At 54.9% G+C, this 115,343-nt stretch carries 105 protein-coding genes (1 of these 105 running past the window's edge); 65 read left to right on the top strand and 40 right to left on the bottom strand.

From position 1 onward, the window contains the following. Positions 1-544 carry the 5' portion of a carboxylating nicotinate-nucleotide diphosphorylase gene (nadC, locus tag J2X14_RS08140; protein ID WP_352410722.1) on the bottom strand. Its footprint begins 347 nt before the window's first position, so the window shows 544 of its 891 coding nt (coding positions 1-544); it begins with the start codon at positions 542-544; the stop codon falls past the left edge of the window. Between the two features lie 178 nt (positions 545-722). On the opposite strand from nadC, the gene J2X14_RS08135 reads away from it, so the two are divergent. The 3 genes from J2X14_RS08135 to ampE all read left to right on the top strand — a co-directional run bounded on the left by J2X14_RS08135 (position 723) and on the right by ampE (position 3,421). Next, positions 723-1,919: an amino acid deaminase gene (locus J2X14_RS08135; RefSeq protein WP_352410721.1), complete on the top strand. Its 1,197-nt coding sequence runs from the start codon at positions 723-725 to the stop codon at positions 1,917-1,919. 75 nt (positions 1,920-1,994) lie between these two features. Then, positions 1,995-2,570 (top strand): 1,6-anhydro-N-acetylmuramyl-L-alanine amidase AmpD, encoded by a 576-nt coding sequence (gene ampD / locus J2X14_RS08130; protein ID WP_352410720.1) that lies wholly within the window; start codon positions 1,995-1,997, stop codon positions 2,568-2,570. Then, on the top strand, positions 2,567-3,421 hold the full coding sequence (gene ampE, locus J2X14_RS08125) for a beta-lactamase regulator AmpE (protein WP_352410719.1): 855 nt from the start codon (positions 2,567-2,569) through the stop codon (positions 3,419-3,421). The genes ampD and ampE overlap by 4 nt, the downstream gene beginning before the upstream one ends. Here ampE and J2X14_RS08120 read toward each other — a convergent pair. The 3 genes from J2X14_RS08120 to aroP form a co-directional block, all read right to left on the bottom strand. Beyond that, positions 3,392-4,366, bottom strand: coding sequence for a glycoside hydrolase family 43 protein (locus J2X14_RS08120; RefSeq protein ID WP_352410718.1), 975 nt, complete (start codon positions 4,364-4,366; stop codon positions 3,392-3,394). The genes ampE and J2X14_RS08120 overlap by 30 nt on opposite strands. Then, positions 4,363-5,778: a glycoside-pentoside-hexuronide (GPH):cation symporter gene (locus J2X14_RS08115; RefSeq protein WP_352411073.1), complete on the bottom strand. Its 1,416-nt coding sequence runs from the start codon at positions 5,776-5,778 to the stop codon at positions 4,363-4,365. Before J2X14_RS08115 ends, J2X14_RS08120 begins: the two co-directional genes overlap by 4 nt. A gap of 163 nt (positions 5,779-5,941) precedes the next feature. Beyond that, entirely contained in the window at positions 5,942-7,297 is a 1,356-nt protein-coding gene (gene aroP / locus J2X14_RS08110) for an aromatic amino acid transporter AroP (protein ID WP_352410717.1), read from the bottom strand. A 537-nt stretch (positions 7,298-7,834) separates the two neighbouring features. On the opposite strand from aroP, the gene pdhR reads away from it, so the two are divergent. The 9 genes from pdhR to yacL all read left to right on the top strand — a co-directional run bounded on the left by pdhR (position 7,835) and on the right by yacL (position 22,701). After that, complete coding sequence (pdhR, locus tag J2X14_RS08105) at positions 7,835-8,599, top strand: pyruvate dehydrogenase complex transcriptional repressor PdhR (RefSeq protein WP_352410716.1); 765 nt, start codon at positions 7,835-7,837, stop codon at positions 8,597-8,599. 174 nt (positions 8,600-8,773) lie between these two features. After that, a complete protein-coding gene (gene aceE / locus J2X14_RS08100) occupies positions 8,774-11,437 on the top strand; it encodes a pyruvate dehydrogenase (acetyl-transferring), homodimeric type (protein WP_352410715.1) in 2,664 nt (887 codons plus the stop codon). Positions 11,438-11,450: 13 nt separating this feature from the next. Further along, entirely contained in the window at positions 11,451-13,349 is a 1,899-nt protein-coding gene (gene aceF / locus J2X14_RS08095) for a pyruvate dehydrogenase complex dihydrolipoyllysine-residue acetyltransferase (RefSeq protein ID WP_352410714.1), read from the top strand. Between the two features lie 219 nt (positions 13,350-13,568). Beyond that, positions 13,569-14,993 (top strand): dihydrolipoyl dehydrogenase, encoded by a 1,425-nt coding sequence (gene lpdA / locus J2X14_RS08090; RefSeq protein WP_352411072.1) that lies wholly within the window; start codon positions 13,569-13,571, stop codon positions 14,991-14,993. A 1,008-nt stretch (positions 14,994-16,001) separates the two neighbouring features. Continuing rightward, entirely contained in the window at positions 16,002-16,628 is a 627-nt protein-coding gene (locus tag J2X14_RS08085) for a hypothetical protein (RefSeq protein WP_352410713.1), read from the top strand. Between the two features lie 500 nt (positions 16,629-17,128). Continuing rightward, the gene (gene tehA / locus J2X14_RS08080) at positions 17,129-18,124 is read left to right on the top strand and encodes a dicarboxylate transporter/tellurite-resistance protein TehA (protein ID WP_352410712.1); all 996 of its coding nucleotides are present in this window, start codon (positions 17,129-17,131) and stop codon (positions 18,122-18,124) included. Positions 18,125-18,504: 380 nt separating this feature from the next. Beyond that, entirely contained in the window at positions 18,505-19,008 is a 504-nt protein-coding gene (locus tag J2X14_RS08075) for a phenolic acid decarboxylase (protein WP_352410711.1), read from the top strand. A gap of 530 nt (positions 19,009-19,538) precedes the next feature. Further along, positions 19,539-22,136, top strand: coding sequence for a bifunctional aconitate hydratase 2/2-methylisocitrate dehydratase (gene acnB / locus J2X14_RS08070; RefSeq protein WP_352410710.1), 2,598 nt, complete (start codon positions 19,539-19,541; stop codon positions 22,134-22,136). A 202-nt stretch (positions 22,137-22,338) separates the two neighbouring features. Further along, entirely contained in the window at positions 22,339-22,701 is a 363-nt protein-coding gene (yacL, locus tag J2X14_RS08065; RefSeq protein ID WP_352410709.1) for a protein YacL, read from the top strand. A gap of 80 nt (positions 22,702-22,781) precedes the next feature. On the opposite strand, the gene J2X14_RS08060 is transcribed toward yacL, so the two are convergent. From J2X14_RS08060 to J2X14_RS08035, 6 genes are all read right to left on the bottom strand, one after another. Further along, a complete protein-coding gene (locus J2X14_RS08060) occupies positions 22,782-23,462 on the bottom strand; it encodes an SDR family NAD(P)-dependent oxidoreductase (protein WP_352410708.1) in 681 nt (226 codons plus the stop codon). Beyond that, entirely contained in the window at positions 23,459-23,935 is a 477-nt protein-coding gene (locus J2X14_RS08055) for a NanQ anomerase/TabA/YiaL family protein (RefSeq protein ID WP_352410707.1), read from the bottom strand. Before J2X14_RS08055 ends, J2X14_RS08060 begins: the two co-directional genes overlap by 4 nt. Further along, on the bottom strand, positions 23,932-25,131 hold the full coding sequence (locus J2X14_RS08050) for a sialidase family protein (protein WP_352410706.1): 1,200 nt from the start codon (positions 25,129-25,131) through the stop codon (positions 23,932-23,934). Before J2X14_RS08050 ends, J2X14_RS08055 begins: the two co-directional genes overlap by 4 nt. A 1-nt stretch (position 25,132) precedes the next feature. Beyond that, entirely contained in the window at positions 25,133-26,542 is a 1,410-nt protein-coding gene (locus J2X14_RS08045) for a sodium:solute symporter family protein (RefSeq protein WP_352410705.1), read from the bottom strand. Positions 26,543-26,620: 78 nt separating this feature from the next. Further along, positions 26,621-27,505, bottom strand: coding sequence for a dihydrodipicolinate synthase family protein (locus J2X14_RS08040; protein WP_352410704.1), 885 nt, complete (start codon positions 27,503-27,505; stop codon positions 26,621-26,623). A 14-nt stretch (positions 27,506-27,519) separates the two neighbouring features. After that, a complete protein-coding gene (locus tag J2X14_RS08035; RefSeq protein ID WP_352410703.1) occupies positions 27,520-28,668 on the bottom strand; it encodes an iron-containing alcohol dehydrogenase in 1,149 nt (382 codons plus the stop codon). Positions 28,669-28,849: 181 nt separating this feature from the next. Here J2X14_RS08035 and J2X14_RS08030 point away from each other — a divergent pair, with 181 nt between their 5' ends. The 4 genes from J2X14_RS08030 to J2X14_RS08015 are packed head-to-tail and all read left to right on the top strand — an operon-like array spanning position 28,850 to position 32,815. Next, complete coding sequence (locus tag J2X14_RS08030) at positions 28,850-29,806, top strand: 2-keto-3-deoxygluconate permease 1 (RefSeq protein ID WP_352410702.1); 957 nt, start codon at positions 28,850-28,852, stop codon at positions 29,804-29,806. Further along, positions 29,803-31,074 (top strand): D-threonate kinase, encoded by a 1,272-nt coding sequence (gene dtnK, locus J2X14_RS08025; protein ID WP_352410701.1) that lies wholly within the window; start codon positions 29,803-29,805, stop codon positions 31,072-31,074. The genes J2X14_RS08030 and dtnK overlap by 4 nt, the downstream gene beginning before the upstream one ends. Further along, complete coding sequence (locus J2X14_RS08020) at positions 31,034-32,047, top strand: D-threonate 4-phosphate dehydrogenase (RefSeq protein ID WP_352411071.1); 1,014 nt, start codon at positions 31,034-31,036, stop codon at positions 32,045-32,047. The genes dtnK and J2X14_RS08020 overlap by 41 nt, the downstream gene beginning before the upstream one ends. Positions 32,048-32,053: 6 nt before the next feature. After that, positions 32,054-32,815 carry a DeoR/GlpR family DNA-binding transcription regulator gene (locus J2X14_RS08015; RefSeq protein WP_352410700.1) on the top strand — a complete coding sequence of 254 codons (762 nt, stop codon included), beginning with the start codon at positions 32,054-32,056 and terminating at the stop codon, positions 32,813-32,815. 41 nt (positions 32,816-32,856) lie between these two features. Here the strand turns inward: J2X14_RS08015 and speD are convergent, their stop codons facing one another. The 3 genes from speD to J2X14_RS08000 form a co-directional block, all read right to left on the bottom strand. Continuing rightward, positions 32,857-33,666 carry an adenosylmethionine decarboxylase gene (speD, locus tag J2X14_RS08010; protein WP_352410699.1) on the bottom strand — a complete coding sequence of 270 codons (810 nt, stop codon included), beginning with the start codon at positions 33,664-33,666 and terminating at the stop codon, positions 32,857-32,859. Between the two features lie 14 nt (positions 33,667-33,680). After that, positions 33,681-34,553, bottom strand: a complete 873-nt coding sequence (gene speE / locus J2X14_RS08005; RefSeq protein ID WP_352410698.1) for a polyamine aminopropyltransferase — start codon at positions 34,551-34,553, stop codon at positions 33,681-33,683. 104 nt (positions 34,554-34,657) lie between these two features. Continuing rightward, on the bottom strand, positions 34,658-35,005 hold the full coding sequence (locus J2X14_RS08000) for a YacC family pilotin-like protein (protein WP_352410697.1): 348 nt from the start codon (positions 35,003-35,005) through the stop codon (positions 34,658-34,660). Positions 35,006-35,467: 462 nt separating this feature from the next. Here J2X14_RS08000 and J2X14_RS07995 point away from each other — a divergent pair, with 462 nt between their 5' ends. The 5 genes from J2X14_RS07995 (at position 35,468) to J2X14_RS07975 (ending at position 39,146) form a co-directional block, all read left to right on the top strand. Further along, complete coding sequence (locus tag J2X14_RS07995; RefSeq protein WP_352410696.1) at positions 35,468-35,908, top strand: hypothetical protein; 441 nt, start codon at positions 35,468-35,470, stop codon at positions 35,906-35,908. 8 nt (positions 35,909-35,916) lie between these two features. Further along, complete coding sequence (locus tag J2X14_RS07990; protein WP_352410695.1) at positions 35,917-36,471, top strand: hypothetical protein; 555 nt, start codon at positions 35,917-35,919, stop codon at positions 36,469-36,471. Positions 36,472-36,601: 130 nt separating this feature from the next. Further along, the gene (gene cueO / locus J2X14_RS07985) at positions 36,602-38,221 is read left to right on the top strand and encodes a multicopper oxidase CueO (RefSeq protein ID WP_352410694.1); all 1,620 of its coding nucleotides are present in this window, start codon (positions 36,602-36,604) and stop codon (positions 38,219-38,221) included. 147 nt (positions 38,222-38,368) lie between these two features. Further along, positions 38,369-38,899, top strand: coding sequence for a DUF2778 domain-containing protein (locus tag J2X14_RS07980; protein WP_352410693.1), 531 nt, complete (start codon positions 38,369-38,371; stop codon positions 38,897-38,899). Continuing rightward, complete coding sequence (locus J2X14_RS07975; protein WP_352410692.1) at positions 38,877-39,146, top strand: hypothetical protein; 270 nt, start codon at positions 38,877-38,879, stop codon at positions 39,144-39,146. The genes J2X14_RS07980 and J2X14_RS07975 overlap by 23 nt, the downstream gene beginning before the upstream one ends. Before the next feature lie 271 nt (positions 39,147-39,417). Here the strand turns inward: J2X14_RS07975 and J2X14_RS07970 are convergent, their stop codons facing one another. Further along, positions 39,418-40,701, bottom strand: coding sequence for a cystathionine gamma-synthase family protein (locus J2X14_RS07970; protein ID WP_352410691.1), 1,284 nt, complete (start codon positions 40,699-40,701; stop codon positions 39,418-39,420). A gap of 248 nt (positions 40,702-40,949) precedes the next feature. Between J2X14_RS07970 and hpt the strand changes: the two genes are divergently transcribed. Further along, the gene (gene hpt / locus J2X14_RS07965; RefSeq protein ID WP_352410690.1) at positions 40,950-41,486 is read left to right on the top strand and encodes a hypoxanthine phosphoribosyltransferase; all 537 of its coding nucleotides are present in this window, start codon (positions 40,950-40,952) and stop codon (positions 41,484-41,486) included. A gap of 79 nt (positions 41,487-41,565) precedes the next feature. Here the strand turns inward: hpt and can are convergent, their stop codons facing one another. Next, positions 41,566-42,228, bottom strand: coding sequence for a carbonate dehydratase (gene can, locus J2X14_RS07960; RefSeq protein ID WP_352410689.1), 663 nt, complete (start codon positions 42,226-42,228; stop codon positions 41,566-41,568). 112 nt (positions 42,229-42,340) lie between these two features. Here can and J2X14_RS07955 point away from each other — a divergent pair, with 112 nt between their 5' ends. The 5 genes from J2X14_RS07955 (at position 42,341) to J2X14_RS07935 (ending at position 45,919) form a co-directional block, all read left to right on the top strand. Further along, positions 42,341-43,267 carry an ABC transporter ATP-binding protein gene (locus tag J2X14_RS07955; RefSeq protein ID WP_352410688.1) on the top strand — a complete coding sequence of 309 codons (927 nt, stop codon included), beginning with the start codon at positions 42,341-42,343 and terminating at the stop codon, positions 43,265-43,267. Next, positions 43,267-44,034 carry an ABC transporter permease gene (locus J2X14_RS07950; RefSeq protein WP_352411070.1) on the top strand — a complete coding sequence of 256 codons (768 nt, stop codon included), beginning with the start codon at positions 43,267-43,269 and terminating at the stop codon, positions 44,032-44,034. The genes J2X14_RS07955 and J2X14_RS07950 overlap by 1 nt, the downstream gene beginning before the upstream one ends. A gap of 151 nt (positions 44,035-44,185) precedes the next feature. Next, on the top strand, positions 44,186-44,728 hold the full coding sequence (locus J2X14_RS07945) for a TetR/AcrR family transcriptional regulator (RefSeq protein ID WP_352410687.1): 543 nt from the start codon (positions 44,186-44,188) through the stop codon (positions 44,726-44,728). A gap of 38 nt (positions 44,729-44,766) precedes the next feature. Beyond that, complete coding sequence (locus tag J2X14_RS07940) at positions 44,767-45,321, top strand: sugar O-acetyltransferase (RefSeq protein ID WP_352410686.1); 555 nt, start codon at positions 44,767-44,769, stop codon at positions 45,319-45,321. A 25-nt stretch (positions 45,322-45,346) separates the two neighbouring features. After that, positions 45,347-45,919: a DUF1349 domain-containing protein gene (locus tag J2X14_RS07935; protein WP_352410685.1), complete on the top strand. Its 573-nt coding sequence runs from the start codon at positions 45,347-45,349 to the stop codon at positions 45,917-45,919. Positions 45,920-45,956: 37 nt separating this feature from the next. Here the strand turns inward: J2X14_RS07935 and panD are convergent, their stop codons facing one another. The 9 genes from panD to thpR form a co-directional block, all read right to left on the bottom strand. Further along, positions 45,957-46,337, bottom strand: coding sequence for an aspartate 1-decarboxylase (panD, locus tag J2X14_RS07930; RefSeq protein ID WP_038628123.1), 381 nt, complete (start codon positions 46,335-46,337; stop codon positions 45,957-45,959). 69 nt (positions 46,338-46,406) lie between these two features. Next, complete coding sequence (gene panC, locus J2X14_RS07925; protein WP_352410684.1) at positions 46,407-47,261, bottom strand: pantoate--beta-alanine ligase; 855 nt, start codon at positions 47,259-47,261, stop codon at positions 46,407-46,409. A 14-nt stretch (positions 47,262-47,275) separates the two neighbouring features. Next, positions 47,276-48,070: a 3-methyl-2-oxobutanoate hydroxymethyltransferase gene (gene panB, locus J2X14_RS07920; protein WP_352410683.1), complete on the bottom strand. Its 795-nt coding sequence runs from the start codon at positions 48,068-48,070 to the stop codon at positions 47,276-47,278. Between the two features lie 106 nt (positions 48,071-48,176). After that, the gene (gene folK / locus J2X14_RS07915) at positions 48,177-48,656 is read right to left on the bottom strand and encodes a 2-amino-4-hydroxy-6-hydroxymethyldihydropteridine diphosphokinase (RefSeq protein ID WP_352410682.1); all 480 of its coding nucleotides are present in this window, start codon (positions 48,654-48,656) and stop codon (positions 48,177-48,179) included. Then, entirely contained in the window at positions 48,653-50,059 is a 1,407-nt protein-coding gene (pcnB, locus tag J2X14_RS07910) for a polynucleotide adenylyltransferase PcnB (protein ID WP_352411069.1), read from the bottom strand. Before pcnB ends, folK begins: the two co-directional genes overlap by 4 nt. A 37-nt stretch (positions 50,060-50,096) precedes the next feature. Beyond that, positions 50,097-51,023 carry a tRNA glutamyl-Q(34) synthetase GluQRS gene (gene gluQRS / locus J2X14_RS07905; protein WP_352410681.1) on the bottom strand — a complete coding sequence of 309 codons (927 nt, stop codon included), beginning with the start codon at positions 51,021-51,023 and terminating at the stop codon, positions 50,097-50,099. Positions 51,024-51,089: 66 nt separating this feature from the next. Next, positions 51,090-51,545: an RNA polymerase-binding protein DksA gene (dksA, locus tag J2X14_RS07900; protein WP_352410680.1), complete on the bottom strand. Its 456-nt coding sequence runs from the start codon at positions 51,543-51,545 to the stop codon at positions 51,090-51,092. Between the two features lie 176 nt (positions 51,546-51,721). Continuing rightward, the gene (gene sfsA, locus J2X14_RS07895) at positions 51,722-52,426 is read right to left on the bottom strand and encodes a DNA/RNA nuclease SfsA (RefSeq protein ID WP_352410679.1); all 705 of its coding nucleotides are present in this window, start codon (positions 52,424-52,426) and stop codon (positions 51,722-51,724) included. Next, entirely contained in the window at positions 52,423-52,956 is a 534-nt protein-coding gene (thpR, locus tag J2X14_RS07890) for an RNA 2',3'-cyclic phosphodiesterase (protein ID WP_352410678.1), read from the bottom strand. The genes sfsA and thpR overlap by 4 nt, the downstream gene beginning before the upstream one ends. Positions 52,957-53,032: 76 nt before the next feature. Here thpR and hrpB point away from each other — a divergent pair, with 76 nt between their 5' ends. The 7 genes from hrpB to fhuB all read left to right on the top strand — a co-directional run bounded on the left by hrpB (position 53,033) and on the right by fhuB (position 66,673). Then, positions 53,033-55,474, top strand: a complete 2,442-nt coding sequence (gene hrpB, locus J2X14_RS07885) for an ATP-dependent helicase HrpB (RefSeq protein WP_352410677.1) — start codon at positions 53,033-53,035, stop codon at positions 55,472-55,474. 90 nt (positions 55,475-55,564) lie between these two features. Continuing rightward, positions 55,565-58,084 carry a bifunctional glycosyl transferase/transpeptidase gene (gene mrcB, locus J2X14_RS07880; RefSeq protein ID WP_352410676.1) on the top strand — a complete coding sequence of 840 codons (2,520 nt, stop codon included), beginning with the start codon at positions 55,565-55,567 and terminating at the stop codon, positions 58,082-58,084. A 401-nt stretch (positions 58,085-58,485) separates the two neighbouring features. After that, on the top strand, positions 58,486-60,426 hold the full coding sequence (locus J2X14_RS07875; protein ID WP_352410675.1) for a methyl-accepting chemotaxis protein: 1,941 nt from the start codon (positions 58,486-58,488) through the stop codon (positions 60,424-60,426). Positions 60,427-60,734: 308 nt separating this feature from the next. Next, positions 60,735-62,948 carry a ferrichrome porin FhuA gene (gene fhuA, locus J2X14_RS07870; protein WP_352410674.1) on the top strand — a complete coding sequence of 738 codons (2,214 nt, stop codon included), beginning with the start codon at positions 60,735-60,737 and terminating at the stop codon, positions 62,946-62,948. Between the two features lie 57 nt (positions 62,949-63,005). Next, entirely contained in the window at positions 63,006-63,800 is a 795-nt protein-coding gene (fhuC, locus tag J2X14_RS07865) for a Fe3+-hydroxamate ABC transporter ATP-binding protein FhuC (protein WP_352410673.1), read from the top strand. Between the two features lie 15 nt (positions 63,801-63,815). Then, positions 63,816-64,691 carry a Fe(3+)-hydroxamate ABC transporter substrate-binding protein FhuD gene (gene fhuD, locus J2X14_RS07860; RefSeq protein ID WP_352410672.1) on the top strand — a complete coding sequence of 292 codons (876 nt, stop codon included), beginning with the start codon at positions 63,816-63,818 and terminating at the stop codon, positions 64,689-64,691. Next, entirely contained in the window at positions 64,691-66,673 is a 1,983-nt protein-coding gene (gene fhuB, locus J2X14_RS07855) for a Fe(3+)-hydroxamate ABC transporter permease FhuB (protein ID WP_352411068.1), read from the top strand. Before fhuD ends, fhuB begins: the two co-directional genes overlap by 1 nt. A 53-nt stretch (positions 66,674-66,726) precedes the next feature. On the opposite strand, the gene hemL is transcribed toward fhuB, so the two are convergent. Next, complete coding sequence (gene hemL, locus J2X14_RS07850) at positions 66,727-68,007, bottom strand: glutamate-1-semialdehyde 2,1-aminomutase (protein ID WP_352410671.1); 1,281 nt, start codon at positions 68,005-68,007, stop codon at positions 66,727-66,729. 217 nt (positions 68,008-68,224) lie between these two features. Between hemL and clcA the strand changes: the two genes are divergently transcribed. Beyond that, positions 68,225-69,643, top strand: a complete 1,419-nt coding sequence (gene clcA, locus J2X14_RS07845) for a H(+)/Cl(-) exchange transporter ClcA (protein ID WP_352410670.1) — start codon at positions 68,225-68,227, stop codon at positions 69,641-69,643. A 79-nt stretch (positions 69,644-69,722) separates the two neighbouring features. Then, a complete protein-coding gene (erpA, locus tag J2X14_RS07840) occupies positions 69,723-70,070 on the top strand; it encodes an iron-sulfur cluster insertion protein ErpA (protein ID WP_352410669.1) in 348 nt (115 codons plus the stop codon). 43 nt (positions 70,071-70,113) lie between these two features. On the opposite strand, the gene J2X14_RS07835 is transcribed toward erpA, so the two are convergent. From J2X14_RS07835 to mtnN, 3 genes are all read right to left on the bottom strand, one after another. After that, positions 70,114-70,365 (bottom strand): hypothetical protein, encoded by a 252-nt coding sequence (locus J2X14_RS07835; RefSeq protein WP_352410668.1) that lies wholly within the window; start codon positions 70,363-70,365, stop codon positions 70,114-70,116. 105 nt (positions 70,366-70,470) lie between these two features. Beyond that, positions 70,471-71,274: a vitamin B12 ABC transporter substrate-binding protein BtuF gene (gene btuF / locus J2X14_RS07830; protein ID WP_352410667.1), complete on the bottom strand. Its 804-nt coding sequence runs from the start codon at positions 71,272-71,274 to the stop codon at positions 70,471-70,473. Next, positions 71,267-71,965 carry a 5'-methylthioadenosine/S-adenosylhomocysteine nucleosidase gene (gene mtnN, locus J2X14_RS07825; protein ID WP_352410666.1) on the bottom strand — a complete coding sequence of 233 codons (699 nt, stop codon included), beginning with the start codon at positions 71,963-71,965 and terminating at the stop codon, positions 71,267-71,269. The genes btuF and mtnN overlap by 8 nt, the downstream gene beginning before the upstream one ends. Positions 71,966-72,070: 105 nt before the next feature. Between mtnN and dgt the strand changes: the two genes are divergently transcribed. The 5 genes from dgt (at position 72,071) to J2X14_RS07800 (ending at position 77,251) form a co-directional block, all read left to right on the top strand. Then, positions 72,071-73,567 (top strand): dGTPase, encoded by a 1,497-nt coding sequence (dgt, locus tag J2X14_RS07820; protein WP_352410665.1) that lies wholly within the window; start codon positions 72,071-72,073, stop codon positions 73,565-73,567. 148 nt (positions 73,568-73,715) lie between these two features. Then, a complete protein-coding gene (gene degP, locus J2X14_RS07815) occupies positions 73,716-75,143 on the top strand; it encodes a serine endoprotease DegP (RefSeq protein WP_352410664.1) in 1,428 nt (475 codons plus the stop codon). 189 nt (positions 75,144-75,332) lie between these two features. Continuing rightward, positions 75,333-76,490 carry a CdaR family transcriptional regulator gene (locus tag J2X14_RS07810; RefSeq protein WP_352410663.1) on the top strand — a complete coding sequence of 386 codons (1,158 nt, stop codon included), beginning with the start codon at positions 75,333-75,335 and terminating at the stop codon, positions 76,488-76,490. Between the two features lie 103 nt (positions 76,491-76,593). Next, positions 76,594-76,959 carry a hypothetical protein gene (locus tag J2X14_RS07805; RefSeq protein WP_352410662.1) on the top strand — a complete coding sequence of 122 codons (366 nt, stop codon included), beginning with the start codon at positions 76,594-76,596 and terminating at the stop codon, positions 76,957-76,959. Beyond that, a complete protein-coding gene (locus J2X14_RS07800) occupies positions 76,952-77,251 on the top strand; it encodes a hemolysin XhlA (RefSeq protein ID WP_352410661.1) in 300 nt (99 codons plus the stop codon). The genes J2X14_RS07805 and J2X14_RS07800 overlap by 8 nt, the downstream gene beginning before the upstream one ends. Positions 77,252-77,396: 145 nt before the next feature. Here the strand turns inward: J2X14_RS07800 and J2X14_RS07795 are convergent, their stop codons facing one another. From J2X14_RS07795 to map, 4 genes are all read right to left on the bottom strand, one after another. Further along, on the bottom strand, positions 77,397-77,789 hold the full coding sequence (locus tag J2X14_RS07795; RefSeq protein ID WP_352410660.1) for a DUF3461 family protein: 393 nt from the start codon (positions 77,787-77,789) through the stop codon (positions 77,397-77,399). Between the two features lie 327 nt (positions 77,790-78,116). Next, positions 78,117-78,944 carry a 2,3,4,5-tetrahydropyridine-2,6-dicarboxylate N-succinyltransferase gene (gene dapD / locus J2X14_RS07790; RefSeq protein WP_352410659.1) on the bottom strand — a complete coding sequence of 276 codons (828 nt, stop codon included), beginning with the start codon at positions 78,942-78,944 and terminating at the stop codon, positions 78,117-78,119. 91 nt (positions 78,945-79,035) lie between these two features. Further along, entirely contained in the window at positions 79,036-81,684 is a 2,649-nt protein-coding gene (glnD, locus tag J2X14_RS07785) for a bifunctional uridylyltransferase/uridylyl-removing protein GlnD (RefSeq protein ID WP_352410658.1), read from the bottom strand. Positions 81,685-81,767: 83 nt separating this feature from the next. Then, the gene (gene map / locus J2X14_RS07780) at positions 81,768-82,562 is read right to left on the bottom strand and encodes a type I methionyl aminopeptidase (protein ID WP_352410657.1); all 795 of its coding nucleotides are present in this window, start codon (positions 82,560-82,562) and stop codon (positions 81,768-81,770) included. 367 nt (positions 82,563-82,929) lie between these two features. Here map and rpsB point away from each other — a divergent pair, with 367 nt between their 5' ends. The 22 genes from rpsB (at position 82,930) to J2X14_RS07670 (ending at position 107,372) form a co-directional block, all read left to right on the top strand. Continuing rightward, positions 82,930-83,655, top strand: a complete 726-nt coding sequence (gene rpsB / locus J2X14_RS07775; protein ID WP_165786513.1) for a 30S ribosomal protein S2 — start codon at positions 82,930-82,932, stop codon at positions 83,653-83,655. A gap of 243 nt (positions 83,656-83,898) precedes the next feature. Continuing rightward, positions 83,899-84,750, top strand: coding sequence for a translation elongation factor Ts (gene tsf / locus J2X14_RS07770; RefSeq protein WP_352410656.1), 852 nt, complete (start codon positions 83,899-83,901; stop codon positions 84,748-84,750). A 157-nt stretch (positions 84,751-84,907) separates the two neighbouring features. After that, entirely contained in the window at positions 84,908-85,633 is a 726-nt protein-coding gene (pyrH, locus tag J2X14_RS07765; protein ID WP_352410655.1) for a UMP kinase, read from the top strand. Between the two features lie 140 nt (positions 85,634-85,773). Further along, on the top strand, positions 85,774-86,331 hold the full coding sequence (gene frr / locus J2X14_RS07760) for a ribosome recycling factor (protein WP_352411067.1): 558 nt from the start codon (positions 85,774-85,776) through the stop codon (positions 86,329-86,331). 141 nt (positions 86,332-86,472) lie between these two features. Further along, positions 86,473-87,675 (top strand): 1-deoxy-D-xylulose-5-phosphate reductoisomerase, encoded by a 1,203-nt coding sequence (ispC, locus tag J2X14_RS07755; protein ID WP_352410654.1) that lies wholly within the window; start codon positions 86,473-86,475, stop codon positions 87,673-87,675. A gap of 196 nt (positions 87,676-87,871) precedes the next feature. Further along, entirely contained in the window at positions 87,872-88,624 is a 753-nt protein-coding gene (ispU, locus tag J2X14_RS07750; protein ID WP_352410653.1) for a (2E,6E)-farnesyl-diphosphate-specific ditrans,polycis-undecaprenyl-diphosphate synthase, read from the top strand. 18 nt (positions 88,625-88,642) lie between these two features. Beyond that, entirely contained in the window at positions 88,643-89,500 is an 858-nt protein-coding gene (gene cdsA, locus J2X14_RS07745; protein ID WP_352410652.1) for a phosphatidate cytidylyltransferase, read from the top strand. A gap of 12 nt (positions 89,501-89,512) precedes the next feature. Further along, entirely contained in the window at positions 89,513-90,856 is a 1,344-nt protein-coding gene (gene rseP / locus J2X14_RS07740; RefSeq protein WP_352410651.1) for a sigma E protease regulator RseP, read from the top strand. A 49-nt stretch (positions 90,857-90,905) separates the two neighbouring features. Further along, positions 90,906-93,311 carry an outer membrane protein assembly factor BamA gene (bamA, locus tag J2X14_RS07735; protein ID WP_352410650.1) on the top strand — a complete coding sequence of 802 codons (2,406 nt, stop codon included), beginning with the start codon at positions 90,906-90,908 and terminating at the stop codon, positions 93,309-93,311. A 125-nt stretch (positions 93,312-93,436) separates the two neighbouring features. Continuing rightward, a complete protein-coding gene (gene skp, locus J2X14_RS07730) occupies positions 93,437-93,934 on the top strand; it encodes a molecular chaperone Skp (RefSeq protein WP_352410649.1) in 498 nt (165 codons plus the stop codon). A gap of 3 nt (positions 93,935-93,937) precedes the next feature. Further along, positions 93,938-94,963: a UDP-3-O-(3-hydroxymyristoyl)glucosamine N-acyltransferase gene (gene lpxD / locus J2X14_RS07725; protein WP_352410648.1), complete on the top strand. Its 1,026-nt coding sequence runs from the start codon at positions 93,938-93,940 to the stop codon at positions 94,961-94,963. A gap of 156 nt (positions 94,964-95,119) precedes the next feature. Continuing rightward, on the top strand, positions 95,120-95,575 hold the full coding sequence (gene fabZ / locus J2X14_RS07720) for a 3-hydroxyacyl-ACP dehydratase FabZ (protein WP_352410647.1): 456 nt from the start codon (positions 95,120-95,122) through the stop codon (positions 95,573-95,575). Positions 95,576-95,578: 3 nt separating this feature from the next. Next, complete coding sequence (lpxA, locus tag J2X14_RS07715) at positions 95,579-96,367, top strand: acyl-ACP--UDP-N-acetylglucosamine O-acyltransferase (protein WP_352410646.1); 789 nt, start codon at positions 95,579-95,581, stop codon at positions 96,365-96,367. Between the two features lie 3 nt (positions 96,368-96,370). Next, entirely contained in the window at positions 96,371-97,519 is a 1,149-nt protein-coding gene (gene lpxB / locus J2X14_RS07710; RefSeq protein WP_352410645.1) for a lipid-A-disaccharide synthase, read from the top strand. Next, a complete protein-coding gene (gene rnhB / locus J2X14_RS07705; RefSeq protein ID WP_352410644.1) occupies positions 97,512-98,138 on the top strand; it encodes a ribonuclease HII in 627 nt (208 codons plus the stop codon). Before lpxB ends, rnhB begins: the two co-directional genes overlap by 8 nt. Before the next feature lie 32 nt (positions 98,139-98,170). After that, positions 98,171-101,653, top strand: a complete 3,483-nt coding sequence (gene dnaE, locus J2X14_RS07700; protein WP_352410643.1) for a DNA polymerase III subunit alpha — start codon at positions 98,171-98,173, stop codon at positions 101,651-101,653. A 12-nt stretch (positions 101,654-101,665) separates the two neighbouring features. After that, on the top strand, positions 101,666-102,625 hold the full coding sequence (accA, locus tag J2X14_RS07695) for an acetyl-CoA carboxylase carboxyl transferase subunit alpha (RefSeq protein WP_352410642.1): 960 nt from the start codon (positions 101,666-101,668) through the stop codon (positions 102,623-102,625). 156 nt (positions 102,626-102,781) lie between these two features. Beyond that, positions 102,782-102,967, top strand: a complete 186-nt coding sequence (locus J2X14_RS07690; RefSeq protein WP_352410641.1) for a YegP family protein — start codon at positions 102,782-102,784, stop codon at positions 102,965-102,967. A 109-nt stretch (positions 102,968-103,076) separates the two neighbouring features. Next, a complete protein-coding gene (locus tag J2X14_RS07685) occupies positions 103,077-105,236 on the top strand; it encodes a lysine decarboxylase LdcC (protein ID WP_352410640.1) in 2,160 nt (719 codons plus the stop codon). Positions 105,237-105,307: 71 nt separating this feature from the next. Continuing rightward, positions 105,308-105,697 (top strand): VOC family protein, encoded by a 390-nt coding sequence (locus J2X14_RS07680; protein WP_352410639.1) that lies wholly within the window; start codon positions 105,308-105,310, stop codon positions 105,695-105,697. A gap of 53 nt (positions 105,698-105,750) precedes the next feature. Continuing rightward, on the top strand, positions 105,751-107,049 hold the full coding sequence (gene tilS, locus J2X14_RS07675; protein WP_352410638.1) for a tRNA lysidine(34) synthetase TilS: 1,299 nt from the start codon (positions 105,751-105,753) through the stop codon (positions 107,047-107,049). A 14-nt stretch (positions 107,050-107,063) separates the two neighbouring features. After that, entirely contained in the window at positions 107,064-107,372 is a 309-nt protein-coding gene (locus J2X14_RS07670; RefSeq protein ID WP_352410637.1) for a c-type cytochrome, read from the top strand. A 31-nt stretch (positions 107,373-107,403) separates the two neighbouring features. Here the strand turns inward: J2X14_RS07670 and rof are convergent, their stop codons facing one another. Both rof and J2X14_RS07660 read right to left on the bottom strand, forming a co-directional pair. Next, positions 107,404-107,667: a Rho-binding antiterminator gene (rof, locus tag J2X14_RS07665; RefSeq protein WP_352410636.1), complete on the bottom strand. Its 264-nt coding sequence runs from the start codon at positions 107,665-107,667 to the stop codon at positions 107,404-107,406. Continuing rightward, a complete protein-coding gene (locus J2X14_RS07660) occupies positions 107,654-107,854 on the bottom strand; it encodes a YaeP family protein (protein WP_352410635.1) in 201 nt (66 codons plus the stop codon). The genes rof and J2X14_RS07660 overlap by 14 nt, the downstream gene beginning before the upstream one ends. A gap of 207 nt (positions 107,855-108,061) precedes the next feature. Between J2X14_RS07660 and arfB the strand changes: the two genes are divergently transcribed. Further along, positions 108,062-108,472 carry an alternative ribosome rescue aminoacyl-tRNA hydrolase ArfB gene (gene arfB, locus J2X14_RS07655; RefSeq protein ID WP_352410634.1) on the top strand — a complete coding sequence of 137 codons (411 nt, stop codon included), beginning with the start codon at positions 108,062-108,064 and terminating at the stop codon, positions 108,470-108,472. Positions 108,473-108,553: 81 nt separating this feature from the next. On the opposite strand, the gene proS is transcribed toward arfB, so the two are convergent. The 6 genes from proS to metN form a co-directional block, all read right to left on the bottom strand. Continuing rightward, positions 108,554-110,281: a proline--tRNA ligase gene (proS, locus tag J2X14_RS07650; RefSeq protein WP_352410633.1), complete on the bottom strand. Its 1,728-nt coding sequence runs from the start codon at positions 110,279-110,281 to the stop codon at positions 108,554-108,556. A gap of 103 nt (positions 110,282-110,384) precedes the next feature. Then, positions 110,385-111,092: a tRNA (N6-threonylcarbamoyladenosine(37)-N6)-methyltransferase TrmO gene (gene tsaA, locus J2X14_RS07645; protein ID WP_352410632.1), complete on the bottom strand. Its 708-nt coding sequence runs from the start codon at positions 111,090-111,092 to the stop codon at positions 110,385-110,387. Then, entirely contained in the window at positions 111,089-111,493 is a 405-nt protein-coding gene (rcsF, locus tag J2X14_RS07640; RefSeq protein WP_352410631.1) for an envelope stress sensor lipoprotein RcsF, read from the bottom strand. Before rcsF ends, tsaA begins: the two co-directional genes overlap by 4 nt. Positions 111,494-111,709: 216 nt before the next feature. Next, entirely contained in the window at positions 111,710-112,525 is an 816-nt protein-coding gene (locus tag J2X14_RS07635; protein ID WP_352410630.1) for a MetQ/NlpA family lipoprotein, read from the bottom strand. 32 nt (positions 112,526-112,557) lie between these two features. Further along, positions 112,558-113,211, bottom strand: a complete 654-nt coding sequence (locus J2X14_RS07630; RefSeq protein ID WP_352410629.1) for a methionine ABC transporter permease MetI — start codon at positions 113,209-113,211, stop codon at positions 112,558-112,560. After that, positions 113,204-114,235: a methionine ABC transporter ATP-binding protein MetN gene (gene metN, locus J2X14_RS07625; RefSeq protein ID WP_352410628.1), complete on the bottom strand. Its 1,032-nt coding sequence runs from the start codon at positions 114,233-114,235 to the stop codon at positions 113,204-113,206. The genes J2X14_RS07630 and metN overlap by 8 nt, the downstream gene beginning before the upstream one ends. Before the next feature lie 193 nt (positions 114,236-114,428). Between metN and gmhB the strand changes: the two genes are divergently transcribed. Further along, on the top strand, positions 114,429-114,989 hold the full coding sequence (gene gmhB / locus J2X14_RS07620) for a D-glycero-beta-D-manno-heptose 1,7-bisphosphate 7-phosphatase (RefSeq protein ID WP_352410627.1): 561 nt from the start codon (positions 114,429-114,431) through the stop codon (positions 114,987-114,989). Positions 114,990-115,343 lie beyond the last annotated feature (354 nt).

The raw sequence follows: 115,343 nt of genomic DNA, 5'->3' as shown, positions 1-115,343 counted from the left end.
AGGCATCGGATAAACCCAGGCGATGATTCTCGCCGCCGCCGCATAACACCGCATATTTCAGCGCGGTTCGCAGCCCGGGCAGGGTTTTACGCGTATCCAGCAGGCGGGTTTGCGTACCCTCCAGCAGCATGACATAACGTTTCACTTCGCTGGCGATACCGGAAAGGGTTTGCACAAAATTAAGTGCGGTACGCTCAGCGGTTAACAGCAGACGCGCCGGACCGGCAATATCAAAAAGCGGCTGATCGGGTTCGATAATGTCGCCATCAGCGACGTGCCAGGTAAGCGTGGCCTGATTTCCCAGCTGGATAAACACTTCCTCTACCCAGCGTTTACCACAGAAAACGCCTGCTTCCCGCGTGATAACGGTTGCCAGCGCCTGTTTGTCTGCCGGCAGCAGGCTGGCGGTGATATCGTTATTCGCATCGATTTCACCACCGAGATCCTCGCGTAAAGCCTGCTCGACGCTGGCTGGGATATCATCTTCGATGCGTGAAAGCAGCGCCTGTCTGCGGCTGTCTGGGTTATAGCGTCGCTGTGTCATAAGGTGTCCGTAATGATTTTTGACGTGCGCTTAATGTAGCCTGAACGGTGAACGGGCACCAGCAGAAGTCAGAAAAAGTTTAGTATGCTAAACAAACGTGCGGCAACGGTTTTAAAGGTGGCACTTTTATCGCCGCCAGGGTATTGCTGAATAAATTTAATGGCAAAGGAACCCTGCAATGTTTTCTCTGACTTATCCGCAAAAAGGGCTACCGGTTACCGGACCACAGCTGTTAACCGATATTTCGCTACCGGCGTTGGTGGTGCATCAAAACGCGCTGGAGCATAACCTGCGCTGGATGCAGGCCTTAGCCGATCGGTACGGCGCGGTGCTGGCGCCGCACGGAAAAACCACCATGGCGCCCGGCCTGTTCCGCCGCCAGATAGCCGCTGGCGCGTGGGGCATCACGCTGGCGACTGCGGTGCAAAGCGCGGTGGCGGCGAAAGAGGGCATTGAGCGCATCCTTATGGCTAACCAGCTGACAGGTCGCGCCAATATGCAGATCGTCGCGGATATGCTGCGTCACTATCAGATAGATTTTTACTGCCTGGTGGACAGCGTTGAGAATGTGCGGCAGCTGGGGCAATTTTTTGCCGCGCAGCAGGTAAAGCTACAGGTACTGCTGGAGCTGGGCGTCGCCAACGGGCGTTGCGGCTGTCGTAGCGATGAGCAAATTGATGCGCTCATCGCCGCCGTTCAGGCTGAACCGGCGCTGGAGTTATGCGGCGTGGAAGGCTACGAGGGTGTGATTAATGGCGAGCAGCCGCAGATAGATGCGTTTATTGAACGTCTGGTCACGGTTGCGCTACAGCTAAAAAACGCAGGCGCTTTTCGCCGGGCGCAGCCGTTGATCACCGCATCCGGCTCCGCCTGGTACGATCGCGTCGCGGAGGCGTTTTCGCAACGGCAGGCGCGTGATGCTTTTCTTACTGTGATGCGGCCGGGCTGTTATCTGGTTCACGATCATGGGATTTATCAGCAGGCGCAGCAGAGCGTGCTGGCGCGCCAGCCACAGTTGACGCAGGCCTTATTGCCCGCGATGGAAATTTTTGCCTGTGTACAATCGGTGCCGGAGCCAGGCAGGGTTATTGTGGCGCTGGGCAAACGCGATATCGCGCATGATGATATGCCGGTGCCTTTACGCGTCTGGCAGGCGCACACCGCACAACCGCAGGCGCTGGATAACCGCTGGCGCACCATTAAGCTGATGGATCAGCATCTGTTTCTGGAGGCACCGACGGAACACGGGCTACAGCCTGGCGATATTATTGCCTTTGGCGCTTCGCACCCTTGCCTGACCTTTGATAAATGGCGCAATTTTTGTCTGGTTAATGAACAGCTGGAGGTTATTGAGGTGCTGGAAACCTGTTTTTAACGCTGGCACAAGGAATGCAAAAGGAGGGGCAAATTCATGTTAGGCTGTGCAAAAAAACGAACAGGAGACCCAGGCATGGAGTTAAATGATGGCTGGCTATTGGGCGTTCGCCATGTGCCGTCACCGCATTTCAATGCACGCCCGCAGGAGGAGGCTCCCAGCCTGCTGGTGGTGCATAACATCAGTCTGCCGCCCGGCGAGTTTGGCGGCCCCTGGATTGATGCGCTATTTACCGGCACGCTCGATCCCACGGCGCACCCCTATTTTGCTGATATCGCGCATTTGCGCGTAGCGGCGCACTGCCTGATCCGCCGCGATGGGGAAATTGTGCAGTATGTTCCGTTCGATAAGCGTGCCTGGCATGCTGGCGTATCTTGCTGGCAGGGACGCGAAAACTGCAATGATTTTTCTATTGGCATTGAGCTGGAAGGAACTGATACGCAGCCTTATACCGAGGCGCAGTATCATGCTTTGCAAGCGCTAACGCATCTGCTGATGCAGCATTATCCGATTACACCGGCACAAATTACCGGGCACAGTGATATTGCCCCGGAGCGTAAAACCGATCCTGGCCCGGCGTTTGACTGGGCTCGCTTTCTGCGCGGCATACCGGACGCCGCCAGCTTACATTTACCGGAGCGGAATGCATGACGCTTTTTTCCTTGTTACTGGTTTTAGGTTGGGAACGCCTGTTTAAAATGGGCGAACACTGGCAGCTTGATCATCGGCTGGAGCCGTTTTTCCGCCGCCGCCGTCATTTTTCGCTATGGCGCACGCTGGCGATGACAGTGGTGGCGATGCTGGTGGTTCTGGTGATTATTTTATCGCTGCGCGGACTCTTTTTTGGCGTAGTACAGCTGCTGTTCTGGATTGTGGTTGGGCTGTTGTGTATCGGCGCAGGTTCGATGCGGCTGCATTATCACGCTTACCTGAAGGCGGCCAGTCACGGCGATGCTAATGCTTGTAGCACCATGGCAGAAGAGCTGACGCTGATTCACGGCATGCCGGTAGAGTGCAACCAGCAGGAAACGCTTAAAGAGCTGCAAAACGCGCTGCTGTGGATCAATTACCGGTTTTATCTCGCCCCGCTGTTTTGGTTTATCGTCGGCGGCGCTTATGGGCCGGTGCTGCTGGTGGGTTACGCTTTTTTACGTGCCTGGCAGAGCTGGCTGGCAAAGCACCATACGCCGTTTGAACGCGCCCGTTCCGGGATCGATCGTATTTTGCATTGGGTAGACTGGTTACCGGTTCGACTGGCTGGCGCGGCGTATGCGCTGCTGGGACACGGCGAGCGGGCGCTACCGGCCTGGTTTGCGGCATTAAGCGACCTGCGTCGTCCGCAATATCAGGTATTAACCCATCTGGCACAATATTCGCTGGAGCGCGATCAGCGCTGGGATAGCGTGGAAACGCCACGGATAGCCGTGGCGTTGGCAAAAAAAGTCTCGCTGGTGATTGTGGTGGTGGTCGCGCTATTGACCATTTACGGCACGCTGGTTTAACAGCGTATCGGCTGGCGGCACGCCGAAGTCTGGCATGCCGTTAGCATCCCAGCGGATATCCTTAATCCGCGTATGGCGGTTCGGATCCCACAGCGGATCGCCTTCGATTTCCGTATAGTTGCGCGCGTGATAGACCAGCAAATCATTGCCCGCCTCATCCACGGTAAAGCTATTGTGGCCCGGTCCATACTGGCGGTTTTCCCAGCTGGTGGTGAAAACCGGCCGGGCAGATTTATGCCACTTCGCCAGCTGCATGGGATCGTCATCCACATCGATCCATAACAGCCCCAGGCAATAATTCTCATCCGTGGCGCTGGCCGAATAGCTGACAAACAGCCGGTTACCGTGTCGGATCACCGCCGGCCCTTCGTTTACGCTAAAACCGGCGCACTCCCATTCATATTCAGGACGGCTGAGCATCACCGGCTTGCCTTTTAGCGTCCAGGGATTTTCCAGCTCAGCCAGATAGAGGTTGGAATTGCCGGGAATCGCCGGATCTTTTTGCGCCCACAGATACCACTGTTTGCCTTGATGGCTGAACGTCGTGGCATCCAGCGCGAAACTGTCGATGGGCGTACGGATACGGCCACGATCCTGCCAGTTACCGCTTAACGGATCGGCGTCATCGCAGGTCAGCGCGTACATACGGTGCTGAAACAGCCCCTCTTTGATATCGCGGGTCGGCGCTGCGGCGAAATAGATCACCCACTGCCCATCAATATGGTGAATTTCCGGTGCCCAAATCAGCGCGCTCATCGGCCCGACATCGGGTTTACGCCATACTACCACCGGCTGCGCATCGGCAAGCTCGATGATGGTATCGGCGCAACGCAGCTCAAGGCGATCGTATTCAGGAACGGAGGCGATAAAATAGTAACGCTCCTCGTAGCGTAAAATAAAAGGGTCCGCGCGCTGTTCAATTAACGGGTTGGGCCATTGAGTCATGATGCCGTTCCTTCTGGTTTAATAGCAAAAGCTTTGTCTTCACGCTGTGCGCTCAGCTCACGATAGTTTTCACGCCGTTTCGCCAAATCCTGCTGAATGGTTTGCATCAGATGACGATCGACTTTTAACAGGCGTACGACGCCCGCGGTAATTAAATAACCGACGCCGGGGATCACGGTAAACAGCAATACAATGCCGTTCAACGCGCTGCTGCCCTGCTGTTTAGCGCCCGCATCGTAGCCATAAAATGAGAGCAGGAAGCCTACCATCGCACCGGCAACCGCCAGCCCGACTTTCAGGAAGAACAGATTGCCGGAGAAGCTGATGCCGGTGATACGCTTGCCGGTTTTCCATTCGCCGTAATCATCCACGTCCGCCATCAGCGACCAGTGCAGCGGGGAAGGGATTTGATGCAGGATGTTTAACAGGAAATACATCACGGCAACCAGCACCGTGGCCTGCGGGTTAAGGAAGTAAAAGCCACAGGAAAAAATAGCCAGCGCGATGTTGGTCCAGAAAAAGACTTTCAGCTTACACCAGCGGTCGGTCAAGACTTTCGCCAGCGTACTGCCGATCATCATGCCTACCACGCCAAGGCTGATAAACAGCGTGGCGAAGTGGGTAGATTGTCCCATAACCCAGGTGACGTAATACATGGTGGCCGCCATGCGAATAAAACCGGGGCAGACGTTGCAGAACGTCAGCAGCAAAATACGCACCCACTGATCGTTTTTCCAGACGTCACGCAAATCGTTTTTCAGGTCGTCGTTGCTGGGAACGGCAGGGCGAATGCGCTCGCGCACGGTAGCGAAGCAATAAAGGAACATAAACAGGCCGATCAGCGCCATCACGCCCATCGCCATCTGATAGCCGCGCGCCCGATCGCCGCCGCCAAACCATTCCGTCATCGGCAGCAGCGTCAGCGACAGGATCAGCGTCGCGATACCCACCATGACAAAGCGGTAAGACTGACAGGAAACGCGCTCATGGGGATCGTTAGTAATCACGCCGCCCAGCGAGCAATAAGGGATATTGATTGCGGTATAGGAGAGCGACATCAGGAAGTAGGTGACAAATGCCCAGACGACCTTATATTCGTAACTCCAGTTTGGCGTGGTAAACATCAGCACGCTGAATACAACATACGGCACGGAGACCCACAGTAGCCAGGGACGAAAGCGGCCCCATCGGCTTTGGGTACGATCGGCGATGGCGCCCATGATGGGATCGGTTATCGCATCCAGTACGCGCACTGAAAGCAGCAAGATGCCGACCAGCGCAGGCGCCAGGCCAAAGACATCGGTATAGAAGTAGTTCAGGAACAGCATAATCGCGCCGCCGATCATATTACAGCCCGCGTCGCCCATGCCGTAACCCAGCTTTTCTTTAAAAGAAAGCGCAGAGCCTTTCATCATTGTATTCTCCTGATGTTCAGTAAAATGATTATTACGGCTTACCGATCTCAGGGACTAATACAGGTTGGTCATCGAGATGGACAAAATCACTGCGAAGAGAAAAGTGTGAAGGGCATAACTATTAGCGCAAAGAAAACCGGGCGCCTGAGCGCCCGGATCATCAGCTGCGCTGGGAACGGTTTTTAATGGCGTAACCTATCGCCAGCACCACCAGCCAGACTGGGATAAGCCAGACGGAGATCGCCATGCCCGGTGTCATTAACATAATCACCAGAATCGCGGCCATAAACACCAGACAAATCCAGTTACCAACCGGATAAAGAATGGCGCGGAAGCGCGTCTGCACCCCCTGGCTATCTTTCGCCTTACGGAATTTCAGATGCGCCAGGCTAATCATCGCCCAGTTAATCACCAGCGCCGAGACCACCAAAGCCATCAGCAGGCCAAAGGCTTCACCCGGCATCAAATAGTTAATCAGCACACAAATCGCCGTAGCGAGCGCCGATACGCCCAGCGCCACATAAGGCACGCCGCGACGATCGACTTTCAGCAACGCCTGCGGGCCGCTGCCCTGTTTCGCCAGGCCGTAAAGCATCCGGCTGTTGCTGTAAACGCAGCTGTTATAGACCGACAGCGCCGCCGTCAGAAACACCACGTTTAACACGTTTGCCACCAGCGTTTCGCCGAGATCGTGGAAAATCATGACGAACGGGCTGCTTTCGCCCACCACTTTGACCCACGGATAGAGCGAGAGCAGCACCGCCAGCGAACCGATATAGAAAATAAGGATGCGGTAGATAACCTGGTTAGTGGCGCGCGGAATGCTTTTCGTTGGATCGTCCGCTTCAGCGGCGGTGATCCCTACCAGTTCGAGGCCGCCGAACGAGAACATAATCACCGCCATCGCCATCACCAGCCCGCTGATGCCGTGCGGGAAGAAGCCGCCCTGCGCCCAGATATTGGTGACGGAAGCTTGCGGCCCGCCATTACCGCTAAACAGCAGCCAGCCGCCGAACAGAATCATTCCGACGACCGCCACGACTTTAATAATCGCGAACCAAAATTCCATCTCACCGTAGACTTTAACGTTGGTCAGGTTGATGGCGTTGATTAATACAAAGAACAGCGCGGCGGTGGCCCAGGAAGGGAAGTCGGGCCACCAGACCTGAATATATTTTCCCACGGCGGTGAGTTCAGCCATGGCGACCAGCACATACAGCACCCAATAGTTCCAGCCGGAAGCGAAACCGGCAAAGTTGCCCCAGTATTTATAGGCGAAGTGACTAAACGATCCTGCGACCGGCTCCTCGACCACCATTTCACCCAGCTGACGCATAATCAGAAAGGCGATAAAGCCGCCGATGGCATAGCCCAGAAGTACCGACGGCCCGGCCATTTGGATGGTTTGCCCAATTCCCAGAAACAGACCGGTGCCCACGGCGCCGCCCAATGCAATCAGCTGAATATGGCGGTTTTTCAACCCGCGTTTCAGCGTATCGCCCTGCTGTTGTTCCATAAAAACCCTCGTGTTAGTTCTTCGCCTTCCCTGAAGAGTTGGCGTTGTAATGCCTGCAAGCAGACGATACGCATGTATATCTGACGTTACGTTTTTTGTATTGTTTGCTTTACACAATGCGGAAGTGCAAGTGGCGCGTAACGCTACCACGCAGCCAAGAATAGTGGTAAGCGACTCCGAATGCACCTGCTTTTTCTCTGCGTAAATGGCCCCTAATCAAAAACGTTGCGGCCATCACGTCAGGTTTTCTTTTTTGTGCCATTTATCTGGAATAAAGACGAATAGCTTTCGCTTATGACATAGAATGAGATTCGGGTCTAAATCCGTGTAAGGTTTGGTAAAAATCAGCGGTCAGATTTCGTTTTGTGCCGTTAATGGCCCATTTTCATTACTGTTTACGCCTGTTGGCTGATGTGAGCTTCGCCGCGCTTCGGGCAGATGCCATATAGACAGCAGGTGAATACTTTGTTACTTTAGCGTCACTTTTTTGGAATTGGTATTACCAATTGACTTCGGTGCCTGGCAGAAGAAGGGACAATGGCCTACAGTAAGATTCGCCAACCAAAGCTCTCGGATGCGATTGAGCAGCAGCTTGAGTCCCTGATAATGGAAGGAACGCTGCGTCCGGGTGAAAAGCTGCTTCCCGAGCGGGAACTGGCCAAGCAGTTTGACGTTTCTCGCCCCTCTTTGCGTGAAGCCATACAGCGTCTCGAGGCAAAAGGGCTTCTGCTGCGTCGGCAGGGCGGCGGCACCTTCGTTCAGAAAAGCCTTTGGCAAAGCCTGAGCGATCCCCTTGTCGCGTTACTCACCGATCATCCCGAATCCCAGTTTGACCTGCTGGAAACCCGCCATGCACTTGAAGGTATCGCTGCTTATTACGCTGCGCTGCGGGGAACCGAAGAGGATCTGCAGCGCATACGCGACTGTCATCTGGCTATCCAACATACCCAACAGAGCGGTGATTTAGATGCTGAAGCCGATGCGGTTATGCAGTATCAGATTGCTGTAACAGAAGCGGCGCATAATGTGGTGCTGCTGCATTTGCTACGCTCAATGGGTCCGATGCTGGAACAAAACGTTCGTCAGAATTTTGAATTGCTCTACTCACGCCGGGAAATGCTGGCGCAGGTAAGCAGTCATCGCGCCAGTATTTTTGAGGCGATTGTGGCCCGCGAGCCGGAAAAGGCGCGCGAAGCTTCACACCGTCATCTGGCGTTTATCGAGGAGATATTGCTGGACAGAAGCCGGGAGCAGACACGTCGTGAACGCTCTCTGCGCCGTTTACAGCAACGTAAGGAATAGCGCGTAAACTGCTATAACCATAGATTTTGCAGGGCTAAAAAAGCGCCCGGCGAAATAAAAGGATACGCGATAACTAGCGACGGGCCTGTCTCCTTGCATTTTGGACTGAATCAGAATGCATGGAGACAGGCTCCAGACAATTCAACGTATTAGACACAGATAAGGAATACCCCCATGTCAGAACGTTTACATAATGACGTGGATCCGATCGAAACCCGCGACTGGCTACAGGCGATCGAATCGGTCATCCGTGAAGAAGGTGTTGAGCGTGCGCAGTTCCTGATCGATCAGGTGCTGGGCGAAGCGCGTAAAGGCGGCGTGAATGTCGCTGCAGGCTCTGCTGTCAGCAACTACGTTAACTCTATCGCCGTTGAAGAAGAGCCGGACTATCCGGGCAATACCTCTCTGGAGCGTCGTATCCGTTCCGCAATTCGCTGGAACGCCATGATGGCGGTACTGCGTGCGTCGAAAAAAGATCTGGAGCTGGGCGGTCACCTCTCATCTTTCCAGTCATCGGCAACCATTTATGAAGTCTGCTTTAACCATTTCTTCCGTGCGCGCAGCGACAAAGACGGCGGCGATCTGGTTTACTTCCAGGGCCATATTTCTCCGGGCGTTTACTCACGCGCTTTCCTTGAAGGCCGTCTGACTGAAGAGCAGATGAACAACTTCCGTCAGGAAGTGCACGGTAAAGGTCTCTCTTCTTACCCGCACCCGAAACTGATGCCGGAATTCTGGCAGTTCCCGACCGTTTCTATGGGCCTGGGCCCGCTGTCGGCGATCTATCAGGCGAAATTCCTGAAATATCTGGAACATCGCGGCCTGAAAGATACCTCCGCCCAGACCGTTTACGCTTTCCTTGGCGATGGCGAAATGGATGAGCCGGAATCTAAAGGCGCTATCACGATCGCCACCCGCGAGAAGCTGGATAACCTGGTGTTCGTGATCAACTGTAACCTGCAGCGTCTGGATGGTCCGGTAACCGGCAACGGCAAGATCATCAACGAGCTGGAAGGCATCTTTGGCGGCGCCGGTTGGGAAGTGATCAAGGTCATCTGGGGCGGTCGTTGGGACGAACTGCTGCGTAAAGATACCAGCGGCAAGCTGATTCAGCTGATGAACGAAACCGTTGATGGCGACTATCAGACCTTTAAATCCCGCAACGGGGCCTATGTGCGTGAGCACTTCTTCGGTAAATATCCGGAAACCGCTGCGCTGGTGAAAGATATGTCCGACGACGAAATTTGGGCGCTGAACCGTGGCGGCCACGATCCGAAGAAAATCTACGCGGCGCTGAAAAAAGCGCAGGACACCAAAGGCAAGCCGGTTGTGATCCTGGCGCATACCATTAAAGGTTATGGTATGGGCGACAGCGCGGAAGGCAAGAACATCGCGCACCAGGTGAAGAAAATGAACATGGAAGGCGTGCGCTACGTGCGCGACCGCTTCAATGTTGACGTCACCGACGAGAACCTGGAAACGCTGCCGTACGTTACTTTCCCGGAAGGTTCCGAAGAGCACAACTACCTGCACGGCCAGCGTCAAAAACTGGGTGGCTATCTGCCGAGCCGTCAGCCGAACTTCACCGACAAGCTTGAGCTGCCGACGCTGGAAGATTTCACACCGCTGCTGGAAGAGCAGAACAAAGAGATCTCCACCACCATCGCCTTTGTGCGTGCCCTGAACGTGATGCTGAAGAACAAGTCGATCAAAGATCGTCTGGTGCCGATCATCGCCGACGAAGCGCGTACCTTTGGTATGGAAGGCCTGTTCCGTCAGATCGGTATTTACAGCCCGAACGGCCAGCAGTACACGCCGCAGGACCGTGAGCAGGTTGCTTACTATAAAGAAGATGAGAAAGGCCAGATTCTGCAGGAAGGGATCAATGAGCTGGGCGCAGGCGCATCCTGGCTGGCTGCTGCGACCTCTTACAGCACCAACAACCTGCCGATGATTCCGTTCTACATCTATTACTCTATGTTCGGCTTCCAGCGTATCGGCGATCTCTGCTGGGCGGCGGGCGACCAACAGGCGCGCGGCTTCCTGGTCGGCGGCACCTCCGGTCGTACCACGCTGAACGGCGAAGGTTTGCAGCATGAAGATGGTCACAGCCACATTCAGGCGCTGACCATTCCGAACTGTATCTCCTACGATCCGGCTTACGCGTATGAAGTCGCGGTGATCATGCAGGACGGCCTGAGCCGTATGTACGGCGAAGCGCAGGAAAATATTTATTACTACATCACCACGCTGAACGAAAACTACCACATGCCGGCAATGCCGCAGGGCGCAGAAGAGGGTATCCGTAAGGGTATCTACAAGCTGGAAACCCTGGAAGGCAGCAAAGGTAAAGTGCAGCTGTTGGGCTCAGGTGCGATTCTGCGTCACGTACGCGAAGCCGCAGAGATCCTGGCGAAAGATTACGGCATCGGCTCTGACATCTACAGCGTAACCTCCTTCACTGAACTGGCGCGTGACGGCCAGGATTGTGAACGCTGGAACATGCTGCATCCGACAGAAGAAGCGCGCGTGCCATATATCGCTCAGGTGATGAATGATGCGCCAGCCGTTGCCTCTACCGACTACATGAAACTGTTTGCTGAACAGGTTCGCAGCTATATCCCGGCCAGCGATTATCGCGTACTGGGCACCGACGGCTTCGGCCGCTCTGACAGCCGTGAAAACCTGCGTCACCACTTCGAAGTGGATGCATCCTATGTGGTGGTAGCAGCGCTGGGTGAACTGGCTAAACGCGGCGAAATCGATAAGAAAGTGGTGGCGGACGCCATTACCAAATTCGACATCGATGCAGATAAAGTTAACCCGCGTCTGGCATAAGAGGTAAAGATTAATGGCTATCGAAATTAATGTCCCGGACATCGGCGCAGATGAAGTTGAAGTGACCGAGATCCTGGTAAAGGTTGGCGACAAGGTGGAAGCCGAGCAATCGCTGATCACCGTTGAGGGTGACAAAGCCTCAATGGAAGTGCCTTCGCCGCAGGCTGGCGTGGTCAAAGAAATTAAAATCAACACCGGTGACAAAGTCGAAACCGGCTCGCTGATTATGATTTTTGACGCGGAGGGCGCAGCAGAAGCTGCGCCAGCACCTGCCGCAGAGAAAAAAGCTGACGCACAGGCTGCACCTGCCGCCGCCGCAGAAAGCAAAGACGTGAATGTCCCGGACATCGGCAGCGACGAAGTTGAAGTCACCGAAGTGCTGGTGAAAGTGGGCGACAAAGTGGAAGCGGAACAGTCGCTGATCGTCGTTGAAGGCGACAAAGCCTCAATGGAAGTCCCGGCGCCGTTCGCGGGTACGGTTAAAGAGATCAAAATCAACACCGGCGATAAAGTCAGCACCGGCTCACTGATTATGGTGTTCGAAACCGCCGCTTCCGGCAGCGCAGCAGCAGCCAAACCGCAGGTGAAAGAGGAAGCGGCCACTGCGCCTGCGGCCTCTGGCGGTTCAGCCACGAAAGAAGTGAACGTACCGGATATCGGCGGCGATGAAGTTGAAGTTACCGAGATCCTGGTGAAGGCGGGCGATAAAATCACCGCCGAGCAGTCACTGATCGTGGTTGAAGGCGACAAAGCCTCAATGGAAGTCCCGGCACCGTTCGCAGGTACCGTGAAAGAGATCAAAATCAACACCGGCGACAAAGTCAGCACCGGTTCATTGATTATGCTGTTTGAAGTGGAAGGCGCAGCGCCGGCTCCGGCAGCGCAGAAAGAAGCGGCTCCGGCTCCGGCGGCGAAAGCTGAGCAAGCGGCTCCGGCCGCATCCGCGCCAGCGAAAGCGTCCGGCAAGGATGAATTTGCTGAGAACGACGCTTACGTACACGCTACGCCGGTTATCCGTCGTCTGGCGCGTGAGTTTGGCGTTAACCTGGCGAAAGTGAAAGGCACCGGCCGTAAGGGACGTATTCTGAAAGAAGACGTGCAGGCTTACGTGAAGGATGCGGTGAAACGCGCTGAGTCCGCGCCTGCTGCGGCAAGCGGCGGCGGTCTGCCTGGCATGCTGCCGTGGCCGAAAGTCGACTTCAGCAAGTTTGGTGAGGTGGAAGAAGTTGAGCTGGGCCGTATCCAGAAAATCTCTGGTGCTAACCTGAGCCGTAACTGGGTGATGATCCCGCACGTTACGCACTTCGATAAAACTGATATCACCGAGCTGGAAGCGTTCCGTAAGCAGCAGAATGCTGAAGCCGAGAAGCGCCGGATGGATGTGAAAATTACGCCGGTCGTCTTTATCATGAAAGCCGTTGCTGCCGCGCTGGAGCAGATGCCGCGCTTTAACAGTTCGCTCTCTGCGGATGGCCAGAAGCTGACGCTGAAGAAATATATCAATATCGGCGTGGCGGTTGATACACCGAACGGCCTGGTGGTTCCGGTGTTCAAAGATGTTAACAAAAAAGGCATCATTGAACTCTCCCGCGAGCTGATGACCATCTCCAAAAAAGCGCGTGATGGTAAGCTGACCGCTGGCGAAATGCAGGGTGGCTGTTTCACTATCTCCAGCATCGGCGGCCTGGGCACCACCCACTTCGCGCCGATTGTGAACGCGCCGGAAGTCGCTATTCTGGGCGTATCCAAGTCCTCAATGGAGCCGGTGTGGAATGGTAAAGAGTTCATGCCGCGTCTGATGCTGCCGATCTCTCTCTCCTTCGACCATCGCGTTATCGATGGGGCTGATGGTGCGCGTTTCATTACCATCATCAACAACACCTTAAGCGATATCCGCCGTCTGGTGATGTAGTAACGATAAAGGCCGGCTTATGCCGGCCTTTTGACAGGTCAGGTTTGCGGTACTGAACCTGCCTGAATGCAGGAAATGGGATCTTACTGAGCCGAAGCGGTTTGCAGTCTGTTAACAATTCTGTAAACTCTTGCGGTGAACGCGTCCCGGTGGATGAAGGGCGTACTGTGAATCAGGTAAGTGACGTCTGACCGCCGGATAGTCAATTAAGAGGTCATGATGAGTACAGAGATTAAAACCCAGGTCGTTGTGCTTGGGGCAGGTCCTGCGGGCTACTCTGCAGCCTTTCGCTGCGCGGATTTAGGTCTGGAGACCGTACTGGTAGAGCGTTACAGCACCCTTGGCGGTGTTTGCCTTAACGTAGGTTGTATCCCTTCTAAAGCGCTGCTGCACGTAGCGAAAGTTATCGAAGAAGCGAAAGCGCTGGCGGAGCACGGTATCGTGTTCGGCGAACCGCAAACCGACATTGACAAGATCCGTACTTGGAAAGAAAAAGTCATCAACCAGCTGACCGGCGGTCTGTCTGGCATGGCGAAAGGTCGTAAAGTCAAAGTGGTTAACGGCTTCGGTAAATTTACCGGCGCTAACACGCTGGTGGTTGAAGGCGAAAACGGCGCGACCACCATCAACTTTGATAATGCCATTATTGCGGCGGGTTCACGTCCGATTCAGCTTCCTTTCATTCCTCATGAAGATCCACGCGTTTGGGATTCCACCGCGGCGCTTGAGCTGAAAGAAGTGCCGAAGCGTATGCTGGTGATGGGCGGCGGTATTATCGGTCTGGAGATGGGCACCGTGTATCATGCGCTGGGTTCAGAGATTGACGTGGTTGAGATGTTCGACCAGGTGATCCCGGCTGCTGATAAAGACGTGGTTAAAGTCTTCACCAAACGCATCAGCAAGAAATTTAACCTGATGCTGGAAACCAAGGTGACCGCGGTTGAAGCCAAAGAAGACGGCATTTACGTCTCGATGGAAGGCAAAAAAGCGCCTGCTGAAGCGCAGCGTTACGACGCGGTGCTGGTGGCTATCGGTCGCGTGCCGAACGGTAAAAACCTGGATGCCGGTCAGGCGGGCGTGGAAGTGGACGATCGCGGCTTTATCCGTGTTGATAAGCAGATGCGTACCAACGTGCCGCACATCTACGCTATCGGCGATATCGTCGGTCAGCCGATGCTGGCGCATAAAGGCGTTCACGAAGGTCACGTAGCGGCAGAAGTTATCGCCGGTAAGAAACACTACTTCGATCCGAAAGTCATCCCGTCCATCGCCTATACCGAGCCAGAAGTCGCTTGGGTTGGCCTGACGGAGAAAGAAGCGAAAGAGAAAGGCATCAGCTACGAAACCGCCACCTTCCCGTGGGCTGCTTCCGGCCGTGCTATCGCTTCTGACTGTGCAGACGGCATGACCAAGCTGATTTTCGATAAAGAAACGCATCGCGTTATCGGTGGCGCCATTGTCGGCACCAACGGCGGCGAACTGCTGGGCGAAATCGGCCTGGCGATCGAAATGGGCTGTGATGCGGAAGATATCGCGCTGACTATCCATGCTCACCCGACGCTTCATGAGTCGGTTGGCCTGGCGGCAGAGATTTTCGAAGGTAGCATTACCGACCTGCCTAATCCGAAAGCCAAGAAAAAATAACGCTTCTGCGGATAAGATAAATAATGACGGCCCCGAAAGGGGCCGTTTTTTTATGAGCTAACGACCTGAAAATGCCAGAGTTCGTGGTTGTTTCTGCGCTAACCTTGCTTGTTCGGATAGATTCAGATCAATGAACTGATGTTTATCCTGTTTTATGAAGGGAGCTTCAGGTAAGAGGTATTGCTATGTTTTATAAAGCTTATTAATTTATCAAATGCCGAATTTAGCGGTTGCTTTGAAATGAAATGCGCATAATTGGTAGAGTGTGCATTTTTGTTTTTATAAATCATCAAACTTTTTAATTTCAATGAGTTGCCTGGCTTTAAAAATAAAAATTTGGCGGTAAGGTTTTAGTGAGTTTATTTTTTATTTAATATCAAAAAATCACATTTAGCGTGTTCCCCGCGCCAGTGGGATTAAACTAGCCAAAATCTAATTTATTATGGGAAAGCCCTCTGTTCCTCGCGCGGATAGGGTATAGTTCGCTCATATTAATTGCCAATATCCCCATTTTTCTACATTCTGGATAATAGGCATCAAGCAGTAACGCTCATAAACTCAATGATGCCATTGCGCTCAGTTTTAATGTGTTCATCATCATCTTTTTTTTCAAAGAGGGCTTCGTTTTACAGCTTAATCCTAAAAATAATAAAAGAGTTATACTACAGTAAAGGGTTAATAAACTTCATGGTTATCAATTTTTAAATATACAAATTAAATTATTTTTATGTCTTTTAAATTAGTTGGGTGATAATGATTTTTATGGATATTATTGTGTGCTGCATGTAATTTATTATGTGGTTGCGATAAGGTGTCAGGAGTAGGTTTTATCAATCCTCCGAGATTCATATTGCTGTAAAAATAATTTTTGATATTATTTCTGCGGGCAATTTTTGTTTTTTTATGGCCAGTGTAATTAGCATCGATAGATGCAATGTAACTGTCTCACATCTTCTCATTTTCCTGAACTGTCATACAGATACTGGGTTAAACAACAAGGATGTTTCTATGAAAAATAAAATTTCTACTGCACTGCTGCTGGCATATGCTGTGACTGCTGGGGCTGCGCAGGCCAGTGATATAACGTTGTGGCGTGAGCCAGCGCCGGTTGTTAAAAAAGGAAAGTTTTTCTCGGTTATTCAAGATCGAGGGACCTTGCAAAAGGCAATCAAAAACAGCAATAACGAGTTTATTTTTTCAGAAAAAGGTGCCGGTGTTAAGCCGCTGGTACTCATTGGCGCACCTGTGGAAGTTTTCGAATATCTGAAAGAAAATGAAACGCGCATTATCAAAAATCATCTACAAGAAATGCCTGAAATCTACATGGGGATCACAAAGTATCTACCGCGCAAGCGTTTTAATGGGCTTTTTCCAGTACAGGATTTTTTAGTTAAAACGCTTGATCAGGCGCTTAAATTTGTCCCCGCCGGGACAGTTCTTACGGATGCGGCTGGCGTTCCTGCGGATCTTAAAGAGCTTTATCACATTACCAATTCGCTTAACGTTAAAGAAAAATCCAGTGGCGATATACTCTATGTGAAGTTCAGTTATCTGCCAGAAGATGGAATGCAAAAAATTGGAACCTACACGGTTAGTTTTGGTGACATATTACAGGCAATGCAGAGTAAGAAATAGAATTTTTGCCTGCCAGTGCGTGTAAGTTTTTATAGCCAGGAAGTATGATTTTATAACTATCCTGGCTATTGATTTTTGATTGCGGTTGTACACGATAATAAATCGCTTGACAGGCGTGTCGCGCCACAATCCTCTTGGTTATTTTTTTGGTGAAATTTCTTGTAATATTACTGTCCAGGGTATAACTGGAACTCAAATTGGCTTTTTTTCGCTTTCTAACTCTCTTCGTACATGTGAAACTGCTGTTTTAGCGGCGCGCAAGACTGCCTTATCCTTTTTTAATAGCCTGATTGCATGGTGCGACGCCAGTTAGCAATAAATCATTATTTCTAAATTTCTTGTTGGCTGGTTATCATAACGCCCTCAGGGTAGAGCACCATTTAAATAATAATCGACCTTAAGCTAATTGTTAAATATTTATCTTAAAGTGGTTGTATGTAAATTAAATGAGCAGGAATGGACTGATTGGTGAATATTAATAAGTAAAAGGTAACGGCAATATGCGGCAAGAAAAATCACAAGCCTATATAAATCTCCCCGCAAGCTACTTTGGTATGGTTCTTGGCATTATCGGCACAGGATTTTCCTGGCGCTACGCCGCATCCATTTTGCCTGTCTCCGCTATTCCTGGAATCTTTCTTATCAGTACGGCTATTGCTGTTTGGGCAGTTCTGGCCTGCCTGTTTTTGACTCGCCTGATGTTTCATCCGCAATCCGTGCTGGATGAAATTCGCCATCCGATAAAAAGCAGCTTCGTAAGCCTGTTTCCCGCAACGACAATGCTGGTATCCATCGGCGTAACGCCCTGGTTTTACAAGGCGGGCTTCGTTCTGTTTGTTATCGGCGCGGTGATTCAGCTGGCGTATGCCTCCTGGCAGGGCGCAGGACTATGGCGCGGTAACCATCCGGCAACGGCAGCAACGCCGGGCCTGTATCTGCCTACCGTCGCGAATAATTTTATTAGCGCTATGGCGTGCGGCGCATTGGGTTTTCATGATTTAGGGCTGCTATTTCTTGGCGCAGGCGTGATTTCCTGGCTTACGCTGGAGCCAGCTATTTTGCATCGCTTACGCAGCGCGGGGGAGATGCCGCAGGAGGTGCGCCCCTCGTTAGGTATCCAGATGGCGCCTGCTTTTGTGGCGTGCAGCGCCTGGCTCAGCGTTAACGGTGGTGAAGCAGATGCGTTTGCCAAAATGCTTTTCGGCTATGGGCTGCTGCAGATGTTTTTCATGATTCGCCTGTTCCGCTGGTATGGAAACCAACCCTTTAACCCCGCATTCTGGAGTTTTTCATTCGGCGTTTCATCGCTGGCTAATACCGCTTTGCATCTGGGGCATAGCGCGCCAGGCGGTATATTACACGCGTTATCCATCCCGCTGTTTGTAGGGGCGAATCTGGTAATCGCCTTTCTGATATTACGTACGCTACTACTGTTATTACAGGGTAAGTTGATTGTGCGGAACGCAGCTCATTCTCTGTCGCAATCGAATAACTAACGGGACGGCTTACTTTCAACCTGTAAACGGGAAGCAGGGAGAATCGCACTTGTGCCGGGCTGACCTCAAAGCAGTCCGGCGATAGTATCGGTGTCTTTAAACCTTTTTACACCGTGGAATATCAGTTTAAATAGCTATTGCCAATAGTAAGATTTTACTGCGTCATAGATATTTTATCGCTGGCGTAAGAATTGTCTCTGTTCTGTTGTCATAAATAATTGATTAAACCTTCCCGCTGCCGCAATAATTATCAAACATTTCCTTTTTTGGTTTTCCAATATATTGATGTTTTGATATAAGGCAAAAACGCTTTTATTTGCTCTCAACGTTTTTTGCCGCTGAGCTATAATTTATCCGTTAACTCAAAAGGAGTAAATTTTATGAGCTTTGATAAACACGATATGCAAGGTTTAGTGGGTAAACATCTGGTGTATACCTATGATAATGGCTGGAACTATGAAATTTACGTCAAAAATAACCAAACGATAGATTATCGAATTCATAGCGGCCTGGTGGGTAACCGCTGGGTTAAAGATCAGCATGTGTATCTGGCGCGTCTTGCCAGCGATGTTTACAAAATCTCCTGGACAGAGCCTACCGGTACTGATGTCAGCCTGAGCGTGAACCTCGCCGATAAGGTGTTTCACGGCACCATCTTCTTCCCGCGCTGGGTAATGAATAACCCGGAAAAAACCGTCTGTTTCCAGAACGAACATCTGGATGAAATGGCCAGCTACCGTGAGGCAGGACCAGCTTATCCTACCGAAGTGATCGACGAATACGCCACGCTGACTTTTGTGCGCGACGTTGGTGAAAACGACGACAGCATCATTAACTGCCCGGCCAGCGAGCTGCCTGCCAATTTCCCTGAAAATCTGAAATAAACAGGGCTTCAAACGTAGCCGGCACCGGTATGTCATTTTACGTTAAAGATCACCCTTAACCCGGCGCCTAAGGTGAACTCCTCCGGCGGCTGTTCTTTATTAACCCGACGCTTGAGGTGAACCCCGCCGTCGGGTTTTTTTATGGCGTTTGCCGGGCCAGTTCTCTTTACCCGGCCTTCCTGATCAAGAGGTGCTCTTTAGCCCTTTCCCGGTGGGCACAATTGACCGAATGCGGCCGACAAGCAAAGGCCGGGTGAATCGATGTGGTAACATTTTCGCTTAACAAAACACCGCAGCCATAAATTATTTTTATCATTAAAATAGTGAAGAAAGCGTTATGGCAGGCGCCAGGGCTGGAAAACAGCATTGACAAATAATGTTGCTTTTTTGTAAACGCATTAACAAGTGACGCAAATCCTGCTATGCTGGCCGACGCGAAACCGGACACCTTACCCTACATAAGCATCCTACAGATCGCCGTGAAAAAAGGTGGCCGGAAAGCCCTATACAATGAGAGCGAGGAGAACGTCGTGCTAGATGAATACCGTAAGCACGTTGCCGAGCGTGCTGCCCAGGGAATTGTTGCTAAACCTTTAGATGCATCCCAAATGGCCGCGCTGGTTGAACTGCTGAAGAACCCTCCTGCGGGTGAAGAAGAATTCCTGTCCGATCTGTTAATTAATCGCGTGCCGCCAGGTGTTGATGAAGCGGCCTATGTCAAAGCCGGTTTCCTGGCTGCTATCGCCAAAGGCGAAACGACCTCTCCTCTGGTAACACCTGAAAAAGCGATCGAACTGCTGGGTACCATGCAGGGCGGCTATAACATTCATCCGCTGATCGATGCGCTGGATAGTGAGAAGCTGGCACCTATCGCGGCCAAAGCGCTGTGCAATACGCTGCTGATGTTCGATAACTTCTATGATGTGGAAGAAAAAGCCAAAGCAGGTAATCCGCACGCGCAGCAGGTCATGCAGTCATGGGCGAATGCCGAATGGTATCTGAATCGTCCGGCGCTGGCGGAAAAAATCACCGTTACCGTATTCAAAGTCACCGGCGAAACCAACACCGACGATCTCTCTCCGGCGCCGGATGCCTGGTCACGTCCTGATATCCCGCTGCATGCGCTGGCGATGTTGAAAAACGCCCGCGAAGGCATCGAGCCGGATGAGCCGGGCAACGTTGGTCCGATCAAGCAGATCGAAGCATTACAGGCGAAAGGTTTCCCGCTGGCCTACGTCGGCGACGTTGTCGGTACCGGTTCTTCACGTAAATCCGCTACCAACTCGGTGCTGTGGTTTATGGGCGACGATATCCCTTACGTGCCGAACAAAAAAGGCGGCGGCGTGGTGCTGGGCGGTAAAATCGCGCCAATCTTCTTTAACACCATGGAAGATGCGGGCGCACTGCCGATCGAAGTGGACGTTAACAACCTGAATACGGGCGATGTAATCGATATCTACCCTTATAAAGGTGAAGTGCGTAACCATGAGACCGGCGAGCTGCTGGCTGAGTTCGCGCTGAAAACCGAAGTGCTGCTGGATGAAGTGCGTGCCGGTGGCCGTATTCCGCTGATCATCGGTCGCGGCCTGACCACCAAAGCGCGTGAGTCGCTCGGCTTGCCGCACAGCGATGTGTTCCGTCAGGCGAAAGATGTGGCGGAAAGTACGCGCGGTTTCTCTCTGGCGCAGAAAATGGTAGGTCGCGCCTGTGGCGTGGACGGCATTCGCCCAGGACAATATTGCGAACCGAAGATGACCTCCGTGGGTTCTCAGGATACCACCGGTCCGATGACGCGCGATGAGCTGAAAGATCTCGCCTGCCTTGGCTTCTCCGCCGATCTGGTGATGCAATCATTCTGTCATACCGCCGCCTATCCGAAGCCGGTTGACGTGCAGACGCACCATACGCTGCCGGACTTTATTATGAACCGTGGCGGCGTGTCGCTGCGTCCGGGCGACGGCATTATCCACAGCTGGCTGAACCGTATGCTGCTGCCGGATACCGTGGGCACCGGCGGTGACTCGCACACCCGTTTCCCGATCGGCATCTCTTTCCCGGCGGGTTCTGGTCTGGTGGCGTTTGCTGCCGCGACCGGCGTGATGCCGCTGGATATGCCGGAATCAGTGCTGGTACGCTTTAAAGGCAAAATGCAGCCGGGCATCACCCTGCGCGATCTGGTGCATGCGATCCCGCTGTACGCGATCAAACAGGGCCTGCTGACCGTTGAGAAAAAAGGTAAGAAGAACATTTTCTCTGGTCGCATTCTGGAAATCGAAGGCTTGCCGGAGCTGAAAGTCGAGCAGGCGTTCGAGCTGTCTGATGCCTCTGCTGAACGTTCTGCCGCCGGTTGTACCATCAAACTGGATAAAGCGCCGATCATTGAGTATCTCAACTCCAACATCGTGCTGCTGAAATGGATGATTGCGGAAGGCTACGGCGATCGTCGTACGCTGGAGCGTCGTATTCAGGGCATGGAGAAATGGCTGGCGGATCCGCAGCTGCTGGAAGGCGATGCCGACGCGGAATACGCTGCGGTGATCGAAATTGATCTGGCGGAAATCAAGGAGCCGATCCTGTGCGCGCCGAACGACCCGGACGATGCCCGTTTGCTGTCGGACGTACAGAACGAGAAGATCGACGAGGTCTTTATCGGTTCCTGTATGACCAACATCGGTCACTTCCGTGCGGCGGGTAAACTGCTAGACAGCCATAAAGGCCAGCTGCCGACCCGCCTGTGGGTTGCGCCGCCGACCAAAATGGATGCCGCGCAGCTTACCGAAGAGGGCTATTACAGCGTATTCGGTAAAAGCGGCGCGCGCATTGAGATCCCGGGCTGCTCGCTGTGCATGGGTAACCAGGCGCGTGTAGCGGATGGCGCAACCGTGGTTTCTACCTCGACGCGTAACTTCCCGAACCGTCTGGGTACCGGTGCCAACGTTTACCTGGCTTCTGCCGAGCTGGCTGCGGTCTCTTCGCTGCTGGGCCGCCTGCCGACCCCGGACGAGTATCAGCAGTTCATGTCTCAGGTTGATAAAACCGCGGTGGATACCTATCGCTATCTGAACTTTGACCAGCTGAATCAGTATACGGAAAAAGCGAAAGATGTAATTTTCCAGACTGCGGTCTGAGATAAATAACAGCGATACAGAAGGGCGGAGCTATCCGCCCTTTTTTTACGTCTGCAAAAAGTCGGCTTCCCTTGCGATGATGGCTCCTGAGCGCTTTTCTTGCGAAAGCGTTGCGTCAGGCGCTGCTTTTCGTGCGTCAGGCTGCGATAATGCGTGCAATACCGTGAATTGAAGCGCAGCAGCGTGCGCGAAGGGCAGCAATATGGAATATGAATTTTTACGCGACGTCACCAATCAGGTAAAAGTGCGCATGAGTATGGGCCACGAGGCGGTCGGCCAGTGGTTTAACGAGGAAGTGAAGGGCAATATGGCGCTGCTGGATGAAGTGGAAGCGGCGGCGGCGCAGGTAAAAGGCAGCGAAAGGGAATGGCTGCATCAGGGACACGAATATCATCTCTCGCTGAATGGCGAAGAAGTGATGATTCGCGCCAACCAGCTGGCCTTTGATACCGATGAGCTGGAAGAGGGCATGAGCTACTACGACGAAGAAAGCCTCTCCTTTTGCGGCATCGAAGATTTCCTGGCGGTGATTGCCGCCTACCGTGCTTTTATGCAGGGACGCTAAGCCACAAGGGCAAGGCCGTAGCCCTTGTGTGCTTCAGACATTAGCGGCTTACGCTAAGCCAGCCAGACTGTGCGGCCAGGCTAGCTAAGCGACGCCCCGCCGCAGATCGCTATCTCCTGCCCGGTGATCGCCGCGGCGGCGGGCGAAAGCAGAAAACTTACCAGCGCGGCCACCTCATCCGGTTGAATATAGCGGCCTATCGGCGGCAGCTTTGGCGGTGAGCTGGCGCGTCCCGGCTGGTTCAGCATCGGCGTCGCCGTTGCACCCGGCGCCACCACGTTCGCGGTAATGCCGCGCGGAGCCAGTTCTGCCGCCCAGCTACGCACCATTCCGGTCATCGCTGCTTTGGTGCTGACATACTGGCTGCGGCCTGCCGCGCCGCGTGAGGTGCGGCTGCCGATCAGGATAATGCGTCCGTCAGCGGGCAGGCTTTCCGCCAGCGCATTGGCGATAGTCTCCGCCACCTGTACATGCAGATACCACAGCCGCTGGCTGATCTCCTCATCCAGTGCGCCCAGTGCGGCGGCCTGCATCATCCCGGCAGCATGAATAAACGCATCCACCGGCGGGAGCGCGGGCAGCACTTCCGCCAGCGCGCGGCGATCGCAGAGATCGACGGCAATCGAACGCAGGGCAGGATGATCGCAGCCTGCTGCCGAGCGGCTCAGCCCGCTGACCTGCCAGCCCTCCTGCAACAGCCGCTCAACGATAGTGCGTCCGATACCAGAGCTGGCGCCGGTTACCAGCGCGTGGCGGCTCATGTTTTCCCCCGCAGCATCTCAGGTGAGACCTTAAAGACCGCTTTGCGTACCCGTGCCGGTTTATCCACTGCGCACAGCGCCTGATGCGCTTCGCCCGGTGCAAAAATGGCAAAATCGCCCGGCTGTAGGTGAAGCTGCTGACGCAGCTGCGCCTGCTCCACAATAAACAGATCGGGCTTGCGCTCCTCGGCCGCGATCTGACGTGCGTCCGCCACGTCATAACCAATAATCTCTTCGCCTGCTAACAGCACCTGAATATCCAGCCACTGTCGGTGATACTCGGTATGTCGCTGGCTGGCGGGGGCGGTTTCGCTGTCGCTAATCGTGCAAAACCAGCGATCGCCCTCCGGCTGCCAGCGACCATTCGGCCTCGCCTGGAGCGCCGCCAGCGCGCATTCCGGGCGCGCCAGCAGCGCGTACAGCGTATCGGGCAGCGTCGCCAGCGCCAGCGCCTGCAAATTACCTGTAATCATGCTGTCCTCCCCGGCTGGCCGGTAACCCAGCTCTCATCCACGCAGATATATTTAATCGCCTGACGATGCCAGGTATAAGCGATATGCAGCAGGCCATCCGGCCCCTGCTTGATGCTGGGGTAAGAGAGTTCTCGATTCAGCTTCTGCTGCGAATTGTTGGTCATGCAATAACCGTCCCCTTCTTCCAGATTCCGCTGCCACGGCCAGCTTTTGCCGCCGTCTCGGGAAATAGCCAACGTCATCGGCGCACGCGGCGCGCCCCAGAAGGCGCTGCGACCGTCAGCGCCGATCGATGGCTCCTTGACGTCCGGCGCATCCTCTTCATCTTCAATTTCGTCATACAGCGAGGCGCGGCGTTCGCTGGCTTCTGCGGCGCTGATATTATTGAACACCAGCGCCAGGTCGCCGTTGCTCAACGTGGTGACCTGAATGGAGGAGTTGTTGTTAGGCAGGGCGGTGGGCTGCGGCGCGCTCCAGCTCTGGCCGCCATCGCTGGAACGGCTCTGCCAGATAAAGTCCGCCCAGCGGCTGCGGTAGAGCGCCAGCAGCGAGCCATCTTGCAGCAGCGTAATATTCATATGCACGCAGCCGGTACTGTCAGGAACCGGCACGTCCTGCCAGCTCTGGCCGCGATCGCGTGAAATTTTCACCGCGCTGATATCGTTATTGCCTACCCATTTTTCACCCGGCGCGGTCTGGCAATAGAACACCGGCAGCAGCCAGTCGCCATTGGGCATTACCACAATTGGCTGACGGATAAAGGTGCCGGGCTTATCCAGCAGCGTATTAATCTCGCCCCAACTGTTACCCAGGTCGTGCGACTGGCGATAGCGCACGATCGCCGTATCCTGATTGCCCGATTTCTGCGCGGTCCATAACAGCCACAGCACGTTATCCGGCGCCAGAAACAGCACCGGGTTTTGCTCGGAACGGCTGGCATCGTCCGAAAGGCGCTGCGCCGCCGACCATTGATCGCTGCCGTGCTTTAGCCGCGAGCAGTAAATTGAGATATCCGCAATGCCTTCCTGCGTGCCGCCAAACCAGACGCAAAGCAGGTCGCCGTTCGGCAGCGGCAGCAGATTGGCCGCATGGTTTTGCGGGCAGGGCGAGGGCAACATCGCCGTCAGGCACAGCGGTTCACCATTTGCGGTCTCAATTTTGCCTTCAAAAGGCGCGGTAAGGGTTGCTTGCATCATTTCAGGCTCCACTCTTTTGCATATTCGTTTTGCTCACCGGACGTTTTTGCGGAATCAGATGATCCAGCACCATAATCACCGCCGGGGTAATCAGGGCGATGTACATATTGTTAATGCCAAAAGGATCGCCCAGCAGATACCAGACAGAGGTCACCACGCAGGCGCCGATCAGTCCGGCATTTGCGCCACGGGCACTTTTAAAGAAAGGCAGATAAAAGGCCATCATTGCCACCACGGAAATCGACAGGCGAATCGCGCGGGTAAAGAACGAGAGCTTTAGCACTTCCGGCACGAACAGCACAAAGATCAACGGCAGAAAGCCAATCGCCAGCGACAGCCAGCGCGTCATTTTAAACTCGCGCTCCGGCGTGGGGTTGCGCAGCGGGACATAGAAATCTTTCACAATCAGCGAGGCGATGGCCAGCGCCACGGTGCTGACGCTGACGAAAATCGAGGCCACCAGCGAGGTGGTCACGATGCCCGCCAGCCACGGGTTCATATCCTGTAAGAAAACCGGCAGGGCATAGAGGCTATCGATATTAGGATGCAAAAACTTCGCGGCGACGCCGATAATCGCGATGGCGATCGCTATCGGCAGACAGAACAGAAAGGCAATCCAGGTGGCGCGCTTCGCCGAGGCGGCATCCTTAGTGGAGGAGATCGCCTGAATCACAAACTGGGTACAGAAAATCGAGCCGATAGTACCGATCAGCCAGGCAAAAATGGTGCTGGCGCCGATATGGCCATCCCAGGTCCAGTAAAAGTCCGGCATTTGCTGCACCATTGGTGAAATACCGCCGCTCATATGCAGCGCAACGCCAAGAATCACCAGGATGCCGAAATATTTTATCCCGCTGTGCAGCAGCGTTACCCAGGCCATGCCTTTCATACCGCCAAAGGCGAAGTAAAAGGTGCTGACAATGGCGGTGATAAAGGCGGCAACCGGCAGATTCACTTTCAGTACGGTTGAGATAGCCGCCGCGCCGCTGACGTAGTTCCCTACGTTCACCAGCAGCAGGGCATAAATCATAATAATGGAGATGATATTTTTCGTGGAATTGCCGTACTTCTCCGCAATCGCGCCGGAAATCGTGATTTTGCCGGTGTTATAGATACGTTTTACCAGCAGCAGGCCGAACAGCGGAAAGCCGATCGCCGCGCCAATCACCGACCAGGAAGCGGCAAAGCCGTGTTCAAACGCGGCCTGGGCGGTGCCGATAGTGGATTTTGCGCCGATATATTCTGACATCAGCATCACGCCGACGATAAACGCTGGCATCGCGCGCGAGCCTTCCATAAAGTCGCCGCTGCTTTTACTGCGCAGCCGCCAGGTCATCCAGGTGGTAAATAAGATATACGCGATCACTATTCCAATAATGATCAGCGTATCGGTAGTGGTAAATTCTTTCATTATGGCCTCTCTCAGACGTAATGAACCCGGGGGCTAACCCCCTCTTTTTCACGTAATCAGGCGGAGATATTGTTTTTGTTATTGCAGATACTGATTCACAATCTGTCGGATGCGCTGTTCGTCTGCGGCGCTGAACTGCACCGCATAGCGGCTTTCGCCGACATCCTGTCCCATTAGCGCCAGCGCTTTTTTCACCGCGGCGGGAGAGAAGGCAACGCTGTACAAATCGGTACGCAGACCGGTGACGTTTTCCTGGGCGAGTTGTGATGCGGCAAGATCGCCCGCCTGGTAAGTGCGCCAGATGGCATTGATCGCTTGCGGCGCGACGTTGGCCAGGCCCGAAATGCAGGCGGAGCAGCCTTCCACGAGGCCGCGATGAATCAGTGAATCTGGCCCGTTCAACACGGTGAAGTTTTCTGCGCCCTGCGCGGCCTGAAGAAAACCTTGCAGGCTCTCGTAGCTACCGGCGCTGTCTTTGATGCCGATGATATTGGGATGCGCGGCCAGCGTACGTACCGTTTCCGGCTGGAGCGTATTGCCGGTGCGCGCCGGAATGTTATACAAGAACAGCGGCACCTCGAGCGCGTCCGCCACGCGAAGGTAATGTCCGATCAGCTCCTCCTGTTTAAGCGGCACAAACCAGGGCGTGATCGCCGAAACGGCATCCACACCCAGCTGCGCCACCTGCTTGCCCAGGCGGATGGTTTCTCGTGTGGCGATCTCGCCAATATGCGCCACGACCGGCGCCCGACCCGCAGTCTCATCGACACAGGTTTGCGTCACCGCCAGCTTCTCTTGCTCATTCAGCACAAAGAATTCGCCGTTGGTGCCGCCACAAAAAATACCGTTGCCTGCCTGCAGCTGACGGCGTACCTGCTGGCGCTGTGCCGTGGGTTTAAAAGCGCCTGCGGCATCAAAGGTGGTGACAATCGCAGTCAGCACGCCTTCAATTTTCTGTTTCATGATTACCTCGTTATTCAGGCCTGTTGGGTGGGAAAGAGCGTCAGATAAATATCCCGCACCATCCTGGCGCTGACCTGAGTCGGGACATTTTTAATTAACCGTTGGACATCCAGCGCCGATTCCACCAGCTGCGGGAGCTGATCGGCATTGATCCCCAGCTCATCAAGGCTGGCGGGAAGCTTCAGGCGGCGCACCAGCGCGGCGAAATAGTCCACCAGCGCGTGAGATTTTTCTTCCTCGTTCAGGCGGCGATCGGCATCGGGCAATAAGTCATACGCCTGAGCGAATTTACCCACCGCCGCCGGACGTACCGCACGCATACAGGGCGCAAGCAGGATGGCGTTAGCGACGCCGTGCGGCAGGTGATATTTGCCGCCGAGCGGATAGGAGAGGGCGTGTACCAGGTGCGTTCCGGCATGGGCAATCGCCGCGCCGCCATAATAAGAGGCCCACAGCATATCGAGGCGCGCTTGCAGGTTGTGCGGCTCGGCGACACTGGCTTCCAGGCTGGCAAACAATTTTTTCAGGCCAATCAGCGCATAGTTATCGCTCACTGGATTGGCGACGGTCGCGGTAAAGCATTCAATCAAATGGCACAGCGCGTCGATGCCGGTAGAGGAGGCGATATGCGGCGGCATGCTGGTGGTCAGCTCCGGCACCAGCGCGACGTAATCGGGCAGCATCACCGGTGAAATGATCCCTACCTTGGTCTGCTGCTCCGGGATCGCCAGAATCGCGTTTGGCGTAGCCTCCGATCCGGTGCCCGCCGTGGTCGGGATCAGCAGCGAAGGCAGGCGCGCGGTGGGCTTCTCGCCCGCCAGCAGCTGATTCAGCGTCGGTGCATCTGGCAGACACAGCACCGAGAGCAGCTTGGCGACATCCAGTACGCTGCCCCCGCCAATTCCGATCACCATTTCTACCTGACGTCCGTTCAGGCTTTGCAGCTGTGCGGCGACGTCATGCTGGCTCGGCTCCGGCGGAACATTATCCAGAACGATCAGGCTCTCCGCCTGGCGCTGTAGCTGTTCCGTCAGCGCCGCCACCGCAGGAATGGCGCGGATATTTTTATCGGTCACCAGCAGCAGGCTGCGCTGGTTTTTTATCAGATAACCGATGTCGTTAAGCGCCTGAAAGCCGCTGATGAGAGTGCTGTTGATGTTCATAAGGTCTCGTATTTCCCCCCGCAGAAGCTGCGTAATGATTTTATTTATTCAAAAAAAGCACTGGTGCCCAATTTTATAGGGGAAATCGCATGTGATTAATTTGAGTTTGCTCACATTTAATCAATCATGATTGAATATAATCATTATGCAGCGCAGGAACCTTTTTACCATGGGGAAAGAGATGAAGATCAAACATACATTCGAAAAAATTCCGGGCGGGATGATGGTGGTGCCGCTGGTTATTGGCGCATGTCTGAATACCTTTTCCCCTGAGGCGCTGGAAATCGGCGGCTTCACTACCGCTTTATTTAAAAATGGCGCAGCAGCGTTGATCGGTGCCTTTTTGCTGTGCATGGGAGCGGGCATCAGTTTTCAGGCCGCGCCGCGTGCGCTGCTTCAGGGCGGCACGATCACCTTAACCAAGCTGGTTATCGCGATGGCGATGGGCCTTGGCGTGGAGTATCTGTTCGGCGCAGGCGGCATCTGGGGCCTGAGCGGGGTAGCGATTATTTCTGCTATGAGCAACTCCAACGGCGGGCTGTATGCCGCGCTGGTGGGGGAGTTTGGCAACGAGCGCGATGTCGGTGCGATTTCAGTGCTGTCGCTGAATGACGGCCCGTTTTTTACCATGATTGCGTTGGGCGCGGCCGGAATGGCGACTATCCCGCTGATGGCGCTGGTTGCCATTCTGGTGCCGCTGGTGGTGGGCATGTTGCTGGGCAACCTTGATGCCGAAATGCGCGATTTTCTGACCAAAGGCGGGCCGCTGTTGATTCCGTTTTTCGCTTTTGCCCTGGGCGCGGGCATTAACCTGGAAATGTTATTACAGGGCGGCGTGGCGGGCATCGTATTAGGCGCGTTAACCACGCTGGTTGGCGGCTTTTTTAATATCCGCGCCGATCGCCTGGTTGGTGGATCCGGCATCGCCGGTGCGGCAGCGTCCAGTACCGCGGGCAATGCGGTCGCTACGCCGCTGGCGATTGCGCAGGCCGATCCCGCGCTGTCTGAGGTGGCCGCCGCCGCCGCGCCGCTCATTGCCGCCTCAGTGATTACCACAGCGATCCTGACGCCCTTACTCACTTCATGGGTCGCGAAGCGTAACGGCAGGCTACAGCCAGCCCGCAAGGAGAATGTATGAAAATGATCGTCATCGCCGATGATTTTACCGGCGCTAATGATACCGGGGTTCAACTGGCGAAAAAGGGGGCGCGCACTGACGTTATGCTGACCACTGGACAAATGTCCTCCCGCCGCGCTGACGTGCTGGTGATCAATACCGAAAGTCGCGCCAGCGCTGCTCACGAGGCGGCGCGTGCGGTAACCGAGGCGCTATCGTCCTGGCGCCAGTTGGCTGATATGCCAATCCTGTATAAAAAAATCGATTCTACCTTTCGCGGTAACGTGGGCGCGGAAATCGAAGCCGCGCTACGCGCCAGCGGTAAAGGGCTGGCGTTGATAGCGGCAGCGATTCCCAGCGCTGGCCGCAGCACGCTTAACGGCGAGTGTTTGGTGCATCAGGTGCCGTTGGCACAAACCGAATTCGCCAGCGATCCGCGCACGCCGATCGTTTCTTCACGCATAAAAACCCTCCTTGAGCAGCAAAGCACACTGCCGATTATCGAGGTTCCTTTGGCGCAGATCCGCGCCGGAGCATTGCAGCGCTTACTCGCTGAATATGCCCGTCAGGCGCCGGTGATGGTGATAGCCGATGCTGTTACCGAGCATGATTTGTCATTAATTGCCGATGCGGCGCTGGCACAGCCGGACCTGCCATTACTGGTAGGCGCGGCGGGGTTGGCAAGCGCCTTGCCGACCTCCCTTTATCTGAAAGCGCGTCAGGCGCTGCCCGTTTTGGTGCTCGCCGGTTCGATGAGCGAGGTCACGCGCGCACAGGTTGCGCTGGCGCTCAGCAGCCAGCGGGCCGAAGCTGTCGATATCGATGTTGATCAACTGCTGGACGGTGAAAAGGAGGTTTATAACCACCAATTGATTGAGCAAGCCTGCGCCGTGCTCGATCGGGGGCAGCACTGCATTTTACGCACCAGCCGTAGCGAAGCGGATCGCTATCAAATCGAAAAGCTTTGTCAGCGTACGCAGCTCAGCCGCGCGCAGTTGGGCGAGCGTCTGAGCCAGCGGCTGGGTGAGCTGACGCTGGCGATTCTCGACAAAACGCGTATCGGTGGATTGTTTTTGACCGGCGGTGATATCGCCATTGCGGTTGCTCAGGCGCTGGGCGCGCAGGGCTATCGCATTCAACAAGAGGTCGCGCCCTGTATCCCATGCGGCTGTTTTATTAACAGCGAGCTGGATGATTTGCCGGTGATTACCAAAGCCGGCGGTTTCGGTTCTGAGAGTACGCTTTGTGATGCGCTCTCGTTTATTGAGGAGATGTACTGTGACCACTAAAACCATCGCGGTAACCATGGGCGATCCGGCCGGTATTGGCCCGGAAATTATTGTCAAAGCGCTTGCGGAAGGGGAGTTAAACGGCGCGCCAGCCGTGGTGATCGGCTGTCTGGAGACGTTAAAACGCGTGATGGCGCAGGGCAACCTCCCGCAAATGGAGCTGAAAGAGATTACCTCGGTGGCGCAGGCGCATTTCACGCCCGGCACCATTAACGTGCTGGATGAGCCGCTGGCCGATGCACAGGCGCTGGCGCCCGGTAAGGTTCAGGCGCAGGCGGGCGATTTAGCGTACCGCTGTGTGAAGCGCGCCGCGGAACTGGCGCTGGCGGGCGACGTCCATGCCATTGCCACCGCGCCGTTAAATAAAGAGGCGCTGCATTCGGCCGGTCATCTCTATCCTGGTCATACCGAATTGCTGGCGCAGCTGACCCAAAGCAAAGATTACGCGATGGTGCTTTATACCGATCGGCTGAAAGTGATTCACGTCACCACGCATATCGCGCTGCGTAAATTTCTCGATACGCTGAATCAACCGCGCGTGGAGACGGTGATCGGCATGGCGGACACCTTTTTACGCCGCGTTGGCTATGCGCAGCCGCGCATCGCGGTGGCGGGCGTCAATCCGCACGCCGGAGAAAATGGTCTGTTTGGCGATGAAGAAATTAACATTGTTGGCCCGGCGATTAAGGCGATGCAGGAAAAAGGGATTGATGCTCGCGGCCCTTGTCCGCCGGATACGGTTTACCTTCAGTGTTATGAAGGGCAGTACGATATGGTGGTGGCGATGTATCACGATCAGGGCCATATTCCGCTTAAGCTGCTGGGCTTTTACGACGGGGTAAATATCACTGCAGGCCTGCCGTTTATCCGCACGTCTGCCGACCACGGTACCGCATTTGATATTGCCTGGACAGGTAAAGCGAAGTCTGAGAGCATGGCCATCTCGATTCAACTTGCGATGCAACTTGCATAGGGAAAGATGAAAGGACAAAGTCGCCTCGACCAGATTATGGATTACCTGAAAGGGCATAATCTGGTTACCGTTGATCAACTGGTGTCGGCCATTTCCGCCTCGCCGGCCACCATCCGCCGCGATCTGATTAAGCTGGATCGGGAAGGGGTCATTAGCCGGACGCACGGCGGCGTAACGCTAAACCGTTTTATTCCTGAGCAGCCGACAACCACGGAAAAAAGCCAGCGCAACCTGGCTGAGAAACAGGCGATTGCGCGTGCGGCGGCGGCGCGGGTGAAAGCGGGCGATTCGGTGGTGCTGGATGCGGGCACCACCATGCTGGAGCTGGCGCGCCATCTGACGCACCTGCCGCTGCGGGTGATTACCGCCGATCTGCATATTGCGCTGTTTCTTTCCGGTTTCCGGCAAATTGAAGTAACGATTATTGGCGGACGCATTGATGATTCCAGCCAGTCATGTATCGGTGAACACGGTCGCCGCCTGTTGCGCTCGCTGCATCCGGATATCGCTTTTGTCAGCTGCAACTCCTGGAGCCTGGAAAAAGGCGTGACCACGCCCACCGAAGACAAAGCGGGACTCAAGCAGGATCTGCTGCTTAACGCGCGTCAACGCGTGCTGCTGGCGGACAGCAGTAAATATGGTTCCTGGTCACTGTTTTGCGTGACGCCGTTGCAGGCGTTAACGGAAGTCATCACCGATGGCCGGTTAGCAGAAGAGGATCAAGCGCTGCTTAAGGCACAAGACTTTGCCTTAACGCTGGCGGGATAAGCAAAACGGGGCGGCTGCGCCGCCCCGGTAACGCGCGGGCTTTACTGCGTTTTCAGGCCAAGAGAGGGAATATTGCGGCCATAATAGATTTCACGCATCTCTTTCCACAACAGATCGGTAATCCGCTTATGTTCCTGCGGGCTTAACTCTTCCGGTCGGGTGTTGAACAAGTAATGTTTGAGATCGAATTCTTTCAGCAACATCTTGGTGTGAAAGATATTTTCCTGATAGACGTTCACATCTACCATGTCATACATCGCTTTCATATCTTCCGACATAAAGTTCTGTATTGAGTTGATCTCATGATCGATAAAGTGCTTCAGGCCGTTAACGTCACGGGTAAAACCGCGCACGCGATAGTCAACGGTCACGATATCCGATTCCAGCTGGTGGATAAGGTAATTCAGCGCCTTCAGCGGTGAGATAACGCCGCAGGTCGAGACTTCGATATCGGCGCGGAAGGTGCATAATCCGCCTTCAGGATGGCTTTCCGGGTAGGTATGTACGCAAATATGACTTTTATCCAGGTGCGCCACCACCGAGCCCGGCAGCGGGCCAGGATGTTCCGAATTATCAATATCCTTCGGATCGATCGGCTCTTCGCTCACCAGAATGGTGACGCTGGCGCCCTGCGGTTCATAATCCTGACGCGCAATATTCAGCACGTTAGCGCCGATAATTGAACAGGTTTCGGTCAGGATTTCAGTCAGGCGATTAGCGTTGTATTGCTCATCAATATAAGCAATATAGCCATCGCGTTCAGCCTCACTGTTCGCATAGCAAATGTCGTAGATACAAAAACTCAGGCTTTTCGTCAGGTTGTTGAAGCCATGTAGTTTCAGCTTTTGCAATTTAGTTCACCCCCTTATAAATGCCCGATCGGTGCCGACAGCGCATTCAACAGATATTGCGGCAGAGCAAAGCTGCCGGTATGAATTGCCGGATTATAGTAACGGCAGTTCAGGCCTGCTGACGCAAAGCGCGCCTGCAGCGTAGCGGTATCAAGCTGACGCAGCGCCGGGTTATCGCTTGCCCAGGCGAAAGTCATAATGCCGCCGTAATAGGTGGGCACCGCCGCCTGATAAAATGTGACATCGCTGAAATAGTGACCCAGTTTGCGATAGCTGGTGACTGCTTCATCCTGTTGCAGAAAGCTGACGCCATTCTGCGCGACAAAGATGCCATTTTCATTAAGGCAGCGCTTACAGCCCTGGTAAAATTCGGAGGTAAACAGGCTTTCGCCTGGCCCCACCGGATCGGTGCAGTCTGAGATGATCACATCAAACTTTTCGTTGGTTTGCGTAACGAAATTGACTCCATCGTCAATCACCAGACGGAAGCGCGGATCGTCATAGGCACCAGCGCTGTGGTTGGGTAGATACTGGCGGCAAAACTCGACCACGCCTGCGTCGATTTCCACCATCGTGATCTGTTCCAGCCCGGCGTGGCGGCTGACTTCACGCAGCATGCCGCCATCGCCGCCGCCGATAATCAACACCTTTTTGGCGTTGCCGTGAGCCAGCAGCGGAACGTGCGTTAACATTTCGTGATAGATGAATTCATCGCGCTCGGTGGTCTGTACTACGCCATCCAGCGCCATGACGCGACCGAAAGCCGCATTTTCGAAGATAATGAGATCCTGGTGCTCGGTTTTTTCACGATAGAGCACCTTGTCTTGCGTGAAATATTGACCGAAGCCGGCATGAAGCGTTTCATACCAAATTTCATTTTGGGCCATGGTGGGACTCTCCTCAGAATAGCCATGAAAATTGGGCGGAACATCATAGCTAACTCTGATGGGGGTTGCACGGTCAAATTAGCAGCAGGCGCGCGAACAGGGGATTATTTAACGTAAGCCAGCAGGCTGAGTGAATCACGCGCCAGGGACTTACATTTCTTATCGTTAGAGACAGCAATCCCGCTCAAATCGCGATAGCTCTCTTCTCCCAACAGTTTCATGTTGTAGCTGCCGTAGTTGGTCAGATCCCAACGGTTCTGCTGGGCAAAGAAAACCAGCGCCTTGCGGATTTGCGCATCAGGCAGATCCTGATAGCCGCAGTCGTTTTTTAGATAAACAAATACCGCGGTCAGATCGGCCAGATCTTCCGCTTCTGATTCGCTAAGCGCAAAGCTGGTGGATGAGAAGCCAAGAAGCCCCGACAGCAACAGGACTTTGATGCCCTTCGTCATAATCATTCTCTAAAAATTGCAATAACCTGACGTTAGCACAGTTATCAGCGCGCTTCAGGCCATTTTTACGCTTTGTTGCCGTTTGTGTTAAAAATCGTCATTTTTGCCGTATGGCTGTTGCCGGTTGATGCCTGGAGCAAGCAGTAGATGCATTATCAAACTGGCCAGGGGCGAGACTTGTGACGTATCAAATGAAAAAAATAGTTTAATCATAAGTTGGCTATTAAAAGATAAAATGAGATGTTTCGGACAGGCAAAGTGCGTTAAACATAAAAGAGTAAATTGAGCCATGTCTGATAGCGATAAATGTATCTTCCAGAGAAGCTCACAGACCCAAGGCTTTTGAGTTGATAACTAGCCAATCTGTACCGTGACGCATAATCTGTAATATGCATAAAAATTTAACTCTGCTGTGCCGCCTTTTCGCTATAAAAAATATCTTTGATAAAGGAGGAGATTAGTATGGCTATTAAAAGCTTCTATTATTCTCAATTAGCAGATTTAAGGATAGAGGGGGTTGGGCTGCATGCGAGCTATTCTATTCATCTGGTTATAAAAGATGAAAATATGGAAAGCGGTAAACATGTCTATGTTGCAGCAACAGGTAGGAGCAATGCAGCTAAAGCCGCTGGCTCGGGAAAACTTTTATTCTGGTGTAAGGTAAGGACCTCGTTTGATAATAAAACCTATGTCTTAGAGAGGGCAAAAGGGGATGTTTGGGCGACAGGTATAGATGATATAGTCATAGGAGCCACTTCTTTTTTCTTACCCATTACAACCTGGTTTACACCATCTTTAGAAGTTGAAGCAGGGTACTTTTATGACTCAGGCCATACAGGAACGGTTCCTCCCATGCCGCCAAGTATGAAAAGATTGATAAGCCTGACACCATTTCAAAGGTAAAATCAGAGATGCGTACGCAACGAGCCATAATCCTGATGATCATTTTCTTGTTTGCAGCCATGCCCACGTATGGCGCGGCGGATTATGTTGATGCGCCAACCAAAGAAGCGTCCGATTTAATGCGTAAGTATGCGCTTGCCGATAATCAGGAACAAAAACAGGCGCTGGAGGAAATTGCCGCTTTGGCAAAGAAAAATAAATCAAATGAAAACGTTATTAGAATATATACCCAAATCCTTGCCTCAAGCGGTCATTATAAAAAAGCAATAGATGTACTGGAGCCGTTTACCAGAGAAAGACCTGAGTCTGCCTTGTTGCTCCAGGAGTGTATGCTAAAGGATAGAGTCCGCCAGCATGATGCACTATGTTATAAAAACGCGCTCTCTGCCGCTGAAAAGAAAGGTGTTAATAATCTGGATTACCTGATGATTTTATATTTTTCAGGCGATGAACGGTTTGAACAGGCAAAAGAAAAATATCTCATTCATAACGGCAGTGATGCAATAATATCGATTTTCGATAAAAGTAGAGATGAGGTTTTAAGACAGCTATACCCTAAATAATTAGGTTTCAAGTTTAGTCAAACTGCGTTAGCAGCCTGCGCTTCACATGGTTCTATCCTCATCCTTAACTTGACTTTGCCGTTGGGGCAAGGTTTAGGATAGCAACCTTATTGCGATAAAGGACGCCATCATGCAACGCCGCGACTTTCTTAAATTTACCGCCGCGCTGAGCGCCGCAGGGTTTTTCCCCTTCTGGCAAAGCCGCGCGCTGGCCGCTGACCGCCCGGCGCTGCCGATCCCCGATCTGTTAAAGCCCGATATTCATGGCGCGGTGCGTCTGAACGCCCAAACCGGCACCAGTCACTGGCATGGCAAGGCGGTTAATACCTGGGGCTATAACGGGGCGCTGCTGGGGCCCGCGATTGAGATGACGCGCGGTAAAACGCTCAAGGTGCAGCTGGAAAATCGCCTGCCGCAGGCGACAACGGTTCACTGGCACGGGCTGGAAGTACCGGGCGACGTAGACGGCGGGCCACAGGCGATCATCGCGCCCGGCGGCCAGCGTACTGTATCTATTACCCCTGACCAGCCTGCGGCAACCTGCTGGTTCCATCCGCATCAGCATGGCAAAACCGGTTATCAGGTGGCGCAGGGGCTGGCCGGGCTGGTAGTGTTACGCGATGACGAGTCGGAAAAGCTGCTGCTGCCAAAGCAGTGGGGCGTGGATGATATTCCGCTTATTCTTCAGGACAAACAGCTTACGGCAGCGGGCACCGGCATCGATTATCAACTGGATGTGATGCGCGCCGCCGTCGGCTGGTTTGGCAATCTGATGTTAACCAACGGCGTGCCTTATCCGCAGCAGGCGGTGCCGCGCGGTTGGCTACGTTTGCGGCTGCTAAACGGCTGCAACGCCCGTACGCTGCATCTGGCGACCAGCGATAAACGCGCGCTGTACGTTATCGCCAGCGATGGTGGCCTGTTGGCGGAGCCGGTACAGGTCGAGTCGCTGATGCTGCTGCCGGGCGAACGTTTTGAAGTGCTGGTGGATGCCAGCGACGGCAAAGCCTTCGATCTGGAAACGCTGCCGGTTAAGCAGATGGGGATGATGCTGGCGCCGTTTGATGCGCCGTTGCCGCTGCTGCATATTTTGCCGCTGCGGGTGATGGCCAGCGGCTCGCTGCCGGATACGCTCGCGACGCTGCCGCCACTGCCCGCCAGTGATAATCTGCCGGGGCGCTGGCTGCAGCTGATGATGGATCCTCAACTGGACATGCTGGGTATGCAGGCGCTGCAACAGCGCTACGGCAAGCAGGCGATGGCCGGGCATGAGATGAAAGGGCATGGTATGGCGCAGCAATCCGCTTCAGCGGGACACCATCAGGCGATGGCGCATCAGCAGATGCCCGCCGGTCACGATCATGATATGGCGGATATGCCACAGCAGCGCGCTTCCAGCTATGATTTTCACAACGGTAACAAAATTAACGGCCTTGCTTTTGATATGAATAAGCCAATGTTTGCTGTGAAGCGGGGCCAGCTGGAGAAATGGACCATTTCCGGCGAAGGCGATGCGATGCTGCATCCTTTCCATATCCATGGCACGCAGTTTCGTATTCTGTCAGAAAACGGCAAACCGCCTGCCGCGCATCGTCAGGGATGGAAAGATACGGTGCATGTGGAAGGCTGGCGCAGCGAAGTGCTGGTGCGCTTTAACCATCAGGCCAGCGCACAGCACGCTTATATGGCGCACTGTCATCTGTTGGAACATGAAGATACCGGCATGATGCTTGGCTTTACCGTCGAATAATGGCTGTTCTGGCTTACAAAGGGCGCAACGGCTGAGCGTTGCGCTTTTAACATGTCGCAGCTGGAAAACAGGTATTAAGCATACAGCCCGGCTTTTTTATGTGCAGGCGTAGTACATTGGCCTGCTTACAACATAAAGGAGTATGTTATGCAAATCATGAGGATGACGTATAACGATCTGACAAAGGGCGGCGGCGAGGCAAAGTTGCATGTTTATGGAGTAGGGACGTTTCCGGTCTTTTCGGGTCAAAAACCCTATACCAACGATCCGAACTGTGCGTTCCTGCCTAATAGTGCTATTCCGGTCGGCCGTTATTGGATTGTGCCACGTCCCGAAGGAAGCATAGCGAATCGGGTTAGAGGAGTGATTATTGATTTAAGAAATGGGTCAAATCATTCGGAATGGTTCGCGCTATTCAATGCGCAGACAATGACTGATTCTATTTTTATAAACGGCGTCGCCCGTGGCGGTTTCCGCTTGCATCCCCTGCGACCTGACGGATCAGGTGAAAGCCAGGGATGCATAACATTCGTTCAGCGCCCCGATTTTTATACCGTAAGAAATGTGTTAATCAAGGCACATAAAATTCGCGTGCCTGGCTCACGCAACGGATTGATGGCGTATGGTTATGTCGACGTGCAGGGGGAGTACAACTTTGCAAACTGCAAAATACGTTAAAAAAGCCGTGGGCCTGGCGATCTGTTTTCTTGTGGCTTTCCTTTTATCTTGCTACGGCATGCCGCTTTACTCGCTTACGACCTGGATCATTGACCATTCCCATCAACTGTTCAGCCGCTATCAAGCTGATATCTACGAACCAGATTCAGATCCGGTTACGTTCCTTTCGCTGATTATTGTTGTTGGCGTTTATGCGCTAGTTTTTTACTGGCTGATAAAAACCGCGCTCAAAAAGTTAAAACGTTGACAGGTTACGGTACTTATCACTGCACCCTGCGTCTGTGTGAATAAACCGACATTAAAAATTGGCTATGTTGCACAGGGGAAGCGCCGCAATAAATGCGGCTGTGAATTAACCCTTAGATGTTAAATGCAATTCTCTTACCCGTCGGTAGCTCTACATCCAGACTGAGTTTGCCTCCCATTACGCATTTTTAACCGGTTGAACGTAGCCTTCAGTGGTAAAAAGGGCGGATTCATAGCGAACGCCGCCCTGATTGTTGGTCATTGCCGTAGGTTTACGCCTGTTCCAGCGCCAGCCGCAGATCCTCAATTAAATCGTCGCAGTTCTCAATGCCAATCGACAAGCGAATAGTCGCCTCGCCGATGCCGAAACGCTGCCGCACCTCAGCAGGTACACCGGAATGGGTGGTGCTGCCGGGATGGCTGGCAAGCGATTCGGTGCCGCCCAGGCTCACCGCCAGCTTAAACAGCTGTAGCGCATTAAGGAAACGGAAGGCGGCCTGCTGACCACCGCGTATATCAAACGAAAAGGTCGAACCTGCGCCGCTGCTCTGCGCCTGAAACGTCTTACCGGCAGCAGAATCCGCCGCCAGAAATGAGAGATAGTGCAGCTTCTCGACTTTCTGCTGAGCGCGTAAAAAATCGGCCACCGCAGCGGCATTGCTGTTGGCCTTCTCCATGCGCAACGACAGCGTTTCCAGCGAGCGACCCAGCATCCAGCTGGAGTGGGGATCCAGCTGGGTGCCAATCGCGCTGCGCAACGCGCGCACCTGAGTCATCAGCGCCTTACTGCCCATTGCCGCACCAGCAATCAGATCGGAGTGGCCGCCAACATATTTTGTCAGCGAATAAAGCGAAATATCCGCGCCGTGTTCCAGCGGGCGCTGAAACAGCGGGCCGAGCAGCGTATTGTCACAGGCGATAATCGGACGCGATCCCTGCTTCGCCGCGATCTTCTCTGCCACGCGGCGAATCAGGGCGATATCCACCAGGCTGTTGGTGGGGTTTGCGGGTGTTTCAATTAAAATCACCGCCACGCGACCGCTCGCCGTTGCGCGATCGGCCGCTTGCTGAACGCTCGCCTCATCCAGCCCGTCGCTGAAGCCAATAGCCGTTACGCCAAGCTGCTGAAAGGTTTTACTGAGCAAGGTTTCGGTGCCGCCATACAGCGGCTGCGAATGCAGGATAACGTCGCCAGGCCGCACAAAAGCCAGCAGGGTGGTGGAAATCGCCGACATTCCCGACGAGAACAACACGCTGCTTTCCGCCCGTTCATATACCGCCAGGCGATCTTCAACAATTTCGCTGTTAGGATGATTAAACCGCGAATAGACCAGCCCGCCGGATAAGCCCGCAGGCGGCTGGCGTCGGCCTGAGACGTAATCAAAAAAATCCCGGCCATCTTCAGCGCTGTTGAAAACAAACGTGGAAGTCAGAAACACCGGCGGCTTCACCGCGCCTTCCGACAAGGCGGGATCGTAGCCGTAGTTCAGCATCTGGGTTTCTGGCTGTAGCGGGCGGTTACCGATATGGGTTTTCTTCGTCTGGGCTGCGCACATAATCTCTCCTGGCGATGAGGCCGACTGGCGTCATAAATTGAGCTTACGCTATCACAGCCGCTTATCGGCGGATAAATGACTTAACGTTCTAACTTTAAAACAAAAAGCATAATTAAATAATGCGTTTGGGATGTTTAGCAGTCTGTATGTCTGTTTTTTCCCGCGGCAAACCCTGACCGCGCCGGGGTATTTGCCCGACAAAATATGATAGACTTCGCTGCTTTCGACAGATGACGAAGCCTGAAGCTATGAAACACACCGTTGAAGTTATGATCTCCGAAGCGGAGATTCGCAATCGTATCGCCGAACTGGGTCAGCAGATCACCGAGCATTACCGCGACAGCGGCAGCGACATGGTGCTGGTAGGCCTGCTGCGCGGCTCCTTTATGTTTATGGCGGATCTGTGCCGTACTCTCGATGTTTCCCATGAAGTTGATTTCATGACCGCCTCCAGCTACGGCAGCGGCATGTCCAGCAGCCGTGATGTGAAAATTCTGAAAGATCTTGATGAAGATATTCGCGGAAAAGATGTGCTGATTGTGGAAGATATTATCGATTCCGGTAATACACTGAGCAAAGTGCGGGAAATCCTCAGCCTGCGCGAACCGAAGTCGCTGGCTATCTGTACGCTGCTGGATAAGCCTTCACGCCGTGAAGTGGCGGTGAATGTCGAATATATCGGTTTCTCTATTCCTGACGAATTCGTGGTCGGCTACGGCATTGACTACGCGCAGCGCTATCGGCATCTGCCTTATATCGGCAAAGTGGTAATGCTGGAAGAGTAAAGCAGGCGATTGTGCTGCCAGAGACAGCACAATCGATTAAAGATAGCCGTTGCGGGAAAGGCTATCATGCCGCCCCTGATTAGCGATGGCCTTCAGGGTGATTCAGCAGGTTAGCAATACCGTGACGGTAACGCTGTTCAAGCAATTCGCGGTTGGTGGCGGTCACTTCCAGATCGCGCAGGCAGCCGTCATGAATGCCGTAAACCCAGCCGTGAATAGTGACTTTCTGCCCGCGTTTCCATGCCGACTGCAGAATAGTTGAATGGCCCAGGTTATAGACCTGCTCCATGACGTTGATTTCACAAAGCTTATCAAAACGTTTCTCTGGCGGCAGTTCGCCAAGTAACGAGCTATGCTTGTACCACAAATCGCGGATATGCAGCAGCCAGTTGTTGATCAGGCCCAGTTCCGGGTTTTCTACCGCCGCCTGTACGCCACCGCATCCGTAGTGTCCACAAATGATGATATGTTCCACTTCCAGCACCTCTACCGCATATTGCACCACGGAGAGGCAGTTGAGGTCGGTATGGATCACCAGGTTCGCTACGTTACGGTGAACAAACAGTTCACCAGGCTCAAGGCCGGTTAAGCGCTCGGCTGGAACGCGGCTGTCGGAACAGCCAATCCACAAAAAGCGCGGTTTTTGCGCCAGGGCAAGGCGCTCAAAGAAGCCAGGATCTTCTTCAACCAGTAATTTGGACCATTCGCGATTGTTGCTGATGAGTTTATCAATATCTTTCATGATGGTTATCGGTCTGTAAAAAGCAGAAATGCGTTGCCGTACTATAGGACAACATCCGGCAATTTCAAACGGTAAAAATGTTAGTTAACAAAACAGGGTAAGTAACTCTTCTATGACGTATGCACTGGAACTTGAAAAGCTCACCAAGACCTATCCCGGCGGCGTGCAGGCGCTGAAAGGGATCGATCTGTCGGTAGAGGCGGGCGATTTTTATGCGTTGCTGGGGCCGAACGGCGCCGGTAAATCAACCACCATCGGCATTATCAGTTCACTGGTTAACAAAAGCGGCGGCCGGGTGCGCGTTTTCGGTTATGACCTGGAAAAAGATGTGGTCAACGCCAAGCGCCAGCTGGGGCTGGTGCCGCAGGAGTTCAACTTCAATCCGTTTGAAACCGTGTTACAGATTGTGGTTAACCAGGCGGGTTATTACGGCGTAGAACGGCGCGAAGCGCAGCAGCGGGCGGAGAAATACCTTACCCAGCTCGATCTGTGGGGTAAGCGCAACGAGCGGGCGCGGATGCTCTCTGGCGGCATGAAGCGTCGCCTGATGATCGCGCGCGCGCTGATGCATCAGCCCAAGCTGCTGATTCTGGATGAGCCAACCGCAGGCGTTGATATCGAACTGCGCCGCTCAATGTGGGTGTTTCTCAAAGAGTTGAACGCGCAGGGCACCACTATCATCCTCACTACCCACTATCTGGAAGAAGCGGAGATGCTGTGTCGCAATATCGGCATCATCCAGAGCGGCGAGCTGGTGGAAAACACCTCGATGAAAGGGCTGCTTTCAAAGCTGAAATCAGAAACCTTTATTCTCGATCTGGCGGCGAAAAGCGCTTTACCGAAGCTGGAAGGTTTCCAGTATCGGCTACTGGATACCTCGACGCTGGAAGTTGAGGTGATGCGCGAGCAGGGGCTGAACAGCGTTTTCAGCCAGCTTAGCGCGCAGGGCGTGCAGGTGCTGAGTATGCGTAACAAGGCGAATCGCCTGGAAGAGCTGTTTGTTGGTCTGGTGCAGGGAAAATCGGGAGGTCACGCATGATGCATCTATATTGGGTTGCGCTGAAAAGCATCTGGGCCAAAGAGATTAACCGTTTCGCCCGCATCTGGATCCAGACGCTGGTGCCGCCGGTGATCACCATGACGCTCTACTTTATTATTTTCGGTAACCTGATCGGCTCGCGTATCGGTGAAATGCATGGCTTTAGCTATATGCAGTTTATTGTGCCGGGCCTGATTATGATGGCGGTAATCACCAACGCTTACGCTAACGTGGCATCCTCTTTCTTTAGCGCCAAGTTTCAGCGCAATATTGAAGAGCTGCTGGTGGCACCGGTACCGACCCATATCGTGATCGCCGGTTATGTTGGCGGTGGCGTGGCGCGCGGCGTCTGTGTCGGGATTCTGGTCACGGCCGTATCGCTGTTCTTTGTGCCGTTCCACGTGCATTCGTGGTTAATGGTGGCGGTGACGCTGCTGCTGACGGCGATTATGTTTTCTCTGGCGGGCCTGCTGAATGCGGTTTTTGCCCGCACCTTTGACGATATCAGCCTGATCCCAACCTTTGTTCTGACGCCGTTAACCTATCTGGGCGGGGTGTTTTATTCGCTGACGCTGCTGCCGCCGTTCTGGCAGGCGGTATCGAAGCTGAACCCGGTGGTCTATATGATCAGCGGCTTCCGTTACGGCTTTTTAGGCATCAACGATGTTCCGCTGGTGTTTACGCTTTCGGTGCTGATCGCCTTTATCGTGGTGTTTTATCTGCTTGCCTGGACGCTGATACAGCGCGGTCGCGGCTTACGTACCTGATATGGTCTTGCAGAACGCGCTCTTCGGAGCGCGTTTTTTTTGCCTTTTCCCCCGCAGAAAGCGTGCGATAAATCCGTAATCTGAATTAGTACGTTTGTACAATTTCATCGCCTGTGCCAGGCTGTTAGCAATAAATAATCAAGGCGTACCCATGACAGAAAGAAGCTGGCGTCAGGATCCGCAGCGGCGTGAACGCATCGCGGAAGCCGCCCTGGAAGTGATTGTAAAATATGGTGTTGCTGGCACAACCTACCGAAAAGTCGCGGCGGAGGCGGCGGTGCCGCTTAGCGCAGTAAGTTACTATTTCAGCAGCCTGGAGACGCTGCTTTTCGCTGCCTTTAACCAGCTTTCACAGCATATTTCCGATCGCTTTTCCGCGCTTATCGACCAGGCGCGAACGCAGCAGCAAGCGATCGACGCGGTGGTGGCGATTATTTTTGGCGATGCCACGTCGTCGTCGCGCACCTTATTGCTGAGCTACGAACTGTACGCGTTCGCCAGCCGTCATCCGCCGTTGAAACCGGTGATGCTGGAATGGATGACACGCAGCCGTAGCGCGCTGGAGCGCCATTTTTCTCCGGCGGCGGCGGTAGCCATCGACGCTTTTATTGAAGGCATGATGATCCATCGTTCGGTGATGCCGGTGGCACCTGAATCGGTGGCGCATGCTATCCGACAGCTGGCCAGCCTGTAACGCTGGCTGGCCCTGTGATTCAGATAAACGGAGGGAAGATGACGGAAGCGGAAAAAGCGCTGGCGGGGCTGCTCTATGATGCCAATTACGATCCGGCGCTCATCGCCGAGCGCGGCGAAGTGAAGTATCGACTGCAAATTTACAACAACACCGACCCGCGTGATTTGGCACAGCGAGAGCAACAGATTAAAGCGCTGCTGGGAAAAACCGGTGAGCAGATCCTGATTGAGCAGCCGTTTTACTGCGACTACGGGCGCAATATTGAAGTGGGCGAAAACTTTTACGCCAACGTCAATTTGGTGATCCTCGACTGCGGTAAGGTCACTATCGGGGATAACGTGTTTATCGCGCCCTGCGTTGGCATCCATACCGCCGGGCATCCGCTGGACGTTGAACAGCGTAACCGCGGGCTGGAATATGCGCATCCGGTCACTATCGGTCATAACGTCTGGATTGGCGCGGGCGTACAGATATTGCCTGGCGTTACGATTGGCGATAACAGCGTAATTGGTGCTGGTAGCGTGGTCACCAAAAACGTGCCGGAAAATGTGGTGGCGGCGGGAAATCCATGTCGGGTATTAAAGACACTTTAATCACGTTTTATCGCTGAGGTTTGCTATGCCGCAGTTTCACTGGATTAACGAGCCCGCCGTCTGGTGCCATGAGAACGCGCACTTAACGGTGGTGACCGATGGTCAAACCGACTTCTGGCGCGAAACCTGGTATGGCTTTACGCGCTTTAGCGGCCACGTTTGGGCCTGCGAAACAGAAAAGGATTTTACTTTTCAGGCGCGGATCCGTGCCGATTTCCATACGCTGTACGATCAGGCCGGGATTATGTTTATCGCCGATGAACAGCACTGGCTGAAGGCGGGTATTGAATATAATGACGGCCAGCCAGCGATGGGCAGCGTACTGACTCAGGGCGGATCTGACTGGGCTACCGGGCCGTTTAACGGCGACGCGCGTGATTTCTGGATGCGCTTAACGCTACGCGAGGATTGCCTGCGGCTGCAATATTCTGCCGATGGCAAGACCTGGCCGCTGCTGCGCTTGTGTCGTATCGCTAAAGCCAGCCGTTATCAGGTAGGGGTGATGTGCTGCACGCCGGAGCGTGCCGGGCTGGAGGTTGATTTCAGTGAAATAAGCCTGATGCCGCCCAATGGTAAAGCGTTACACGATTTAAGCTAAGCCAACAACGAGCGGGGCAGAGGCCCCGCTCGTTTAGTCAGGCAACCTGCACCGGTACGGCTTTCGCCAGACGCTTCATTTGATTGTCGCCTTCAAAATAGGCCACTTTCGGCTGCCACTGGCGCGCTTCTTCATCCGGCATCTGTACATATGAGCAGATAATCAAAATATCGCCTTCGCAGGCGCAGCGGGCCGCCGCGCCATTAACGGAGATGATTTTCGAGCCACGCTCAGCGGCGATAGCGTAAGTAGAGAAACGCTGGCCGTTGGTGACGTTATAAATATCGATCGCTTCGTACTGAAGAATGCCGGAAGCGTCGAGAAAGTCCTGGTCAATGGCGCAGGAACCTTCGTAATGCAAGTCAGCCTGAGTGACCTTCACCCGATGCAGCTTGCCTTGCAGCATGGTGCGTACCATATCTTTGTTACCTTGTTCTGCAACGAATCAAAAGATGAGCGACAGTATTCATGGATTACCGACGCTTGTCTACTGGGTCAAATCCACCGTCTGATTATCGATTAGGCGGGCTTTGCCCAGCCATGCGGCCATTAAAATAACCGCGCGTTTGCTCTCGACATTGAGCGGCAACAGCGTTTCTGCATCACAGATTGCCAGCCCGTCCGGCGTGAATCCTTTATCGCGCAGTTCCGCTTCGGCGCTTTCGATAATCTCTTCGACGTGGCGCTCGCCGTTGGCCATTTTATTCGCCATTGCGTTCATCACCTGGCTGAGCGACGGCGCCAGCTTGCGCTCGTCGGCAGTGAGATAGCCGTTACGCGAACTCAGCGCCAGACCATCTTTTGCCCGCACCGTCGGCACGCCGACAATCTCAATATCGTAACCCATATCCGCCACCATCTTGCGGATCAGCGCCAGCTGCTGATAATCCTTTTCGCCGAAGCAGGCGAGATCGGGCTGCACCAGGTTAAACAGCTTGCTGACAATGGTTGAAACACCGCGAAAATGGCCGGGGCGGCTGGCACCCTCCAGCAGGTCAGAGAGGCCCGGCACCTCAACAAACGTCTGCGTATCCAGCCCTTTGGGATAGACATCGGCGGGCGCCGGGGCAAAGACCAAATCAACGCGCGCGCGGTTCAGCTTTTCACAATCTTCCTGCAACGTACGCGGATAGCGCGCCAGATCCTCGGCACGATCGAACTGCATCGGGTTAACAAAAATGCTCGCCACCACGATGTCGGCGCGCGCCCGCGCTTCGTCCACCAGCGTCATATGGCCTTCATGCAGGTTGCCCATGGTCGGCACCAGCGCAATGCGTTTGCCTTCCTGACGCCAGCGCCTGATTTCACGGCGCAGCATCGGCAACGTTTCGATAATCAACACGGACTTTCTCCTGTTCACTGGAAACTGTGCTCAACGGCGGGATAGCTTGCCTCTTCCACTTCCTGAATATACTGGCGCACGGCGGCGCGAATATCACCGGTTTCGGCCAGGAAATTTTTAGCAAATTTGGGAATATGTCCGCCGGTAATACCCAATGCGTCATGCATCACCAGGATTTGCCCATCGGTAACATTACCGGCACCGATGCCGATAACCGGAATGCTCAGCGCCTGGGTCACGCGCTGCGCCAGCGCCACCGGCACGCACTCCAGCACCATCAGCTGGGCGCCGGCCGCTTCCAGCGCCTGCGCGTCGGCAAGCAGACGGTCTGCGGCTTCGCTGTCGCGGCCCTGCACTTTATAACCGCCAAAGATATTCACCGACTGTGGCGTTAAGCCCAAATGTCCGCACACCGGCACCGCGCGATCCGTTAGCATACGCACGGTTTCCGCCAGCCAGGCGCCGCCTTCCAGCTTCACCATATTGGCACCGGCACGCATCAGCTGACCCGCATTTTCGCACGCCTGCTGCGGCGTGGCGTAACTCATAAACGGCAGATCGGCGAGCAGCAGGCAGAGCGGCGCGCCACGGCGTACCGCCGCGGTGTGGTAGGCGATGTCGTCTATCGTCACTGGCAGCGTGGATTCGTGTCCCTGTACCGTCATGCCCAGCGAGTCGCCAACCAGCATGACCTTCATGCCTTCGTCGGCGAAAAGCCGGGCAAAGCTGAAGTCATAGGCGGTAATGGAGGCGAACTTTTTCCCTGCCTGTTTTAGCTGGCGCAGGTGCGAAATGGTGGTTGGTTTCATGACATTCTCAACGTCAACGTTCTGGTTGGCGCAGTGTAAATGATTGGCGCAGAGAGAGGAATGGCTTATCGTCGCGGCAAGCACGCCGGATGAAACAGGTGTGCGGTTACCAGGGAAGGATGGCGCTGCTGTCCAGTTCGGCGGCAATCGCGGCCAGCGCGCGGCCGTCAGGCAGCCGGGCCTGCGGAGCGATTTCCAGCAGCGGCACCAGCATAAACGCGCGGTTATGCATATCGTAATGCGGCACCGTCAGGCGCGGCGTATTCAGCACCCGATCGCCAAACAGTAAAATATCCAGATCCAGCGTGCGTGGTCCCCAGCGCTCCGCTTTGCGCACCCGCCCTTGTTCCAGTTCAATGCGCTGCGTATGATCGAGCAACGCTTCCGGCGACAGCTGGGTATCGAGCGCCACGGCGGCATTAAGATAGTCCGGCTGATCGGGCGGGCCGTAGGGCGGCGTACGATAAAAAGAGGAGACCGCCGCCCGCTGCGTGTGGGGAATGGCCGCAAGCGCATCAAGTGCGTTACGCACCTGATGCAGCGGATCGGCCAGGTTACTGCCTAAGGCGAGGTAGACGCGGATCATGCGTTGCTGTTGTTGTCGCGGCGCGGAGCGGCAGGGCGCTTGCGCGGACGACGCGGACGGCGACGCGGCGTCGGTTCGTCGCCGAGGTTTTTCAGCATATGGTTCTGCTGCGGCGGCGCGGCGGCCTGGAATTCACCCCACCAGTTCGCCAGGCGCTGTAGCTCAGCGTTGTTTTCCACTTCAGCGCGCAGCGCCAGCAGGTCGTAAGCGGCGCGGAACTTAGGATGCTCCATCAGCTTAATGGCGCGTTTGCCGTGACGACGCGACATACGCAACTGTAGCTGCCAGATATCGCGCACCAGCGTGGTGATACGTTTCGGGATCGCCAGCGAACGGCACGCTTCATCCAGCACGTCATTCATCGCCAGCGCAAACGCATCGTAATAGGCCAGCCCGCTTTCCTGCGCGATACGCTGCGCATTTTCCAGCTGCGGATACCAGAACATCGCAGCAAACAGGAAGGCCGGGTTCACGCGCATCTGGTTATGAATGCGCGTATCGGTATTTTTCAATACCTGCGCCAGCATCCGCTCCATCTGGCTGTCGCTATGCTCGGTAAAGCCGCGGCTCAGAATCGGGAACAGCGGCTGGAACAGCTGATATTCGCGCAGCAGCAGATAGGTTTTGTAACCGTAGCCCGCCTGCAACAGCTTCAGCGCTTCCTCAAACAGACGCGCCGGAGGAATATCGTTCAGCAGCGTGGCAAGACGCGGGATCGGCTCGGCGGTGGTGTCCGCAATGGTCATATCCAGCTTGGCGGCAAAGCGCGCCACGCGCAGCATCCTGACCGGATCCTCACGATAGCGCGTCTCAGGATCGCCAATCAGACGGATAATGCCCTGCTGGAGATCCTGCAGGCCGCCGACATAATCGCGCACGCTAAAATCAGCCACGCTGTAGTAAAGGCTGTTGATGGTTAAGTCGCGACGCTGGGCATCATCTTCAATGGTGCCGAAAATGTTGTCGCGCAGCAGCATGCCGTTTTCGCCGCGCTGGGCGTTGCTGTCTTCTTCCGCCTGATGATGACCACGGAACGTGGCGACTTCGATCACTTCAGGACCAAACATCACATGCGCCAGGCGAAAGCGACGACCCACCAGACGACAGTTGCGGAACAGCTTACGCATCTGTTCCGGCGTGGCGTTGGTGGTCACATCAAAATCTTTCGGCGCTTTACCCAGCAGCAGGTCACGGACACCACCACCCACCAGATAGGCCTCATAGCCCGCTTTGTTCAGGCGATAAAGGACTTTCAGAGCGTTTTCGCTAATGTCTTTGCGCGAGATGTTGTGACTTTCACGAGGGATGACGGTCATCTGCAGTTCGTCTTCCTCAACCTCTGCCAGTGCCGTCTCTTCACGACTCAGAACTTTACGGCAAAAATTAGCTACTCGGGTAAAAATAGGACACCTCGATAATGACGATAATTCGGTGGTAAAATCAGCGGCTAATCATAGCCTGTTGCGAACCATTTGAGAATGGTGTTGTCGGTTCAATGGCGTCCAGCGCGTCATTACGCGGCACTTTTGCCAAATCCCACTGCGCAACGGCCTGCGTTAACAGCTGCGTTGTTGTTATATCCTGCGCGTTTTCCGGCGTACGTTGCCCCAGAAAACGCAGCGCTTTTACCAGTACCGGACGGGGATCGCCCTGTGGCAGGGCGGGCGCATGGTTCTGTTTCGACAGCTTATTGCCGTCATGATTCAGCACCAGCGGCAGATGCAGGTAGGCTGGCTCCTGCCAGCCCAGCTGACGCCAGAGCGCAATTTGCCGCACCGTTGGCGCAATCAGATCCGCGCCGCGTACGATTTCCGTCACGCCCTGGAAATGATCGTCCACCACCACCGCCAGGTTATAGGCAAACAGCCCGTCGCGGCGGTGAATAATAAAATCTTCTTCCGCCAGCGCGGCATCCACGCGCACTTCGCCGCGCAGCAAATCCTGAAACTGATAGACCGGCTGCCGCTGACGCAGCCGTAACGCCGCCTGCTGCGGCCCCCGTTGCCGATCGCGGCAGTGCCCGTCGTAAAAGCCGCCAATCTGTTGAATACGGCTGCGGGTACAGGTGCAGTAGTAGCTCTGCCGATGTTGACGCAGCCACTCCAGCGCGTCACGGTAGGCCTGATGCCGCTGCGATTGCCAAACCACCTCGCCATCCCAGTGCAGGCCATACTGTTCCAGCTGGCGCAGGATCGCGCTGGCAGCGCCGGGCACTTCACGCGGCGGATCGATATCTTCAATGCGTACCAGCCAGCGGCCGCCCTGCGCACGGGCGTGCAGATAGCTGCCAAGCGCGGCAATAAGCGAGCCGAAGTGAAGTTCACCAGAAGGGGAAGGAGCAAAACGTCCTGTGCAGGGAATTGACATAACCGCTTTTACGTAACAGCAGTGAGGCGGGACAAATATCCCGCACGCACTGCTTTTTACGTACCGTTAACCGGCCATTTGTTTTTCGCGAATTTCCGCCAGCGTTTTACAGTCGATGCAAAGATCGGCGGTCGGACGCGCTTCAAGGCGGCGAATACCGATTTCAACGCCACAGGATTCACAGTAGCCGAAATCGTCGTCTTCCACCTTTTTCAGGGTCTTCTCGATCTTTTTAATCAGTTTACGCTCGCGATCGCGGTTGCGCAGTTCAAGGCTGAACTCTTCTTCCTGAGCGGCACGGTCGACCGGATCGGGGAAGTTAGCTGCTTCGTCCTGCATATGAGATACCGTACGATCGACTTCATCCCTGAGTTGATTACGCCACGCTTCAAGGATTTTCCTGAAGTGAGTCAGCTGGGCTTCGTTCATATACTCTTCGCCCGGCTTCTCCTGATACGGCTCCACCCCAGCGATGGCGAGAATACTCAGGGACGATGTTTTACGGTTTTGCCCTTCTTGCATGTTGTTTCTCCTGGATAACACGCACTATCGATCCCCAAAGGGGAAAAAAACAGGCCGCTATAAATAACAGAAGCAGTCAAGGTTGGCAATTATTCCTGAACATGCCTTGACAAGCCTGTGAGGAAAAGCGTATTTAGCGCAACGTTACTTTCTACCACAGTAATTCGCACTAAATATTACAACGCCAGGCTTATCCGCCGATCCAGCCACATGCCCACCGGTGACAATTGCGCCTTATAACAGAGGATTTCCACTCCGCTCTGTTGTGCCTGTGCCAGTTGTTCTGCGTAACGTGCATCAATATGACGCGCGGGGGCAACGTCCTCAATCCCCGAGTGCAAAACAGTAAATAACATAACCGCGCGCTCGCCCCGTTGGGCGATGCTGGCCAGTTCGCGCAGGTGCTTTTGGCCGCGCACGGTCACCGCATCCGGAAAGTACCCTTTACCCTGCTGTAACAGCGTTACGGATTTCACTTCAATATAGCACTCAGGCCTGTTGTGCGCCTGTAGCAGAAAATCGATTCGGCTACCTTCTGCGCCATATTTCACCTCAGCCCGCTGTTGCGGATAACCGGATAATTCCGCAATTTTCTCTTCTGCCAGCGCTTCGCGTACCAGCTGATTGGCGCGCAGCGTATTCACGCAGATCATATGACCGGTTTGCGTTTCGGTTAGCTCCCAGCTGTGCGGATATTTGCGCGTCAGGCTGGAAGAGGTGGAGTACCAGACGGTATCGCCAGGCGTGGCGCAGCCGGTCATCGCGCCGGTATTGGCGCAGTGTATCGTTAGTGCCTCGCCTTCCGGTGTGACGACATCCGCAAGAAAACGTTTATAGCGGCTTATCAAACGCGCCGGGCGCAATGCCGGGTGAAAATTCATACTGACTCCTGCAGCGGCCAGCTTTGCAGCACGCGATAACGGGTTCGCCCCTGCGCAAAAACCGACTGGTATAAAGAAAAATGATCGACCATAAACTGCCAGTGGAAATTACGCGGCGGCAGGGCCACCGGACGCGTTGCGTTGCGCAGCAGCGTAATGTGCGGGTGAAACGGCTGCGGACTTTGATAACACCCGCTGCGTGCCGCCTGCGCGCGTAGCATCTCTGCCAGCTGCAGCAGCCCGCGCGGCGCCTGGCGACAGCCAAGCCAGACCACGCCGGGGCGCGGCCAGTGTCCGGCATCATCCAGATGCAGAGTAAACGCGGGCTGCCGAATGCGCCCCGCCAGCTGTTGCAGTCCCTGCGCTTTTTCCGCGCTGATTTCGCCAAGGAACGCCAGCGTAATATGCAGGCTGGCAGCCACTACCGGGCGACCCGCCTCCTCGGGGAACTGTTCGGCGCGCCAGCGAACCAGCTGCTGTTGCAACGGCTGCGGTAATCCGATGCCAAAAAAGAGACGACCTGCGCTCATAACACTCTCCGGTAAACAACACAGAGGAATGCTACAATGCGCACCATCATAAGACCAATGCTGGACGGAGTTTCGTTTGAGTGAATTACCGGTAAGCGCCGTGCTGCCAGAGGTGCTGGCGGCGTTAAAACAGGCGCCGCAGGTATTGCTGGCTGCGCCAACCGGCGCGGGTAAATCCACCTGGCTGCCGCTGCAGCTGTTACAGCAGGGCGAGATTGCCGGCCGTATTATCATGCTGGAGCCGCGTCGTCTGGCGGCGCGCAACGTTGCGCAGCGGCTGGCGGAACAGCTGGGAGAAGAGCCGGGCGCCACCGTGGGTTATCGCATGCGCGCCGACAGCCGCGTTGGGCCTGCCACCCGGCTGGAAGTGGTCACCGAAGGCATTCTGACGCGTATGCTGCAACAGGATCCGATGCTGGATGGCGTTGGGCTGGTTATCCTGGATGAATTTCATGAACGTAGCTTACAGGCCGATCTGGCGCTGGCGCTGCTGCTGGATGTGCAGCAGGGGCTGCGTGACGATCTGCGGCTGTTAATTATGTCCGCGACGCTGGACAACGCCCGCTTAAGCACACGGTTACCCGCTGCTCCGCTGATTGTGTCGGAAGGGCGCAGTTTTCCGGTGGAACGGCGCTATGCCAGCCTGCCGTCGCAGCTGCCGTTTGATGAAGCGGTCGCGCGTGAAGTGGCTCAGCTGCTGCGCGAAGAGAGCGGTTCGCTGCTGCTGTTTTTACCCGGCGTGGGCGAAATTGAACGGGTAAAAAACCAGCTGGCGCAGCGCGTCGGCAGTGATATTGAACTGTGTCCGCTGTATGGGGCGCTGCCGCTGGCGGCGCAGCGGCGGGCGATTCTGCCTGCGCCGCCGGGAAAACGCAAAGTGGTGCTGGCGACCAACATCGCCGAAACCAGCTTAACCATTGACGGTATTTGTCTGGTGGTGGACAGCGCGCTGGAGCGCTCGGCGCGTTTCGATGCGCGCAGCGGGATTACGCGGCTGCAAACCCAGCGTATCAGTCAGGCGTCCATGACGCAGCGTGCCGGTCGTGCCGGACGTCTGTCACCCGGCATCTGTTTACATTTGATCGGCCGCGAGCAGGCAGAACGCGCCGCCGCCCAGAGCGAGCCGGAGATTTTACAGAGCGATCTCAGCGCGCTGTGGCTCGATCTGCTGCAATGGGGCTGCCATGATGTTACGCAGCTGAACTGGATCGATACGCCGCCCGCGCCTGCGCTGCTGGCAGCCCAAAAATTGCTGCGGATGCTCGGCGCGCTGGGCGACAACCATCAGCTAACGGCGCAGGGGCGCGCCATGGCGAAGCTGGGCAGCGAGCCACGCCTGGCTGCCTTGTTAACCGCCGCCCGCGATCGGGATGCGCAGGCCACCGCCGCCCGGCTGGTGGCTATTCTTGAGGAGCCGCCGCGTCAGGGCAGCCGTAACCTGCTTGATCATCTGTTTACCCCGCATCCAGGCTGGCAACAGCGCGCCCGTCAGTTACAAAAGCGGCTGAACGGCGCGGGTGGTCAACCGGACGTTGCGCTGGCGCCCCGGCTACTGGCGCAGGCTTTTCCCGATCGTCTGGCGCGTCGGCGCGGCGCAAGCGGACGCTATCAGCTGGCGGGTGGCCCTGGCGCCATGCTCGATCATGAAGAGGGTTTGACGCGCCATGAATGGTTAATCGCGCCGCAGCTGCTACAGAGCGACGCGCAGGCGGAAGCGCGTATTCTGCTGGCGCTGCCGGTGGATATTAATGCGATTCAGCGCGACTGCCCCGATCTGATTCGTAGCGAAACCGATATCGAATGGGAAGAGGAAAAAGCCACGCTGCGTGCCTGGCAGCGCGATAAAATCGGCGTGCTGGCGCTGAAATCGCAGCCGCTGGCCAAGCCTGACGCCGAGGTGCTGCATCCGGCGATGCTGCGCTGGATCCGCGAAAAAGGGCTGGATGTGCTCAACTGGACGCCGGAAGCGCAGCAGCTGCGGCTGCGTCTGCAGTGCGCCGTGCAGTGGCTGCCGGAAGAGACGTGGCCCGCAATGGATGATGAGGCGCTGCTCGCCACGCTGGAGAGCTGGCTGCTGCCAGCGATCGGCAGCGTGCGCGATATAAAAGGACTGCGTCAGGTGAGCCTGAGCGGCGCATTATTACATTTGCTCACATGGTCACAGCGCCAGCGGCTGGATAGTGCGTTACCAACTCATTACACTGTGCCGACCGGCAGTCGTCTGCCGATTCGCTACGATAGCGAGAAGCCGCCCGCGCTGGCGGTGCGCCTGCAGGAAATGTTCGGCGAGGCGCAAAATCCGACGATTGCGGAAGGGCGCGTGGCGCTGGTGCTGGAGCTGTTATCGCCCGCGCAGCGGCCATTGCAGATCACCCGCGATCTCGCCGCCTTCTGGCAAGGCGCGTACCTGGACGTACAGAAAGAGATGAAGGGACGCTACCCCAAACATGCCTGGCCTGACAATCCGGCCAGCGCGTTGCCTACGCGCCGCACGAAAAAATATGCTGCGCCGCAGTAGCAAGACCGCACCGCTTTCAGAGGGTTCTGCTTTTCGAAACCGAGCAGTCAGAACAGAGTAGCCGGCCAAAAACCTGGAGAAACGAAATAAATGTCTGGGAACGATCGCGAACCTATCGGGCGCAAAGGGAAACAGCCGAAGCCGCCGCGTCAATCGGGTGGACCGGGACGGCGCCGGGAAGAATATAACGACGAACAGCAGGGTGACCAGGAGGAAAGAGCGGTGCCACGTAAAGGAAAAGGGCGGCCAGCGCGCAGCAAAAAAAGAAAATGGCTGGGATGGTTCATTAAGCTGTTTATCATTTTTGTTGTGGTGATGGTGGCCTATGGCGTTTACCTCGATTCACAAATCCGCAGCCGTATCGATGGCAAAGTCTGGCAGTTGCCAGCGGCGGTTTATGGTCGCATGGTCAACCTTGAGCCGGGCATGGCTTTTAATAAAAAAGAGATGATCGCGCTGCTGGAAGGGACGCAGTATCGCCAGGTTACGCGCATGACGCGGCCCGGTGAATTTACCGTGCAGGGCAACAGCATCGAAATGATCCGCCGTCCGTTTGATTTCCCCGACAGTAAAGAGGGGCAAATCCGCGCGCGGCTGATGTTCAGCAACGATTCGCTGAGCGAAATTAAAAACCTTGATAGCGGACGCGACTTCGGCTTCTTCCGGCTCGATCCGCGCCTGATTACCATGCTGCAATCGCCTAACGGCGAGCAGCGCCTGTTTGTGCCGCGCGCCGGTTTTCCCGATTTGCTGGTCGATACGCTGATCGCCACCGAAGACCGCCATTTCTATGAGCATGACGGCATCAGTTTTTATTCCATCGGGCGTGCGTTCCTGGCGAATATCACCGCCGGACGGGCCGTGCAGGGCGGCAGTACGCTGACCCAGCAGCTGGTGAAGAACCTGTTCCTCACCAACAAACGCTCCCTGTGGCGTAAAGCCAATGAAGCCTATATGGCGCTGATTATGGATGCGCGTTACAGCAAAGATCGCATCCTGGAACTCTATCTGAACGAGGTCTATCTCGGTCAGGCCGGTAACGATCAGATTCGCGGCTTCCCGCTGGCCAGCCTCTATTACTTTGGCCGTCCGGTTGATGAGCTGAGCCTTGATCAGCAGGCGCTGCTGGTGGGCATGGTGAAAGGCGCATCGCTGTATAACCCGTGGCGTAATCCGAAGCTGGCGCTGGAGCGGCGTAATCTGGTGCTGCGTCTGCTGCAACAGCAGAAGGTGATCGATCAGGAACTGTATGACATGCTCAGCGCCCGACCGCTTGGCGTGCAGCCAAAAGGCGGCGTCATCACACCGCAGCCCGCCTTTATGCAGATGGTGCGCGACGAGCTGCATGCTAAGCTGGGCGATAAGGTAAAAGATCTCTCCGGCGTGAAAATTTTCACCACGCTCGATCCGGTGTCGCAGGACGCGGCGGAAAAAGCGGTGGAAGAGGGCATTCCGGCGCTGAAAAAACAGCGCGGCCTGAAAGATCTGGAAACCGCGATGGTGATTGTCGATCGCTTTAGCGGCGAAGTGCGGGCGATGGTCGGCGGGGCGGATCCGCAGTTTGCTGGCTATAACCGCGCTATGCAGGCGCGTCGTTCAATCGGCTCGCTGGCTAAACCAGCAACCTATTTGACGGCGCTGTCGCAACCGGATACCTACCGTCTGAATACCTGGATCGCCGATGAGCCGATTGCGCTTAAACAGCCCAACGGCCAGGTATGGAAACCGCAGAATGATGACCGCCGCTTCAGCGGTAAAGTGATGCTGGTGGATGCGCTGACGCACTCGATGAACGTGCCGACGGTAAACCTGGGGATGACGCTGGGGCTGGATAGCGTGGTGAATACCTGGGTCAAACTGGGGCTGCCGAAAGATCAGCTGCATCCGGTGCCAGCTATGCTGCTGGGCGCGCTGAACCTGACGCCGATTGAGGTTGCGCAGGCGTTTCAGTCGATCGCCAGCGGCGGTAACCGCGCGCTGCTCTCCGCGGTACGCTCGGTGATTGCCGAAGATGGCAGCGTACTTTATCAAAGCTTCCCGCAGGCGGAGCGCGTTGAACCGGCGCAGGCCGCCTATCTGACGCTGTATACCATGCAGCAGGTGGCGGCGCGTGGTACTGCGCACGCGCTGGGCGCCCGCTATCCAAATGCGCATCTCGCCGGGAAAACCGGTACCACTAATAACCAGGTTGATAGCTGGTTTGCCGGTGTGGATGGCAAAGAAGTGGCGATCACCTGGGTAGGACGCGACAATAACCAGCCAACGAAGCTTTATGGTTCTTCTGGCGCGATGCAGCTCTATCGTCGCTATCTGGATAACCAGGCGCCGATGCCGCTGGTGCTGACGCCGCCGGAAGATATCGCTTCGATGGCCGTTGACGCTGATGGCAACTTTGTCTGTGACGCCGGTAGCAACTGGCGTACGCTGCCGGTTTGGAGCACTGATGCTACTGCACTTTGCCAACAGCAGATGCAACAGCAGCAATTGCAGCAGCAACAGATGCAGCAGCAAATGGATCAGCAACAACAACAACAGCAACAGCAACCGCAGCAAAAGCAGGATAGCGATGGCGTTGCCGGTTGGATTAAAGATATGTTTGGCGGTAATTAAACAGCATTGCTGAGCAAACAGAACGGGCGTTCCTGCGGGAGCGCCCGTTTTTTTATGGCTCATTTTTCCCGGCGTCCACGAGCGGTTAATATCGTCACGCGTTCAGACAATGCCTTAGGTTTGATTTAAGAAATCCAGCCTGCTTAAGAACTTTTTTTGTTGGCTTTTATACAAATAAAGCGATTGTTTCTCGATTGATTTATGATAAATGGCTGTGTTATTTTCTTCGGGCAATAACTGTTCCGTTAAAGGCGGAAGCATTATCTCCGTTATTGATTCTTTTCTTTTACCAGTTTATTTTCAGAAATTTCCATATCGCTTAATGTTATTTAATTAAAGTTATAGTTCTTGGCCAGCAGAAGCGGAAGGCATCTGCCTTTCTTAATGAAAAGGAATTTACTGTGGGCAATTTATTAAAAAATATGAATTTATCGGCAAAGTTAGGGATGCTGGGCATTTTCGCCCTGGTGCTTTTCGTTTTACCCACCGCTTTATTACTTAATCAGGGTAATGAGTCTATTGAAGTAAAGCATCATGAAATTAAAGGCGTGGTGGTGGAAAAAGAGTTATTAACCTTGCTCAATCTCTATCAGCGCCACTGGAATGAAAGTCATGCGGTTATCTCTCAGCAAAAAAGCACCTCGTTAGCCCTGACAGCCACCATCAGCGAAACAGAGAAGTTACAGAGCGCTCTGCTTAATACGCTGACCAGCATTAAAGCCAAATTTGCGCTAAAGAAAATGCAGAGCACAATAAGTTTATGGACTGAGCTGAAGCGCAATTTGAACGATGCGGAATTTACCCTGGCGGAAAATAACTTAAGCCATGAACATCTATTGGCTTCCTTGCTGGATGTCACGGTGGATGTGCTTGATTTCTTCCAGCTGTCGCTGGATGCGGATTTGGATAGTTATCAGCTTATGCTGAGTACCTTTACCCGGGTGCCGGAAATGATGACCGCTCTGGCGCAGGTACGGGGCAGCGGGGCAGAGTTTTTAGCCACCAATAATGTGAAGAAAGAGGCGGACTATGTCCGTATTACTTACCATATAGAACAGGCAAAAAGATCGCTGGATGTATTTCATAAATATTTTGATAAAGCTTTTGTTCTGAACGATAAATTAAAAATAAAACTGGCTCAGCCGGTTGAACAAGTTTGGAAAGAGACAACGGCGGCGCTGGAGGTTGCAGATAATATATTTACTCATCGCAAGGCGATTAAACTCAGCGAAAGTGACTATAAGCAACGCTTTAATACCGTTTTAAATAAATATGAAAGGCTGGCAAATACCGCAGCAGACGAACTTTCGCAACTGCTGGAAGAGCAGGCGGGAGACAAACGTTTTTCCCAGGTATGGTTATTGTCTTCGCTGATTGTACTGGCGCTGTTGATGGTGATCTTTACCATCTTTATTGTGAAAACGGTGACCCGACCGCTTAATGAGGCGACCAGCATTGCTCAGAAGGTTGCCAGCGGTGATTTAACCCACTCGATTCAGGTTGAAGGAAATAATGAAACGGCTTCCCTGCTGCGTTCATTAAGTGAAATGACCCATCGTCTGTCGAGCCTGGTTTTTTCTATTCAGGAAAGTTCAGATGTTATCGCCCGATCTTCTGAAGAGATCGCCAGCGGCAACCAGAACCTTTCCGGGCGGACGGAAAGCCAGGCAGCCTCTCTTGCCGAAACCGCGGCCAGCATGGAACAGCTGAACTCAATTATTGGGCAGAATGCCGATAACACGCGTCATGCTGCTGAAATGGCGCAGGAGGCGACCGCAGCCGCATTAAGCGGCGGCGAAGCGATGGAGTCGGTTAAAGCCTCTATGGAGCAGATCAACAACAGCGCCGGGCAGATTCAGGAAATTATTGGGGTGATTGATGGCATCTCTTTCCAGACCAATATTCTGGCGCTGAATGCGGCGGTGGAAGCGGCACGTGCAGGCGAACATGGCAAAGGGTTTGCCGTGGTGGCCGCTGAAGTGCGGGCGCTGGCGCAGCGTTCCGCCACGGCGGCACGCGAAATTAAACAGCTGATCGAACAGTCGGTGGTGCATTCCATGCAGGGCATTAATATGGTGCAGGATGCCAGGAAGAAAGTGAATCAGAGCGTCACCTCTATCGAACAGACCGCGCAGCTGGTGAAAGATATTTCCTCTTCTTCTGTTGAGCAAAGCGCCGGGATTTCGCAAATCAGCATCGCGGTTAATCAAATGGACAGCTCAACGCAGCAGAACGCCGCGCTGGTCGAGCAATCGGCGGCGGCCTCCGGCTCGCTGGCTGAGCGCGCAAGAACCTTGCGTGAAGTAATATCGGTGTTCCGTACCAGCAAAACGGACCGGTAATAAAGCTCAAGGCGGCAAAGCATCAACCTGAGCCGTCTTACCTTCGTGCATACGTAATAACCACAGGACAAACCGCAAAGCGGGATAGATTGCAACGGGCGCACAGGATGCGCCCGTTTTTTGATCTCTCGCATAGTCATCAAACGACCGTTCTAAAGCTGGTCGGTATCGCCTTTGCACGCGCGCATTACCGCTTGCAGATCTGACTTTGTTTCGCATATTATCCAACCACAACAATAAGCATACGAATAATTATCGTTTGCGTTTCGTTTTCATCGATTTCCTATATTCCACTCAGAGAAAACATAATGGCAAATGCGCGTAGTAAAATTTTTGCTGCATCCGTTGCAACGGGCTTAGTAAAGCGTCCGCTGGCGGTGCTGGTGGCGTTAACCCTGATGGGTGGAAGCGCTTCTTTTGCGGCAGAAGAGACGCTGGTGGTTGATGCGTCTGCCGATGTGCCGCAGGAAAGCGCCTGGGGGCCGGCACCCACCATCGCCGCGAAGCACAGCGCAACCGGCACCAAAACCGATACGCCGATTGAAAAGAATCCGCAGTCGATTTCGGTGGTGACGCAGCAGGAAATGGAAATGCACGGCGTCACGTCCGTTAAAGGTGCCTTCAATTACGCGCCTGGCGTTTTGACCAATAACCGTGGCAGCTCTGACGTCATTGACGCGCTGTCGATTCGCGGTTTTAGCGAAACCAACACCAACCAGTATCTCGATGGATTGAAATTACAGGGCGACAACTATTCTGAGTTCGCCATCGATCCCTATTTCCTGGAGCGCGCGGAGCTGTTACGCGGTCCGGTTTCCGTTCTTTATGGCAAAAGCAATCCGGGCGGCGTTGTCGCCATGGTCAGCAAGCGACCCACTGTAGAACCGCTGCGTGAAGTGCAGTTCAGAATGGGCAGCGACAACCTGTTCGCGACCGGGTTCGATTTTTCCGATTCACTGGATGATAACGGCGTTTACAGCTATCGCCTGACCGGCCTGGCACGCAGCCAGGATGCGCAGCAGGAGTTGAATAAAGAAAAGCGTTATACTATCGCGCCTTCCTTTAGCTGGCGTCCCGATAATCAAACCCGCTTCGACTTAATCACCCTGTTCCAGAATGAGCCGGAGACTGGCTATTACGGCTGGCTGCCGCGTCAGGGCACCGTTGTGCCGATTGTTGATGCCAACGGTAATGAGCATAAGCTGCCTACTAACTTTGACGAAGGCGGAAGCGGCAATAAAATTTCGCGCAATACCAAAATGGTCGGCTACAACTTCGAGCATGGTTTCAATGATACCTGGACGGTGCGTCAAAACCTGCGTTATGCCGATTTGCATACTGACTACCGCAGCCTTTACGGCGACGGCCTTGACCCCGCAACGAACTATATCCAACGCGGCGCGGCGTTCTCAAAAGAGCATTTGACCACCTTTGCCGTGGATACGCAGGCGCAGGCCAAATTCGCCACCGGCGACGTCAGCCATACCTGGCTGGCCGGGGTGGATTACCAGCGTACCCGTAACGATATTGATGCGCAGTTTGGCTCTGCCAGCCCGATTAACGCCCTCAATCCCGATCACAGCGACAACAGCTGGTCGCCTTATGCTAATCCTTATAACTATCTGAACCGCCAGGAGCAAACCGGCCTTTATACGCAGGATCAGATGGAGTGGAACCGCTGGGTATTAACCTTAGGCGGACGCTACGATTTTGCTAAAACCTCCGCCAACGATCGCGCTGGTAATACTACGGTAGAAAAACACGATCAGGCCTTCACCTGGCGTGGCGGCGTCAACTATCTGTTTGATAACGGCGTTGCGCCTTACTTTAGCTATAGCGAGTCGTTCCTGCCGACAAGCGGCACCACCGCCGCTGGCGAACCTTTCGACGCATCGCGCGCTAAACAGTATGAAGCCGGGGTGAAATATGTGCCGAAAGATCGCCCGCTGACGGTAACGGGGGCGGTCTATCAGCTGACCAAAACTAAAAACCTGGTAGCCGATCCGAACAATACGGTCTGGAGCATCCAAGGCGGCGAAATTCGCTCGCGTGGTTTTGAGCTGGAAGCGAAAGCGGCGCTGAACGCTAACGTCAATATGACGGCGTCCTATACCTATAATGACGCAGAATATACGCATGATACGCAGCTTAAAGGCCGTACACCGGTGCAGGCGCCGAAACAGATGGCCTCCCTGTGGGCCGACTATACCTTTAACGAAACGGCGCTTTCTGGTTTAACCCTCGGCGCAGGCGTGCGTTATACCGGCGAGAGCAAGGGACTTTACCGCGATCTCGCAGTTAACGGCGACAAGAGAAACGAAAACTTTAAGGTAGCGAGCTATACCACGGTTGATGCGGCGGTTAAATATGACCTGACCCGCTTTGGCCTGCCGGGATCGTCCGTTGGCGTCAATATCAACAACCTGTTCGATCGGGAATATGTCGCCAGCTGCTATCGCGAACATGCCTGCTACTGGGGCGCGGATCGCCAAATTGTCGGTACCGCAACCTTCCGTTTCTAAATCACTCCATTCACCCGGGCGCGGCCTTAGTCGCGCCCGCCACCGTTGAAGATAATCATGTCACATCAGCTGTCACAGGAAACCACCTTCACGCTTGATCATGTCAGTTTTCGCGTGCCCGGACGTACGCTGCTGCATCCTCTCTCGCTTACCTTCCCCAGCGGTAAAGTCACCGGCCTTATCGGTCATAACGGCTCCGGCAAATCGACCCTGCTGAAGATGTTAGGTCGCCATCAGTCCGCCAGCGAAGGGCGCGTGCTGCTAAATGATAAACCGCTGGATGAATGGAACAGCAAAGCCTTCGCCCGCCAGGTCGCCTATTTACCGCAGCATCTGCCCGCGGCGGAAGGCATGACGGTACGCGAACTGGTGGCGGTAGGGCGCTATCCGTGGCACGGTGCGCTGGGCCGCTATGGCGAAGAAGATCGTCAGCGCGTGGAAGAGGCGATTGCGCTGGTAGGGCTGAAACCGTTCGCGCAGCGGCTGGTGGATAGCCTCTCCGGCGGCGAACGTCAGCGCGCCTGGTTGGCGATGCTGGTGGCGCAGAACAGCCGCTGCCTGCTGCTGGATGAGCCGACGTCGGCGCTGGATATCGCCCATCAGGTTGAGGTGCTGGCGCTGATTCAGCGTCTTAGCCAGCAGCGTGGGCTGACGGTTATCGCCGTGCTGCATGATATTAATATGGCGGCGCGCTACTGCGATTCCCTGGTCGCGCTACGCGGCGGCGAGATGATCGCGCAAGGCGCACCGGCAGAGATCATGCACAGCGAGGTGCTGGAGCGGATCTATAACATTCCCATGGGCATTCTGCCGCACCCGCAAGGCGGCGCGCCGGTCAGCTTCGTTTACTGAGACAAGGATGTGGCTATGTTGCCAATAACACGTCGTCGCCTGCTTGCCGCTATGGCGCTCTCTCCGCTGCTTTGGCAGCAAACGCTGCGGGCCGAAACCATCGATGCGCAGCGAATTATCGCCCTTGAATGGTTGCCCCTCGAATTAATGATGGCGCTGGGCGTCGTGCCGCTGGGTGCCGCTGAGCTTTTTAACTATCGCGACTGGGTCAGCAAGCCTGAACTGCCCGCCAGCGTGATTGACGTTGGCCTACGCACCGAACCCAACCTCGAACTGCTGACGCAGCTTAAACCCTCTCTGATCCTCTACTCCAGCGGCTATGGCCCTTCGCCGGAGCGATTAGCGCGTATCGCCCCCAGTCAGGGATTCGCTTTTAACAGTGGTGAAGGCAAACCGTTGACGACGGCACGTCAGTCGTTGACCCAACTGGCGCAGCGCATCGATAAAGTGCCGCAGGCGCAGGCGCATCTTGAGATGTTTGATAGCTTAATTGCCGATACGCGCGCGCGCCTCGCACCGCGCGCGAAGAAGCCGCTGCTGCTGATGTCGCTAATTGATAAAGGCCACGCCATTGTGTTTGGTAAAAACAGCCTGTTTTTAGAGGTGATGCAATTGCTGGGGCTGGAAAATGCCTGGCAGGGCGAAACGAGCTTCTGGGGCAGCGCGATAATCGGCATTGAGCGTCTGGCGGCTATCCATGATGCAGATGTGCTTTGTCTGAGCCACGGTGACGAAAGGCTGATGCAGCAGATCGAAACAACCGAACTTTGGCAGTCGCTGCCGTTTGTGCGTCAGCAGCGCTTTACCCGCGTGCCCACCGTCTGGTTCTATGGCGCGACGCTCTCTGCGATACAGTTTTGCCATGTTCTTGATAACGCACTGGAGGCATGATGCGCAGACGTTACGCTTTTCCGATCATGCTGATTAGCGCGCTGTTTCTTGGCGCGCTGGCATTAACCGGCCTGAACTTTACCCATCATCTGCCGCAGCAGCAGTGGCTGAACGCGTTACTGCAGCCGGATCGCGGTAATATCGATCAGATGGTGTTTCACTTTAGCCTGCTGCCGCGCCTGGCCGTGGCGCTGCTGGCCGGTGCGGGACTGGGGCTGGTCGGCGTGCTTTTCCAGCAGGTATTGCGCAATCCGCTGGCGGAGCCGACCACGCTTGGCGTTGCCAGCGGCGCGCAGTTGGGCATCACGGTTGCGACGCTGTGGGCATTGCCGGGCGGGATGTTCACACAGCAGATCGCGGCGATGGCGGGCGCGGTGATTATCGGTCTGCTGGTGTTCGGCATCGCCTGGGGCAAACGACTGTCGCCGGTGACGCTGATTCTCTCCGGACTGGTAATGAGTCTCTATTGCGGCGCGGTGAATCAGATCTTCGCCATTTTCAATCACGATCAGCTACAGAACATCTTCTTGTGGAGCACCGGCTCATTAAACCAGCAGGACTGGAGCAACGTCACCTTTCTTCTGCCGCGTCTGGCGCTGGGCTTTGTGTTAGCGCTGCTGCTGCGGCGACCGCTGACAGTGTTGGGCCTGGATGACGGCGTAGCCAAAAACCTGGGCATGGCGCTGTCGCTGGTGCGGCTGGCGGCGCTGGGGTTGGGTATTCTCCTGAGCGGCATGTTGGTGAACGCCGTGGGAATTGTCGCCTTTATCGCTTTGTTTTCACCGCTGATGGCGAAACTGCTTGGCGCACGCCGTCTGGTGAGCCGCATGTTGCTGGCTCCGCTGCTGGGCGCATTGCTGCTTTGGCTGGCGGATCAATGTGTAATTTGGCTGAGCGATAACTGGCTTGACGTGTCAACCGGCACCCTGACGGCGCTGGTTGGCGCGCCGATTTTACTGTGGCTGCTGCCGCGTCTGCGCACCGGCGCGGTACCGCCGCCGCAAAGCCTGGGCGATCGCGTCCCGGCAGAGCGCCAGCATGTGTTGCTGTGGTCGCTGGCGGCGCTTGGCGTACTGTTGCTGCTGGCGGTTACCGCGCTGTCGCTGGGGCGCGATGCGCACGGCTGGCAGTGGGCGAGCGGCGATCTCTGGCATCAACTGCAGCCGTGGCGCGCGCCGCGCATGTTTGCCGCGCTGGCGGCGGGCGTGATGCTTGGCGTGGCGGGCAGTTTGATACAGCGCCTGACCGGCAATCCGATGGCCAGCCCGGAAGTGTTGGGCATTAGCTCTGGTGCCGCCTGCGGCGTGGTGCTGATGCTGTTTCTGGTGCCGGGCGACGCGTTTGCCTGGCTGCTGCCTGCCGGTAGCCTCGGCGCGGCGGTGACGCTGCTGCTGATTATGCTGATCGCCGCGCGCGGCGGCTTTTCACCGGAGCGTATGCTGCTGGCTGGGGTCGCGTTCAGTACCGCCTTTACGACTTTGCTGGCGATGCTGTTAGCCAGCGGCGATCCGCGCATGGGGCAGCTGCTAAGCTGGGTTTCTGGTTCGACCTACGGCGTGGATGCGCCGCAGGCGCTGCGCACCCTGGCGGTGGCGGTGGTGCTGGTGGCGATTGCGCCGCTGGCCAGCCGCTGGCTGACGATTTTGCCGCTGGGTAGCGCCACGGCGCGTTCGATTGGCGTAGCGCTGATACCGGCACGTCTTAGTCTGTTGCTGCTGGCGGCCGCGCTGACCGCTGCCGCAACCCTGACGATTGGACCATTAAGCTTTATTGGCCTGATGGCGCCGCATATCGCACGGATGATGGGATTTCGCAGGGCACTGCCGCAGATGGTGGTTGCGGCACTGATGGGCGGCGGCCTGATGGTGGTTGCCGACTGGTGCGGCAGAATGGCGGCGTTTCCCAGCCAGATTCCGGCGGGACTGCTGGCAACCTTTATCGGCGCGCCTTATTTTGTCTGGCTATTGCGTAAAGTGAAATAACAACGGGCGCCGCAGGGCGCCCGTTTACGTTTGCTGCGCAGGGGGGTAAACCCTTACAAACGCGCAAAGCTGCGACGCGCCGCATCCACGGTGCGCTGGATATCTTCAGCGCTGTGCGCCAGCGACATAAAGCCCGCCTCAAATGCCGACGGCGCCAGGTAAACGCCTTCCTCCAGCATCATATGGAAGAAGCGCTTGAAGCGCTCGGTATCGCAACGCGTGACATCGTCGTAGCAGGTCACTTCCTGCGCATCGGTAAAGAACAGGCCGAACATGCCGCCGACGTGGTTAACCACCAGCGGAATATTTTCCGCCTGCGCCGCCGCACGTAGCCCCTGCGCCAGCTGGGTGGTCAGATCGGTGAGCGTGGCGTGCGTGCCGGGCTGCGCGATGGCGGTCAGGCAGGCGTAACCGGCCGCCATGGCAATCGGGTTGCCGGAGAGCGTACCCGCCTGGTAAACCGGTCCGGTCGGGGCCAGCGCGTCCATCACGTCGCGGCGTCCGCCAAACGCGCCCACCGGCATCCCGCCGCCGATGATTTTGCCGAGGCAGGTCAGGTCCGGCGTGACGTCATAGTGCGCCTGCGCGCCGCCCAGCGCGACGCGGAAGCCGGTCATCACTTCATCGATAATCAGCAGTGCATTAAACTCGTCGCACAGCGCGCGCAGGCCCGGCAGGAAATCGGGCTGTGGCGGAATGCAGTTCATATTGCCGGCTACCGGCTCGACGATAATACAGGCGATCTCATGCGGATATTGTTCAAACGCGGCGCGCACGGAGGCCAGATCGTTATAGGTGCAGGTCAGGGTATGCTTCGCGAAATCGGCTGGAACGCCGGGCGAGTTTGGCTGACCGAGCGTGAGCGCGCCGGAACCCGCTTTTACCAGCAGGCAGTCGGCATGGCCGTGATAGCAGCCTTCAAATTTGATGATCTTATCGCGCTGGGTGAAGCCGCGCGCCAGGCGAATGGCGCTCATGGTGGCTTCGGTGCCGGAGTTAACCATGCGCACCATTTCCATTGACGGCACCAGCTCGCATACCAGCTCTGCCATCTTCACTTCCATCTCGGTGGGCGCGCCAAAGCTTAAACCGCGCTCGGCTGCTTCAATCACCGCGTTGCGGATCGCCGGGTGATTATGGCCCAGCACCATCGGTCCCCAGGAACCCACATAATCGATATAGGCTTTGCCGTCGGCATCGTACAGCCAGGCGCCATCGGCACGTTCAATAAATAACGGGACGCCGCCGACGCCGGTAAAGGCGCGTACCGGCGAGTTCACGCCGCCGGGAATGGAACGCTGCGCCTGTTGATACAGGTTTTCGGACTTACTCATGAATCGGCTCCTGAATGAAAGAAAACCCGGCCATTCTACGGGAACTTCGGGGTGCGTTGAAGGCGCAGCGCAGAGATTGATAACAAAGAGCCTGACCTTGCCGCACCTTGCTAACCTCGTGCCGGAACGCGACCGGTTACGCAGGATGACATTTTTTGCCCCTGCGCCAGGTGCGGCGTATGATTACGGACCTCATTAATTTCCTGATGTGAGCGTTATGAACCAAACACCCACCTCCACCGAACAACTGCATGTGGTTCCCCTGCGTCGTACCGATTTCCTGCGTATGCTGCTGCGGCGTGATAAAACGCCCGTGGCGATTTTAATTGTCGCAGGTATCGTCGGCACGCTGGCCGGGCTGGTTGGGGTTGCCTTTGAGAAAGCGGTAACGGCGGTGCAGGCCTGGCGCCTGGGCGTGGTTGCCAGCACCGGCGATCATGTATGGCTGGCTTTTCCGCTGGCCTTTTTATTGTCTGCGGTCCTGGCCGCCTTTGGTTACTGGCTGGTGCGTCGCTTCGCGCCGGAAGCTGGCGGCTCCGGTATCCCAGAAATCGAAGGGGCGCTGGAAGAGCTGCGCCCGGTACGCTGGTGGCGCGTTATTCCGGTGAAATTCCTCGGCGGCATGGGCACGCTCGGCGCGGGAATGGTGCTGGGAAGGGAAGGGCCCACAGTACAGCTGGGCGGCAATGTCGGACGCATGGTGCTGGATCTGTTTCGTATGCGCAGCGCCGAAGCGCGTCATTCGCTGCTGGCGACCGGGGCCGCCGCCGGTCTTGCTGCCGCGTTTAATGCGCCTTTAGCGGGCATTCTATTTATTATCGAAGAGATGCGTTTGCAGTTCCGCTACAGCCTGATCTCCATCAAGGCGGTATTTATCGGCGTCATTATGTCGAGCATCGTGTTTCGTTATTTCAACGGCGAACATGCGGTGATCGCCGTCGGCAAGCTGGCCAGCGCGCCGATCAATACGCTGTGGCTCTATCTGCTGCTCGGTATGCTGTTTGGTATTGTCGGCGTGCTGTTTAACCGGCTGATCTTTATTACTCAGGACTTTTTTCAGCGGCTGCACGGCGGCGTGATGAAAAAAGCGCTGATTATCGGCGCGCTGCTTGGCGGCCTGTGCGGCATTCTCGCCGTGATTGAGCCAGAGGCGGCAGGCGGCGGATTCAGTTTGATTCCCATCGCGGCGGCCGGTCACTATACCGTAGGCGTGCTGCTGTTTATTTTTATTGCGCGCGTGGTGACGACGCTGCTCTGTTTCAGTTCGGGCGCGCCGGGCGGTATCTTTGCGCCGATGCTGGCGTTGGGGACGCTGCTGGGTACCGCCTTCGGCATGGCCAGCGCCACGCTGCTGCCGACGTTAACCCTCGATCCCGGCACCTTTGCCATTGCCGGTATGGGCGCGCTGTTTGCCGCCTCGGTACGTGCGCCGTTAACCGGTATCGTATTGGTGCTGGAAATGACCGACAATTATCAGCTTATTTTACCGATGATTATCACCTGCCTCGGTGCTACGCTGGTGGCGCAGTTTTTGGGCGGCAAGCCGCTCTACTCCTCGCTGCTGGCCAGGACGCTGGCAAAACAACAGGCGCAACAGGAGCAGGAAAAGGCACAGAGTGCGAGGGTCGATACTTGATTGCTGCACCATGCTATTGGATAATATTGACAAGCGCGGCCATTTCTGGCCTCAGCCGGATTAATTGCGGAGTGTTTCAATGAGTGATGAAGTAGCAGCACTGCCGCTGCAATTTACCGAAGCGGCAGCCAGTAAGGTGAAAACCCTGATTGCTGATGAAGACAATCCTGATCTGAAACTGCGGGTTTATATTACCGGCGGCGGTTGCAGCGGTTTCCAGTACGGTTTCACCTTCGATGATAAAATCAACGACGGCGATATGACCATTGAGAAAGCGGGCGTTTCGCTGGTGGTGGATCCGATGAGCCTGCAATACCTGGTGGGTGGCGCGGTGGACTATACCGAAGGCCTGGAAGGTTCGCGTTTTATCGTGACCAACCCGAATGCAAAAACCACCTGCGGCTGTGGTTCTTCCTTCAGTATCTGACAGCAGAACGTGCTTTACGCCCTGTAAAGCACGTTGATTTTTCCTACCATTCCACGGTAATCAAACGTGTTTCCCGCCTGATTTTCGCTTCCTTTTGTAGCGTACTCAACGTCACTTTTGGCTGCGCGGATGGCTGCCGACCGCAGTTTATTGCGGGCTGACTGTGGCTGAGCGTTTGCCCGTCGACCTGGCATTTCTGATAGATGGTTAACCTGACGTCTATGCTGCCGGAAATAGTCGCCGCGCAGGCGCTTCCCGCCATCAATAGCCCGCAGGCAAAGAGAATGGCTTTCATGATGTTTCCCGGTGTAAAAAGCGCTTAGCGCGCAGAAAAACCGGCGGCCTTTATTTTTGGGCCGCTCGGTAAAACTTCTATCGGTATAAATCGTGAAATCTTTAGTTAATGCGCTTCAGGCTGTAGCGCCTGACAGAGTTTTTCTGCCGCCAGCACGCTGCGCGGGCCAGGGCGACTGAGCCAGTCTTCAGGAATCGCCACCACCGGCGCCGTAAGCTGCGGCTGCCAGAAGCGGGCAGTCTGAGCTGCGGCGATGCTGTCGCCAGGGACAACAATCAGATCGGGGTGGCGCGCCAGCACCTGCTCGCGGCTGACCTGCGGCCAGGGCGCGGCGCTGGCGGCAAAGATATTTTCACCGCCGCACAGCGTCAGCAGCTGGTTTTGTAATGTGGCGCGCGCAGCGGTAAACAGCGGCTGCTGACCAAACTGTAAGAATACGCGTCGATGCGCGGGTTTAGCATAGCGCTGCTGTAACGCCTTAAAGCGCGTGTCCAGCTGTTCTGCGGCACGGTGCGCCTGCTGCGGGGCGGGGCTCCACGCGGCCAGCTGATGCAGCGCGGCGGTGATACCTGCAATCGAATCGGGATCCAGCCAGATAACCTGTACGCCCAGCGCCTGCAGCTGGTCGATTTGCCGCTGCGGAGAGCCGCCACGCCACGCCAGCACCAGATCCGGTTTCAACGCCAGAATGCGTTCCAGCTTAATACCTTGCCAGTTAGCGACCTGCTCCAGCGATTTCGCCGCAGGCGGATAGTCGGACCAGGCGCTCACCGCCACCGGCGTGATGCCAGCGGCAAAAGCGAGTTCCGTAAGATGCGGAGCCAGGGTGATCACGCGCGGCGCGCTGGCGGCCAGCGCCAGGCTGGCAAACAGCCAGAGCGCCAGCGTCAGGAGCGCGCGTTTAGCCACGCGCCAGCTTGCCCAGCAGCGTTTCCACCAGCAGCGAAGATTGCTTAGCGGCGACGCTCAGGAACTCTTCAAAACTCAGGTGGGAGGCCTGATCGGCGACGTCGGAAATGGCGCGAATCACCACAAACGGCGTCGCGAACTGATGGCAAACGTGGCCGATGGCCGTGGCTTCCATCTCAACCGCAATCGCCTGCGGGAAAGTCGCGCGAATGCGCGCCAGCGGTTCAGCGCCGTTAATAAAGGCGTCGCCGCTGACCACCAGGCCGCGTACCGCGTGCAGATCCAGCTGCTTAATGCACGCCTCTGCAGCGGCGATCAGTGACGCATCGGCAGGGAAGGCGGCCGGACAGCCCGCCATCTGGCCCGGCGCATAGCCGAAGGCAGTGACGTCCGCATCGTGATAGCGCACTTCGTCGGAAACCACGATATCGCCGACTTTCAGCGAAGAGGCCAGCCCGCCCGCCGAACCGGTATTGATAATAACGTCAGGGCGGCAGCGTTCCAGCAGCAACGCAGTGCCCAGCGCGGCGGAAACTTTGCCGATACCCGATTTTAACAGCGCCACTTCCACGCCGTTCAGGGTGCCAGTATAAATTTCGCAGCCAGCTACAGAAATCGTCTGACGGTTTTCAATTTTATCGCGCAGCAGTGTGACTTCCTGCTCCATTGCACCAATAATGCCTGCTTTCATAGGGTTACTCGCTATGTAATTAAAGTGGAATTCAGCGTTTGAACTGTTGCATAGTCTATCACAGGCCCACGGCAAGATGTTTTCATGCAGAAACAAGGGGAATCAATGGAGAAGATTAATTTCCGGCAGCGAATCAGCTTCCAGCGACCATGGAATAGTCGGGAAGCGCCGCAGGGCGAGTACGCGATTACGCGCCATTTTGAAAGCGACCGTGGGCGTATTATTAATTCAGCGGCTATCCGCCGTTTGCAGCAGAAAACGCAGGTCTTCCCGCTGGAGCGCAACGCGGCGGTGCGATCGCGTCTGACGCATTCGCTGGAAGTACAGCAGACCGGGCGTTATATCGCCAAAGAGATTCTGGAAACCTTAAAAACGCGCGGCGGCCTGGAAAAGTATGGCCTGCAGGAGCTATCCGGCGCGTTTGAAAGCCTGGTGGAAATGGCCTGCCTGCTGCACGATGTCGGCAATCCGCCTTTCGGCCACTTTGGCGAAGCGGCGATCAATGACTGGTTTGACGCCAATTTACCGGCCGAGCTGGTGGACCCAATGGTGGCGGGCGTCAACGACGCCGATGCGGCGCAACAGGCCGATTTCAGCGCGCTGAATGCCACTATCCGTCAGGACCTGTGTCATTTTGAAGGCAATGCGCAGGCGATTCGTCTGGTGCATACGCTGTTACAGCTCAATCTAACCTATAGCCAGGTCGCCTGTATTTTAAAATATACCGCCCCCGCCTGGTGGCAGGGCGAAAAACCAGCGCCGTTCACGACGTTGATGAAAAAGCCGGGCTTTTATCTTTCCGAGCGTCACTATATTGCTGAACTGCGCGCGGCCACACAGCTACAGGAGCACCATCGGTTTCCTCTTACCTGGATCATGGAGGCGGCTGATGATATTTCCTACTGCATCGCCGATCTGGATGATGCGGTGGAAAAAGCGATCTTTAACGTGGATACGCTGTATGGCTACCTGGAAAAGCTGTGGGGGCCGGTGCGTCCCAATGATGCCTTTAGCCGCACCATTGGCTACGCCTGGCGTGAGGCAAACGGTAAGAAAATCCGTGGCCGCAGCGATCAATTTTTTATGTCGCTGCGCGTGAGCGTACAGAATGTATTAGTGACCCATGCGGTTAATCGATTTGTGGATAATCTGCCAGCGATTTTTAACGGCGACTTTAATCATGCGCTGCTGGAAGATGAGGGCGAAGAAGGGCGGCTGCTGGCGCTGTTTAAAACTGTCGCGCGTCGTCACGTATTTAACCATTCGGAAGTTGAACAGTTAGAATTACAGGGCTATCGGGTAATAAAAGGGCTGCTGGAGATTTACCAGCCGTTACTTGAGCTGAATTATGAGGCCTTTACCACATTGATGACAGAAGATGTGCTGGCGGGACATCCCATTGAAACCCGCCTGTTTCACAAGCTTTCCGGCAAACACCGCCGGGCTTATCAACAGCATATGCGCACTGTGAAAATTGAGCATAAATATCAACGGCTGTTATGGGAACGTTATTATCGCGCGCGCCTGATTCAGGACTATATTAGTGGCATGACCGATCTTTATGCGTGGGATGAATACCGTCGTTTAATGGCGGTTGAATAGTGAAGTAATAAAAGGAGTTTTGTAAAGATGCAGAATATTTTTTTACTTTTGCCAAAAAGTTACTGATGAACTTTGCGGTAAAAATTTAATCTCATCAACACGACCAAATTGATGGTCAGCTTCATTGAACCAATACGAGTAACAGACAATGAAAAAAACATCTCTTGTATTAAGCGCATTAGCCCTTAGCCTGGGAATGGCGATGACCCCGGCTTACGTGATGGCGGCTGAAACCGCCTCTTCCTCTACTCAGCAACTTCCCAGCCTGGCGCCAATGCTGGAAAAAGTGATGCCGTCGGTCGTCAGCATCAACGTTGAAGGCAGCACCACGGCGAAAACGCCGCGTCTGCCACAGCAGTTCCAGCAGTTCTTTGGCGATAGCTCGCCGTTCTGTCAGGATGGCTCGCCGTTCCTGAACTCACCGCTGTGTCAGGGAGCAGCGCCTGGCGGCAATGCTGCGCCGCAGCAAAAATTCCGTGCGCTTGGCTCTGGCGTGGTGATTAACGCCGACAAAGGGTATGTCGTCACCAATAACCATGTCGTGGATAACGCCACCAAAATTCAGGTGCAGCTCAGCGACGGACGTCGCTACGAAGCGAAAGTCATTGGTAAAGATCCGCGCTCGGATATTGCGCTGATCCAGCTACAGGATTTTAAAAATCTGACCGCTATTAAAATGGCCGACTCTGACAGCCTGCGCGTCGGGGATTATACGGTGGCGATCGGGAACCCGTACGGACTGGGCGAAACCGTCACCTCCGGCATCGTTTCCGCGCTGGGTCGTAGCGGCCTGAACGTGGAAAACTATGAAAACTTTATTCAGACCGATGCGGCGATTAACCGCGGCAACTCCGGCGGCGCGCTGGTTAACCTGAACGGTGAACTGATCGGGATTAATACCGCGATCCTCGCCCCGGACGGCGGTAACATCGGCATTGGCTTTGCTATTCCCAGCAATATGGTGAAAAACCTGACCGCGCAGATGGTGGAGTTTGGCCAGGTGAAACGCGGCGAGCTGGGCATTATGGGTACCGAACTAAATTCCGAGCTGGCGAAAGCGATGAAGGTGGATGCACAGCGCGGCGCCTTTGTCAGCCAGGTGATGCCGAAGTCTTCTGCGGCGAAAGCGGGTATCAAGGCAGGTGATGTGATTACCTCGCTGAACAAAAAACAGATCTCCAGCTTTGCCGCGCTGCGTGCTGAAGTCGGCTCGCTGCCGGTGGGCACTAAGCTGGAGCTGGGCCTGCTGCGCGATGGTAAGCCGCTGACGGTCACGGTTGAGCTGCAACAAAGTTCGCAGAGCAATGTCGATTCCGCCAACATCTATACCGGCATTGAAGGCGCAAGTCTGAGCAATTCTGAGGTAGATGGTCAGAAAGGCGTGCGCGTGGATAGCGTTAAGCCTGGCAGTTCTGCAGCGCGTATCGGCCTGAAAAAAGACGATATGATTCTGGGCGTTAACCAACAGGCGGTGAGCAACCTTGGCGAGCTGCGCAAAATTCTGGATACCAAGCCGTCCGTACTGGCGTTAAATATTAAACGCGGCGACAGCAATATCTATCTGTTAATGCAATAACGCTTTTCCTGCGGGAAAAGCTGTCGCAACAGACTGTTCAACGGCCCGACGATGCCTTCATCGGGCCGTTTTTACTTTGTGATATTGCCCGCAAATTTATTAACCGGCGCGGTGCTTCGTGCAATTGCACAATGCTTCGCTGCGGTCGCCATCGTATGCTGCTGCTTCAGGCTTTGGCTGGAGTACATAATGGCTAATTATCACCTGGATGCTCGTCTGGCCCAGGATATCGTGGCGCGCACGATGAAAATTATCGACAGTAATGTCAACGTGATGGATGCACGCGGCCGGATCATCGGCAGCGGCGACCGGGAGCGTATTGGTGAATTGCACGAAGGCGCGCTGCTGGCGTTGTCGCAGGCGCGCGTGGTGGATATTGACGAGGCGGTGGCGCGTCATCTGCACGGCGTTCGACCCGGTATTAATTTACCGCTGCGTATTGCCGGGGAAATTGTTGGCGTCATCGGCCTGACCGGCGATCCCGTTTCGCTGCGCCAGTATGGCGAGCTGGTGTGCATGACGGCGGAGATGATGCTGGAGCAGGCGCGCTTGCTGCATATGCTGGCGCAGGACAGCCGTCTGCGCGAAGAGCTGGTATTGAATCTGATTCGTAGTGAAACGCTTTCGCCTGCGCTCATGGCGTGGGCGCAGCGGTTAGGCATCGATCTTAATCAGCCGCGCGTGGTAGCGGTGGTGGAGGTGGATAGCGGGCAGCTGGGCGTGGATAGCGCGATGGCGGAGCTGCAACAGTTGCAGACGTTGTTAACCATGCCGGAACGCGACAACCTGATCGCCATTGTTTCTCTGACCGAAATGGTGGTGCTGAAACCCGCGCTGAATGCGCATGGCCGTTACGATCAGGATGAACATCAGCGGCGCGTTGAGCAGCTGTTAGGGCGCATGAAGGAGAGCGGACATCTGCGTATTCGCATTGCGCTGGGCAACTATTTCACCGGCGAAGGCAGTATCGCTCGTTCTTACCGTACGGCGCGCACCACGATGAGCGTCGGCAAGCAGCGTATGCCCGATCAGCGCAGCTTTTTTTATCAGGATTTAGTGCTGCCGGTGCTGCTTGATAGCCTGCGCGGCGGCTGGCAGGCTAATGAGCTGTCACGTCCGCTGGCGAAGCTGAAGGCGATGGATAATAACGGGCTGTTGCGACGGACGTTAATTTCCTGGTTTAGTCATAACGTACAGCCTTCAGCCACGGCACGGTCGCTGTTTATTCATCGGAATACGCTGGAGTACCGCCTGAACCGCATTTCTGAACTGACCGGCCTGGATCTGGGGAACTTTGACGATCGGCTGCTGCTATATGTGGCGCTACAGCTGGATGAACAACCTTAAAGAATATAATTATGTTGTCGGCAGCGGCCAAATGATTGAAATGCGCCGCTTAAATCTTTAACTGATACAGGCAGGTTGATAAAAAAGTAAAAGGATTTACCTCATGCAGAATGAACATGAAAAGCAAAGGCTGGCTGCTTTGGCCTGTAAGTTGCAAAAGCGCCTTGAGAAAGTAACGCCAGAACTCCTTTCTGAATTTCTTTTTGAGCGTGGAATACCTGTAGTGAAATGCCTGATGTGTGGCAATAACGATATCAGCATACCGCAGGCGGCAGTATTGGCTGCCTCTGCCGAGGGCAGCAAAGCTTACACTTATGTCAGGTATGTGACGCTGAATACGGATAGCTCACCTTTTACGCTGGACAGCTTTGAGTATCGTCTTATCTGTAACAGCTGTGGCTTCACCAGCCACTTCGCCGTCTATCCGGTGCTAAAATGGGTCGAAGAAAAGGATGGAAAGGATGCCTGAAGTAAAATTTGATAATGTTGAAATTGGCCGCTTTCCTCAGCATCGCGGAAAGGGTAATGGTTCTTCTGGCGGAGGAGATGATATGCAAGAGCGAGTAAAGAAATTAGAAGAGCAGGTTTCCTCTCTCATGGTAGATGTGGCTGTTATAAAATCGAACTATGCAACTCGACAGGATGTAGAGGGCGTGAAATCTGAACTGCATAAAGCCATTTCAGCTCAAACGAAGTGGGTTGTGGCTTCACTTTTTGTGGCGTTAGGCACTGGATTAACCATAGCCAAAATCATTTTTTAACGCATATTGCCTGCATCGTTTGTTTGATGCTTATTGTTGCGCGCAGCTCGGAGGCTGGATGCCTGCCACTACAAAAGCAATAAAAAATACGCCGCAGCGCGGCGTATAACGTAGCGAGACCCAACGTTCTGGCCTTTGCATTCTTTTAGCGACTATTGCGCGTCAGCTTATCGAGATCGGATTCGATTTCAGCGATCTTGTTGGAGACCACGCTTTCCAGATGACGCAGATCGTCCAGAATTTTACGCTTCAGGTCGATCTCCACCTGATCGCGCTGGCAGATCTGATCCAGCTCATCAATTACGTAGCGCAGGTTAGGGCTGATCTCCTGCACTTCTTTGTAACCCTGGCCGATGCCGTCCGCCACGACCGTTTTGCGCTGGCGCGGATATTTAAATTTAACGCTTTTAGCAAAAAATTCGCCTTTATCTTTACGGAAGTAAATTTTCAGAATGTCGTTATTCGCTTCCTGACGCAGGCTATAACGATCGATATCTTCCGGATTGGAAATGCCCAGGCTTTTTAAATTGTCATACATGGCGATGTTTCCTGTGAACGTGAAATTAGGGCGTCGCAACTGTTCCGTTACACCTTATTTCGGCCCTCAACGCGGTACGGGCATCCTGCGGAAACAGGAAAAGGGCCTGTCATCACTGTAGACATAAACGACGACTTTCGGGAAATTGCGCCGCAGAAATGGCGGTGATGAATTATCGCCCGCATAAAAAATAAACGCACCTTTAATTTACGCACAAAGCGAAGCGGCGCGAATAATAGCCTGGCGGAAAGGGAGGTAATGCTAAAGCGGGGCGGGAAAGGCGAGCGGAAAGTGCCCTGCCGCCTGGGCAGGGCAGGGCGTCAGGGATTATTCGTCAATGGTGCGCAGCAGCTCATTGATACCAACTTTGCCACGGGTTTTCGCATCGACTTTCTTCACGATAACCGCGCAGTAGAGGCTGTAGGAACCATCTTTAGATGGCAGGTTACCGGAAACCACCACCGAACCCGCCGGTACGCGGCCGTAGTGGATTTCGCCGGTTTCACGATCGTAAATTTTGGTGCTCTGACCAATATAGACGCCCATGGAAATCACGGAGCCTTCTTCCACAATCACGCCTTCAACGATTTCAGAGCGCGCGCCGATAAAGCAGTTGTCTTCGATGATGGTCGGGTTAGCCTGCAGCGGTTCCAGCACGCCGCCGATACCGACGCCGCCGGAAAGGTGAACGTTTTTACCAATCTGCGCACAGGAGCCCACGGTCGCCCAGGTATCAACCATGGAACCTTCATCCACCCAGGCGCCGATGTTGACGTAGGACGGCATCAAAACGGTGTTACGCGCAATAAAAGCGCCCTGACGAACGGCCGCTGGCGGCACCACGCGGAAACCTTCTTTTTTAAAGCGCGCTTCATCGTAAGCGGCAAATTTCATCGGCACTTTGTCGTAAAAACGGCTTTCAGCGCCTTCGATTACCTGATTGTCATTGATACGGAAAGAGAGCAGCACGGCTTTTTTCAGCCACTGATGCGTGACCCACTGGCCATCAATCTTTTCGGCTACGCGCAGGGCGCCGCTGTCCAGCAGCGCGATAACCTGCTCGACGGCGTCGCGGGTGGCGGAATCAACGCTGGTCGGCGTGATGTCGGCACGGCGCTCAAACGCGCTCTCAATGACACTCTGTAACTGTTGCATTTGCATTTTCATCCTGGTTATTGCATTCACCGTCGGGCAGTGTCGCTGCTGGCCCGATGGTTTGGTGAACGACGGTGTAAAAAGATCGGGGTCACACTTTATCGTTTGGATTAAGGGCCGCTGTCAACCGTTGTCGCAGCTTATGGCGCAAATTGGCGCTCAGCGCCCGACGCTCATCATCGGCGAGAATAAACAGATCCTCGACCCGCTCGCCAATGGTACTGATGCGTGCCCCATGTAGCGAAATACCTAAATCGGCAAAAACTTCGCCAACCTGCGCCAGCAGGCCGGGACGATCCAGCGCAATCAACTCAAGCCAGGTACGACGTTCGTTAAAGGAAGGCAGAAAACGCACTTCGGTATCCACATTAAAGTGTTTCAGCTTTGCCGACTGGCGGCGGGTGCGCGGCGAGGTCCAGCGGGGTTGAGTAATCGCCTGTTCCAGCGCCTGAATAATCATCTGGTGACGATCCGCCGCCAGCGGGCTGCCGTCCGGCTCCAGCACGATAAAGGTATCCATCGCCATGCCGTCGCGGCTGGTAAAAATCTGCGCATCATGAACGCTGAGGTTACGGCGATCCAGTTCGCCCGCCACGGCGGCAAACAGATAGGGGCGGTCCGGGCTCCAGATAAAGATTTCGGTGCCGCCGCGCGTCGCCTGCGGACTTACCAGCACCAGCGGCTGGCGCAAATCGTGATTCATTAAATGGCGCGCGTGCCAGGCCAGCTGGTTCGGCGTATGGCGCAGGAAATAGTCGGCTCGGCAACGGCTCCAGATTTGGTGCAGCGCTTCCTCATTAATGTTATCCATGCGCAACAGCGCTAACGCCTGCAAACGATGATGACGCACGCGTTCGCGCAGATCGGGCGAGTTTTCCATACCGCGCCGCAACTGTTTCTCCGTGGCGAAAAACAGCTCGCGCAACAGGCTCTGTTTCCAGCTGTTCCACAGTGTTTCATTGGTGGCGCAAATATCCGCGACCGTCAGGCAGACCAGATAGCGCAGGCGATTTTCATTCTGCATCACCTCGGCAAATTGCTGAATAACCGTTGGATCCTGAATATCACGGCGCTGGGCGGTCACCGACATCAGCAGATGATAGCGCACCAGCCAGGCCAGCAGCTGCGCTTCGCGTGAGTTCAGGCCGTGCAGCTCAGCAAAGGCCAGCACATCCTGCGCGCCGAGGATCGAGTGGTCGCCGCCGCGCCCTTTGGCAATATCGTGAAACAGCGCCGCCAGCAGCAGCAGTTCCGGCTGCGGCAGACGCGGCCATAATTCTACGCAGAGCGGATGGCGCGAACGGGTCTCCTCGCTGGCGAAGCTTTCCAGCTTTTGCAGCACGCGCACGGTATGTTCATCCACGGTGTAAGCATGAAACAGATCAAACTGCATCTGACCGACGATTTTACTCCACTGGGGCATATAGGCCGATAACACGCTGTGGCGATGCATCGGCACCAGCGCCCGGCTGACCGCGCCGGGATGGCGCAGAATCGCCAAAAAGTAGCGCCGCGCTTCCGGCAGGTAGCAGAGCGACTGCTGCAAATTACGGCGCGCATGGCGCAGCTGGCGCAGCGTGGAGGAGTAGATGCCTTTGATATTTTCATTGCGCACCATCACCCAAAACATGCGCATGATCGCTTCCGGCTGACGACTAAACAGCGCATCGTCACGGAGATCGATCAGACTGCCGCGCAGCTGGAAATCATCATCAATCGGCTGTGGCTTGTCGCTGGCGTCCAGCGCCAGAATCGCATCGTCAAACAGCTGCAGCAGCATCTGGTTCAGCTCGCCGATACGTCGCGTAACGCGGAAGAAATCTTTCATCATGCGTTCAACCGGCTCGTTGCCTTCGCCCCGGTAATCGAGGCGCTGGGCGACGGTAAGCTGGCGATCAAACAGCAGACGATTATCGTAGCGGGGCAGCGTAAGATGCAGCGCGAAACGGATGCGCCAGAGAAACGCCTGGCATTCGTTGAGTTCGTTGCGCTCGGCTTCAGTAAGAAAGCCAAAGCCCACCATCTCATCCAGCGAGGTGGCGCCGAAATGGCGACGTGCCACCCACAACAGCGTGTGAATATCGCGCAGGCCGCCGGGGCTGCTTTTAATATCCGGCTCCAGATTGTAGCTGGTGCCGTGATAGCGCTTATGGCGTTCCTGCTGCTCGGTGATTTTCGCCGCGTAAAAGCGCGAGGAGGGCCAGAAGCCGTCGCTGAAAATGTGTTTTTGCAGTTCCAGGAACAGCGCCACGTCGCCTACCAGCATGCGGGATTCAATCAAATTGGTGGCCACGGTTAAATCAGACAGCCCTTCCAGCAGGCACTCTTCCAGCGTGCGCACGCTGTGGCCCACCTCCAGCTTCAGATCCCACAGCAGCGTTAACAGCTCGCTGGCGGCGACCGCTGCCTGCTCGTCCAGCGCGGTGCGGCTCAGGATCAGCAGGTCGATATCGGAAAGTGGATGCAGCTCGCCGCGACCGAAGCCGCCGACCGCCACCAGTGAAATGCCATCACGCGCTTCAAAGCCGTAAAACCGCCACAGCCGCCGCAGCAGCGTATCAATAAACAGCGTGCGGGCGTCGATCAGCGTGGCGACATCCTCGCCTGCGTCGAAGGCGGCGGCCAGATGCTGCTGAAAACGTTCCAGATGCTGCTTTAACGGCTCACGCGTGAGCTGCGTATCGTCCCAGCCCGATGCGGCTTCGGCCAGGCTATTGATTACTTCATCGGTCACGCGCATGAAAGAGTTGCTCCGCTTTCGCCATAAAAAAAGCCGACATCAAGTCGGCTTTCGTTTAAACCCGGTCAGGCGGTATCGCGCCCTTAGGCTTCGTTTACCAGCACTGCCTCAATGGTGTCATCTTTACGCAAGGTAAGAATTTCACAGCCGTTTTCCGTCACCACAATAGTATGCTCATACTGCGCCGACAAGCTGCGATCTTTGGTTTTTACCGTCCAGCCATCTTTCATGCTGCGGATGCGGTAATCGCCCGCGTTGACCATTGGCTCGATGGTAAAGGTCATGCCGGCTTGCAGCACCACGCCGCCGTCATCGGCATCGTAATGCAGCACCTGCGGCTCTTCATGGAAGCCTTTGCCGATGCCGTGTCCGCAATATTCACGCACCACGGAAAAATCCTGCGCTTCGACAAATTTCTGGATCTCGCGGCCCAGCGTACGCAGACGAATGCCCGGCTTCACCAGACGCAGCGCCAGATAAAGGCTTTCCTGCGTAATGCGGCACAGGCGCTCGCCCTGAATGGTCGGCTTGCCGACAATATACATTTTTGAGGTATCGCCGTGATACTCGTCTTTGATCACCGTGACGTCGATATTAACGATATCGCCATCTTTCAGCAGCTTGTCGTCGCTGGGAATGCCGTGACAAACCACATCGTTAACCGAAATACAGACGGATTTCGGGAAACCGTGATAGCCGAGACTGGCAGAAACGGCGTGCTGGGTGTTTATGATGTAATCGTGGCAAATGCGGTCGAGTTCACCGGTGGAAACGCCCGGTTTGACGTAAGGCTCGATCATCTCCAGCACTTCAGCGGCAAGACGTCCCGCCACGCGCATTTTTTCGATTTCTTCTGGGGTTTTAATTGAAATTGCCATTAATTTTATCCGCAGTTGTCGTCATTTTCGACAATAATAGAGCAAGTGGTGCCATGTTAGCAGGTCGGCCTGTGGGCTGCCACTGGGCGTTTAGCCTCTGCTAACAGTAATTGTCATCATTACGCAATGGCCGCGGCATAGCATACAAGGGCGAAAACGGCGCGAACTATTATTGGCGTCAAATCGTGCTTTATGGTATAAAGCGCGCCGACGATTCTCGCTAAAGCTGAAAAGTTTGGCGGGAAACGCATAAATCTCATTATGTGTAAACAACACACACATATCGGCACATGCGCCGGGGTGCCTTTCGGGGTCGGTTGCATGGGATATGTGGAGGCCCAACCCCAAACTTACTACAGAGGTAATCATGGCAACTGTTTCCATGCGCGACATGCTCAAGGCTGGTGTTCACTTCGGTCACCAGACCCGTTACTGGAACCCGAAAATGAAGCCGTTCATCTTCGGTGCGCGTAACAAAGTTCACATCATCAACCTTGAGAAAACGGTTCCGATGTTCAACGACGCCCTGGCTGAGCTGAACAAAATCGCTTCCCGTAAAGGCAAGATCCTGTTCGTTGGTACTAAGCGCGCTGCCAGCGAAGCAATCAAAGAATCTGCTCTGAGCTGCGACCAGTTCTTCGTAAACCACCGCTGGTTAGGTGGCATGCTGACTAACTGGAAAACTGTGCGTCAGTCAATCAAACGTCTGAAAGATCTGGAAACTCAGTCTCAGGACGGTACTTTCGACAAACTGACCAAAAAAGAAGCGCTGATGCGTACTCGTGAGCTGGCCAAGCTGGAAAACAGCCTGGGCGGTATCAAAGACATGGGCGGTCTGCCGGACGCGCTGTTCGTGATCGATGCTGACCACGAGCACATCGCAATCAAAGAAGCAAACAACCTGGGTATCCCGGTATTTGCTATCGTTGATACCAACTCCGATCCGGATGGCGTTGATTACATCATCCCGGGTAACGACGATGCGATCCGTGCTGTTAGCCTGTACCTGACTGCTGTAGCGACCACCGTGCGCGAAGGCCGTTCTCAGGATCTGGCTGAGCAGGCAGAAGAAGCTTCTTTAGAGAACGCTTAATAAGGTTTGCTCTGTAGAGCGCCCTTATCATTCAGATGTGATCTGTAAGGGGCCGATTATGGCCCCTTTATTTTTTTTAACCATGGCCCGGCGCATGGCCTGGCTGTGAAGCACTCCTGCTAACAGTGTTGGCCCGCAGCAGATACGCGGGCAGGCAGACTGATCGCCCTGGCAAAACCGTGGCGGTCGTTTCCCGCTTGAGTGGGAATAAACCGCAGGCAACAGACAACTGAGGAAGAGAGAATGGCTGATATTACCGCTGCTCTGGTAAAAGAACTGCGCGAGCGTACTGGCGCTGGCATGATGGAATGTAAGAAAGCGCTGGTTGAAGCCAATGGCGACATCGAGCTGGCGATTGACAACATGCGTAAATCAGGTCAGGCGAAAGCGGCGAAGAAATCAGGTCGCGTTGCTGCTGAAGGCGTTATCCTGACTGACGTGTCTGGTAACACCGGCGTAATCGTTGAGCTGAACTGCGAAACTGACTTCGTCGCGAAAGATGCAGGCTTCCTGGCTTTCGGTAAAGAAGTTATCGCTGCGGCTACCGCTGAGCGCATCGCTGATATCGATGTTCTGAAAGCGAAATTCGAAGATCAGCGCACCGCGCTGGTAGCGAAAATCGGTGAAAACATCAACATCCGTCGCGTAGCTATCCTGGAAGGCGAGATGGTAGGTTCTTACCTGCACGGCGCGCGTATCGGCGTTCTGGTTTCTGCAACTGGCGCTGATGAAGAGCTGGTTAAACACGTTGCGATGCACGTTGCAGCAAGCAAGCCGGAATATGTTAAGCCGGAAGACGTACCGTCTGACGTGGTTGCACGTGAGCATCAGATCCAGCTGGACATCGCCATGCAGTCTGGCAAACCGCGCGAAATCGCAGAGAAAATGGTTCAGGGCCGTATGAACAAGTTCACCGGCGAAGTTTCCTTGACCGGTCAGCATTTCGTGATGGATCCGAGCAAAACCGTTGGTCAGCTGCTGAAAGAGAAAGGCGCCGACGTGATTAACTTTATCCGCTTCGAAGTGGGTGAAGGCATTGAGAAAGTAGAAAGCGACTTCGCTGCAGAAGTAGCGGCCATGTCCAAGCAGTCTTAATGGTCCCAAAAGAACCGCCAATCGGCGGTTCTTTTTTGTCTGAGATCTTCACCATTTTTCAGTCTCATCCCAATAGCAATTCCTACCCGCTAAGCGGATGATAGTTCGGATCTAACTCCTCATTATTTTCATGATAGCTTCCAGGAAAAAAACGACCATGGCTACCAATGCAAAACCTGTTTATCAACGTATCCTGCTAAAACTAAGTGGCGAAGCGCTGCAGGGCGCCGAAGGTTTCGGCATCGACGCGAGCGTGCTCGACCGCATGGCTCAGGAAATCAAAGAGCTGGTAGAGCTGGGTATTCAGGTTGGCGTCGTTATTGGTGGGGGTAACCTGTTCCGCGGCGCAGGTCTGGCTCAGGCAGGCATGAATCGCGTTGTCGGCGATCATATGGGTATGCTGGCTACCGTGATGAACGGCCTGGCGATGCGTGATGCGCTGCACCGCGCCTATGTGAACGCGCGACTGATGTCGGCGATTCCGCTGAACGGCGTGTGCGATAGCTACAGCTGGGCAGAGGCGATTAGCCTGCTGCGTAATAACCGCGTAGTGATTTTCTCTGCCGGCACCGGCAATCCTTTCTTTACCACCGATTCCGCAGCCTGCCTGCGCGGTATTGAAATCGAAGCCGATGTGGTTCTGAAGGCCACCAAGGTCGACGGCGTCTATTCCGCCGATCCGATGAAAACGCCGGATGCCACGCTTTACGATCAGCTATCCTATCAGGACGTGCTGGAACGTGAGCTGAAAGTGATGGATCTGGCCGCCTTTACGCTGGCGCGCGACCATCAGCTGCCGATTCGCGTTTTCAACATGAATAAGCCGGGCGCGCTGCGTCGTGTGGTAATGGGTGAAAAAGAAGGCACCCTGATTACGCATTAATATCCGTCACGGCGTAAAATAAGGTATATTCTGTCTGCGCGGCGCAAATGAGCGGCGCGCATCGTGCAGGATTATCGACGAATTTTACCGTTCCCTGGCACGTCGCTGTGGCAGGTCAAACAGAATCCAAGGGTTACAACGTGATTAACGACATCAGAAAAGATGCCGACACGCGCATGGAAAAATGCGTTGAGGCGTTCAAAAATAACATCGGCAAAGTACGCACTGGCCGCGCATCACCAGCGCTTCTCGACGGTATCGTAGTTGAATATTACGGTACGCCGACTCCGCTGCGCCAGCTGGCCAACGTTACCGTCGAAGACTCACGCACGCTGAAGATCAACGTGTTTGACCGCTCCCTGAGCCAGGCCGTTGAGAAAGCGATCATGTCCTCCGATCTCGGCCTGAATCCGAGCTCTGCCGGTACCGATATTCGCGTGCCGCTGCCTGCGTTAACGGAAGAACGTCGTAAAGATCTGATCAAGGTCGTACGCGGCGAAGCCGAGCAGGGTCGCGTTTCCGTGCGTAACGTGCGTCGTGACGCTAACGACAAAATTAAAGCGCTGCTGAAAGACAAAGCGATTGGCGAAGACGAAGAGCGTCGCGCGCAGGATGACATCCAGAAAATGACCGACGCGTATATCAAGAAAGTTGATGCCGCGCTGGCAGAAAAAGAAACGGAGCTGATGGATTTCTAATTCCATCCAGCCCCGGTAAAACGCCGTCCACAGCGTACAGCTTACGCTGTTTGACGGCGTTTTGTTTTGTCCCACCATGCCGGGCGCGCGGGCGCATTTCTCTGTAGCGCCGTGTCCGAGTTTTCTACACAGAGCAGCCTCATGAAGCAATTAACCATTCTCGGCTCCACCGGATCGATTGGCACTAACACGCTGGCGGTGGTACAGGCCAATCCTCATCTTTATGCGATTAAAGCGCTGGTCGCCGGGCATAACGTCGAACTGATGACCGAGCAGTGCCTGCGTTTCCGTCCCGCTTTCGCCGCCATGGCGGATGAAGCCTCCGCACAGCAGCTGCGTCAGCGTCTTAGCGCGTTGGGCGTGAATACAGAGGTGATGGCCGGCGAAGAGGCTGCCTGTCAACTGGCGGCGCTGGACGATGTCGATCAGGTGATGGCGGCGATTGTCGGCGCGGCGGGCCTGTTGCCGACGCTTTCGGCCATTCGCGCCGGAAAAACCGTGCTGCTGGCAAATAAAGAGTCGCTTGTCACGTGCGGCCGTTTATTTATGGAGGCGGTGAGCGCCAGCGGGGCGCGGCTGCTGCCGGTCGACAGCGAGCATAATGCCATTTTTCAGAGTTTACCGGCTTCCATCCAGCAACAGTTAGGATACGCTAACCTCCAGGAAAACGGCATAGAGTCGATTATCCTTACGGGATCGGGTGGACCGTTTCGTGACACGCCGCTGACGGCACTGGCAAGCGTTACGCCGGATCAAGCCTGCGCGCATCCGAACTGGTCGATGGGGCGAAAAATCTCTGTCGACTCCGCCACCATGATGAATAAAGGTCTGGAATACATTGAAGCCCGCTGGCTGTTTAATGCAACCGATGCGCAGATGGAAGTTATTTTGCATCCGCAGTCGGTCATCCATTCTATGGTGCGTTATCGTGACGGCAGCGTGCTGGCGCAGCTGGGATCGCCAGATATGCGCACGCCGATTGCCCATACGATGGCCTGGCCGCAGCGTGTAGAAGCAGGCGTCACGCCGCTCGATTTTACCCGCATGAAGGCGTTGACCTTCGCTGAACCTGATTTTGATCGCTATCCCTGCCTAAAACTGGCGATGGATGCGTGTGAGCAGGGGCAGGCGGCAACCACCGCGTTGAATGCGGCCAATGAAATTGCGGTCGCCGCGTTTCTTCAGGGGCAGATTCGCTTTACCGATATTGCCGCGTTGAACGCAGAGGTGCTGGCGTCGCTTCATTACGGCGAACCACAGAGCGTCGAAGCAGTATTGGCCATTGATAGCAAATCGCGCCGCGCGGCACAGGCGCTGTTGCCGCGTTTTGCTAAGGCTGGCTAATCCGCCGATTTGCTGATTTGCGTGGCCGCTATTTGTGAGCCTGGGATGAAACTGGTATAGTCCCCGGCTCCCGTTTCGCATTTACACACAGCCAAAGCGGTGAACAGAGCCGTGATCGTCACGGCTTTTTTACAGCCGCACGGGAAATGTATTCAGAAGCCGCTGTATTTCTGATGAAAGGAAATGAATACGCGTTATGTCGTCCGAAACTCAAATAACAACCGATGACCAGCAGCGGACAGGCCCGCGTCATGTGGCCATCATCATGGATGGCAACGGCCGCTGGGCGAAAAATCAGGGTAAACTTCGTGTCTCCGGTCACAAAGCGGGAGTAAAATCGGTGCGTCGCGCCGTGAGCTTTGCCGTAAGTAATAAACTGGAAGCACTCACGCTTTATGCCTTCAGTAGCGAAAACTGGTCGCGTCCGCCGCAGGAAGTGGTGGCGCTGATGGAACTGTTTGTCTGGGCGCTGGATAGCGAAGTAAAAAGCCTGCACAAACACAATGTTCGGTTAAGAATTATTGGCGATATTAGCCGTTTTAATTCACGCTTACAGGAGCGCATTCGGCGCGCTGAGGAACTGACTCAACAAAATAATGGATTAACCCTCAACATTGCCGCGAATTATGGCGGCCGTTGGGATATTATTCACGGCGTAAAAAAGATAGCCGAGCAGGTACAGGAAGGATTGCTCCGTCCTGACCAAATCGAAGAAACTACGCTGTCCGGATTTCTCTGCATGCATGATTTGGCACCGGTGGATCTGGTAATAAGGACCGGGGGGGAACACCGCATCAGTAACTTCCTGCTGTGGCAAATCGCCTACGCGGAGTTTTACTTTACCGATGTTCTCTGGCCTGATTTTGACGAACAAGTTTTTGAAGGTGCAATGAATGCTTTTTCACATCGTGAGCGTCGATTTGGCGGCGCAGCACCTGGCGGCGCCTGAGCGCCCTGGGGGTAACCTTTGCTGAAGTCGCGTCTGATTACAGCGTTCATCCTGATCCCATTGGTGATCGCTGCGCTTTTCTGGTTACCGCCATCAGCATTTGCCATCACTACCCTGGTAGTGTGCATGCTGGCCGCATGGGAATGGGGCCAGTTTGCTGGCTTCACCTCCCGTCTCCAACGTATCTGGCTGGCCGTGCTTTGCGGCCTGCTGCTTGCCGTGATGTTATTTACGCTTCCCCCTTACCAGCATATCGTTCAGCTGCCGCAAATAGGCGGTGCGCTGTGGATTGCGCTGGCGTGGTGGATTGGCGCGCTGTTGCTGGTGCTGCGCTATCCAGCCTCGGCGGGGCTGTGGCGGCACTCACGCGCGCTGCGTCTGATCTTCGGTGTCTTCACCATCGTGCCGTTTTTCTGCGGCATGGTTGCGCTGCGCCAGTATCATTACGATGCGGATCATTACGCCGGAGCGTGGTGGCTGCTTTACGTCATGATTCTGGTCTGGGGCGCGGACTCCGGCGCTTATATGTTTGGCCGCCTGTTCGGCAAGCATAAGCTGGCACCGAAAGTTTCGCCGGGCAAAACCTGGGAAGGTTTTTTTGGCGGCCTGCTGACCTCCGCGCTGATTGCCTGGCTGTTCGGCCTCTGGGCGCCGCTGAGCGTGGCGCCGGGCATACTGTTAACCTGTTCCGTGGTTGCGGCGCTGGCCTCGGTACTGGGCGACCTCACCGAAAGCATGTTCAAGCGCGAAGCGGGTATCAAAGACAGCGGACACCTTATTCCTGGTCACGGCGGCATTCTTGACCGCATTGACAGCCTGACGGCGGCGGTGCCGGTATTCGCCTGTTTGCTGCTGTTAGTTTTCCGGGCGCTGTAAGGACAAGACGTTATGCTGAGCTTTATCTGGAGTCTTGCTGCCTTTATCGTTGCGCTGGGCGTATTGATTACTGTTCATGAGTTTGGTCATTTCTGGGTAGCACGTCGCTGCGGCATTAAGGTAGAACGCTTTTCCGTGGGTTTTGGTAAAGCGATCTGGCGTCGCCGCGACCGCCTTGGCACCGAATATGTGATTGCCTTAATCCCGCTTGGCGGCTACGTCAAAATGCTGGACGAGCGCGTTGAAAGCGTGCCGCCCGAGCTGCGTCATCAGTCCTTCAATAATAAAACGGTGATGCAGCGCGCTGCGGTCATCGCCGCCGGTCCTGTTGCTAACTTCCTGTTTGCTATCTTTGCTTACTGGCTGGTGTTTCTGCATGGCGTACCCGGCGTGCGTCCGGTTACCGGCGAAATCGTAAGCGGTTCGGTGGCGGCGCAGGCGCAAATTTCACCCGGCATGGAACTTAAGGCAGTTGACGGTATCGAAACGCCTGACTGGGATGCTGTGCGTATGGCGCTGATCGGTAAAATCGGCGATACCAACGTCACCTTAAGTCTGGCTCCGTTTGGCTCATCGCAGCGCGTGGAAAAGCAGGTCGATCTGCGTAACTGGCATTTCGAACCTGATAAACAGGATCCGGTGGTGTCGTTGGGCATTGAGCCGCGCGGCCCTGAGATTGAAACGGTTCTGGCGCAAGTCCAGGCGAACTCACCGGCCAGTGCGGCAGGTTTGCAAGCCGGTGACAGGATCGTTAAAGTCGATGGTCGTCCGCTGGCGGACTGGCGACAGTTTGTGAACCTGGTGCGCGATCGTCCAAACCAGGCGATTGCACTGGATGTTGAGCGTCAGAGCGAGGTCGTTAGCGTGACGTTAACGCCAGCCGTAAAAGGGACGGAAGGGTTCGCTGGCGTCGTGCCACGCGTGTTACCGTTGCCCGATGAGTATAAAACGGTGCGTCAGTATGGTCCGTTTGCTGCGATTGGCGAGGCCGGGGAGAAAACCTGGCAGTTAATGAAGTTGACGGTCGGCATGCTTGGCAAACTGGTCACTGGTGATGTTAAGCTGAACAACCTGAGCGGGCCGATTTCTATCGCGCAAGGCGCCGGGATGTCAGCGGAATATGGGATCATTTATTACCTGATGTTTCTCGCGCTTATCAGCGTGAACCTCGGTATTATTAATCTCTTCCCGTTACCGGTATTAGATGGTGGGCATCTGCTTTTCCTGGCGATTGAAAAAATCAAAGGGAAACCGGTGTCTGAGCGAGTTCAGGACTTCAGTTATCGCATCGGCTCAATTTTGCTGGTGCTGTTAATGGGGCTTGCACTATTCAATGATTTCTCTCGCCTGCGATGACCGGAACGTTATCCAGGCTGGGACGTGTTAGGAAGAACGCATAACAACGATGGCGATGAAAAAGTTGCTCATAGCGTCGCTGCTGTTTAGCAGCGCCACCGTTTACGGTGCAGACGGGTTCGTAGTGAAGGACATTCATTTCGAAGGACTGCAGCGAGTCGCTGTCGGTGCGGCTCTGCTCAGCATGCCGGTGCGTGTTGGTGATACAGTAGACGATGAAGACGTCAGTAATACCATTCGCGCCCTGTTTGCTACCGGGAATTTCGAAGATGTTCAGGTCCTGCGCGACGGCACCACGCTGATCGTTCAGGTGAAAGAGCGTCCCACCATTGCCAGCATCACTTTCTCCGGTAACAAAGCGGTGAAAGATGACATGCTCAAACAAAATCTGGAAGCCTCCGGCGTGCGCGTTGGCGAAGCGCTGGATCGCACCACCATTTCCAGCATCGAAAAAGGGCTGGAAGATTTCTACTACAGCGTGGGTAAATACAGCGCCAGCGTAAAAGCTGTCGTGACCCCGCTGCCGCGTAACCGCGTCGATCTCAAACTGGTGTTCACCGAAGGCGTTTCGGCGAAAATCCAGCAGATTAACGTCGTCGGCAATAAAGCCTTTAGCTCTGATGAGCTGATTTCGCGCTTCCAGCTGCGTGATGAGGTGCCATGGTGGAACCTGGTTGGCGATCGTAAATATCAGAAGCAGAAACTGGCGGGCGATCTGGAAACCCTGCGCAGCTTCTATCTGGATCGCGGCTACGCTCGTTTCAATATCGATTCCACCCAGGTCAGCCTGACGCCGGATAAAAAAGGCATCTATATCACCATCAACATCAGCGAAGGCGAGCAGTATAAGCTTTCCGGCGTGGTGGTGAATGGCAGCATGGCCGGCCACTCCGCAGAGATCGAAAGTCTGGCGAAGGTGGAACCGGGCGAGCTGTATAACGGCACCAAAGTCACCAAAATGGAAGACAATATCAAGCAGCTGTTAGGCCGCTATGGTTACGCCTATCCACGCGTGGTGACGCAGCCGGAAATCAACGACGCCGATAAAACGGTAAAACTGCATGTGAATGTCGATGCCGGTAATCGTTACTACGTGCGCAAGGTGCGTTTCGAAGGCAACGATACCTCGAAAGACGCCGTGCTGCGTCGTGAAATGCGTCAGATGGAAGGCGCATGGCTCGGCAGCAACCTGGTGGAGCAGGGCAAAGAGCGCCTGAACCGTACCGGCTATTTTGAAACGGTGGATGTTGATACGCAGCGCGTATCTGGCACGCCGGATCAGGTCGATGTGGTTTATAAGGTGAAAGAGCGTAACACCGGTACCTTTAACTTTGGTATTGGCTACGGCACCGAAAGCGGCGTGAGCTTCCAGGTCGGCGTGACGCAGGATAACTGGCTGGGTACCGGTAATACCGTCGGCATTAGCGGCACCAAAAACGATTATCAGACCTACGCGGAATTCTCGTTAACCGATCCGTACTTTACCGTGGATGGCGTTAGCCTTGGCGGGCGTATTTTCTATAATGACTTTAAAGCGGACGATGCCGACCTCTCTGACTATACCAACAAGAGTTATGGTCTGGATGGCACGCTGGGCTTCCCGGTCAATGAAAATAACACGCTGCGTGTAGGCCTCGGCTATGTGCATAACGATCTGTCGAATATGCAGCCGCAGGTAGCGATGTGGCGCTATCTGGAGTCGGTCGGGCAGAGCCCGTCGCTCTCTGGCGATGCCGAGTACGCTGCGGATGACTTTACCTTTAACTATGGCTGGACGTACAACAACCTTGACCGCGGTTTCTTCCCGACGTCGGGTAACCGTACCAACCTGAACGGTAAAGTGACGATCCCTGGCTCCGATAACAACTTCTACAAAGTCACGCTGGATACGCAACAGTACATGCCGATCAATGACGATCACACATGGGTGCTGTTGGGTCGTGGCCGCGTTGGTTATGGCGATGGCCTGAGCGGTAAAGAACTGCCGTTCTATGAAAACTTCTACGCCGGTGGTTCCAGTACGGTGCGCGGCTTCCGCTCCAATAACATTGGTCCGAAAGCGGCATACATCAATGATAATTCATCCACCTGCTCCGGCAGCAATACGCTGTGTCGGTCGGATGATGCGGTTGGCGGTAACGCCATGGCAGTGGCCAGCCTGGAGCTGATCACGCCGACGCCGTTTATCAGCGAGAAATATTCTAACTCGGTACGTACTTCACTGTTCGTGGATGCCGGTACCGTTTGGGATACCAACTGGGATAATACCGAAGCCAGCAGCGAAGCGGGCATTCCGGATTACAGCAAGCCAGGCAACATTCGTATCTCCAGCGGTATCGCGCTGCAGTGGATGTCGCCGCTGGGTCCGCTGGTGTTCTCTTACGCGCAGCCGGTTAAGAAATATGATGGAGATAAAGCGGAGCAGTTCCAGTTTAACATTGGTAAAACCTGGTAATGCGCGCCGCAGGGAAGCATAGCTGTTAAGTATCGCACTGTTCACTGGCCTGCGGCTTGTCTGCAAGCCAGTGTCTCAGGCAAAACTGTGTCTTTGACACAAACGTTGATGGTAAGGAGTTAATAGTGAAAAAGTTGTTGTGTGCCGCAGGTCTGGGTCTCGCTTTAGCGGTTTCCGCAGGCGCTCAGGCTGCTGATAAAATTGCCGTGGTAAACGTGTCCAGCATTTTCCAACAGTTACCGCAACGTGCCTCTGTTGCGAAGCAGCTGGAAAATGAGTTCAAAGGCCGTGCGACCGAACTGCAGAGCCAGGAACGTGACCTGCAGGCAAAAATGCAGCGCCTGCAACGTGATGCTTCTACCATGAAGGCCAGCGAACGCAGCCGTATGGAAAAAGACATCATGTCTCAGCGCGAAGCGTTCTCCAGCAAAGCGCAGTCCTTTGAGCAGGACAATCGCCGTCGTCAGATGGAAGAGCGTAACAAACTGCTGAGCCGTATTCAGGACGCTGTGAAGAAAGTAGCAAGTGATGATGGCTATGATGTGGTTATCGATGCTAACGCGGTGGCTTACGCTGCGAATGCCAAAGACATTACTGCTGACGTTCTGAAACAGGTTAAATAATTCATGTCCTCAATTCGACTGGCTGATTTAGCCCAGCAGTTGGATGCAGAATTGCACGGAGATGGCGATATCGTCATCTCCGGCATTGCTTCTATGCACTCCGCCCAAGATGGTCAAATCACTTTTCTCGCCAACAGCCGTTACCGTGAACAGCTTGCTGAGTGTCACGCTTCCGCCGTGGTATTAACCCAGGACGATCTTTCCTGGTGCCGCAGCGCCGCGCTGGTGGTTAAAAACCCTTACCTGACCTACGCCCGTATGGCGCAGCTGCTTGATACGACGCCACAGCCCGCGCAGAATATCGCGCCGAGCGCGGTGATCGATGCCAGCGCGACGCTTGGCAACCATGTCTCTGTTGGCGCCAATGCGGTGATCGAATCAGGCGTGGTGCTGGGTGATAACGTGGTAATCGGCGCAGGCTGCTTCGTGGGTAAAAATACCCATATCGGCGCGGGCACGCGTCTGTGGGCCAACGTTTCGATTTATCATGAAATTCGCATCGGTGAGCAGTGCCTGATTCAATCCGGCACGGTGATCGGCGCAGACGGCTTCGGCTATGCCAACGATCGCGGCAACTGGGTGAAAATTCCTCAGCTGGGCTCGGTGGTTATTGGCGATCGCGTTGAAATTGGTGCCTGTACCACCATCGATCGTGGCGCACTGGATAACACTCAAATTGGTAATGGTGTTATCATTGATAACCAGTGCCAGATTGCACATAACGTAGTGATTGGCGACAATACCGCCGTTGCTGGCGGTGTGATCATGGCCGGTAGCCTGAAAATCGGTCGTTACTGTATGATCGGCGGGGCTAGCGTCATTAATGGCCACATGGAAATTTGTGACAAAGTGACGGTAACCGGCATGGGAATGGTGATGCGCCCCATCACTGAACCTGGGGTATACTCTTCAGGCATTCCGTTGCAACCAAATAAAACCTGGCGTAAAACCGCAGCGCTGGTGATGAATATCGATGAAATGAGCAAGCGCTTAAAAGCCATCGAGCGTAAAGTCGGCAAAGACGACTAAACGCCTGTTCCATCGCTGTCCGGCTTTCATAATTAAAACATGCTAAGCAGGGAAGCCAGGCGCCACAGAAACTAATTTGCGGCCTGCCGTTGATCGTTCGATCGGTGCAGGCCGTGTTATTGATGCCATCAGAATTTTTAGGACAGGAAGAGTATTTTGACTACTGAAACTCATACTCTGAATATTGAAGAGATTTTAGAACTGCTGCCACACCGTTACCCATTTTTACTGGTCGATCGTGTCCTGGAGTTTGAAGAGCACAAATATCTGCGAGCGGTGAAAAACGTCTCGGTTAACGAACCGTTTTTCCAGGGACATTTCCCTGGTAAGCCGATTTTTCCGGGCGTTTTGATTCTGGAAGCGATGGCGCAAGCGACAGGTATCCTGGCGTTTAAAAGCGTAGGCAAACTTGAGCCGGGCGAGCTGTACTACTTCGCCGGCATTGACGAAGCGCGCTTTAAGCGTCCGGTAGTGCCGGGCGATCAGATGATTATGGAAGTGACTTTCGAAAAAACCCGTCGTGGCCTGACGCGCTTTAAAGGCGTTGCCACCGTAGAGGGTAAAATTGTCTGTGAAGCGACCATGATGTGTGCCCGTAGCCGGGAGGCATAATACGTGATTGATGCAACTGCCGTAATTCATCCGAGTTCTATCGTCGAAGAGGGCGCCATCATTGGTGCCCGTGTCCACATTGGCCCGTTTTGCTTTATCGGGGCGAATGTTGAAATTGGTGAAGGTACTGTCCTGAAATCCCACGTGGTGGTGAACGGGCATACCCGCATCGGTAAAGACAATATTATTACCCAGTTTGCCTCTATTGGTGAGGTAAACCAGGACCTGAAATATGCTGGTGAGCCAACGCGCGTTGAAATTGGCGATCGCAACAGCATCCGCGAAAGCGTCACCATTCATCGTGGTACCACGCAGGGTGGCGGCGTAACCCGCATCGGCAGCGATAACCTGCTGATGGTGAATGCGCATGTGGCTCATGACTGCATCATTGGCAACCGCTGTATTTTTGCCAACAACGCCACGCTGGGCGGACATGTGACGGTGGATGACTTTGCCATTATTGGCGGCATGACGGCGGTGCATCAGTTCTGTATTATCGGCGCGCACGTGATGGTGGGCGGCTGTTCTGGCGTTGCGCAGGATGTGCCGCCTTACGTTATCGCGCAGGGTAACCACGCGACGCCGTTTGGCATCAATATTGAAGGCCTGAAACGTCGCGGCTTCGATAAAGAAGCGCTGCATGCGATTCGTGCGGCCTACAAGCTGTTATACCGCAGCGGCCGAACGCTGGATGAAGTGAAGCCGGAAATCGAAGCGCTGGCGCAAAAGCATGCGGAAGTTAAGCCGTTTTATGACTTTTTCGCCCGCTCAACGCGAGGTTTGATTCGTTAACCCATGGCTGCTCGTCCTTTAACGATTGCCCTTGTCGCCGGAGAAACCTCCGGCGATATTCTTGGTGCCGGTTTAATTCGTGCGCTAAAAGCCAGGCATCCCGACGCCCGCTTTGTTGGCGTGGCCGGTCCGCGCATGCTGGCGGAAGGCTGCGAAAGCTGGTACGACATGGAAGAGCTGGCGGTGATGGGTATCGTGGAGGTGTTGGGACGCCTGCCGCGCCTGTTAAAAATCCGCCGTGATTTGACCCGTCGTTTCAGCGCGCTCAAACCCGATGTCTTTGTTGGTATCGATGCGCCCGATTTTAATATTACCCTCGAAGGACGACTGAAGCAGCGCGGTATCCGCACTATTCACTACGTCAGCCCTTCGGTGTGGGCGTGGCGACAAAACCGCGTCTACAAAATTGGTCGCGCCACCGATCTGGTGCTGGCCTTCCTGCCGTTTGAAAAAGCGTTTTACGATCGCTTTAACGTTCCCTGTCGTTTTATCGGCCATACCATGGCGGATGCCATGCCGCTTCAGCCCGATAAAGCCGCGGCCAGGCGCTCGCTGGGCATTGATGAACAGGCGCTTTGCCTGGCGTTGCTGCCGGGTTCGCGCAGCGCGGAAGTCGAGATGCTGAGCGCTGATTTCCTTAAAACGGCACAGCGGCTGCGTGAAAAGTGGCCGCAGTTAGAAATCGTGGTGCCGCTGGTGAATGCCCGGCGGCGCGAACAGTTTGAGCAAATTAAAGCTGAGGTCGCGCCTGAGCTGCCGGTCCATCTGTTGGATGGCCAGGGACGTGAGGCGATGATCGCCAGCGATGCGGCGCTGCTGGCCTCCGGTACGGCGGCGCTGGAGTGTATGCTGGCGAAATGTCCGATGGTGGTCGGTTACCGCATGAAGCCTTCCACGTTCTGGCTGGCGCAGCGGCTGGTAAAAACCGACTACGTCTCGCTGCCGAACCTGCTGGCCGGACGCGAGCTGGTGCCGGAACTGCTGCAGGATGATTGCCAGCCTGAAAAACTGGCGGCGGCGCTGGCGCCTTTGCTGGCACAGGGCGCAACGCGCGACCAACTGCTGGCGACCTTTAGCGAACTGCATCAGCAAATCCGCTGGAATGCCGATGAACAAGCGGCCGAGGCCGTACTGGAGTTGGCGAATGGCTGAATTTATCTATCCCAACGCGCGGCTGATCGCTGGCGTTGATGAAGTAGGACGCGGACCGCTGGTCGGCGCGGTGGTGACGGCAGCGGTGATCCTCGATCCCGCCCGTCCGATCGTCGGGCTGGCGGATTCGAAAAAGCTGAGCGAAAAGCGTCGGCTGGCGCTGTATGATGAAATCCGCGCACATGCTCTGGCCTGGAGCCTGGGCCGTGCGGAACCGGAAGAGATCGATCAGCTAAATATTTTGCATGCCACGATGCTGGCGATGCAGCGCGCCGTGGCGGGCCTCGCCGTGACGCCTGATTATGTCTTGATTGATGGCAATCGCTGCCCGGCGCTGCCGATGCCGTCTACGGCGGTGGTAAAAGGCGACAGTCTGGTAGCGGAAATCAGCGCCGCCTCGATTATCGCGAAAGTCACGCGCGACCGCGAAATGGCCGAGCTGGATGCGATTTTTCCGCAGTATGGCTTCGCACAGCATAAAGGCTATCCCACCGCACAACATCTGGCGATGTTGACAGAGCATGGCGCCACACCGCACCATCGTCGTAGTTTTGCTCCGGTGCGCAATGCGCTGCTGGACATCGAAGTTTCTCATCTCACCGCCAATTGCGCGCGTTAAGCGCGCTTTGCTGCAGTTAACCGGAAAGAAAGATGGCCGAACCACGTTTTATTCATCTGCGTATCCACAGCGATTATTCGATGGTCGATGGACTGGCGAAGACCGGCCCACTGGTGAAAAAAACAGCGGCGCTCGGTATGCCAGCGATGGCAATCACCGACTTTACCAACCTCTGCGGGCTGGTGAAATTTTACGGGACGGCGCACGGCGCAGGGATTAAACCGATTATTGGCGCGGATTTTCTGGTCGCCTCGGAACTGATGGGCGATGAGCTGACGCAGATTACCGTGCTGGCGATGAATAATGACGGCTACCAGAATCTGACGCTGCTGATTTCGCGCGCCTATCAGCGCGGCTACGGGCCGGAAGGCCCAACCATCGATCGTGACTGGCTGGCGGAGCACCAGGAAGGGCTGCTTTTGCTCTCCGGCGGGCGCCGCGGCGATGTCGGCCGCTGCCTGCTGCGCGGCAATCAGGCGCTGGTCGCGCAGTGTCTCGCTTTTTATCAGCAACATTTCTCTGACCGCTATTATCTGGAGCTGATTCGTACTGGACGCCCGGATGAAGAAAGCTATCTGCACGCCGCCGTCGAGCTGGCGATTGCCGAAGGCCTGCCGGTAGTGGCGACCAACGAAGTCTGCTTTATCAATGAAGAAGACTTCGATGCGCATGAAATTCGCGTAGCGATTCATGACGGCTATACGCTGGACGATCCCAAACGTCCGCGCAATTACAGCCCGCAGCAATATCTGCGCAGTGCTGAAGAGATGTGCGAGCTCTTTTCCGATATCCCGGAAGCGCTGGAAAACAGCGTGGAGATCGCCCGTCGCTGCAACGTAACGGTGCGCCTTGGCGAATATTTCCTGCCGCAGTTCCCGACCGGCAACATGACCACCGAAGATTTCCTGGTGCAGCGTTCGCGCGAAGGGCTGGAAGATCGCCTGGAATTCCTGTTTCCCGATGCGGAAGTCCGCGCGCAAAAACGACCTGAATATGATGAGCGTCTGGAAATCGAGCTAAACGTCATTAACCAGATGGGTTTCCCCGGCTACTTCCTGATTGTGATGGAGTTTATCCAGTGGTCGAAGGATAACGGTATCCCGGTAGGGCCAGGGCGTGGTTCCGGTGCCGGTTCGCTGGTGGCCTACGCGCTGAAAATTACCGACCTCGATCCGCTGGAGTTTGACCTGCTGTTCGAACGCTTCCTGAACCCGGAGCGTGTATCAATGCCTGACTTTGACGTCGACTTCTGTATGGAGAAGCGCGATCAGGTTATTGAGCATGTCGCCGATATGTACGGGCGTGATGCGGTATCGCAAATTATTACCTTCGGCACCATGGCGGCGAAAGCGGTCATCCGCGACGTGGGTCGCGTGCTGGGGCATCCTTACGGCTTCGTTGACCGCATCTCTAAGCTGGTGCCGCCCGATCCGGGCATGACGCTGGAGAAAGCCTTTGCCGCCGAGCCGCAGCTGCCGGAAATCTACGAGGCGGATGAAGAGGTCAGGGCGCTGATCGATATGGCGCGCAAGCTGGAAGGGGTAACGCGTAACGCCGGTAAACATGCCGGTGGCGTGGTGATCGCGCCGACGAAAATTACCGATTTCGCGCCGCTTTACTGCGACGAGCACGGGCAGTATCCGGTTACCCAGTTTGATAAAAACGATGTGGAATATGCCGGGCTGGTGAAGTTCGACTTCCTCGGTCTGCGTACCCTGACCATCATCAACTGGGCGCTGGAGATGATCAACGCCCGTCGGGAGAAGCAGGGCGAGCCGCCGATCGATATCGCGGCGATTCCGCTGGAAGATAAAAAAAGTTTTGATATGCTGCAGCGCGCGGAAACCACGGCGGTGTTCCAGCTTGAATCGCGCGGCATGAAAGATCTGATTAAACGTCTGAAGCCGGACTGCTTTGAAGATATGATCGCGTTGGTGGCGCTGTTCCGTCCTGGGCCGTTGCAGTCGGGCATGGTGGATAACTTCATCGACCGTAAACACGGGCGTGAAGCGATCTCTTATCCGGATATCGAGTGGCAACATGAATCGCTGAAGCCGGTGCTGGAGCCAACCTACGGCATTATTCTTTACCAGGAACAGGTGATGCAGATTGCCCAGGTGCTGGCGGGCTATACGCTCGGCGGCGCGGATATGCTGCGTCGCGCCATGGGTAAGAAAAAGCCGGAGGAGATGGCCAAGCAGCGTTCCGTGTTCAAAGAGGGCTCGGAAAGCATCGGCGTCGACGGCGAGCTGTCGATGAAAATCTTCGATCTGGTGGAAAAATTCGCCGGTTACGGCTTCAATAAATCACACTCCGCCGCCTATGCGCTGGTTTCTTATCAGACGCTGTGGCTGAAGGCGCACTATCCGGCTGAGTTTATGGCGGCGGTCATGACCGCTGATATGGACAACACTGAGAAAGTCGTGGGCCTGGTGGATGAGTGCTGGCGCATGGGGCTGAAAGTGCTGCCGCCGGATATCAATTCCGGCCTGTATCAGTTCCACGTCAACGATGATGGCGAGATCGTGTATGGCATCGGCGCGATTAAAGGCGTCGGCGAAGGCCCGATCGAAGCGATTATCGAAGCACGTAATAAAGATGGCTATTTCCGTGAGCTGTTCGATCTGTGCGCGCGCACCGACCCGAAAAAGATTAACCGTCGGGTCATGGAAAAGCTGATTATGTCCGGCGCGTTTGACCGCCTTGGGCCGCACCGCGCGGCGTTGATGAGCGCGCTGGGCGATGCGCTGAAGGCGGCGGATCAGCATGCGAAAGCGGAAGCGATCGGCCAGGCGGATATGTTTGGCGTGCTGGCGGAAGAGCCGGAGCAGGTGGAGCAATCGTACGCCAGCATTACGCCGTGGCCGGAACAGGTGCAGCTGGATGGCGAGCGGGAAACGCTGGGGCTTTACCTCACCGGCCATCCTATCAACCAGTACCTGAAAGAAATTGAGCGCTACGTCGGTGGCGTACGCCTGAAAGACATGCACCCAACCGATCGCGGTAAGGTAACTACCGCGGCCGGTTTGGTGGTGGCGGCCCGCGTAATGGTCACTAAACGCGGTAACCGTATTGGCATCTGCACGCTGGATGACCGTTCCGGTCGTCTGGAAGTGATGTTGTTCACAGATGCGCTTGATAAATACCAGCAGCTGCTGGAAAAAGACCGTATCCTGATCGTCAGCGGACAGGTCAGCTTTGATGATTTTAGCGGTGGCCTTAAAATGACCGCTCGCGAAATTATGGATATTGATGAAGCCCGTGAAAAATACGCGCGCGGACTTGCTATCTCGCTGACGGACAGGCAAATTGATGACCAGCTTTTAAACCGTCTCCGTCAGTCTCTGGAACCCCATCGTTCGGGGACAATTCCGGTACATCTCTACTATCAGAGAGCGGATGCGCGGGCTAAGCTGCGTTTTGGCGCAGCCTGGCGCGTATCTCCCTGCGATCGTTTGCTTAATGACCTGCGATCGCTGATAGGATCGGAGCAGGTGGAACTGGAGTTTGACTAAAACAGGAACATTATGAGTCTTAATTACCTGGATTTTGAACAGCCAATTGCAGAACTGGAGGCGAAAATCGACTCCCTCAAGTCGGTTGGCCGTCAGGATGAAAAACACGATATTAATCTGGATGAAGAGATCCAGCGTCTGCGCGAAAAAAGCGTTGAGCTGACCCGTAAAATTTTCTCCGATTTAGGCGCATGGCAGATCGCGCAACTGGCGCGTCATCCGCTGCGTCCTTACACGCTGGACTATGTCCGAAACGTGTTTACTGACTTTGATGAACTGGCAGGCGACCGCGCCTATGCGGATGACAAAGCCATTGTCGGCGGCATTGCGCGTCTGGATGGCCGCCCGGTAATGATCATTGGCCATCAAAAAGGCCGTGAAACCAAAGAGAAGATTCGTCGTAACTTCGGCATGCCGGCACCGGAAGGCTATCGCAAAGCGCTGCGCCTGATGGAAATGGCTGAGCGTTTTAAGATGCCGCTGTTTACCTTTATCGATACGCCGGGCGCTTATCCGGGCGTGGGCGCAGAAGAGCGCGGTCAGTCTGAGGCTATTGCGCGCAACCTGCGTGAAATGTCTGGCCTGAAAGTGCCGGTTATCTGCACCGTGATTGGTGAAGGTGGCTCCGGCGGCGCGCTGGCAATTGGCGTCGGCGATAAGGTCAACATGCTGCAATACAGCACCTACTCGGTGATTTCGCCGGAAGGCTGCGCCTCAATTCTGTGGAAAAGCGCCGATAAAGCGCCGCTGGCCGCGGAAGCGATGGGCATCATTGCGCCGCGACTGAAAGAGCTGGAACTGATCGATTCGATCGTTCCTGAACCGCTGGGCGGCGCGCACCGTGATCCGCTGACCATTGCGGCCTCGCTGAAAGCGCAGCTGGTGGCTGATCTGGCCGAGCTGGACGGGCTTAACACCGAAGAGCTGCTGAATCGCCGCTATCATCGCCTGATGAACTACGGCTACGCCTGATTCGCTTCAGGTGAGTAACAAGGCGGCCTTCGGGTCGCCTTTTTTACTTTTACGACATAATAATTTCCCGCAATAAAACCGCTGTTATCGATTGTTTTTCACCCCGCGATAGTTGAATTTGAACCGCTGGTTATAAACATCAATAAGGACGTTAACATGGGATATTACGAAATACGCAAATCGAGCAAAGATACGCCACAGCCCTGGTATTTTGTGCTGATTGCCGCGAATCATGAAATCATTGCGGTAAGTGAAATGTACGCCAGCAAACAGGGCGCGGAAAGAGGGATCGCCTCGGTGCGGAAGAATGCGCCCTCCACCACCGTTTACGATCGCAGCTAAGCGTCGCGATGCTTTCCCAGGTCTGCCAGCCGGCAGGCCTGATCTTTTTCGCCGGTACGTTCCATCCGCTATGCTTATTCTTTATCGCTTATCTACCTTGAGGTGCGAATTGAATATTATTGCGATAATGGGACCGCATAACGCTTTTTATAAAGATGAACCGATCCGCCAGCTGCACCAGGCGCTGATTAGCCAGGGTTTTGATCTCATCTATCCGAAAGATGCTAACGATTTAGTGAAGCTGATTGAGCATAACCCGCGTATTTGCGGCGTGATTTTTGACTGGGACGAATACAGTCTGGATCTCTGCGCTGAGATTAATCAGCTCAATGAATATTTGCCGCTCTACGCGTTTATTAATACTCACTCCACCATGGATATCAGCATTAATGAAATGCGCATGGCGCTGTGGTTCTTTGAATATGCGCTTGGCGTGGAAGGGGATATTGCCCAGCGTATTCGGCAATATACCGATGAGTATATCGATAAGATTACGCCGCCGCTGACGCGCGCGCTGTTCACCTATGTGAAAGAGGGCAAATATACCTTCTGTACCCCAGGACATATGGCGGGCACCGCGTTTCAAAAAAGCCCGGTCGGCACGCTGTTTTATGATTTTTATGGCCCGAACACCTTAAAGGCGGATACCTCCATTTCCGTTACCGAGCTGGGTTCGCTGCTCGATCACACCGGCCCGCATCTGGAGGCGGAAGAGTATATTGCCCGCACCTTTGGCGCCGAGCAGAGCTATATGGTGACAAACGGCACCTCAACCTCGAATAAAATTGTGGGCATGTACGCCGCGCCTGCGGGCAGCACCATGCTTATCGACCGCAACTGCCATAAATCGCTGACGCATCTGCTGATGATGAGCGATATCGTGCCGATTTGGCTTAAGCCGACGCGTAACGCGCTAGGCATTCTCGGCGGCATTCCTAAACGTGAATTTACCCGTGAAAGCGTTGCGCTGAAAGTGGCGCAAACCGAACATGCCAGCTGGCCGGTGCATGCGGTGATCACTAACTCCACTTACGATGGCCTGCTGTATAACACGCGCTATATCAAAGAGACGCTGGAGGTGCCGTCGATTCATTTCGATTCGGCCTGGGTGCCTTATACCAACTTTCATCCTATTTATATGGGCAAAAGCGGCATGAGCGGCGACCGCACGCCCGGTAAAGTGATTTATGAAACGCAGTCCACCCATAAGCTGCTGGCGGCGTTTTCTCAGGCGTCATTGATTCATATTAAAGGCGATTACGATGAACAGACCTTTAACGAAGCCTATATGATGCATACCACCACTTCGCCGAACTATTCGATCGTCGCCTCTATCGAAACGGCGGCGGCGATGCTGCGCGGTAATCCAGGACGTCGGCTGATTAACCGTTCCGTTGAGCGCGCGCTGCATTTCCGCCGTGAGATCCAGCGACTGCGCGAAGAGTCAGACAGCTGGTTTTACGATATCTGGCAGCCGGACGGTATTGAAGAGGCGGAGTGCTGGCCGATCCAGCCGGGAGAAGAGGACTGGCACGGTTTTGCCGATGCCGATCGCGATCATATGTATCTCGATCCGATCAAAGTCACCATCCTGACGCCCGGCATGAGCGAGCAGGGCGACATGGCGGAAGAGGGGATCCCGGCGGCGCTGGTGGCGAAGTTCCTTGATGAACGCGGCATCGTGGTGGAGAAAACCGGGCCTTATAACCTGCTGTTTCTGTTCAGTATCGGCATCGACAAAACGCGGGCAATGGGCTTGCTGCGTGCGCTGCTGGACTTTAAACGTGCTTACGATCTTAATCTGCGGGTGAAAAACATCCTGCCGGATCTCTATGCGGAAGATCCCGATTTCTATCGCAATATGCGTATCCAGACGCTGGCGCAGGGCATTCATCAACTGATTCGCCAGCACGATCTGCCGCGCCTGATGCTGAAGGCGTTTGATGTGCTGCCCGAGATGAAAATGACGCCGCATCGGGCATTTCAGCTACAGGTAAAAGGCGAGGTGGAAACCGTTGAGATCGATCAGATGATCGGGCGCGTATCGGCCAATATGATTTTGCCTTATCCACCGGGCGTGCCGCTGGTGATGCCGGGAGAGATGATTACCGACTCCAGCCGTGCCGTGCTCGATTTTCTGCTGATGCTGTGTGCGATTGGTCAGCATTATCCAGGGTTTGAAACCGATATCCACGGTGCCAAACTCACCGAGGATGGACGTTACCTGGTGCGTGTGCTTAACCATGAGGGACCGGATATCGAGCGCTAACTTGCAGAATATGCCGTCTTGCTTCAGCACCCATGAGTGAGTAGGGTGCTGCAGTAAACAAAGGAGAAGCTATGCTGGGTATCAAACAGGTTCATCATATTGCGATTATTGCCAGCGACTATGCGCGCAGCAAGGCGTTCTACTGCGACACGCTGGGCTTTACGCTGCAACAGGAAGTTTATCGCGCCGAGCGTGACTCATGGAAAGGCGATCTGGCACTGAACGGGCAATATCTGATTGAGCTGTTCTCTTTCCCGACGCCGCCCGCGCGCGTCAGCCATCCGGAAGCCTGTGGCCTGCGTCACCTCGCTTTTGCCGTAGAAGATATCGATCGCGCCTGTGATTTTCTGACGGAACAGGGCGTCGCCTGCGAGCCGGTGCGCATCGATCCGCTAACCGGCAAGCGCTTTACCTTTTTCAGCGATCCGGATAATTTGCCGCTGGAGCTATATCAGGCTTAAAATAACCGCTTTTACGGCCATGGTTTCGATGGCCGCCTGCCAATGGGTTTTTCATGACGCAGCTTGCACAACTTGAACAACGGCTGGCCGGAGAACAGCGGCTGCTGGTGGCGTTCAGCGGCGGGCTGGATTCTACCGTGCTGCTGCATCAGCTGGTTCTGCTGCGCCAGCAACAGCCTGAGCGACGGCTGCGCGCCATTCATATTCATCATGGGCTAAGCCCCTGGGCCGATAGCTGGGCGCAGCATTGCCGGGCCATTTGCGAGGCGTGGCAGGTTGAGCTGGAGGTCGTAGCGATCGTTGTCGACGGGCGCGACAGCGGTATCGAAGGCGCCGCGCGTGAAGGGCGCTATCAGGCTTTTCGCCGCCATTTACGCACGGGAGAAGCGTTGGTGACGGCGCAGCACCTCGACGATCAATGCGAAACTCTGCTGCTGGCGTTAAAGCGCGGCAGCGGGCCCGCCGGACTGGCCGCCATGCCCGTTAGCCTGTTGTTAGGCGAGCATTGTCTGCTGCGTCCGCTGCTCACCTGCGCGCGCGCAGAGCTGGAAAGCTGGGCGCAGAGATATCAGCTGCGCTGGATCGAGGATGAAAGCAATCAGGATGTGCGCTATGACCGCAACTTCCTGCGCCAGCAGATCCTTCCCGCGCTGAATGCGCGCTGGCCGCACTTTGCGGCGGCGGTTGCCCGCAGCGCAGCGCTGTGTGGCGAACAGGAGCAGCTGCTGGATGAGCTGTTGGCGGAGTCGCTGGCATCGCGCATCGCGCCGGATGGCGCACTCTGTATTGAGGGCTTCGCGGCAATGAGCGAAGCGCGCCGCGCCGCGCTGCTACGCCGCTGGATTGCCAGCTGCGGCGGAAAGATGCCCTCCAGGGATGCCATTCAGCGTCTGTGGCTGGAGGTGATCGCCGCACGCGAAGATGCCGCGCCGCGCCTGCAGCTGGGAAACCACGAGATACGGCGCTATCGCCAGGCGCTCTACTGGTTACCGCTCAGGCCATCGGTGCGCACGTTGGTTTTACCCTGGCCCGATCCCGCTACGCCGCTCAGCCTGCCGCACGACCTTGGCTCGCTGCATCTGGCGCAAAGCGGAACAGAAGTACGTCCGCCCCGGCCGGATGAAACGGTAACGGTACGTTTTCAGGCGCAGGGCCGTTTTGCCATCGAAGGGCGCGGCGGTCATCGACCGATCAAAAAACTGTGGCAGGAATGTGACGTTCCGCCCTGGCGACGCGAAAGTACGCCGCTGATTTTTTACAACGAGACGCTGATTGCCGCGCTGGATACCTTTGTGTGTCGCGAAGGCAGCAGCGTCGCGGGAAATGTCTGGCGTATTGCCTGGCATCGTTAAATGGAGAGGTAAAGATGAAAACCCTGTTAATGGCTGTGCTGGCCTGTTGCGCCGCGCCTGCGCTGGCTGCGGGTAACGTTGCCGCCGGTCAGGAGAAATCTGCCGCTTGTCAGGCATGTCATGGCGCGGAGGGCAAAGCGACGGTTTCACTCTATCCGCATCTGGCCGGGCAACATGCAGACTATTTGCAGCATGCGTTGCAGGCTTATAAGAAAGGGGAGCGTAGCGGCGGTCAGGCGGAAGTGATGAAAGCGTTTGTCAGTGGATTAAGCGATGAAGATATGGCGGATTTGGCGGCGTATTATCAATCGTTAACGCCCTAAAACCAAAGGGCGGGCAAGCCCGCCCAACGGGTTAATCCGATTCGCTAACGATAACGGTACCCAACTCAGGATGGCTAAAGCTGGCGATATGGTCAAGGCGCAGTTCGCGCACCTCGCCGGCTAATTCAACCACCAGATACTCTACGTTTTTCCGCGTAATCATATCCTGAGCTTTCACCTTAAGCTGCTCGCCGTTCTTGAGTTCCAGCATCAGCGACCACTGTTTTTGGCAGGCGAGCTCCAGACTATCATAATCGTCACAATTGATCGGTTTGTAGGCTTCATTCGTCAACATAATCGCTCACCAATAAGTTTGCAGCGGCATAAGCCGCCTGTTCCCTGACAGAAGAGTTTAGCGCAGAATTAGCCGCTATCTCGTTCAGTGTATTTAACGCGCAACCTATGGCGTCGGGCACGTATCCCAGTTCGCCGCCGCCGATTTCAGCGTACTTCTGACGAACCAAATCACAATATTTCTGCACATGCACCTCCTTCCAGAGCGTAAATCTCTGACTCCAGCGACTATAACATAGCCTTCTGCGGGAAATCAGCGGTTCACAGCGTTTTATCCGTAGACAATAAGTATTGACCTGAAGCGTTAGCAAGTCACACTCTACGCTATCAGCAACAGCAGACAACGCGCCCATATCAATGAATCTCTTAAAGATGGGCGCCCAACGGTAAATTTTATGATTGTACTATCACGTAACGTGACTATTAGCGACAGCGAACTGGAGATCACCGCCATACGAGCGCAGGGCGCGGGCGGCCAGCATGTGAATAAAAGCTCGACGGCGATCCATTTGCGCTTCGATATTCGCGCGTCATCACTGCCCGACTTCTATAAAGAACGTTTGCTGAACGCGAATCACCATCTGATCACGGCCGAAGGGATGGTGATCATTAAGGCGCAGGAATACCGCAGCCAGGAGATGAACCGCGAAGCGGCGCTGAAGCGGCTGGAGAATTTGATTCGCGAGCTGACCGTGGTGGAGAAAACCCGACGTGCAACACGGCCGACGCTGGCGTCTAAACGACGCAGGCTGGAGGGCAAAGCGCAGCGCAGCAATACCAAAGCGTTACGAGGAAAGGTGATATAGTCAGTATATTGGCGATAAAAAACCCTTACTCACCGGCTGGCCGGGTTTCAGGGTTTTTAATGTAGCGTTACGGCAGGAAGATTACTTCTCGCTTTGGATCGCGTCGACCAGGAAATCCACAATACGATCGCGTTTGATCATCTGTTTTTCACCGGCGCGGCGCGCTTTATATTCGATATCATCGTTATCCAGGTTGCGATCGCCCAGTACGATAGTGTGCGGCACACCGATCAGTTCCATATCGGCAAACATCACGCCCGGACGCTCTTTACGATCGTCAAGCAGCACGTCGATGCCTTTCGCACGCAGCGTAGCGTACAGCTCATCCGCCAGCTCTTTCACGCGGAAAGATTTATGCATGTTCATCGGCAGGATCGCGACCTGGAACGGCGCCAGCGCCGCAGGCCAGATAATGCCGCGATCGTCATGATTCTGCTCGATCGCTGCGGCCACGATGCGGCTGATGCCGATGCCGTAGCAGCCCATGGTCAGCGTCTGGTTACGGCCATCTTCGCCCTGTACCGCCGCTTTCATCGCTTCTGAGTATTTGGTGCCCAGCTGGAAGATATGACCGACTTCGATGCCGCGCTTGATCAGCAGCGTACCTTTGCCATCCGGACTCGGATCGCCTTCCACCACATTACGCAGATCGGCAACCTGTAGCGGCTCGGCCAGATCGCGGCCCCAGTTAATGCCGATAAAGTGCTTACCGTCGATATTCGCGCCTGCGCTGAAGTCGCTCATTTTAGCCACGGTGCGATCGGCAATGACCGGCAGCGTCAGGCCAACCGGGCCCAGCGAGCCAGGACCTGCGCCAATCGCCGCACGAATCTCTTCTTCGCTGGCGAAAGTCAGCGGCGCAGCCACGATATCCACTTTTTCCGCTTTGATTTCGTTCAGCTCGTGATCGCCACGTACCAGCAGCGCAACCAGCTGGTGGCCGCTCTCTTCGCTGGCTTTCACCATCAGCGTTTTAACCGTTTTCTCAACCGGCAGATTGAACTGGGCAACCAGCTCGGCGATCGTTTTGGCGTTGGGCGTATCGATCTGTTCCATCGCCTGAGCCGGGGCAGGGCGCTCACCGACCGGTGCAACAGCTTCCGCCAGCTCAATATTCGCCGCGTAATCAGATTCGGTTGAGAACACGATGTCATCTTCGCCGCTCTGCGCCAGCACCTGGAACTCGTGCGATGCGCTGCCGCCGATAGAACCGGTATCCGCCTGTACCGCACGGAAATCCAGACCCATACGGTTAAAGCTCTGGCCGTAGGCGCGATACATCGTCTCGTAGGTTTCCTGCAGCGATTCCTGCGAGGTATGGAAAGAGTAAGCATCCTTCATGATGAATTCACGTGAGCGCATCACGCCGAAACGCGGGCGCACTTCATCACGGAATTTGGTCTGGATCTGGAACAGATTCAGCGGCAGCTGCTTATACGAACTCAGCTCGTTGCGAATCAGATCGGTAATCACCTCTTCGTGAGTAGGACCTAACACGAAAGGACGATCGCCGCGGTCAACCAGACGCAACAGCTCAGGGCCGTACTGCTCCCAACGTCCGCTCTCCTGCCACAGATCGGCAGGCTGCACCACGGGCATCGAGATTTCAATCGCACCGGCGTTGGTCATCTCTTCGCGCACGATGTTTTCAACTTTTTTTAGTACGCGTAAACCCGTCGGCAGCCAGGTATAAAGGCCCGAAGCCAGTTTACGAATCATCCCGGCACGCAGCATCAGCTGGTGGCTGATCACTTCGGCATCGGACGGCGTCTCCTTAAGCGTGGAGAGCAGATATTGAGTAGTACGCATCTGTAAGATTCCAGTTTGAGCGGAAAACAGTCAAAGTTGACCTGAAAATAGTGGTCGCTAGTGTACCAGCGAGTGATGCCCCTCAAAAGAGAGCGAGAACAAATTAGCGCGGATCGAGCGCCAGCACTTCTGTGCCGTCGGCGGTAACGCGCCAGCGCACGTTAAAGTCGAGCAGCCAGACGGCATATTCACGATCCGGCTCTTCGCCCTTGCGATAGGCCGGACGCGGATCCTGCGCCAGCACCTGGCTAATAAAACGCGCCAGCTGCGGGTAACGCTGTTGCTGCAGCAGCAGCTGCTGCTGCGCATGGTCGGAAAAGCGAACCGGCATCTCTGCGGGCGGCGCATGTTGCGCAAAACCGGCGCGCGCAGTGGGAATCGCTTCAGCAAAGGGCAGATAGGGTTTGATATCGACGATGGGCGTACCATCAACCAGATCCAGACTGCCCAGCTCCAGAATCACCTGGCTTTTCTGACAGCGAACGGCTTTTAGCTCAACCAGCGACATGCCAATGGGGTTGGGGCGGAACGTGGAGCGGGTAGCAAATACACCCATACGGGCATTACCGCCAAGGCGCGGAGGCCGCACCGTTGGACGCCAGCCGCCTTCCATGGTTTGATGGAAAACAAACAGCAGCCACAGATGGCTGAACGCTTCCAGGCCGCGCACCGCTTCCTGTTGATTATAGGGAGAGAGCAAATGTAACTCGCCGCCGCCGTCGTCAATCAGGCCGGGCTGCCGTGGCACCGCAAATTTCTCTTTCCACGGCGATTTGATTACGCCAATCTGCGCGAAAGAAAAATCACTCATTTATCAGATACTTTCAGCGCCGTGCCCTGGCAGATCGCCTGGCGATAACAGCCTTTGCTCTCATTAACGATTTCACATTTATGCAGCAGCACCGCATTTGCTTTTAGATAAGAGGCGCGGATTTGCATACGCTTACGCGCAGTATTGATGTTGGGTGGTGAGTCCTGACGGTTGGTTTGGCAATCTTCGCCTGAGACTTCGCCTAAATCACGGAAAGGATTACTGAGCAACGCAGTCATATCGGTATAAAGCTTCACCGGTGTAGGGCGCACAGCCGGGCGGGTATGGGTTTCTGTGGTCGTCGGCCGGGCTTCTGGCGCGGTAATCGGCTTATAAGGTTTATGAATTAAAGAGCAACCTGTCAGCAAAAGCGCCAACAAACAAAGCGGTAACGCGCGCATCAAATTATCCTCGTTTTTAAAAATTGGCTTATTGAAACAAGCAATCGGTTAAATAACAAGTTGCGATAACATTTGCTTAAACGTTAAAAAGGCGGCCCTGCTGAGTTACCGGCAAGCATAAAGCTTATTACCGGTGATTCAACGGGCCGCCTGTTTAGCGCGCCTAACGCGATGTGAATGCCAACGTCTCAGCGCAAGAAGCTGATCTTGAACTGATTACCAGCCTTTAACCGCACCGCCGTTAAAGATCTTGTTAGCGGCTTCCGCAACGGTGTCAGACTGATATGCCTGAACAAACTTTTTCACATTCTCCGCATCTTTATTGTCTTCACGTGCAACAATAATGTTTACGTAAGGTGAATTTTTATCCTCAACAAAGATGCCATCTTTGGTCGGCGTCAGGCCAATCTGGCTGGCATAGGTGGTATTGATGACCGCCAGCGCAATCTGATCGTCATCCAGTGAACGCGGCAGCTGCGGCGCTTCCAGTTCAACAATCTTCAGCTTTTTCGGGTTTTCAATAATATCCAGCGAGGTCGGCTGCAGGCCAACGCCCTCTTTTAACTTCACCAGGCCCACGTGCTGCAGCAGCAGCAGAGAACGGCCAAGGTTGGTTGGATCGTTCGGAATGGCAACCTGTGCGCCTTCCTGCAGCTCATCCAGAGATTTGATCTTCTTCGAGTAACCGGCAATCGGATAAACGAAGGTGTGACCGACGTTTACCAGCTTATAGCCGCGATCTTTAATCTGCGCATCCAGGTAAGGCTGATGCTGGAAGGCGTTAACATCGATATCGCCTTTGCTTAACGCTTCGTTCGGCAGCACGTAATCATTAAAGGTCACCAGCTCAACGTCCAGACCATATTTATCTTTCGCAACTTTCTGCGCGACTTCAGCAACCTGCTGCTCAGCGCCGACAATCACACCGACTTTAATATGATTCGGATCTTTCTCTTCCTGACCACATCCCGCCAGCGCCATAGCACTGAGCAGCGCTCCCACAGCGGCAATCTTTTTAAACGTGAAAGACATATCCTTTCCTTAATAGAGAGTATTGAAGTGACTTATTTATGTGTGACAGCGCGAACGATGCGGTCGCCACAGAATTGAATGAGATAAACCAGCACCACCAGTAACACCAGTACGGTATTCATCACCGTCGCGTTATAACCGATGTAACCATACTGGTAGCCAATCTGCCCTAAGCCGCCAGCGCCTACGGCACCGCCCATCGCTGAGTAGCCAACCAGCGTAATCAAAGTAATAGTGGCCGCATTTACCAGACCCGGCAAGGCCTCCGGCAGCAGAACTTTACGAATGATCTGCATTGGCGTTGCGCCCATCGCCCGCGACGCTTCAATCAGTCCGGCAGGCAGCTCCAGCAAGGCGTTTTCAACCATACGCGCAATAAAAGGCGCAGCGCCAACGGTTAATGGCACGATGGCCGCCTGTAAACCAATGGAGGTGCCGACAATGGCGCGGGTAAACGGAATCATCCAGACCAGCAGGATAATAAAGGGAATCGAACGGAAAATATTGACCAGCGCAGAGAGGACCCGATACAGCTTGCTGTTCGCCATTATCTGGCCTGGACGAGTAATATAAAGCAGTACGCCAACCGGCAAACCCAGCACAAAGCCAAAAAAGCCAGAGACAAAGGTCATCATCAGCGTTTCCCAAACGCCGCGACCCAGTAACCACATCATTGCCTCAGACATACCCTAATACCTCTACTTTTACATGATGCTGTTGTAAATAAGCAATTGCGCCTTTGGTTTCCTGCTCGCTGCCGTGCATTTCGGTCAGCATAATGCCGAACTTCACGCCACCGGCGTAATCCATTTGGGCGCTGATAATATTGTTATTAACGTTAAAGCGGCGCGCCGTTTCCGACAGCAGCGGCGCATCAACCGACTGACCGGTAAATTCCAGCCGCAGAAGGGGCACGCTGTTGGCAACGGGCTGCGCCAGTAAACGTTGTTGATAATCTTCCGGGATATCAAGGTGCAGCGTCGACTGAATAAATTGCTGAGCCAGCGGCGTTTTCGGGTGGGAGAACACTTCGCTGACGCTGTCTTTCTCAATCAGTTGACCATCGCTGATGACCGCCACCTGATCGCAAATGCGTTTTACCACGTCCATTTCATGCGTAATCAGCAGAATGGTAATGCCAAGACGGCGGTTGATATCCTTTAACAGTTCCAGAATGGCGCGGGTAGTGGCGGGATCCAGCGCGCTGGTGGCCTCATCGCATAACAGCACTTTTGGGCTACTTGCCAGCGCACGCGCAATCGCCACGCGCTGTTTTTGGCCGCCGGAAAGGTTGGCAGGCCAGGCGTCATGCTTATCAGACAGACCAACCAGATCGAGCAGCTCGGTCACGCGCGCTTTAATTGCCGCACGGGGCGTGTTATCCAGCTCCAGCGGCAATGCCACGTTGCCAAAAACAGTGCGGGAGTTAAGCAGGTTAAAGTGCTGGAAGATCATGCCGATTTGACGGCGAGCCAGCGTAAGCTGACTGGCTGAAAGCGAGGTAAGTTCCTGACCATCAACCTGAACGCTGCCGGAAGTAGGGCGCTCCAGCAGGTTAACGCAGCGAATAAGCGTACTTTTACCGGCGCCTGATGAACCGATAACGCCATAAATTTGTCCAGCAGGCACGTGCAGGCTAACGTCTGATAACGCATTAATGGTGCGCGTACCCTGCTGAAAGACTTTTGTAATGTTGGAAAGTTTTATCATTGAGTTATTAGTTATCTGTTGCGGTGAAGTTGTCCGTGGTGTTTTTTCTTCTGTCTTACTGACGCGACAAAATTTGAAATGGATGTTAAGGCATCCAGACGTCTAAATCAATCGGAGAGATGCAATCTGCCATTCTCTCTTTCATTGCAATCATGCGATACTGATTCACAAATTTGGCAGCAGGAGTGACTACGTGACGGCTAAAGTCCCGGCGATATTTCTTGATCGCGATGGCACAGTGAATGTGGATCATGGCTATGTCCATGAGATTGATGATTTTCAGTTTATTGATGGCGTCATTGAGGCGATGCAGGAACTGAAAAAAATGGGGTATGCGTTGGTGTTGGTAACGAACCAGTCCGGTATCGCGCGCGGTATGTTTAGCGAAGATCAGTTTATGCAGCTCACCGAGTGGATGGACTGGTCGCTGGCAGACAGGGAAGTGGATCTGGATGGCATCTATTATTGCCCACATCATCCAGAGGCGGCAGTAGAAAGCTATCGTCAACAGTGCGACTGCCGTAAGCCGCAGCCGGGGATGCTGCTTAGCGCAATGAAAGAGCTGAATATCGATATGGCCGCTTCTTATATGGTAGGCGATAAGATTGATGATGTTCAGGCAGGCAAAGCCGCCGGTGTGGGTACTACCGTATTAGTTCGCAGCGGTAAACCGGTGACTGCGGAAGGCGAAAATGTAGCCGACTGGGTAATTGATAGCCTGGCAGAACTGCCGAAACGGATAAAACAGCGGTAAAAACAGGCATTCTGCGCGAAATTTCAGCGAACGGTGAAAAAGTTGAAATTAGCGCTTGCGAGGCGTCGAGAACTCCCTATAATGCGCCTCCATCGACACGGCACAACGGCTTACGCCACGCGGTGTTGAGCGGTTCAGCGAAGTCTGAATCGCCGGAGAAAAACTTCTGAAAAAGAGGTTGACTCCGAAAGAGAGTAGCGTAATATACGCCACCTCGCGGCAACGGCAACAAACGCCGGTCGCACCGCTCTTTAACAATTTATCAGACAATCTGTGTGGGCACTCACGGACGGGATATCGCAAAAAATATTGCAGTATCAAGTCTCAGAGTGAACACGTAATTCATTACGACGT

It is taken from the genome of Mixta sp. BE291 (assembly GCF_031457955.1).
Taxonomy (GTDB): domain Bacteria; phylum Pseudomonadota; class Gammaproteobacteria; order Enterobacterales; family Enterobacteriaceae; genus Mixta.
Note: the sequence above shows the minus strand (reverse complement) of the source record. Positions and strands in the feature narration are given on the sequence as shown.

Bases quoted from the DNA above. Each gene is read 5' to 3' on its own strand.
- J2X14_RS08135 (WP_352410721.1), top strand. From the start codon at position 723: ATGTTTTCTCTGACTTATCCGCAAAAAGGGCTACCGGTTACCGGACCA.
- ampD (WP_352410720.1), top strand. From the start codon at position 1,995: ATGGAGTTAAATGATGGCTGGCTATTGGGCGTTCGCCATGTGCCGTCA.
- ampE (WP_352410719.1), top strand. From the start codon at position 2,567: ATGACGCTTTTTTCCTTGTTACTGGTTTTAGGTTGGGAACGCCTGTTT.
- J2X14_RS08120 (WP_352410718.1), bottom strand. From the start codon at position 4,366: ATGACTCAATGGCCCAACCCGTTAATTGAACAGCGCGCGGACCCTTTT.
- J2X14_RS08115 (WP_352411073.1), bottom strand. From the start codon at position 5,778: ATGAAAGGCTCTGCGCTTTCTTTTAAAGAAAAGCTGGGTTACGGCATG.
- aroP (WP_352410717.1), bottom strand. From the start codon at position 7,297: ATGGAACAACAGCAGGGCGATACGCTGAAACGCGGGTTGAAAAACCGC.
- pdhR (WP_352410716.1), top strand. From the start codon at position 7,835: ATGGCCTACAGTAAGATTCGCCAACCAAAGCTCTCGGATGCGATTGAG.
- aceE (WP_352410715.1), top strand. From the start codon at position 8,774: ATGTCAGAACGTTTACATAATGACGTGGATCCGATCGAAACCCGCGAC.
- aceF (WP_352410714.1), top strand. From the start codon at position 11,451: ATGGCTATCGAAATTAATGTCCCGGACATCGGCGCAGATGAAGTTGAA.
- lpdA (WP_352411072.1), top strand. From the start codon at position 13,569: ATGAGTACAGAGATTAAAACCCAGGTCGTTGTGCTTGGGGCAGGTCCT.
- J2X14_RS08085 (WP_352410713.1), top strand. From the start codon at position 16,002: ATGAAAAATAAAATTTCTACTGCACTGCTGCTGGCATATGCTGTGACT.
- tehA (WP_352410712.1), top strand. From the start codon at position 17,129: ATGCGGCAAGAAAAATCACAAGCCTATATAAATCTCCCCGCAAGCTAC.
- J2X14_RS08075 (WP_352410711.1), top strand. From the start codon at position 18,505: ATGAGCTTTGATAAACACGATATGCAAGGTTTAGTGGGTAAACATCTG.
- yacL (WP_352410709.1), top strand. From the start codon at position 22,339: ATGGAATATGAATTTTTACGCGACGTCACCAATCAGGTAAAAGTGCGC.
- J2X14_RS08060 (WP_352410708.1), bottom strand. From the start codon at position 23,462: ATGAGCCGCCACGCGCTGGTAACCGGCGCCAGCTCTGGTATCGGACGC.
- J2X14_RS08055 (WP_352410707.1), bottom strand. From the start codon at position 23,935: ATGATTACAGGTAATTTGCAGGCGCTGGCGCTGGCGACGCTGCCCGAT.
- J2X14_RS08050 (WP_352410706.1), bottom strand. From the start codon at position 25,131: ATGATGCAAGCAACCCTTACCGCGCCTTTTGAAGGCAAAATTGAGACC.
- J2X14_RS08045 (WP_352410705.1), bottom strand. From the start codon at position 26,542: ATGAAAGAATTTACCACTACCGATACGCTGATCATTATTGGAATAGTG.
- J2X14_RS08040 (WP_352410704.1), bottom strand. From the start codon at position 27,505: ATGAAACAGAAAATTGAAGGCGTGCTGACTGCGATTGTCACCACCTTT.
- J2X14_RS08035 (WP_352410703.1), bottom strand. From the start codon at position 28,668: ATGAACATCAACAGCACTCTCATCAGCGGCTTTCAGGCGCTTAACGAC.
- J2X14_RS08030 (WP_352410702.1), top strand. From the start codon at position 28,850: ATGAAGATCAAACATACATTCGAAAAAATTCCGGGCGGGATGATGGTG.
- dtnK (WP_352410701.1), top strand. From the start codon at position 29,803: ATGAAAATGATCGTCATCGCCGATGATTTTACCGGCGCTAATGATACC.
- J2X14_RS08020 (WP_352411071.1), top strand. From the start codon at position 31,034: ATGCGCTCTCGTTTATTGAGGAGATGTACTGTGACCACTAAAACCATC.
- J2X14_RS08015 (WP_352410700.1), top strand. From the start codon at position 32,054: ATGAAAGGACAAAGTCGCCTCGACCAGATTATGGATTACCTGAAAGGG.
- speE (WP_352410698.1), bottom strand. From the start codon at position 34,553: ATGGCCCAAAATGAAATTTGGTATGAAACGCTTCATGCCGGCTTCGGT.
- J2X14_RS08000 (WP_352410697.1), bottom strand. From the start codon at position 35,005: ATGACGAAGGGCATCAAAGTCCTGTTGCTGTCGGGGCTTCTTGGCTTC.
- J2X14_RS07995 (WP_352410696.1), top strand. From the start codon at position 35,468: ATGGCTATTAAAAGCTTCTATTATTCTCAATTAGCAGATTTAAGGATA.
- J2X14_RS07990 (WP_352410695.1), top strand. From the start codon at position 35,917: ATGCGTACGCAACGAGCCATAATCCTGATGATCATTTTCTTGTTTGCA.
- cueO (WP_352410694.1), top strand. From the start codon at position 36,602: ATGCAACGCCGCGACTTTCTTAAATTTACCGCCGCGCTGAGCGCCGCA.
- J2X14_RS07980 (WP_352410693.1), top strand. From the start codon at position 38,369: ATGCAAATCATGAGGATGACGTATAACGATCTGACAAAGGGCGGCGGC.
- J2X14_RS07970 (WP_352410691.1), bottom strand. From the start codon at position 40,701: ATGTGCGCAGCCCAGACGAAGAAAACCCATATCGGTAACCGCCCGCTA.
- hpt (WP_352410690.1), top strand. From the start codon at position 40,950: ATGAAACACACCGTTGAAGTTATGATCTCCGAAGCGGAGATTCGCAAT.
- can (WP_352410689.1), bottom strand. From the start codon at position 42,228: ATGAAAGATATTGATAAACTCATCAGCAACAATCGCGAATGGTCCAAA.
- J2X14_RS07955 (WP_352410688.1), top strand. From the start codon at position 42,341: ATGACGTATGCACTGGAACTTGAAAAGCTCACCAAGACCTATCCCGGC.
- J2X14_RS07950 (WP_352411070.1), top strand. From the start codon at position 43,267: ATGCATCTATATTGGGTTGCGCTGAAAAGCATCTGGGCCAAAGAGATT.
- J2X14_RS07945 (WP_352410687.1), top strand. From the start codon at position 44,186: ATGACAGAAAGAAGCTGGCGTCAGGATCCGCAGCGGCGTGAACGCATC.
- J2X14_RS07940 (WP_352410686.1), top strand. From the start codon at position 44,767: ATGACGGAAGCGGAAAAAGCGCTGGCGGGGCTGCTCTATGATGCCAAT.
- J2X14_RS07935 (WP_352410685.1), top strand. From the start codon at position 45,347: ATGCCGCAGTTTCACTGGATTAACGAGCCCGCCGTCTGGTGCCATGAG.
- panD (WP_038628123.1), bottom strand. From the start codon at position 46,337: ATGGTACGCACCATGCTGCAAGGCAAGCTGCATCGGGTGAAGGTCACT.
- panB (WP_352410683.1), bottom strand. From the start codon at position 48,070: ATGAAACCAACCACCATTTCGCACCTGCGCCAGCTAAAACAGGCAGGG.
- folK (WP_352410682.1), bottom strand. From the start codon at position 48,656: ATGATCCGCGTCTACCTCGCCTTAGGCAGTAACCTGGCCGATCCGCTG.
- gluQRS (WP_352410681.1), bottom strand. From the start codon at position 51,023: ATGTCAATTCCCTGCACAGGACGTTTTGCTCCTTCCCCTTCTGGTGAA.
- dksA (WP_352410680.1), bottom strand. From the start codon at position 51,545: ATGCAAGAAGGGCAAAACCGTAAAACATCGTCCCTGAGTATTCTCGCC.
- sfsA (WP_352410679.1), bottom strand. From the start codon at position 52,426: ATGAATTTTCACCCGGCATTGCGCCCGGCGCGTTTGATAAGCCGCTAT.
- thpR (WP_352410678.1), bottom strand. From the start codon at position 52,956: ATGAGCGCAGGTCGTCTCTTTTTTGGCATCGGATTACCGCAGCCGTTG.
- mrcB (WP_352410676.1), top strand. From the start codon at position 55,565: ATGTCTGGGAACGATCGCGAACCTATCGGGCGCAAAGGGAAACAGCCG.
- fhuA (WP_352410674.1), top strand. From the start codon at position 60,735: ATGGCAAATGCGCGTAGTAAAATTTTTGCTGCATCCGTTGCAACGGGC.
- fhuC (WP_352410673.1), top strand. From the start codon at position 63,006: ATGTCACATCAGCTGTCACAGGAAACCACCTTCACGCTTGATCATGTC.
- fhuD (WP_352410672.1), top strand. From the start codon at position 63,816: ATGTTGCCAATAACACGTCGTCGCCTGCTTGCCGCTATGGCGCTCTCT.
- fhuB (WP_352411068.1), top strand. From the start codon at position 64,691: ATGCGCAGACGTTACGCTTTTCCGATCATGCTGATTAGCGCGCTGTTT.
- hemL (WP_352410671.1), bottom strand. From the start codon at position 68,007: ATGAGTAAGTCCGAAAACCTGTATCAACAGGCGCAGCGTTCCATTCCC.
- clcA (WP_352410670.1), top strand. From the start codon at position 68,225: ATGAACCAAACACCCACCTCCACCGAACAACTGCATGTGGTTCCCCTG.
- erpA (WP_352410669.1), top strand. From the start codon at position 69,723: ATGAGTGATGAAGTAGCAGCACTGCCGCTGCAATTTACCGAAGCGGCA.
- J2X14_RS07835 (WP_352410668.1), bottom strand. From the start codon at position 70,365: ATGAAAGCCATTCTCTTTGCCTGCGGGCTATTGATGGCGGGAAGCGCC.
- mtnN (WP_352410666.1), bottom strand. From the start codon at position 71,965: ATGAAAGCAGGCATTATTGGTGCAATGGAGCAGGAAGTCACACTGCTG.
- dgt (WP_352410665.1), top strand. From the start codon at position 72,071: ATGGAGAAGATTAATTTCCGGCAGCGAATCAGCTTCCAGCGACCATGG.
- degP (WP_352410664.1), top strand. From the start codon at position 73,716: ATGAAAAAAACATCTCTTGTATTAAGCGCATTAGCCCTTAGCCTGGGA.
- J2X14_RS07810 (WP_352410663.1), top strand. From the start codon at position 75,333: ATGGCTAATTATCACCTGGATGCTCGTCTGGCCCAGGATATCGTGGCG.
- J2X14_RS07805 (WP_352410662.1), top strand. From the start codon at position 76,594: ATGCAGAATGAACATGAAAAGCAAAGGCTGGCTGCTTTGGCCTGTAAG.
- J2X14_RS07800 (WP_352410661.1), top strand. From the start codon at position 76,952: ATGCCTGAAGTAAAATTTGATAATGTTGAAATTGGCCGCTTTCCTCAG.
- J2X14_RS07795 (WP_352410660.1), bottom strand. From the start codon at position 77,789: ATGTATGACAATTTAAAAAGCCTGGGCATTTCCAATCCGGAAGATATC.
- dapD (WP_352410659.1), bottom strand. From the start codon at position 78,944: ATGCAACAGTTACAGAGTGTCATTGAGAGCGCGTTTGAGCGCCGTGCC.
- glnD (WP_352410658.1), bottom strand. From the start codon at position 81,684: ATGCGCGTGACCGATGAAGTAATCAATAGCCTGGCCGAAGCCGCATCG.
- map (WP_352410657.1), bottom strand. From the start codon at position 82,562: ATGGCAATTTCAATTAAAACCCCAGAAGAAATCGAAAAAATGCGCGTG.
- rpsB (WP_165786513.1), top strand. From the start codon at position 82,930: ATGGCAACTGTTTCCATGCGCGACATGCTCAAGGCTGGTGTTCACTTC.
- tsf (WP_352410656.1), top strand. From the start codon at position 83,899: ATGGCTGATATTACCGCTGCTCTGGTAAAAGAACTGCGCGAGCGTACT.
- pyrH (WP_352410655.1), top strand. From the start codon at position 84,908: ATGGCTACCAATGCAAAACCTGTTTATCAACGTATCCTGCTAAAACTA.
- ispC (WP_352410654.1), top strand. From the start codon at position 86,473: ATGAAGCAATTAACCATTCTCGGCTCCACCGGATCGATTGGCACTAAC.
- ispU (WP_352410653.1), top strand. From the start codon at position 87,872: ATGTCGTCCGAAACTCAAATAACAACCGATGACCAGCAGCGGACAGGC.
- rseP (WP_352410651.1), top strand. From the start codon at position 89,513: ATGCTGAGCTTTATCTGGAGTCTTGCTGCCTTTATCGTTGCGCTGGGC.
- bamA (WP_352410650.1), top strand. From the start codon at position 90,906: ATGGCGATGAAAAAGTTGCTCATAGCGTCGCTGCTGTTTAGCAGCGCC.
- lpxD (WP_352410648.1), top strand. From the start codon at position 93,938: ATGTCCTCAATTCGACTGGCTGATTTAGCCCAGCAGTTGGATGCAGAA.
- lpxB (WP_352410645.1), top strand. From the start codon at position 96,371: ATGGCTGCTCGTCCTTTAACGATTGCCCTTGTCGCCGGAGAAACCTCC.
- rnhB (WP_352410644.1), top strand. From the start codon at position 97,512: ATGGCTGAATTTATCTATCCCAACGCGCGGCTGATCGCTGGCGTTGAT.
- dnaE (WP_352410643.1), top strand. From the start codon at position 98,171: ATGGCCGAACCACGTTTTATTCATCTGCGTATCCACAGCGATTATTCG.
- accA (WP_352410642.1), top strand. From the start codon at position 101,666: ATGAGTCTTAATTACCTGGATTTTGAACAGCCAATTGCAGAACTGGAG.
- J2X14_RS07690 (WP_352410641.1), top strand. From the start codon at position 102,782: ATGGGATATTACGAAATACGCAAATCGAGCAAAGATACGCCACAGCCC.
- J2X14_RS07680 (WP_352410639.1), top strand. From the start codon at position 105,308: ATGCTGGGTATCAAACAGGTTCATCATATTGCGATTATTGCCAGCGAC.
- tilS (WP_352410638.1), top strand. From the start codon at position 105,751: ATGACGCAGCTTGCACAACTTGAACAACGGCTGGCCGGAGAACAGCGG.
- J2X14_RS07670 (WP_352410637.1), top strand. From the start codon at position 107,064: ATGAAAACCCTGTTAATGGCTGTGCTGGCCTGTTGCGCCGCGCCTGCG.
- rof (WP_352410636.1), bottom strand. From the start codon at position 107,667: ATGTTGACGAATGAAGCCTACAAACCGATCAATTGTGACGATTATGAT.
- arfB (WP_352410634.1), top strand. From the start codon at position 108,062: ATGATTGTACTATCACGTAACGTGACTATTAGCGACAGCGAACTGGAG.
- proS (WP_352410633.1), bottom strand. From the start codon at position 110,281: ATGCGTACTACTCAATATCTGCTCTCCACGCTTAAGGAGACGCCGTCC.
- tsaA (WP_352410632.1), bottom strand. From the start codon at position 111,092: ATGAGTGATTTTTCTTTCGCGCAGATTGGCGTAATCAAATCGCCGTGG.
- rcsF (WP_352410631.1), bottom strand. From the start codon at position 111,493: ATGCGCGCGTTACCGCTTTGTTTGTTGGCGCTTTTGCTGACAGGTTGC.
- J2X14_RS07635 (WP_352410630.1), bottom strand. From the start codon at position 112,525: ATGTCTTTCACGTTTAAAAAGATTGCCGCTGTGGGAGCGCTGCTCAGT.
- J2X14_RS07630 (WP_352410629.1), bottom strand. From the start codon at position 113,211: ATGTCTGAGGCAATGATGTGGTTACTGGGTCGCGGCGTTTGGGAAACG.
- metN (WP_352410628.1), bottom strand. From the start codon at position 114,235: ATGATAAAACTTTCCAACATTACAAAAGTCTTTCAGCAGGGTACGCGC.